Source organism: Flagellimonas onchidii, from assembly GCF_004804315.1.
Lineage (GTDB): Bacteria > Bacteroidota > Bacteroidia > Flavobacteriales > Flavobacteriaceae > Flagellimonas > Flagellimonas onchidii.
The window spans coordinates 1-115,343 of sequence record NZ_SRXX01000012.1 but is presented as its reverse complement, the minus strand read 5'-3'; the positions used below and the strand labels follow the sequence as shown (position 1 = coordinate 115,343).

At 39.2% G+C, this 115,343-nt stretch carries 112 protein-coding genes, 2 tRNA genes and 1 other RNA gene (1 of these 115 running past the window's edge); 63 read left to right on the top strand and 52 right to left on the bottom strand.

Going from position 1 to position 115,343, the window contains the following annotated elements; translation table 11 throughout:
• The 4 genes from E4661_RS13600 to E4661_RS13585 form a co-directional block, all read left to right on the top strand.
• Positions 1-96, top strand: the end of a protein-coding gene (locus tag E4661_RS13600) for a JAB domain-containing protein (RefSeq protein ID WP_136467996.1). It extends 345 nt beyond the left edge of the window; 96 of the gene's 441 nt are visible here — the last part of the coding sequence; its start codon lies beyond the left edge, outside the window; it ends in the stop codon at positions 94-96.
• 400 nt (positions 97-496) lie between these two features.
• Positions 497-1,057 (top strand): BfmA/BtgA family mobilization protein, encoded by a 561-nt coding sequence (locus E4661_RS13595; protein WP_313779659.1) that lies wholly within the window; start codon positions 497-499, stop codon positions 1,055-1,057.
• Positions 1,058-1,060: 3 nt separating this feature from the next.
• Positions 1,061-2,140, top strand: a complete 1,080-nt coding sequence (gene mobB / locus E4661_RS13590) for a MobB family relaxase (RefSeq protein ID WP_136467994.1) — start codon at positions 1,061-1,063, stop codon at positions 2,138-2,140.
• Positions 2,141-2,156: 16 nt separating this feature from the next.
• A complete protein-coding gene (locus E4661_RS13585) occupies positions 2,157-3,734 on the top strand; it encodes a type IV secretory system conjugative DNA transfer family protein (RefSeq protein ID WP_168796372.1) in 1,578 nt (525 codons plus the stop codon).
• Between the two features lie 628 nt (positions 3,735-4,362).
• On the opposite strand, the gene E4661_RS13580 is transcribed toward E4661_RS13585, so the two are convergent.
• From E4661_RS13580 to E4661_RS13565, 4 genes are all read right to left on the bottom strand, one after another.
• Positions 4,363-5,595 carry a site-specific integrase gene (locus E4661_RS13580; RefSeq protein ID WP_136467993.1) on the bottom strand — a complete coding sequence of 411 codons (1,233 nt, stop codon included), beginning with the start codon at positions 5,593-5,595 and terminating at the stop codon, positions 4,363-4,365.
• A gap of 228 nt (positions 5,596-5,823) precedes the next feature.
• Positions 5,824-5,898 (bottom strand) — tRNA-Pro (locus tag E4661_RS13575).
• 23 nt (positions 5,899-5,921) lie between these two features.
• Positions 5,922-6,005, bottom strand: a tRNA-Ser gene (locus E4661_RS13570).
• A 113-nt stretch (positions 6,006-6,118) separates the two neighbouring features.
• Positions 6,119-8,155 (bottom strand): HD family phosphohydrolase, encoded by a 2,037-nt coding sequence (locus E4661_RS13565; RefSeq protein WP_136467992.1) that lies wholly within the window; start codon positions 8,153-8,155, stop codon positions 6,119-6,121.
• A gap of 112 nt (positions 8,156-8,267) precedes the next feature.
• Between E4661_RS13565 and E4661_RS13560 the strand changes: the two genes are divergently transcribed.
• The gene (locus tag E4661_RS13560; RefSeq protein WP_136467991.1) at positions 8,268-9,443 is read left to right on the top strand and encodes an acetyl-CoA C-acyltransferase; all 1,176 of its coding nucleotides are present in this window, start codon (positions 8,268-8,270) and stop codon (positions 9,441-9,443) included.
• A 14-nt stretch (positions 9,444-9,457) separates the two neighbouring features.
• On the top strand, positions 9,458-10,210 hold the full coding sequence (locus tag E4661_RS13555; protein WP_136467990.1) for a C40 family peptidase: 753 nt from the start codon (positions 9,458-9,460) through the stop codon (positions 10,208-10,210).
• 56 nt (positions 10,211-10,266) lie between these two features.
• Here the strand turns inward: E4661_RS13555 and E4661_RS13550 are convergent, their stop codons facing one another.
• Together E4661_RS13550 and gyrA are read right to left on the bottom strand one after the other, a co-directional pair.
• Positions 10,267-11,529: a tetratricopeptide repeat protein gene (locus E4661_RS13550; RefSeq protein ID WP_136467989.1), complete on the bottom strand. Its 1,263-nt coding sequence runs from the start codon at positions 11,527-11,529 to the stop codon at positions 10,267-10,269.
• A gap of 27 nt (positions 11,530-11,556) precedes the next feature.
• On the bottom strand, positions 11,557-14,091 hold the full coding sequence (gene gyrA, locus E4661_RS13545; RefSeq protein WP_136467988.1) for a DNA gyrase subunit A: 2,535 nt from the start codon (positions 14,089-14,091) through the stop codon (positions 11,557-11,559).
• Between the two features lie 259 nt (positions 14,092-14,350).
• Here gyrA and E4661_RS13540 point away from each other — a divergent pair, with 259 nt between their 5' ends.
• Both E4661_RS13540 and E4661_RS13535 read left to right on the top strand, forming a co-directional pair.
• Positions 14,351-16,909 carry an ATP-dependent Clp protease ATP-binding subunit gene (locus tag E4661_RS13540; protein ID WP_136467987.1) on the top strand — a complete coding sequence of 853 codons (2,559 nt, stop codon included), beginning with the start codon at positions 14,351-14,353 and terminating at the stop codon, positions 16,907-16,909.
• 156 nt (positions 16,910-17,065) lie between these two features.
• Positions 17,066-17,485, top strand: a complete 420-nt coding sequence (locus E4661_RS13535) for an STAS/SEC14 domain-containing protein (protein WP_136467986.1) — start codon at positions 17,066-17,068, stop codon at positions 17,483-17,485.
• Here E4661_RS13535 and E4661_RS13530 read toward each other — a convergent pair.
• Positions 17,482-19,026, bottom strand: coding sequence for an NAD(P)H-hydrate dehydratase (locus tag E4661_RS13530; RefSeq protein WP_136467985.1), 1,545 nt, complete (start codon positions 19,024-19,026; stop codon positions 17,482-17,484). The two genes, E4661_RS13535 and E4661_RS13530, sit on opposite strands and share 4 nt — an antisense overlap.
• Before the next feature lie 253 nt (positions 19,027-19,279).
• On the opposite strand from E4661_RS13530, the gene thrA reads away from it, so the two are divergent.
• The 13 genes from thrA to E4661_RS13465 all read left to right on the top strand — a co-directional run bounded on the left by thrA (position 19,280) and on the right by E4661_RS13465 (position 30,884).
• Entirely contained in the window at positions 19,280-21,724 is a 2,445-nt protein-coding gene (gene thrA, locus E4661_RS13525; RefSeq protein WP_136467984.1) for a bifunctional aspartate kinase/homoserine dehydrogenase I, read from the top strand.
• A 2-nt stretch (positions 21,725-21,726) separates the two neighbouring features.
• Positions 21,727-22,650, top strand: coding sequence for a homoserine kinase (locus tag E4661_RS13520; RefSeq protein WP_136467983.1), 924 nt, complete (start codon positions 21,727-21,729; stop codon positions 22,648-22,650).
• 3 nt (positions 22,651-22,653) lie between these two features.
• Positions 22,654-23,949: a threonine synthase gene (gene thrC / locus E4661_RS13515; protein WP_136467982.1), complete on the top strand. Its 1,296-nt coding sequence runs from the start codon at positions 22,654-22,656 to the stop codon at positions 23,947-23,949.
• Between the two features lie 101 nt (positions 23,950-24,050).
• Positions 24,051-25,136: a glycine cleavage system aminomethyltransferase GcvT gene (gcvT, locus tag E4661_RS13510; RefSeq protein WP_136468036.1), complete on the top strand. Its 1,086-nt coding sequence runs from the start codon at positions 24,051-24,053 to the stop codon at positions 25,134-25,136.
• The gene (locus E4661_RS13505) at positions 25,136-26,050 is read left to right on the top strand and encodes a glutaminase (RefSeq protein ID WP_136467981.1); all 915 of its coding nucleotides are present in this window, start codon (positions 25,136-25,138) and stop codon (positions 26,048-26,050) included. Before gcvT ends, E4661_RS13505 begins: the two co-directional genes overlap by 1 nt.
• 3 nt (positions 26,051-26,053) lie before the next feature.
• Positions 26,054-26,878, top strand: a complete 825-nt coding sequence (locus E4661_RS13500; protein WP_136467980.1) for a sugar nucleotide-binding protein — start codon at positions 26,054-26,056, stop codon at positions 26,876-26,878.
• A gap of 311 nt (positions 26,879-27,189) precedes the next feature.
• The gene (locus tag E4661_RS13495; protein ID WP_136467979.1) at positions 27,190-28,056 is read left to right on the top strand and encodes a HEPN domain-containing protein; all 867 of its coding nucleotides are present in this window, start codon (positions 27,190-27,192) and stop codon (positions 28,054-28,056) included.
• 26 nt (positions 28,057-28,082) lie between these two features.
• Positions 28,083-28,739, top strand: coding sequence for a hypothetical protein (locus tag E4661_RS13490; RefSeq protein ID WP_136467978.1), 657 nt, complete (start codon positions 28,083-28,085; stop codon positions 28,737-28,739).
• Between the two features lie 65 nt (positions 28,740-28,804).
• A complete protein-coding gene (locus tag E4661_RS13485; protein WP_136467977.1) occupies positions 28,805-29,203 on the top strand; it encodes a hypothetical protein in 399 nt (132 codons plus the stop codon).
• Between the two features lie 16 nt (positions 29,204-29,219).
• Positions 29,220-29,576 carry a hypothetical protein gene (locus E4661_RS13480; protein WP_136467976.1) on the top strand — a complete coding sequence of 119 codons (357 nt, stop codon included), beginning with the start codon at positions 29,220-29,222 and terminating at the stop codon, positions 29,574-29,576.
• 12 nt (positions 29,577-29,588) lie between these two features.
• The gene (locus E4661_RS13475) at positions 29,589-29,813 is read left to right on the top strand and encodes an ACT domain-containing protein (protein WP_136467975.1); all 225 of its coding nucleotides are present in this window, start codon (positions 29,589-29,591) and stop codon (positions 29,811-29,813) included.
• A 37-nt stretch (positions 29,814-29,850) separates the two neighbouring features.
• Positions 29,851-30,438: a DUF1684 domain-containing protein gene (locus E4661_RS13470; protein ID WP_136467974.1), complete on the top strand. Its 588-nt coding sequence runs from the start codon at positions 29,851-29,853 to the stop codon at positions 30,436-30,438.
• A gap of 20 nt (positions 30,439-30,458) precedes the next feature.
• On the top strand, positions 30,459-30,884 hold the full coding sequence (locus E4661_RS13465) for a c-type cytochrome (protein ID WP_136467973.1): 426 nt from the start codon (positions 30,459-30,461) through the stop codon (positions 30,882-30,884).
• A 67-nt stretch (positions 30,885-30,951) separates the two neighbouring features.
• Here the strand turns inward: E4661_RS13465 and E4661_RS13460 are convergent, their stop codons facing one another.
• Positions 30,952-31,407, bottom strand: a complete 456-nt coding sequence (locus tag E4661_RS13460; RefSeq protein WP_136467972.1) for an Lrp/AsnC family transcriptional regulator — start codon at positions 31,405-31,407, stop codon at positions 30,952-30,954.
• A gap of 250 nt (positions 31,408-31,657) precedes the next feature.
• On the opposite strand from E4661_RS13460, the gene E4661_RS13455 reads away from it, so the two are divergent.
• Both E4661_RS13455 and E4661_RS13450 read left to right on the top strand, forming a co-directional pair.
• Positions 31,658-32,176: a GNAT family N-acetyltransferase gene (locus E4661_RS13455; RefSeq protein WP_136467971.1), complete on the top strand. Its 519-nt coding sequence runs from the start codon at positions 31,658-31,660 to the stop codon at positions 32,174-32,176.
• Position 32,177: 1 nt separating this feature from the next.
• Positions 32,178-32,639, top strand: a complete 462-nt coding sequence (locus E4661_RS13450; RefSeq protein WP_136467970.1) for an EamA family transporter — start codon at positions 32,178-32,180, stop codon at positions 32,637-32,639.
• 49 nt (positions 32,640-32,688) lie between these two features.
• Here E4661_RS13450 and E4661_RS13445 read toward each other — a convergent pair whose 3' ends face one another.
• The 3 genes from E4661_RS13445 to E4661_RS13435 all read right to left on the bottom strand — a co-directional run bounded on the left by E4661_RS13445 (position 32,689) and on the right by E4661_RS13435 (position 36,048).
• Positions 32,689-33,177 (bottom strand): Cif family virulence factor, encoded by a 489-nt coding sequence (locus tag E4661_RS13445; RefSeq protein ID WP_136467969.1) that lies wholly within the window; start codon positions 33,175-33,177, stop codon positions 32,689-32,691.
• A 41-nt stretch (positions 33,178-33,218) separates the two neighbouring features.
• On the bottom strand, positions 33,219-34,838 hold the full coding sequence (locus tag E4661_RS13440) for an alanine/glycine:cation symporter family protein (RefSeq protein WP_136467968.1): 1,620 nt from the start codon (positions 34,836-34,838) through the stop codon (positions 33,219-33,221).
• A gap of 103 nt (positions 34,839-34,941) precedes the next feature.
• Positions 34,942-36,048 carry a hypothetical protein gene (locus E4661_RS13435; protein ID WP_136467967.1) on the bottom strand — a complete coding sequence of 369 codons (1,107 nt, stop codon included), beginning with the start codon at positions 36,046-36,048 and terminating at the stop codon, positions 34,942-34,944.
• 91 nt (positions 36,049-36,139) lie between these two features.
• Between E4661_RS13435 and E4661_RS13430 the strand changes: the two genes are divergently transcribed.
• From E4661_RS13430 to E4661_RS13420, 3 genes are all read left to right on the top strand, one after another.
• Positions 36,140-36,427 (top strand): 4a-hydroxytetrahydrobiopterin dehydratase, encoded by a 288-nt coding sequence (locus tag E4661_RS13430; RefSeq protein WP_136467966.1) that lies wholly within the window; start codon positions 36,140-36,142, stop codon positions 36,425-36,427.
• Between the two features lie 64 nt (positions 36,428-36,491).
• Positions 36,492-37,202 carry a YebC/PmpR family DNA-binding transcriptional regulator gene (locus E4661_RS13425; protein ID WP_136467965.1) on the top strand — a complete coding sequence of 237 codons (711 nt, stop codon included), beginning with the start codon at positions 36,492-36,494 and terminating at the stop codon, positions 37,200-37,202.
• A 69-nt stretch (positions 37,203-37,271) separates the two neighbouring features.
• Positions 37,272-37,766, top strand: a complete 495-nt coding sequence (locus tag E4661_RS13420) for a hypothetical protein (RefSeq protein ID WP_136467964.1) — start codon at positions 37,272-37,274, stop codon at positions 37,764-37,766.
• On the opposite strand, the gene E4661_RS13415 is transcribed toward E4661_RS13420, so the two are convergent.
• From E4661_RS13415 to E4661_RS13390, 6 genes are read right to left on the bottom strand one after another with little or no spacing between them, the layout of a single operon-like run.
• Positions 37,763-38,302, bottom strand: coding sequence for a 1-acyl-sn-glycerol-3-phosphate acyltransferase (locus E4661_RS13415; RefSeq protein ID WP_136467963.1), 540 nt, complete (start codon positions 38,300-38,302; stop codon positions 37,763-37,765). The genes E4661_RS13420 and E4661_RS13415 overlap by 4 nt on opposite strands.
• 34 nt (positions 38,303-38,336) lie before the next feature.
• Entirely contained in the window at positions 38,337-39,464 is a 1,128-nt protein-coding gene (locus E4661_RS13410) for an iron-containing alcohol dehydrogenase family protein (protein WP_240751483.1), read from the bottom strand.
• Between the two features lie 5 nt (positions 39,465-39,469).
• A complete protein-coding gene (locus E4661_RS13405; RefSeq protein WP_136467962.1) occupies positions 39,470-40,174 on the bottom strand; it encodes an HAD family hydrolase in 705 nt (234 codons plus the stop codon).
• Positions 40,165-40,878, bottom strand: coding sequence for a 3-deoxy-manno-octulosonate cytidylyltransferase (gene kdsB / locus E4661_RS13400; protein WP_205728964.1), 714 nt, complete (start codon positions 40,876-40,878; stop codon positions 40,165-40,167). The genes E4661_RS13405 and kdsB overlap by 10 nt, the downstream gene beginning before the upstream one ends.
• Positions 40,879-40,916: 38 nt before the next feature.
• On the bottom strand, positions 40,917-41,480 hold the full coding sequence (locus E4661_RS13395) for a DUF4126 domain-containing protein (protein WP_136468034.1): 564 nt from the start codon (positions 41,478-41,480) through the stop codon (positions 40,917-40,919).
• Between the two features lie 30 nt (positions 41,481-41,510).
• The gene (locus E4661_RS13390) at positions 41,511-42,944 is read right to left on the bottom strand and encodes an ATP-dependent DNA helicase (RefSeq protein WP_136467960.1); all 1,434 of its coding nucleotides are present in this window, start codon (positions 42,942-42,944) and stop codon (positions 41,511-41,513) included.
• Positions 42,945-43,138: 194 nt separating this feature from the next.
• Here E4661_RS13390 and E4661_RS13385 point away from each other — a divergent pair, with 194 nt between their 5' ends.
• The 4 genes from E4661_RS13385 (at position 43,139) to E4661_RS13370 (ending at position 45,799) form a co-directional block, all read left to right on the top strand.
• Positions 43,139-43,786, top strand: coding sequence for a hypothetical protein (locus tag E4661_RS13385; protein WP_136468033.1), 648 nt, complete (start codon positions 43,139-43,141; stop codon positions 43,784-43,786).
• Positions 43,767-44,600 (top strand): DUF3822 family protein, encoded by an 834-nt coding sequence (locus tag E4661_RS13380; RefSeq protein ID WP_136467959.1) that lies wholly within the window; start codon positions 43,767-43,769, stop codon positions 44,598-44,600. The genes E4661_RS13385 and E4661_RS13380 overlap by 20 nt, the downstream gene beginning before the upstream one ends.
• Positions 44,600-45,139 carry an RsmD family RNA methyltransferase gene (locus E4661_RS13375; RefSeq protein ID WP_136467958.1) on the top strand — a complete coding sequence of 180 codons (540 nt, stop codon included), beginning with the start codon at positions 44,600-44,602 and terminating at the stop codon, positions 45,137-45,139. Before E4661_RS13380 ends, E4661_RS13375 begins: the two co-directional genes overlap by 1 nt.
• A gap of 93 nt (positions 45,140-45,232) precedes the next feature.
• Positions 45,233-45,799, top strand: a complete 567-nt coding sequence (locus tag E4661_RS13370; RefSeq protein WP_136467957.1) for a hypothetical protein — start codon at positions 45,233-45,235, stop codon at positions 45,797-45,799.
• 48 nt (positions 45,800-45,847) lie between these two features.
• On the opposite strand, the gene rnpB is transcribed toward E4661_RS13370, so the two are convergent.
• Positions 45,848-46,152, bottom strand: an RNA gene (gene rnpB, locus E4661_RS13365) — RNase P RNA component class A.
• A 107-nt stretch (positions 46,153-46,259) separates the two neighbouring features.
• Here rnpB and E4661_RS13360 point away from each other — a divergent pair.
• Positions 46,260-48,032 carry a DNA polymerase III subunit gamma/tau gene (locus tag E4661_RS13360; RefSeq protein WP_136467956.1) on the top strand — a complete coding sequence of 591 codons (1,773 nt, stop codon included), beginning with the start codon at positions 46,260-46,262 and terminating at the stop codon, positions 48,030-48,032.
• Positions 48,033-48,229: 197 nt separating this feature from the next.
• Here the strand turns inward: E4661_RS13360 and E4661_RS13355 are convergent, their stop codons facing one another.
• Positions 48,230-49,831: a BspA family leucine-rich repeat surface protein gene (locus tag E4661_RS13355; protein WP_136467955.1), complete on the bottom strand. Its 1,602-nt coding sequence runs from the start codon at positions 49,829-49,831 to the stop codon at positions 48,230-48,232.
• A 343-nt stretch (positions 49,832-50,174) separates the two neighbouring features.
• Between E4661_RS13355 and E4661_RS13350 the strand changes: the two genes are divergently transcribed.
• On the top strand, positions 50,175-50,756 hold the full coding sequence (locus E4661_RS13350; protein ID WP_136467954.1) for a MiaE family protein: 582 nt from the start codon (positions 50,175-50,177) through the stop codon (positions 50,754-50,756).
• On the opposite strand, the gene E4661_RS13345 is transcribed toward E4661_RS13350, so the two are convergent.
• From E4661_RS13345 to rpsA, 9 genes are all read right to left on the bottom strand, one after another.
• Positions 50,753-51,640: a Ppx/GppA phosphatase family protein gene (locus E4661_RS13345; RefSeq protein WP_136467953.1), complete on the bottom strand. Its 888-nt coding sequence runs from the start codon at positions 51,638-51,640 to the stop codon at positions 50,753-50,755. The genes E4661_RS13350 and E4661_RS13345 overlap by 4 nt on opposite strands.
• Before the next feature lie 10 nt (positions 51,641-51,650).
• Entirely contained in the window at positions 51,651-53,732 is a 2,082-nt protein-coding gene (ppk1, locus tag E4661_RS13340) for a polyphosphate kinase 1 (protein WP_136467952.1), read from the bottom strand.
• Positions 53,733-54,221, bottom strand: coding sequence for a SixA phosphatase family protein (locus E4661_RS13335; RefSeq protein WP_136467951.1), 489 nt, complete (start codon positions 54,219-54,221; stop codon positions 53,733-53,735). It abuts the gene before it with no gap.
• Between the two features lie 9 nt (positions 54,222-54,230).
• Positions 54,231-54,878: a pyridoxamine 5'-phosphate oxidase gene (pdxH, locus tag E4661_RS13330; protein WP_136467950.1), complete on the bottom strand. Its 648-nt coding sequence runs from the start codon at positions 54,876-54,878 to the stop codon at positions 54,231-54,233.
• A 299-nt stretch (positions 54,879-55,177) separates the two neighbouring features.
• Positions 55,178-56,083 carry a ribonuclease Z gene (locus tag E4661_RS13320; protein ID WP_136467949.1) on the bottom strand — a complete coding sequence of 302 codons (906 nt, stop codon included), beginning with the start codon at positions 56,081-56,083 and terminating at the stop codon, positions 55,178-55,180.
• Positions 56,080-56,412, bottom strand: coding sequence for a ribonuclease Z (locus tag E4661_RS13315; protein ID WP_136467948.1), 333 nt, complete (start codon positions 56,410-56,412; stop codon positions 56,080-56,082). Before E4661_RS13315 ends, E4661_RS13320 begins: the two co-directional genes overlap by 4 nt.
• 4 nt (positions 56,413-56,416) lie before the next feature.
• The gene (locus tag E4661_RS13310) at positions 56,417-57,340 is read right to left on the bottom strand and encodes an aspartate carbamoyltransferase catalytic subunit (protein WP_136467947.1); all 924 of its coding nucleotides are present in this window, start codon (positions 57,338-57,340) and stop codon (positions 56,417-56,419) included.
• Positions 57,341-57,346: 6 nt separating this feature from the next.
• The gene (gene pyrR / locus E4661_RS13305) at positions 57,347-57,886 is read right to left on the bottom strand and encodes a bifunctional pyr operon transcriptional regulator/uracil phosphoribosyltransferase PyrR (RefSeq protein WP_136467946.1); all 540 of its coding nucleotides are present in this window, start codon (positions 57,884-57,886) and stop codon (positions 57,347-57,349) included.
• Between the two features lie 115 nt (positions 57,887-58,001).
• Positions 58,002-59,834, bottom strand: a complete 1,833-nt coding sequence (gene rpsA, locus E4661_RS13300) for a 30S ribosomal protein S1 (RefSeq protein WP_136467945.1) — start codon at positions 59,832-59,834, stop codon at positions 58,002-58,004.
• Positions 59,835-60,094: 260 nt separating this feature from the next.
• Here rpsA and E4661_RS13295 point away from each other — a divergent pair, with 260 nt between their 5' ends.
• The 3 genes from E4661_RS13295 to E4661_RS13285 all read left to right on the top strand — a co-directional run bounded on the left by E4661_RS13295 (position 60,095) and on the right by E4661_RS13285 (position 63,995).
• Positions 60,095-60,475: a LysM peptidoglycan-binding domain-containing protein gene (locus tag E4661_RS13295; RefSeq protein ID WP_136467944.1), complete on the top strand. Its 381-nt coding sequence runs from the start codon at positions 60,095-60,097 to the stop codon at positions 60,473-60,475.
• Between the two features lie 149 nt (positions 60,476-60,624).
• A complete protein-coding gene (locus E4661_RS13290; RefSeq protein ID WP_136467943.1) occupies positions 60,625-61,905 on the top strand; it encodes an erythromycin esterase family protein in 1,281 nt (426 codons plus the stop codon).
• A 302-nt stretch (positions 61,906-62,207) separates the two neighbouring features.
• Entirely contained in the window at positions 62,208-63,995 is a 1,788-nt protein-coding gene (locus tag E4661_RS13285) for an arylsulfatase (RefSeq protein WP_136467942.1), read from the top strand.
• A 58-nt stretch (positions 63,996-64,053) separates the two neighbouring features.
• On the opposite strand, the gene cmk is transcribed toward E4661_RS13285, so the two are convergent.
• Entirely contained in the window at positions 64,054-64,743 is a 690-nt protein-coding gene (gene cmk, locus E4661_RS13280) for a (d)CMP kinase (protein WP_136467941.1), read from the bottom strand.
• A gap of 71 nt (positions 64,744-64,814) precedes the next feature.
• The gene (gene lon / locus E4661_RS13275) at positions 64,815-67,265 is read right to left on the bottom strand and encodes an endopeptidase La (RefSeq protein WP_136467940.1); all 2,451 of its coding nucleotides are present in this window, start codon (positions 67,263-67,265) and stop codon (positions 64,815-64,817) included.
• Between the two features lie 344 nt (positions 67,266-67,609).
• Between lon and E4661_RS13270 the strand changes: the two genes are divergently transcribed.
• The 4 genes from E4661_RS13270 to E4661_RS13255 are packed head-to-tail and all read left to right on the top strand — an operon-like array spanning position 67,610 to position 70,565.
• On the top strand, positions 67,610-68,173 hold the full coding sequence (locus E4661_RS13270) for an RNA polymerase sigma factor (RefSeq protein WP_136467939.1): 564 nt from the start codon (positions 67,610-67,612) through the stop codon (positions 68,171-68,173).
• On the top strand, positions 68,170-68,730 hold the full coding sequence (locus E4661_RS13265) for a hypothetical protein (protein ID WP_136467938.1): 561 nt from the start codon (positions 68,170-68,172) through the stop codon (positions 68,728-68,730). Before E4661_RS13270 ends, E4661_RS13265 begins: the two co-directional genes overlap by 4 nt.
• Positions 68,711-69,802: a DUF4097 family beta strand repeat-containing protein gene (locus E4661_RS13260; RefSeq protein WP_136468032.1), complete on the top strand. Its 1,092-nt coding sequence runs from the start codon at positions 68,711-68,713 to the stop codon at positions 69,800-69,802. Before E4661_RS13265 ends, E4661_RS13260 begins: the two co-directional genes overlap by 20 nt.
• Positions 69,803-69,839: 37 nt before the next feature.
• Entirely contained in the window at positions 69,840-70,565 is a 726-nt protein-coding gene (locus tag E4661_RS13255; protein ID WP_136467937.1) for a head GIN domain-containing protein, read from the top strand.
• 106 nt (positions 70,566-70,671) lie between these two features.
• Here the strand turns inward: E4661_RS13255 and E4661_RS13250 are convergent, their stop codons facing one another.
• A complete protein-coding gene (locus E4661_RS13250; protein WP_136467936.1) occupies positions 70,672-71,130 on the bottom strand; it encodes a hypothetical protein in 459 nt (152 codons plus the stop codon).
• A complete protein-coding gene (locus E4661_RS13245; protein WP_136467935.1) occupies positions 71,127-71,987 on the bottom strand; it encodes a hypothetical protein in 861 nt (286 codons plus the stop codon). The genes E4661_RS13250 and E4661_RS13245 overlap by 4 nt, the downstream gene beginning before the upstream one ends.
• A gap of 163 nt (positions 71,988-72,150) precedes the next feature.
• Here E4661_RS13245 and E4661_RS13240 point away from each other — a divergent pair, with 163 nt between their 5' ends.
• A complete protein-coding gene (locus E4661_RS13240) occupies positions 72,151-72,996 on the top strand; it encodes a DUF4349 domain-containing protein (protein ID WP_136467934.1) in 846 nt (281 codons plus the stop codon).
• 47 nt (positions 72,997-73,043) lie between these two features.
• Here E4661_RS13240 and E4661_RS13235 read toward each other — a convergent pair whose 3' ends face one another.
• The 6 genes from E4661_RS13235 to glgB form a co-directional block, all read right to left on the bottom strand.
• Positions 73,044-73,313 (bottom strand): hypothetical protein, encoded by a 270-nt coding sequence (locus E4661_RS13235; protein ID WP_136467933.1) that lies wholly within the window; start codon positions 73,311-73,313, stop codon positions 73,044-73,046.
• A gap of 41 nt (positions 73,314-73,354) precedes the next feature.
• Positions 73,355-73,534 carry a hypothetical protein gene (locus E4661_RS13230; protein ID WP_136467932.1) on the bottom strand — a complete coding sequence of 60 codons (180 nt, stop codon included), beginning with the start codon at positions 73,532-73,534 and terminating at the stop codon, positions 73,355-73,357.
• A 26-nt stretch (positions 73,535-73,560) separates the two neighbouring features.
• Complete coding sequence (locus E4661_RS13225; protein ID WP_136467931.1) at positions 73,561-74,889, bottom strand: MFS transporter; 1,329 nt, start codon at positions 74,887-74,889, stop codon at positions 73,561-73,563.
• Positions 74,890-74,970: 81 nt separating this feature from the next.
• Positions 74,971-75,780, bottom strand: coding sequence for a M48 family metallopeptidase (locus tag E4661_RS13220; protein WP_136467930.1), 810 nt, complete (start codon positions 75,778-75,780; stop codon positions 74,971-74,973).
• Positions 75,781-75,819: 39 nt separating this feature from the next.
• The gene (locus E4661_RS13215) at positions 75,820-78,219 is read right to left on the bottom strand and encodes a glycoside hydrolase family 31 protein (protein WP_136467929.1); all 2,400 of its coding nucleotides are present in this window, start codon (positions 78,217-78,219) and stop codon (positions 75,820-75,822) included.
• Positions 78,220-78,313: 94 nt separating this feature from the next.
• Positions 78,314-80,209: a 1,4-alpha-glucan branching protein GlgB gene (gene glgB, locus E4661_RS13210; protein ID WP_136467928.1), complete on the bottom strand. Its 1,896-nt coding sequence runs from the start codon at positions 80,207-80,209 to the stop codon at positions 78,314-78,316.
• A gap of 151 nt (positions 80,210-80,360) precedes the next feature.
• Between glgB and E4661_RS19575 the strand changes: the two genes are divergently transcribed.
• The 7 genes from E4661_RS19575 (at position 80,361) to E4661_RS13180 (ending at position 84,283) form a co-directional block, all read left to right on the top strand.
• Positions 80,361-80,483 (top strand): hypothetical protein, encoded by a 123-nt coding sequence (locus tag E4661_RS19575; RefSeq protein WP_262709924.1) that lies wholly within the window; start codon positions 80,361-80,363, stop codon positions 80,481-80,483.
• Between the two features lie 120 nt (positions 80,484-80,603).
• Positions 80,604-80,930, top strand: coding sequence for a hypothetical protein (locus E4661_RS19455; RefSeq protein WP_240751481.1), 327 nt, complete (start codon positions 80,604-80,606; stop codon positions 80,928-80,930).
• Between the two features lie 113 nt (positions 80,931-81,043).
• Complete coding sequence (gene msrB / locus E4661_RS13200; protein ID WP_136467927.1) at positions 81,044-81,550, top strand: peptide-methionine (R)-S-oxide reductase MsrB; 507 nt, start codon at positions 81,044-81,046, stop codon at positions 81,548-81,550.
• A 12-nt stretch (positions 81,551-81,562) separates the two neighbouring features.
• Positions 81,563-81,970, top strand: coding sequence for a peptide-methionine (R)-S-oxide reductase MsrB (gene msrB / locus E4661_RS13195; protein ID WP_136467926.1), 408 nt, complete (start codon positions 81,563-81,565; stop codon positions 81,968-81,970).
• A complete protein-coding gene (locus tag E4661_RS13190) occupies positions 81,967-82,503 on the top strand; it encodes a DUF1572 family protein (RefSeq protein WP_136467925.1) in 537 nt (178 codons plus the stop codon). Before msrB (E4661_RS13195) ends, E4661_RS13190 begins: the two co-directional genes overlap by 4 nt.
• A gap of 99 nt (positions 82,504-82,602) precedes the next feature.
• Entirely contained in the window at positions 82,603-83,994 is a 1,392-nt protein-coding gene (gene lpdA, locus E4661_RS13185) for a dihydrolipoyl dehydrogenase (RefSeq protein ID WP_136467924.1), read from the top strand.
• Positions 83,995-83,998: 4 nt separating this feature from the next.
• Positions 83,999-84,283 (top strand): DUF3817 domain-containing protein, encoded by a 285-nt coding sequence (locus tag E4661_RS13180; protein WP_136467923.1) that lies wholly within the window; start codon positions 83,999-84,001, stop codon positions 84,281-84,283.
• On the opposite strand, the gene E4661_RS13175 is transcribed toward E4661_RS13180, so the two are convergent.
• The 3 genes from E4661_RS13175 to E4661_RS13165 form a co-directional block, all read right to left on the bottom strand.
• Positions 84,280-85,437 carry a PQQ-dependent sugar dehydrogenase gene (locus E4661_RS13175; protein ID WP_136467922.1) on the bottom strand — a complete coding sequence of 386 codons (1,158 nt, stop codon included), beginning with the start codon at positions 85,435-85,437 and terminating at the stop codon, positions 84,280-84,282. The genes E4661_RS13180 and E4661_RS13175 overlap by 4 nt on opposite strands.
• A gap of 65 nt (positions 85,438-85,502) precedes the next feature.
• Complete coding sequence (aroQ, locus tag E4661_RS13170) at positions 85,503-85,913, bottom strand: type II 3-dehydroquinate dehydratase (RefSeq protein ID WP_136467921.1); 411 nt, start codon at positions 85,911-85,913, stop codon at positions 85,503-85,505.
• Between the two features lie 87 nt (positions 85,914-86,000).
• Positions 86,001-86,516: a hypothetical protein gene (locus E4661_RS13165; RefSeq protein ID WP_136467920.1), complete on the bottom strand. Its 516-nt coding sequence runs from the start codon at positions 86,514-86,516 to the stop codon at positions 86,001-86,003.
• Between the two features lie 154 nt (positions 86,517-86,670).
• Between E4661_RS13165 and xerD the strand changes: the two genes are divergently transcribed.
• Positions 86,671-87,567, top strand: a complete 897-nt coding sequence (gene xerD, locus E4661_RS13160) for a site-specific tyrosine recombinase XerD (protein WP_136467919.1) — start codon at positions 86,671-86,673, stop codon at positions 87,565-87,567.
• 20 nt (positions 87,568-87,587) lie between these two features.
• On the opposite strand, the gene E4661_RS13155 is transcribed toward xerD, so the two are convergent.
• Positions 87,588-88,895, bottom strand: coding sequence for an NAD(P)/FAD-dependent oxidoreductase (locus E4661_RS13155; RefSeq protein ID WP_136468031.1), 1,308 nt, complete (start codon positions 88,893-88,895; stop codon positions 87,588-87,590).
• A gap of 100 nt (positions 88,896-88,995) precedes the next feature.
• On the opposite strand from E4661_RS13155, the gene E4661_RS13150 reads away from it, so the two are divergent.
• From E4661_RS13150 to E4661_RS13140, 3 genes are all read left to right on the top strand, one after another.
• Positions 88,996-90,423, top strand: coding sequence for an amidohydrolase (locus E4661_RS13150; protein ID WP_136467918.1), 1,428 nt, complete (start codon positions 88,996-88,998; stop codon positions 90,421-90,423).
• Between the two features lie 69 nt (positions 90,424-90,492).
• On the top strand, positions 90,493-90,987 hold the full coding sequence (locus tag E4661_RS13145; protein ID WP_136467917.1) for an RNA polymerase sigma factor: 495 nt from the start codon (positions 90,493-90,495) through the stop codon (positions 90,985-90,987).
• A gap of 3 nt (positions 90,988-90,990) precedes the next feature.
• Entirely contained in the window at positions 90,991-91,638 is a 648-nt protein-coding gene (locus E4661_RS13140) for a hypothetical protein (protein WP_136467916.1), read from the top strand.
• Here the strand turns inward: E4661_RS13140 and E4661_RS13135 are convergent.
• Positions 91,635-92,447 carry a lysophospholipid acyltransferase family protein gene (locus E4661_RS13135; protein ID WP_136467915.1) on the bottom strand — a complete coding sequence of 271 codons (813 nt, stop codon included), beginning with the start codon at positions 92,445-92,447 and terminating at the stop codon, positions 91,635-91,637. The genes E4661_RS13140 and E4661_RS13135 overlap by 4 nt on opposite strands.
• Before the next feature lie 36 nt (positions 92,448-92,483).
• Positions 92,484-93,125 (bottom strand): NUDIX hydrolase, encoded by a 642-nt coding sequence (locus E4661_RS13130; RefSeq protein ID WP_136467914.1) that lies wholly within the window; start codon positions 93,123-93,125, stop codon positions 92,484-92,486.
• Between E4661_RS13130 and E4661_RS13125 the strand changes: the two genes are divergently transcribed.
• On the top strand, positions 93,124-93,837 hold the full coding sequence (locus E4661_RS13125; RefSeq protein WP_136467913.1) for a peptidylprolyl isomerase: 714 nt from the start codon (positions 93,124-93,126) through the stop codon (positions 93,835-93,837). The genes E4661_RS13130 and E4661_RS13125 overlap by 2 nt on opposite strands.
• On the opposite strand, the gene E4661_RS13120 is transcribed toward E4661_RS13125, so the two are convergent.
• Entirely contained in the window at positions 93,838-94,449 is a 612-nt protein-coding gene (locus E4661_RS13120; RefSeq protein ID WP_136467912.1) for a trimeric intracellular cation channel family protein, read from the bottom strand.
• A 2-nt stretch (positions 94,450-94,451) separates the two neighbouring features.
• Positions 94,452-95,168, bottom strand: a complete 717-nt coding sequence (locus E4661_RS13115) for an RDD family protein (protein WP_136467911.1) — start codon at positions 95,166-95,168, stop codon at positions 94,452-94,454.
• Positions 95,169-95,203: 35 nt separating this feature from the next.
• Here E4661_RS13115 and E4661_RS13110 point away from each other — a divergent pair, with 35 nt between their 5' ends.
• Genes E4661_RS13110 through E4661_RS13085 form a run of 6 tightly spaced genes read left to right on the top strand, consistent with a single transcriptional unit; the run spans position 95,204 to position 101,292 of the window.
• On the top strand, positions 95,204-96,181 hold the full coding sequence (locus E4661_RS13110; RefSeq protein WP_136467910.1) for a stage II sporulation protein M: 978 nt from the start codon (positions 95,204-95,206) through the stop codon (positions 96,179-96,181).
• Positions 96,159-97,043 (top strand): hypothetical protein, encoded by an 885-nt coding sequence (locus E4661_RS13105; RefSeq protein ID WP_136467909.1) that lies wholly within the window; start codon positions 96,159-96,161, stop codon positions 97,041-97,043. Before E4661_RS13110 ends, E4661_RS13105 begins: the two co-directional genes overlap by 23 nt.
• Positions 97,044-97,778 (top strand): DUF4129 domain-containing protein, encoded by a 735-nt coding sequence (locus E4661_RS13100; protein WP_136467908.1) that lies wholly within the window; start codon positions 97,044-97,046, stop codon positions 97,776-97,778. It begins immediately after the preceding gene.
• Entirely contained in the window at positions 97,771-98,985 is a 1,215-nt protein-coding gene (locus tag E4661_RS13095) for a DUF4350 domain-containing protein (protein ID WP_136467907.1), read from the top strand. The genes E4661_RS13100 and E4661_RS13095 overlap by 8 nt, the downstream gene beginning before the upstream one ends.
• Complete coding sequence (locus E4661_RS13090; RefSeq protein ID WP_205728963.1) at positions 98,975-99,958, top strand: AAA family ATPase; 984 nt, start codon at positions 98,975-98,977, stop codon at positions 99,956-99,958. The genes E4661_RS13095 and E4661_RS13090 overlap by 11 nt, the downstream gene beginning before the upstream one ends.
• Before the next feature lie 2 nt (positions 99,959-99,960).
• Positions 99,961-101,292, top strand: coding sequence for a DUF58 domain-containing protein (locus E4661_RS13085; RefSeq protein ID WP_136467905.1), 1,332 nt, complete (start codon positions 99,961-99,963; stop codon positions 101,290-101,292).
• Between the two features lie 6 nt (positions 101,293-101,298).
• Here E4661_RS13085 and E4661_RS13080 read toward each other — a convergent pair whose 3' ends face one another.
• From E4661_RS13080 to mnmA, 3 genes are read right to left on the bottom strand one after another with little or no spacing between them, the layout of a single operon-like run.
• Entirely contained in the window at positions 101,299-101,772 is a 474-nt protein-coding gene (locus E4661_RS13080) for a YfiM family lipoprotein (protein WP_205728962.1), read from the bottom strand.
• A gap of 40 nt (positions 101,773-101,812) precedes the next feature.
• Positions 101,813-102,757: an NAD(P)H-dependent flavin oxidoreductase gene (locus tag E4661_RS13075; protein WP_136467904.1), complete on the bottom strand. Its 945-nt coding sequence runs from the start codon at positions 102,755-102,757 to the stop codon at positions 101,813-101,815.
• A 2-nt stretch (positions 102,758-102,759) separates the two neighbouring features.
• Entirely contained in the window at positions 102,760-103,950 is a 1,191-nt protein-coding gene (gene mnmA, locus E4661_RS13070; RefSeq protein WP_136467903.1) for a tRNA 2-thiouridine(34) synthase MnmA, read from the bottom strand.
• A 432-nt stretch (positions 103,951-104,382) separates the two neighbouring features.
• Between mnmA and E4661_RS13065 the strand changes: the two genes are divergently transcribed.
• Positions 104,383-106,263: a fasciclin domain-containing protein gene (locus E4661_RS13065; protein ID WP_136467902.1), complete on the top strand. Its 1,881-nt coding sequence runs from the start codon at positions 104,383-104,385 to the stop codon at positions 106,261-106,263.
• Between the two features lie 78 nt (positions 106,264-106,341).
• Positions 106,342-108,834 carry a fasciclin domain-containing protein gene (locus E4661_RS13060; protein ID WP_240751480.1) on the top strand — a complete coding sequence of 831 codons (2,493 nt, stop codon included), beginning with the start codon at positions 106,342-106,344 and terminating at the stop codon, positions 108,832-108,834.
• Positions 108,835-109,114: 280 nt separating this feature from the next.
• Here the strand turns inward: E4661_RS13060 and yidC are convergent, their stop codons facing one another.
• From yidC to E4661_RS13045, 3 genes are all read right to left on the bottom strand, one after another.
• Positions 109,115-110,998 carry a membrane protein insertase YidC gene (yidC, locus tag E4661_RS13055; protein WP_136467901.1) on the bottom strand — a complete coding sequence of 628 codons (1,884 nt, stop codon included), beginning with the start codon at positions 110,996-110,998 and terminating at the stop codon, positions 109,115-109,117.
• Positions 110,999-111,080: 82 nt separating this feature from the next.
• Positions 111,081-112,715 (bottom strand): CTP synthase, encoded by a 1,635-nt coding sequence (locus E4661_RS13050; RefSeq protein WP_136467900.1) that lies wholly within the window; start codon positions 112,713-112,715, stop codon positions 111,081-111,083.
• Positions 112,716-112,771: 56 nt separating this feature from the next.
• Positions 112,772-113,008 (bottom strand): DUF3820 family protein, encoded by a 237-nt coding sequence (locus E4661_RS13045; protein WP_136467899.1) that lies wholly within the window; start codon positions 113,006-113,008, stop codon positions 112,772-112,774.
• A 55-nt stretch (positions 113,009-113,063) separates the two neighbouring features.
• Here E4661_RS13045 and E4661_RS19450 point away from each other — a divergent pair, with 55 nt between their 5' ends.
• The 3 genes from E4661_RS19450 to E4661_RS13035 all read left to right on the top strand — a co-directional run bounded on the left by E4661_RS19450 (position 113,064) and on the right by E4661_RS13035 (position 115,143).
• Positions 113,064-114,071, top strand: a complete 1,008-nt coding sequence (locus tag E4661_RS19450) for a M81 family metallopeptidase (protein WP_240751479.1) — start codon at positions 113,064-113,066, stop codon at positions 114,069-114,071.
• Positions 114,032-114,619, top strand: a complete 588-nt coding sequence (locus tag E4661_RS19445; protein WP_240751478.1) for an MlrC C-terminal domain-containing protein — start codon at positions 114,032-114,034, stop codon at positions 114,617-114,619. Before E4661_RS19450 ends, E4661_RS19445 begins: the two co-directional genes overlap by 40 nt.
• 77 nt (positions 114,620-114,696) lie before the next feature.
• Complete coding sequence (locus tag E4661_RS13035) at positions 114,697-115,143, top strand: nuclear transport factor 2 family protein (RefSeq protein ID WP_136467898.1); 447 nt, start codon at positions 114,697-114,699, stop codon at positions 115,141-115,143.
• Positions 115,144-115,343: the final 200 nt, after the last annotated feature.

The window sequence follows — 115,343 nt, the reverse complement described above, 5'->3', positions numbered from 1 at the left end:
GAAGCGGCTAAGCTGTTAGATATAGCGGTACTTGACCATATCATCATTACCCCTTTTGGAGAGTATTACAGTTTTGCAGATAACTGTATTTTATAATAAGTTTTGGTAATTGGTCGAAGTCAGGTAAAAGGGCAACTTAATAAGTTGTCCTTTTCTTTTTAATGATGTGCAACAAAAAAAGCAATGCATTGTAAATATCTCAAAATCCATCTTTCCAATTTCTTAAAATACCGTCTTTTTCATTTAACCCAATCACGTACATATAACTTGTTGTAAGTATTGTTTTTCGGGCTGCTTGCAGCTCGAAAAGGAATAGCAAGAGGGTAGCGCGCTAAAGCGACGCTACGTATTTGATTTGCTACGCAAAAGCCCATAAACACAGGTGTTTATGGAAAAAGTGAAAAATGTAAAACAAGGTTGAAATTGTGACAATTCCATTGGTAATGCCCGTAAACAGGGCTCAAAATTGTGACAAAAACCAGTTAACAAGTAAATAATGGACGGGTTCAAATCCATACGGTTTAAAAAAAGTACAGTGCTTAGATTTCGTGTCTTTTCAAAGAAAATGGCAAAATCTTATACGGACACTTTAGAATCGATTATGGACTTTTTCGAGTGGCACGGTTTCAATCCATCCCAGAAATTTACCAAAAGTATCATCCAAGAAATATTAAAAAATAGGCAGCGAACCGAAACTTCAATTAAAAGAAATGAAGCGACCATTGCCATCATTCGGGATATAGAAGTGAACCAGACAAAGCCGAATAATGCAATGTTGTTATCCCTGTTTGGAGCAAATGAAAAGGAGGAAAAACCCATAAGAAAAGAGAAAAAATTATTGGAAAACAAACCCGAACAAAATCAGGAAATCGAAATCACCGTGCCAAAGATCCGCTATGAAAGACTGGCCGAAAAGATGGAAAACATGACCAATGATTTTGATTACGTCCTCAGTAAAGTAACAGTGGCAAAAAGCAGTTTTGGCAAAGAGTATTTAAAGCTTGAAATCTCAAAAGCCGAGCTTGAAAAATTCACAAGAACACTTAAAAATTTATAAGCTATGCACATTAACATTACAGCACAAAAAATCGGAAGGGGTAATGAAACCTATAACTCAAGCGCAACCGATTTTGTCAATTATCTGGAGAAAGAAAACGAGGAAAAGCACCCAGGGCTTCAGGAGCATTTTTTTGACCAGTACAATGACAAGGTAAGCCCCGAAAAAGTCATTTCTGAAATAGATGGAAATACAAGAAAACTTCGTAGAACGGAACCTAAATTCTATTCCCTTACAGTCAGTCCAAGTGCAAAGGAATTGAAACATATAAACAACGACCCTTCACTACTTCGAAAGTATGTCCGGGAATTGATGAAAGACTATGCCGCTTCGTTCCATCGTGATAGGGAAATAACGGCCAGTGATATTAAATACTATGCCAAGATTGAACACGAACGCACCTACATGGGATTTGATAAGAAGATAGAGCAGAACGCCCCTTATAGAAAACAGATTGCAAAACTAAAGAATGACATTGCCAAAGTTGAACGGGGTGAAATTAATGGGAGCGTCAAAAAAATACAGAAACAAATTGACAATTTAATCGAGAGGGCACCACACAAGGTTAACGGAAAGCTACTTACTGAAGGAATGAAAAAGGAAGGGGCACAAACTCATGTGCATATCATCGTGAGCAAAAAAGATGTGACCAATTCACATATTCTTTCCCCTGGTGCAGTGTTCAAAGAGAACACAACGAATCTGAACGGTAAGGATGAAAAGCAGGGTTTTCATAGGAAAAAATTTTTCGATGCTGCCGAAAAAAGGTTCGATACCATTTTTGGATATGATAGAAAATTTGTCGAGAGGTTCAGCAATAGAAATCTGTTCAGACAAGACCCAAAAAAGTTTTTTGCAATGGTGGCAGGGCTGCCAACAAATGAAAAAGAAATCGCTCTTAAAATGCTCTATAAATCTGGAATCCCAACCAATAAAAAAGGGATTGCCCTTAAAGCTTTCAATAAAGCAGGGCTTAATGTTCCCAACATCCCAACCAATAAAGTACAGTTAGCGATAAAGGCTTTCAATAAGCTTAAAAAAGGATTGGGAAAAGCCGTCGAATCAGGTTCAATCGGAGTTTAAATAAACGTTAGAAATTATGATACATATATGGATTTTAAGTTTGGTTTTATTAAATGGTGTTTCCTATTTCTCAATCCGGTTTGTGAGGTATGGATTTTATATTATCCTTATAGCTATTGCAGTTACCGCAGTTGGATATTTTCCAAGAATTCCTCTTCAGGATTTTCTTCAAATTGTACTCTATGCAAAATTGCCCTTAACACTTTCCAGCCTGTTCTTTTTCGTCCATTTTTCAAAGGATGAACAGCCAAACAATGTGGATAAGAAATATAGGGTTGTTCTACCGACCAAAGGAGCAAATGTTGTTCTTGAAAATATAAGACGGGGAGTATCTGTAATCGGTTCTGCCGGAAGTGGCAAGACCGAAAGTGTTGTTTACGGTTTGTTCGAGCATTTAGGAGCAAATGGTTTTTGTGGCGTAATGCATGATTACAAAAACTTCGAGATTACCGAAATGGCGTACCCAATTTTTAAAGGGAAGGACAAGGATTTTTATATCATTTCCTTTGACCCGATATATAACAGGGTAAATCCGATTGCCCCAAAATACATTCCCGATGAGGAAAGTGTACACGAAATTTCACGGGTGCTTTTGGAGAATCTCTTGGAGCTTAAAGAAAGTGGAAGTACCGGAGCATCAAAGTTTTTCCATGATGCCGTAGAAGGGCTTATAGGTGGCATGATTTGGCGTTTGAAAGTGGATTACCCCCATTATTGCACGATTCCCCACATGATAGCTTTATACCAATATTTGACAACGGATGAACTAGTGCATTTTCTTAGTGCCGATATCACGTCTAAAATGATGGCTGATGCATTCATTGACAGTGTAGGTTCAGATAGACAGTTGGCAGGCGTAAAAAGCACATTGGCTAATGCCTTTAAGAAAATAGGCACTAAAAAAATCTTTATGGTACTATCTGCCGACGAAACTCCTTTGGACGTAAACAATCCAAAAAAACCTGCATTGATTTCCATTGTGAACAATCCGAAAAAAGAAACCTCTTTATCTCCCGTAATCGCAACCGTTATTCATTCTATTACCAAACAAATGAGCGAGCGAGGTAGTTTGCCGTCATTTTTATTAATGGAGGAAGCTTCCACTTTACGGCTTTTAAACATGCACCGAATACCCGCTACCCTACGGAGTTATGATATTACCACCATATATGTATTACAGGATAAAATTCAGAATGATTTAATGTATGGGGATAAAGCAAGTAAAGCCATTTTAAGTAACCTTTCCTATCAATTTTTCGGCAAGGCAAATGACCCCGACACCGCTAAATATTACGAAAGTTTTTTCGAGATTGTTAAGAAGCCCACTAAAAGCGTGAACAAAGGTCATAACTTGAATTTTGATACCCGAATAACACAAGGGGAAAGAGAAGTTGCCAAGACCCGTGCAAGTGCTTTTTACGGGCTTAAACAAGGTGAGTTTATAGTTTTCTATGATGGAAAGGACAAACTGGCGCAATTTAAACTACCTATCATCAAAAGGGAATTGCCCGAACCCTTAAAGATTACGGATTCAGAGTTAAAAGCCAATTTCGATAAAATACATAGAGAAGCGCAATCAATTTTTAATTCCTGAAGTATTGATGCGCTATGCAATTGTGTATTGATTTAATCAATATTTGCAGCAAGTTCCACTCGTTCAATTTTCCATTCAATTTTTTACTTGAAAACTTCAATGAAAATGAAAAACTACCTAAGAAACCAACTTTTATGGAAGCAATTAGCTTTCTTATTTCCATGAGAAACGGCTCCTAGTAACCTTACTTCAGTATTTACCATTTTGTTCCATAAGAAAATTTATAGATATTGCAAACATGCAATTGTCTGAAATGTATATAGATGAACATAAAACCCTTCGCTTTGGCGATGGCTCTTTGTTTTCTTTAAACAATGAACTCGATGAAGAATTGCACTATGGCATTGCTTCCCGATAAACTTTCCCATGACAACTTATATGATACCATAGCTTTTTTAAGAAAGGAGGATATTGTATACCGCAAGGGTCGGAAATCCCTATGAATGGAAACAGATAGGAATTAAACTAAAAAACTGCTACAATACTTTTACCATATCCATAGCAGTTTTTCCTGTGATTTAACTTTCATAATCAAATTACATATTGGCTATTGCTTCAATTTTGCATAAACCCACATTAACATGTCTTTCTTGTTCATTTTGAATTATCCGCATTACTTTGGGATTTTCTATGCACTATATTGATTTTGATTTAAGGTGTTCTGTAATTTGTTCATATCATCTCTTAGTTTTTTCTCAACAACATTCGTATAAATTTGTGTCGTAGATAGTTTTGCATGCCCAAGTAATTTGGAAACGGTGGCAATAGGTACACCATTGGAAAGTGTTACAGTAGTTGCGAACGTATGCCTTGCTATATGGCAAGTTACCTTAAAATCTATTTTACAAATAGTTGCTATCTCCTTTAGGTATTGATTCATTTTTTGATTGGAGCAAACAGGAAGAAGTCTTTCTGAATCATCAAAATTTTCATACTTCTTTAAAATGGCATTTGCTTTATCCAAAAGAGGAATCTTAACTGGTTCATCACTTTTTTCCCTATAGAGGGATAGCCATAAATTACCATCAATGCCCATTACTACATTATTTTTATTCAACAACTTGACATCGATATAGGATAGACCAGTATAACAACAGAATACGAATACGTCCCTAACTCGATTTAATTTTGGACTCTTTAGCTCTACTGTTTCAAAGTCATTCAATTGTACTTCATTTAAGAATCCATTTTTGAATTTGGTATAACTCAGTTCGTATTTTTCAAATGGGTGCTTTGAAATCCATCCAAGTTTTTCAGCATAGCTCATTAACTTATTTAGTCGTTCTATATGCTTCATTATACCGTTATTCTTCAATGGCTGCCTTGGGTTTAAATGATTCTTTGGGTCGCGAAGGAACAACTCAAAATCATCTATGAAATTATATTGAATATACTCCAATGGTAAATCTGGAGTTTTAAACCTCTTCTCAATGAAGTTCCGCAGATAGGTTTCTGTAGTGGTGTAATTCTTTAAAGTTCCCTTTGCAAGTTTGATTCTATTTTTATCATAATGATATTTGGATAATCCAAGCAAAGTTTCGTTACCATGGTCGGTTCCTTGATAACGGGCTTTGAGGGATTGGGAAGTTATATATTTACCCTCTCGTTGAAGTTCTTTATAGGATTCTTTTAAATCGACTTTGATGACATCTAGTTCGTCATTTAAAGTCCTTGCCTTTAAAGTTCTGCCAACAGCTCTATTCATTTTATTGTCCCATTCCTCAACGGGACACCATAGCTCCGTATTAAATTCTGTGCGCTGTCCGTTTACAGTAATTCTGACATAAATAGGTGCACCGTCATTTTTCACTCTGGCTTTTACCAGACGAAATAAAATTTTGAAAGTTTTTAAAGATTTCATTTGTCTTTCGTTTCAGGTTAAACATCCTAACACGAAAGTTAAATCACTAAGAAAGACTTGCTTTCTTTAAAAAGGTAAGGAATAAAATCTAAATCGAGTGTTTCCGTTCTGTTCCCGAATTGTTCCCGATTTATTTGATTTGAAAACTAACTAAATGATGACAAAAAAAATTAAATTCCTGAAAATCATTTAGTTATAAATCAATTAAAATCATTTAAAATGATTTTGTCGGGGTGGCAGGATTCGAACCTGCGACCTCCTGCTCCCAAAGCAGGCGCGATAACCGGGCTACGCTACACCCCGAGATGTGTGTTAAAAAGAAAAAGCGGAGAGACTGGGACTCGAACCCAGGCGACAGTTACCCGCCGACAGATTAGCAATCTGCTCCGTTACCACTCCGGCACCTCTCCTAACATTTTATTATGAACGTGCATTTTGAAAATGCGGATGCAAATGTACCTTTTCATCTGTAAGAACGCAACTATTTTTTCTATTTTTTTGAAACGAATTTATTCCATACCTGTTATTCAGGGTACTCCACTCGAAGATGGTAAATATTGGTCAACTTTTGCTTCAATACTTTTTTCACCTTTTCTATTTCTTTTAGGGTAATGTTGGCATTTAAAAACTGGTGTGCCTGCATTTGTCCTTTTACAATTTTTTCGACAAACTCGTCAATTATAACATATGTCGGATTCTTAAGACTTTTAGAGGCGGCCTCAACGGCATCCGACATCATCAATATTGCTGTTTCTTTTGAGAATGGAATCGGCCCGGGGTATCTAAAATTGTCCTCATTAGCTTCTCCCTCCAGTTCTTGTTGTCTTTTATAGAAATAGAAAACCAATGTGGTTCCATGGTGGGTTCGCAAAAAATCGATTATTCTGTCCGGCAAATTGTTCTTTCTGGCTATTTCAATCCCCTGTATTACATGATCAATAATAATCTTAGCACTTTCTCTGGGGGGTAAATCATCATGTGGATTTACACTGGTAATTTGATTTTCAGTAAAAAAAGTTGGATTGTTCATCTTGCCAATATCATGGTATAATGCCCCTACCCTTACCAGCATTGCGTTTGCCCCTATCTCGTTGGCGGCCGCTTCCGCCAAGTTCGCCACTTGAAGTGAATGATGAAAAGTTCCAGGTGCTTTATCTGATAATTCCTTTAGGAGTTTGGAGTTGGTATCGGATAACTCAAGTAGCGATACATCGGAGACCAATCCAAAGATTTTCTCATAAATATAAATCAAGGGTTGAGCAAAAAGAGTTAAAAGGCCATTAAGAACGAATATCCCAAAAAGCATCCATTCTATGTTATCCAAATTACCTTCGTGAATGGCATGAAACGCAAAATATCCAATGATATAAATCAATGTAATCTGCCCAACCGAAATAAAGAGGTTTGCTCTTTTGTAAAGTTCCGATGCTGTTAAAATAGTTACAATCCCTGCGATGGTCTGTAAAAAAATGTACTCAAAGCTATTGGGAACCACAAACCCTAAAATTAAAACTGTAAGAACATGTGCAAACAAGCCCAATCTGGCATCAAAAAAGTTTTTAAGCACCAAAGGAAGAATACATAACGGTACCACATATACATAATTCTCATTGTTCTTGACCATAAGCGTGGTCGCCAAGACCATTAGAACTATATTTACAAAAATGAAAGTGACCTTATTATTGTTCTCAAATATATTTTTCCTGTAGCGCTTTAAAAATAAAAACAACATTATTAATACCAACGCCACCAAAATGGTATATCCTAAAAGGATGAAGTAATAATTGTTGCCACGCCATAGTTCAGATTCAAATTCTTCTTTGAGTGAATCCAGTATTTTTAAATTTTCGGCTTCTACCACCTCTCCTTTAGCTACAATCAAGGTTCCTTCTGAAACCTCTCCCCTAGTAAAAGAAATTCTGCTCAGTTCATCCTCAAGGGCCTTTTCGGTCAGTGCATTGTCAAAAAACAAATTTGCCTGTAAAATCCCCTGAATGGTATTACCTAAAATTGCCCTTACCTGGTCATTTTCCCCAGAAATTAATTCTGATATCAATATCGTTGTCTTAGCTAGGTCATAATAGCTGGTGGACATTAACGGTTTTGCTTCATTATTTCGCACAACTAAAACAGAGCTGGGGGTTGGCAAGTCTTGAAAGATGCCCAAGTTATAAATGCTGTCCAATACCCTTATTCCAGTGTTCAGTAGCTTTTCTTTTTCAGAACTTGAAAAACTGTTGGCCGTAGAGAAACCTATGAGTTCCTTTTCAAGATCGTCTTTTATTTTTGCGGGTATCGAAGGGTCAAAAGTGTAATAATCAACTTTGTTATCGCGCAATGATTGTTGTTCACTTGCTATCTCCTCTTGAGTTTTCTTAATAGAGAAATCTATCGGTGCATATAAATTTTCATACTGCCAAGGTCTACCTTTTTGGAATTCATACTTAAACTTGCCTCCTTTTGGAAAGAAAAAGACAATCAATGCGACTGTTACAACATAGAGAAAATACTTGTAGACAAGTGATTGATGTTTGTAAACATTATCTAAAGTTTTTCCCATTCTATATGCTATTGCCTCAAAAATAGAAAATATAAATAAGAAGTGTAGTGGACATTAAACCATTAAGCGTTGCATATAATTTTAGTATTTTCGCGTCAGTAAAAATTCGCAGATGAACAAAGTTGTTATTGTTTCCGTTGCAAGAACCCCAATAGGCAGTTTTATGGGGGCCTTATCCAGTATTCCGGCGCCTAAATTAGGTGCAGTGGCCATAAAAGGAGCTTTGGACAAAGTGGGCTTAAAACCTGAGCAGGTAGAAGAAGTACTTATGGGAAATGTTGTTCAGGCAGGTACGGGTCAAGCGCCAGCGAGACAAGCGGCCATATACGCCGGAATACCCGATTCAGTGCCCTGCACTACGGTAAACAAAGTATGTGCTTCTGGAATGAAGTCTATAATGCAAGCAGCGCAGTCCATCTCATTGGGTGAAAACTCAATTGTTGTTGCTGGTGGAATGGAAAACATGAGCCTTATTCCTCATTATGCTTACATGAGAAACGGGTTGAAATTTGGACCGGCAACTTTGGTTGATGGAATGCAGAAAGACGGTTTAGTGGATGTGTATGATCAAAACGCCATGGGTGTTTGTGCAGATGCGTGTGCGGCTGAACACAATTTTACTCGTGAAGAGCAAGATGCTTTTGCAATTCAATCCTATGAAAGGTCGGCCAAGGCTTGGAAAGATGGAAAATTTGCCAGTGAAGTGGTTCCTGTGGAAGTTCCACAACGTAGAGGTGAACCTCTGATTGTAAGTGAAGATGAGGAATATAAGAATGTAAAAATGGAAAAAATTCCTGCTCTTCGTCCTGCTTTTACCAAGGATGGGACGGTAACCGCCGCAAATGCCTCAACAATTAACGATGGAGCGGCAGCAGTGGTGCTTATGAGCGAGGAAAAAGCTTCAGAACTCAATATTAAACCTTTGGCCACCGTTAAAGGGTACGCCGATGCTGCGCATGAACCCAAATGGTTTACTACTGCCCCTGCCAAGGCATTACCAAAAGCATTGGACAGAGCAGGTGTTACTATTGGTGATATAGATTTTTTTGAGTTCAACGAAGCATTTTCTGTAGTAGGACTTGCCAATATGAAACTTTTAGGATTAAAGGACTCCAACGTAAATATAAATGGTGGGGCAGTATCCCTAGGACATCCTTTGGGCTGTTCTGGAGCCCGTATCACCATTACATTACTGAGCGTGCTTGAGCAAAATAATGGAAAATTGGGTGCTGCGGCCATTTGCAATGGTGGTGGAGGTGCATCTGCAATTGTTCTTGAAAGAAACTAACACAGGCTCTGCACATGCAATATGGAGTTTGCCTTTTAAGTGTTGTTTCTATAAGAATATCTCCTGATGACACTACAGAGTTGGTATCGCAGCTCTTATATGGGGATTACTTCAAAATTCTGGAAAGCAGAAAAAAATGGAGCCGGATAAGGGTTGCTTTTGATAGCTGTGAAGGGTGGGTTCCAAATAACCAAATTGCATTAATTTCAGAAAACGATTTTGAAAGTTTAAATACATCTTCTACCAAAAAACTATCATCCGATATTGTTTCCCATATATGTACCGAAGACGGCATGTTACTTCCTATACTTCTTGGGTCATTCATCTCAATGACTAATTTAGTGGGACATACTTTTGAAGGCAATTCGACACATGGCCAAAACCCTAAATCGGATTTAGTTGATACGGCTTTATTATATTTAAAAGCGCCATATCAAAAAGGTGGGAAGACACCATTTGGAATTGATTGTTCCGGATTTACCCAGATGGTTTACAAAATCAACGGATATACTTTAAAAAGAAGTGCCGAAGCTCAATCAACTCAAGGAGAAGCGCTAAGTTTTATTGAAGAAAGCGAACCGGGAGACCTTGCCTTTTTTGATAATCATGAAGGAGTCATTGATCATGTGGGCATTATCCTAAAGGATAATTATATAATACACGTCAACGGACATGTTCGAATTGACCGTATAGATCATACCGGAATCTTTAATACGGATGAAAAGCTCTATTCCCATAAACTAAGAGTAATTAAAAAAATCGTGTAACAAAAAAGGCCCATTTTAAAATGGGCCTTTTTTGTTTTTTAAGGGAAGTCAATGTATTATTCCCCTAGAAGTTTTTTAATACGCATGAAGTTTTCAGTATCTCCCAAAGCTCCATATATATTTTTAAGCTGGGAAAGTACTCCCTGATTGTCAGGATTTGTTTTCAGTGCATCTTCCAGTACTTTGGCACCTTCACCAAACAAATTATCCTTTTGCTCTTTCAATTCGTCATATCTAGCAATATCCGCTTTTGAGCTTCCTAAGGTATTCATTTCGTCTATAAGTCCGTTACCTTCGTTAACATAGGTCGTGGAAAGGTTCAAAAGAGCATTGATATATCCAGGGTCTATGTTCAAGGTCTTTCTATAAGCATCTCTCGCTTCTTCAAGATTACCTTGTTCCATATTGATTACGCCAATGTTATAAAGTAAATCAGCGTTGTCAGGGGCCATTTCAGAAGCCGCACCCATTAATTGCTTAAACTTATCCTTATCGCCCATTGCGTAATGAAGGTTAGCCTCTCCTAAAACCAAGTTTACGTCTTGAGGGTCAACTTGTCTAGCATCAACATAAGCGGCCAAGGCTTTATCATTATCTCCAAGTTGTTGATAAATCAAAGCGATATTCTTTACAATCTCCGCTTTCTTAGATGGTGTTCTTTCTTCTTTTGGTTCTTTGTGCGTTCCAGCTTTTACGTATAAATCCCTAGTACTTTGATCCATGGTCTCAACTTCTCCAGTCTCCACATTTACTGCCGTATAGGTAACACCACTTCCATCATATCCAAGGTCTTTAAGTTCGTTGTAATACGTTAAGGCCTTTTCATAATTACTGCCATTAACGGCACTACTTGCTGCATAGTACAAATAAACAGTATCCGTTGGACTTAATTTATATCCCATATACAGTTTATCTGCAGCCTTGTCAAATTTTTTGTTATTGTTGTCTTCAACAGCAGCATTAATCAAATCTGAGGTCATTTGCGAAAGGCTTTGGGTGGCAATAGTTGTGTATTTCTCCTTTCCACTCTCTTCCTCAATAGAAACAACTTTTTTGAAGGCATCAATAGCGGGTTCAAAAGCTGTTTGATCACCTTTCTTGGCCAAATCTGAATATACGTTTCCTTTAACCGCATAATATTGAGCTTGTAATCTAGGGTCTGCCGCATCAATTAAAGAAGCTGCACTATCTATTGAAGCCTTTGCACTAGCTGCATCTCCTCCCTTAAGCGCCTTTTCAGCCGCCTTGATTTCGTTCTTTTGAGAGAATCCCATTGTAGAAATTCCAACGGCTAGTAGCATTAAAACTTTAGTTTTCATTTTAAATGTAATTATTAGTGTTTATGATTATTCCTTATTACTATCGTCCGTATTGTTATCAATTGCCGTGCCATCTTCCCCATTTACCTCAATATCAAGTATATCGGCCTCTTCAACAGCATCCTCATCCTTCATCACCTTGGCAACGGCCGCAATAGAGTCCTTATCCTTAAGATTGATAAGTCTTACACCTTGTGTTGCACGTCCCATTACACGTAAATCCTCGACACCCATTCTGATGGCGATACCTGATTTATTAATAATCATAAGATCATCGGTGTCAGAAACATTTTTGATAGCCACAAGACCTCCTGTCTTATCTGTAATGGAAATGGTTTTAACTCCCTTACCTCCTCGATTGGTCACACGATAGTCATCAATGGTTGAGCGCTTACCATAACCGTTTTCAGAAACCACCAAGATATCATCTTCAAAGTTATGGACTGAAACCATTCCGATAACCTCGTCTTTATCATCAGCTAAGGTAATTCCTCTAACACCAGAAGCATTTCTACCCATAGGTCTGGTCTTTCCTTCTTCAAATCGGATGGCCTTACCAGATTTCAACCCTAGGAAAATTTGACTTGTCCCAGTAGTGAGTTTGGCCTCGAGCAGTTCATCTTCATCCCTAATGGTAATCGCATTGATTCCGTTTTGACGCGGTCTTGAGTACTGTTCCAAGGATGTCTTCTTCACTGTACCCTTTTTTGTGGCCATAATCACGTAATGTGAATTCACATAGTCCTCATCTTTCAAGTCCTGGGTACATATGAATGCCTTCACCTTGTCCTCTTGTTCAATATTGATAAGGTTTTGGATGGCCCTTCCTTTGGAAGTACGGCTTCCTTCTGGAATTTCGTAAACACGCATCCAAAAACATTTACCTTTTTGTGTAAAGAACAACATGTATTGGTGGTTGGTTCCCACAAAAAGATGTTCTAAGAAGTCCTCATTTCGGGTCGAGGAAGCCTTTTGACCTACTCCTCCCCTGTTTTGGGTCTTGTATTCGGTCAAAGGTGTACGTTTAATGTAACCCGCATGTGAAATTGTAATAACCACCTGCTCATCCGGAATCATATCCTCAATGCTCAAATCGCCACCGGCAAAGTTGATTTCAGACCTTCTTTCATCACCATACTTATCCTTAACTTCAAGAAGCTCATCTTTGATGATTTCCATTCTACGTTCCTTCTTGGCAAGAATGTCCTTCAAATCCTCAATGGTCTTCAAAAGTTCATCATATTCTTCACGTAGTTTGTCCTGCTCCAGTCCAGTAAGCTGGCGTAAGCGCATTTCTACGATGGCCTTGGCCTGAATTTCGGTCAACTTGAAACGTTCCATCAGGTTGTTTCTAGCCTCTTCCACGTTGGATGATCCTCGAATAATTGCTATAACCTCGTCAATATTATCTGATGCTATAATAAGACCTTCCAAAATGTGCGCGCGATCTTCAGCTTTTTTAAGCTCAAACTTTGTTCTGCGCACCACTACTTCATGTCTATGCTCTACAAAATGATGAATGATTTCCTTTAGGTTAAGCAACTGCGGCCTTCCATTGACCAACGCAATGTTATTTACACTGAAAGAAGATTGAAGTGCTGTATACTTATAAAGCATATTCAACACAATGTTGGGAATGGCATCACGCTTAAGAATGTACACAATACGCATTCCTTTTCTGTCAGACTCATCCCTAATGGAAGAAATCCCTTCTATCTTTTTATCATTGATCAGATCGGCCGTCTTTTTGATCATATCGGCCTTGTTCACCTGATAAGGAATCTCCGTCACAATGATGCATTCTCGTCCTTGAACCTCTTCAAAGGTGGCCTTACCACGCATTACAACACGGCCACGACCCGTATGAAAAGCTTCCTTGACACCATCATAGCCATAAATGATTCCGCCTGTTGGGAAATCTGGAGCTTTAATATGCGTTATCAGCTCATCAATCTCAATATCATTGTTATCAATATATGCAACGGTACCATCTACTACTTCAGAAAGATTATGTGGTGGCATATTGGTAGCCATACCAACTGCAATACCAGAAGCTCCGTTCACCAACAAAGCAGGTATTCGGGTTGGGAGAACCGTAGGCTCTTTTAACGAATCGTCAAAATTTAATTGATGGTCAACTGTGTCCTTATCGATATCAGCCAACATGTCGTCGGCAATCTTGCGCATTCTTGCCTCAGTGTAACGCATTGCCGCTGGGCTATCACCATCCACAGAACCAAAGTTTCCTTGCCCATCTACCAGCATATACCGTAAGCTCCATTCTTGGGCCATACGCACCATAGCATCATATACCGATGTATCGCCGTGTGGGTGGTACTTACCCAGCACCTCCCCAACAATACGAGCCGATTTCTTATGGGCACTTGTAGACCTGACACCAAGCTCATGCATACCAAAAAGTACTCTTCGGTGAACCGGTTTTAGTCCGTCCCTGACATCTGGCAGGGCACGTGACACAATGACCGACATTGAATAATCAATGTAGGCAGATTTCATCTCATCTTCAATGTTGATAGGAATTAACTTTTCTCCTTCAGCCATGCTAAAATCCTCTTGTTTTTTGCGGTTAAAATATCACGGCAATATACGCAAAATCGCACCTTTGAAAACAATTGCCCCGCACTTTATTAAAAAAATTATCAACATCGTATTTTAACTGTAAATAGCTGATAAAACTTTGTTAAACTCTACCGAAAATGGGTTTTATTTCGACTTTTACTACAAGTTTATCGATTAAGGGTACGGTATTTGACTACGGTAATAATACTTTTATTAATTTTAATTGCTGAAAAGGTAGTATATGGACGATAATTTTTCCCCAAGAGTAAAAGACGTAATAGCCTATAGCAAGGAGGAAGCCCTCAGACTAGGGCACGACTTTATAGGAACAGAGCATTTAATGCTAGGTCTTTTACGCGATGGCAACGGTAAAGCCATCAATATCCTGGATGCCTTGGACGTAGACTTGGATCATTTGAGAAGAAAAGTCGAAATCTTAAGCCCAGCAAATCCAAATACGGGAACCATCCAAAAGGATAAAAAGAATCTACATCTGACAAGGCAGGCGGAGCGCGCGCTTAAAACCACCTTTTTGGAAGCAAAACTCTTTCAGAGCTCTTCCATTAATACCGCACATTTGCTGCTTTGCATCTTAAGAAATGAAAATGACCCCACCACCAAGCTATTGCACAAGTTAAAGGTGGATTATGATAATGTAAAAGACCAGTTCAAATCCATGATTACCAGTGATGATGATTATTTGGATTCTCCACAGGCAGAATCATCCTTTCCAAGCGATCCAGATGATACCGGTGATTCTAAGGAAAGTTCATTTGGTTCAAGTTCCTCTCAAAAAGGGAATAAAAAATCCAAAACTCCTGTCTTGGACAATTTTGGACGTGATTTGACCAGACTTGCCGAAGAGAATAAATTAGACCCGGTTGTAGGTCGTGAGAAAGAAATTGAAAGGGTTTCTCAAATCCTTAGCCGAAGAAAAAAGAACAATCCATTATTAATAGGAGAACCTGGAGTCGGTAAAAGTGCCATTGCCGAAGGTTTGGCACTTAGGATTATCAACAAAAAGGTCTCAAGGATTCTATATAACAAACGAGTAGTCACTTTGGACCTAGCTTCTTTGGTTGCAGGAACCAAATACCGTGGTCAATTCGAAGAGCGAATGAAAGCGGTAATGAACGAACTGGAGAAGAATGATGACATTATTCTCTTTATTGATGAAATTCACACCATTGTAGGTGCCGGTGGTGCCACAGGAAGTTTGGATGCCTCCAATATGTTCAAACCTGCATTAGCCAGGGGGGAAATTCAATGTATCGGAGCTACTACACTAGACGAATACCGTCAATATATTGAGAAAGATGGAGCTTTAGAACGTCGTTTCCAAAAGGTTATGGTAGAACCGACCACGGTCGAGGAAACCATTGAAATCCTTATGAATATCAAGGGCAAATATGAGGATCATCATAATGTGAATTATACTGACGATGCCATATTAGCATGTGTAAAATTGACCAACCGCTATATGACGGATAGGTTTTTGCCTGATAAGGCAATTGATGCACTTGATGAAGCAGGTTCCCGTGTACATATCGTGAACATGGATGTACCCAAACAGATTCTTGAGCTTGAAACACAGCTGGAAGAAGTTAGGGAGCTCAAGAACAGTGTAGTCAAAAAACAAAAATATGAAGAAGCCGCTAAGCTTCGTGATGATGAAAAACGTTTAGAGAAAGAGCTTGCCTCAGCGCAAGAACGTTGGGAAGAGGAAAGCAAACTACATCGAGAAACTGTCTCAGAGGATAATGTAGCAGATGTGGTTTCCATGATGAGCGGTATCCCAGTAAATAGAATCGCGCAAACCGAAAGTAACAAGCTGGCCGAACTTCCAGATTTAATAAAAGGATTTGTAATTGGACAGGACGAGGCTGTGGCCAAAGTGGCCAAAGCCATTCAACGAAACCGTGCTGGACTTAAGGATCCCAACAAACCTATTGGTTCGTTCATATTCTTGGGTCAAACAGGGGTTGGAAAAACCCAGTTGGCCAAGATTCTCGCCAAAGAACTTTTCGATTCCGAAGATGCCTTGATTCGTATCGATATGAGCGAATACATGGAAAAGTTTGCAATTTCAAGATTGGTAGGAGCACCTCCTGGATATGTCGGTTATGAAGAAGGTGGGCAGCTTACAGAAAAAGTGCGCCGTAAACCTTATTCGGTAATTCTATTGGATGAAGTTGAAAAAGCGCATCCAGATGTATTCAATATGTTGCTCCAGGTTTTGGACGATGGCTTTTTGACCGATAGTTTAGGCAGAAAAATAGACTTCAGAAATACCATCATCATTATGACCTCCAATATAGGGGCAAGACAGCTGAAGGATTTTGGACAAGGTGTTGGTTTTGGCACAGCAGCCAAAAAAGCACAAGCGGACAGTCATCAAAAAAGCGTCATCGAAAATGCATTGAAAAAAGCGTTCGCACCAGAATTCTTGAACAGGATTGATGATGTAATCGTGTTCAATCCATTGGAGCGAGAGGATATTCATAAGATTATCGATATTGAATTGAACAAGCTTTATAAGCGTATTAAGGAAATCGGATATGACCTTAAACTCTCTAACAAGGCCAAAGATTACATCGCCGATAAAGGTTTTGATAAGCAATACGGTGCAAGACCGTTAAAAAGAGCAATTCAGAAATATATCGAGGATGCCTTGGCTGAAGAAATCGTAAATTCTAAATTGAATGAAGGCGATAGCATTTTCATTGACTTAGATGCGAAAAAAGAAGAGCTAAAGATTAAAATTGAAAAACCTGAAAAGTCACCTAAAGCAGATGGTTAATGGTTCTTCACTAAACATATAAGGCCAGCGAGATGCCGGCCTTTTTTATACCCGCTGTTACCGTACACACGATATTTACGCTTTTTATCTATTATTTTTCTGCCCTTTGGCCTTTCAATCTACTTTCGTCTTGAGACACTATAATTATTTTGGGGAATGAAAATTGCTTCTACTAGAAACGCTCGTGTTGTACGAGAATATCAGTTGGATATAGGAAGCGTTCAGGTTTTTGACAACTATATGGTTGCCACCTTCGATGAAGGCGCCACAGTAACATTGGAACGCACTTATCAAATTATCGGAATTTCAGAAATTCATTTTAGGGATAAGGATTTTGGCTATATAAGCCTGCGCAAAAATTCATATGCTGTTGATCCCACTGTTTATAACTATTTACGAGGCATGCAAAACCTTAAAGCCTTTGCCATCGTTTCCAAAAAGGAAATAGATATGCACAACTTTAAGATAGAGAAGCTTTTTTACAAAAAGAACATGGAATTCTTTATTGAATTCGATAATGCTTTAGCATGGGTCAAAAAAAGGTTGAAAAACAGCAAAAAGAAGAATAAGATTTAAGCTTCTTCCTGCTTCCCTCCATTTTCATTTTCTGATGGCCGAAGTAACTCCAAATAAGCCGATCCTATTTCATTAATAATATTCGAGGCCTTTAAAGCTTCATATCCAACTTTTGAGGCACCAATATCACCTGCCAATCCATGAAGATAAACGCCAAAGATAGCTGCCTGTAGAGGTTCATAACCTTGGGCAAGTAGTCCGGTAATCATTCCAGTTAATACATCTCCACTTCCCGCAGTCGCCATGCCAGGGTTTCCCGAAGTGTTCACGTAAACTCTATCACCACTTATAATTAGAGTATGTGCTCCTTTAATAAGGAGAATAACATGATTTTGGCTTGAGAAGATTTTAGCTTTTTCCAATTTATCAAAATCATCGCTCCACTTTCCAATCAATCGTTCCAATTCTTTTGGATGGGGAGTAAGTATGGATAGTTTTGGTACCTCCTTAAGGAGTTCCGGTTGTTTTGCCAGGATATTCAATCCATCGGCATCTATTACCATCGGTTTATCCACCGTTTTCAAGAACGCTCCAAAAGCCTTAATGGTTTTCTCGCTGGTTCCCAATCCCATACCAATCCCAATAGAGGAAGGTTCAAAAGAAGTTTTAATTCCAGTTACTTCATCATCGTCATCATCAGTCAAAACCATAATCTCAGGAATCGCGGTTTGAAGGGATTGATATCCACATTCGGGAACAAATGCTGTAACCAGCCCACTACCTACCGATAAACATGCGTTACTTGCTAGTTGAACTGCACCAATCTTCCCATAACTCCCACCAACAATCAATGCATGTCCATAGGTTCCCTTATGTGAAAATTTGAATCTAGGCCGATACATGGGAAGTACTTCAGGTCGACCTATAAGTTCATAGGAAGCCTCAGTTGTGTTTAAAAACTCAACATCTAAACCAATATCCAAAACCTCCCATTGATTCACATAAATACCAGTTTCCGGAAGAAAAAATACCAACTTCGGTACCTGAAAGCTCAATACATAACTAGCCTCAACAACGTGCTTAGGGTCCCATGGACTTCTGTTCATGGGCAAACCTGAAGGAATGTCTACCGATAACACAAATGCTGACGACGCATTAATATGCGAAATTAGCTTACCTACCCACTCATCAGGTTTTCGGTTTAAACCAATACCAAAAATAGCATCAACGATAATATCATTGGGCGAGATTTCAGGTAAGCATGTTTCCTCATTGATAAATTCAGGCCATATCTTTCTATCCTTTAGCCGCTCAAGATTCAATAAAAAATCTTTGGAGCGTTTTTCGCTATAATTGACCACATATACTTTAATGGTATAGCCATGTTCCTGAAGATGGCGCGCCAGCGCGATACCATCACCCCCATTATTGCCAATTCCGCAAAATAGATGAATGTTCACTTGTGCACTTTGCAATCGGGAATGCATCCATTCAAACAGATTTGTCGCAGCCCTTTCCATGAGTTCGTCGCTGGTTATCTGTTGTTTGGCTATTGTGAATTTATCAGCTTGATAGATTTGTTCGGCAGTAAATATTTTCATTCAACAAGAAAAAATAACAATTGTAACGGATTTCGTAAAAATTTAAGATTCGTTTGAAGAAGCCCTTAAATGTACTACTTTTGACCCTGATTATTGTACTATGCAATTTAAACAAACGGATATCAACCCTTTAGTGATGGAAACTTCTTCATCTATCTTCACGTTGACTACCATCACCCCTTTGGGGTAGTCTATATATTTATTTCCGTCCGTTTATTAAATCCATTTCAACATTTCACAACATAATTTAATCATGAAAGTCCTAAAATTTGGAGGTACTTCAGTAGCCAACCCAGAAAATATAAATCGAGTAAAATCCATTGTCGAAAACACAAAAGCAGATAAGGTAGCCGTTGTGGTATCCGCTTTTGGAGGCATCACGGACATGTTGCTTACCACTTCCGCTTTGGCCTCAAATCAGGACCACGAGTACAAAAATGGCCTATTGGAGGTTGAAGAAAGACACATTTCTGCCATTAAAGAACTCATTCCCGTTCAAAACCAAAGTAGTATTCTGAGCAAGGTAAAAAGTGAGCTCAATGTACTGGAAACTTTGTTGGAAGGTGCTTTTTTGATTGGGGAGTTGACTTCCAAGCTATCCGACAAAATTGTTAGCTATGGCGAATTGCTTTCCTCTTTCATCATAAGCGAGTTTTTTAAATCAGAAGGCCTTGATGCTCAACTTAAAGACAGCAGGGAACTTATTATCACCGATGAAAATTACGGTAAGGCGTCCGTTGACTTTACATTGACAAACAAGAATTGTAATACCTATTTCAAAGAAGGAAAACATAAAATCACCGTGCTACCGGGTTTTGTAGCTTCCAGTTCCAATGGAAATCTTACCACATTGGGTAGGGGTGGCTCCGACTATACAGCGGCCATCATTGCAGCTGCCCAAAATGCGGATGTTTTGGAGATATGGACCGATGTGAGCGGTATGTTCACTGCGAACCCGAAATTGGTGAAACAAGCTAGATGTGTTGAGCGTATCAGCTACGAAGAAGCCATGGAACTTTCACATTTTGGTGCTAAGGTGTTGTACCCTCCAACCGTACAACCGGTGCTCGACAAAGAAATTCCGATAATCATCAAAAATACATTTGCTCCGGAAGACCTAGGGACAACTATTGCCAAAAGCAGCAATGGAAATGGGAAAACAGTCAGGGGAATTAGCCATGTGGGCGGTATTAGCTTGCTCTCTTTGGAAGGACCAGGTATGATAGGAATTCCAGGAATTTCAAAACGTTTTTTTGAAACACTTTCATTGGAGAATATCAGTGTGGTGTTGATTACGCAAGCTTCCTCGGAGCATTCAATTTGTGTTGGAATTTCAGAAGGTGATATGGAAAAAGCCATGGTTGCCGTAAACCAAGCTTTTGAATATGAAATCAGCACCCATAAAATTCAGCCCGTAGTTGTCGAAAAAGACCTCGCCATAATTGCTTTGGTGGGTGACAATATGAAAAGTCATCAAGGTTTAAGCGGTAAAATGTTCAGTACCCTCGGAAAGAACAATGTGAACATAAGGGCCATTGCCCAAGGAGCTTCTGAACGTAATATTTCTGCAGTAATCGCCAAAACAGATGTCAAAAAAGCACTGAACTCCCTGCATGAAAAGTTTTTTGAGGAGAACATAAAACAACTCAACCTTTTTGTAATGGGTGTTGGAAATGTGGGTTCCAAATTTTTGGGACAAATCCAGCAGCAAAACTCCTATCTAAAGGAAGAATTACAGCTTAACGTCAGAGTTATAGGCATCAGTAACTCAAGAACCATGGTTTTTGATGAAAACGGTATTGATCTTAAAAATTGGGAAACCGCTTTAGTAAATGGTGAAAAAGCCAACAAAACAGCATTTTTTGAAAAAGTCAAAAGCCTAAACTTCAGAAACAGTGTTTTTGTGGACAATACAGCGAGCGACGAAGTAGCGCAAAGTTACCCTGATTATCTAAAGAACAGTATTTCCGTTGTGACCTGTAACAAGATTGCTTGTTCTTCAGATTATGTTTTTTACAAGGAGTTGAAAAAATTAGCGAAGAAGTACAATGCCCCCTTCTTATTTGAAACCAATGTCGGTGCAGGACTTCCCATCCTAGATACACTTAAAAATTTGATAGCTTCTGGGGATAAAATCAACAAGATTCAGGCTGTATTATCTGGAAGTTTGAACTTTGTCTTCAACAACTTTAATGATTCGGTAACCTTCCACGATGTGGTAAAGCAAGCCCAGGAAGAAGGCTACACCGAACCGGACCCAACCATCGATTTAAGTGGTATCGATGTCATGCGAAAGATTTTAATCTTGGCGAGGGAAAGTGGCAATGAATTGGACATCGAACAAATTGAAAACGAAGCCTTTTTACCGAAAGAAAGCTTGGAAACCAATTCCAACGAAGCATTTTTTGAATCTTTAGTTAAATACGAATCCGATTTCCAGAACATGTACAAAGAAGCTGCTGATAAGGGCAGTAAACTTAAATATGTGGCCCAATTTGAAAATGGAAAGGCCAAGGTTGGACTTCAACAGATTCCAAAAGGGCATGACTTTTATAATTTGGAAGGAAGCGATAACATCGTACTTTTCTTCACGGAACGTTATCCCAACCAACCCATGATCATAAAAGGTGCTGGAGCTGGTGCAGATGTTACTGCTTCGGGTATCTTTGCGGATATCATCAGAATCGGAAACTTTTAATCATGGAAAAGATAAACGTATTTTGTCCTGCAACGATTGCCAACGTGTCTTGTGGGTTTGATGTGTTAGGATTGGCTTTGGACAGTGTTGGAGACATCATGACTGTCGAAAAGACCAAAAGAAAAGGAATTCATCCAATTACTGTATTAGGTCAGGTTCTGCCTAGTATTCCAAGTAAAAATGTTGCAGGGGTTGCCGGTCAGGCACTTCTTGATTCCTCTGATTATGAGGGAGGTTTTGATATCACAATTCACAAAAAAATAAAGCCAGGAAGTGGAATTGGCAGTAGTGCTGCAAGCTCGGCCGGAGCCGTTTGGGCCATGAATGAGTTATTGGGTAGGCCATTTTCTACCTTGGAATTGGTGCAATTTGCTATGCAAGGCGAAAAGTTAGCTAGTGAAGTAGCTCATGCCGATAATGTAGCTCCCGCTCTTTTTGGTGGTTTTACTTTAGTAAGAAGCTATGAACCGTTGGATATCATTGCTATTCCCACACCTACTGAGCTTTTTGCAACGGTGATACACCCGCAAATTGAGGTAAAGACATCCGATTCTAGGAAAATATTGAAAACCAAGATTACCTTGGAAAAAGGCATACAACAATGGGGCAATGTAGGTGGATTGGTTGCCGGTCTTTTTCAATCGGATTACGATTTGATTGGCCGTTCGCTGCAAGACCACATCGTAGAGCCCATTCGGTCCATATTGATTCCCGGTTTTGATGCCATTAAATCCAACGCCATTAAAGCTGGCGCTTTAGGCGGTGGAATCTCTGGTTCAGGACCTTCTATTTTTGCGTTGAGTAAAGGAGAGGAAACTGCAAAAAAAGTAGCGGAATCCATGCATGAGACCTATCAAAATATTGGAATCCCATTCGACATTCATATATCAAAAGTCAACACCCAAGGTGTAAAAAGATTAAACTAATCTATGAACTTTTACAGTTTAAACGACCATACCATTCAAGCCTCTTTTAGGGAAGCCGTCATTGCTGGAATTGCTCCAGACAAAGGATTATATTTTCCTGAAAGAATCGAACCACTTCCTAAGGAGTTTTTCGATACTATCGAATCGCTTTCAAATCATGAGATTGCCTTTACCGCCATTCAACAATTTGTGGAAGGTGAAATTTCCGATAATGTGCTTAAAAATATTATTGCAGATGTATTGGATTTCGATTTTCCTGTGGTGGAAATTGAGGACAATGTAGCCACGTTGGAACTTTTTCATGGCCCAACCATGGCCTTCAAAGATGTTGGTGCCCGGTTTATGGCCAACTGCCTCGGTTATTTTTCCAAAGGAAACGATACCAACGTTACGGTGCTTGTAGCCACCTCTGGTGATACCGGTGGTGCCGTTGCCAATGGGTTTTTAGGCGTTGATGGTGTAAACGTGGTCATCCTCTACCCTAGTGGAAAAGTAAGCGACATCCAAGAGAAGCAACTGACCACTTTAGGACAAAACATTGTGGCTATGGAAATCAACGGTACCTTTGACGATTGTCAACGTATGGTAAAAACGGCATTTTTAGATCCCGAGATAACCGATTATAGAAAACTGACCTCCGCCAATAGCATCAATATTGCGCGCTGGTTACCGCAGTTGTTCTACTTTTTGTTTGCATACAAGCAAGCAAAATCCAAAGGAAAGGAGATTGTATTTTCTGTTCCTTCTGGCAACTTTGGAAACATTTGTGCTGGAATGGTTGCCCAAAAATTGGGGATGCCCGTAAAGCAATTTGTGGCTTCGACCAATGTGAACGATGTGGTCCCAAAATTCATGGAAAATGGGGTTTATGAGCCCGTACCGTCCAAAGCCACCATTTCCAATGCTATGGATGTGGGTGACCCCAGTAATTTTATCCGAATAAGACATTTATACCAAGATAATTTTGATGAACTGAAGGAGCATCTTTCCTCCTACTCATTCTCTGACGAAACCACAAAAGAGACCATGAAAAAGGTGTATTCCGAATCGGGATATGTTGCCGACCCTCATGGCGCCGTGGGCTATTTGGGGTTGAAGGAATATCAAAAATCCAACCCGGACACCTATGGTATTTTCTTGGAAACTGCACATCCCGTCAAATTTTTGGATGTGGTGGAAGAAACCTTGAATCTAACACCAGAAATTCCACCACAAATTCAAAAAGTGATGGGCAAAGAGAAAAAATCCATCAAAATAGACACCTACGAAGGGTTGAAATCTTATTTATTGGAGAAATAGTTCCTGTCACAACCAGTTAACAAACATTGTTTAAAAGATTAGGAATTTTTAGGTTGTTGCTTTGTGGAATTCAAATAAATTTGCCCCTTAAAATGTAAATGATGAAAAATACTGCTTTGACCGACACTCATATTGCCTTGGGTGCCAAAATGGTTCCCTTTGCCGGGTATAATATGCCGGTTTCTTATGAAGGTGTAAATGTTGAGCACGAAACGGTGCGAAATGCCGTGGGTGTTTTTGACGTTTCCCATATGGGTGAATTTTTGATTGAAGGACCAAATGCTTTGGAACTCATTCAAAAAGTAACTTCCAATGATGCCACAAAGCTAACCGTGGGCAAAGCACAGTATGGATATCTACCCAACGAAACAGGTGGAATTGTTGACGATCTCATCGTTTATCGGATTAAGGAAGAAACCTATTTGTTGGTAGTGAACGCCTCCAACATAGAAAAAGATTGGAACCATATTTCAAAATATAATGAAGCCATTGGGGCAGAAATGAGAAATCTTTCCGAAGGTTACTCGCTTCTCGCCATTCAGGGACCTAAAGCCATGGAGGCCATGCAGTCCTTATCCTCAGTTGACCTTTCGGAAATCAAATTCTACAACTTTGTTGTAGGTGACTTTGCAGGCATTGAGCATGTCATCATCTCCGCGACAGGGTATACCGGTTCAGGAGGGTTTGAAATCTACTGCAAAAACAACGAGGTGCAGCAAGTTTGGGATAAAGTGTTGGAAGCTGGGGCCGATTTTGGAATAAAGCCAATTGGTTTGGCGGCCCGTGACACCCTTCGTTTGGAAATGGGCTATTGCCTTTACGGAAACGATATTGACGATACCACCTCCCCTTTTGCGGCGGGATTGGGTTGGGTGACCAAATTCACCAAGGATTTTGTGAACAGCGAAGCTTTGGCCCAAGAAAAGGAAGAAGGCCCAAAACAAAAATTGGTGGCTTTTCAGTTGGATGAAAAAGGAATTCCAAGGCAGGGTTACGCCATTTTGGATGAAAACGGTAAGGAAATCGGAAAAGTAACCTCAGGAACCATGTCTCCTTCGCTGTCCCAAGGAATTGGATTGGGGTATGTGACCACCGAAAATGCCAAGGTGGATAGCAAAATCTACATCCAAATCAGAAAGAACCAAGTTCCTGCGACTGTTGTAAAATTGCCGTTTTATAAGAAGTAATGCCAAATTTTGAGTCCATTCTTAGCACCATTGCCCAAGAGGTCTCCAATGAGACCGACAAGGGTAGAGTGGCCAGCTATATCCCAGAATTATCTTGTGTAGACCCCAATAAATTTGGGATATCTATTTTGGATAAGGATGGGACAACCTATGCTATGGGGGATTCAAAAGAAAAGTTTTCGATTCAGAGTATTTCTAAAGTATTGGCGCTTTCCATGGCGTATTCCCTTTTGGATGAACGCATATGGGAACGGGTCGGTGTTGAACCTTCGGGTGACCCCTTCAACCATTTGTCCCTGTTGGAAATGGAAAATGGGGTGCCAAGAAACCCCTTGATCAATGCCGGTGCCATAGTGGTATCCGATATTTTGATATCACACCTAAAGCATCCCAAAACTGATTTTCTGGAATATGTTCGAGGAATAGCAGGCGATAATTCCATAGATTATGATGAAAGCGTGGCGGTTTCGGAAAGAAAAACAGGATTCCGAAATTATGCGGCAGCCAACCTTATAAAATCTTTCGACAATCTGAAAAATGATGTGGAGACCGTATTGGATTTTTACTTCCATTGTTGTTCCTTGAGCATGTCATGCGAACAACTGGTAAAGGTTTTTTACATTTTTATGAATCGAGGCAACTGCCTTCAAAACAACAATTATCTTGACCTATCCAAGGTGAAACGTATCAACGCTATTATGCTCACCTGCGGTTTTTATGACGAAGCGGGTGAGTTTGCGTTCGAAGTAGGACTACCGGGAAAAAGTGGGGTTGGTGGTGGAATTGTGGCATTATTGCCCAATGAATTTTGTGTAGTCACCTGGTCCCCTGGACTTAATGAAAAAGGAAATTCCAAGTTAGGTATGATGGCTCTGGAAAAATTAACGACCATGACCGGGTTATCAATATTTTAGTATTTGGAGAAGAAAAAGAAGATACTGATTTTAGGAGCGAGTGGATTTATTGGCAACGCCATTTATAAAGAACTCTGCAACTATTTCAACACCTACGGCACCTATTGCCACACTACCGTTTATAGCGATAATGGACAATTTCTCCAATACGATATGCGGGAAGATGATATTGTTCAGCTGTTGGAACAAGTACGCCCCGATTTTATTATTTCTACTCTTCGCGGGGATTTTGGTGCTCAGGTCCAAGCGCACCAACACATGATGGAATACCTCATTAAAAATGAGACGAAGTTGTATTTTATCTCTTCGGCCAATGTGTTCGATGCTTATAGCAAGTTTCCTTCATATGAATACGATAAAACCCTTTCGGAAAGCATCTTTGGTAGGCTCAAAATAAAGATTGAAAACATGATGATGCGGCTGCCCAAGGAAAAAACCGCGATTCTTCGTGTGCCCATGGTTTTTGGCAACACCTCGCCTAGAGTAAAGGAAATCAAAATGCATTTGGAAGCCAATGAACCTATTGAGGTATTTCCCAACCTCATCATCAACGTGACCAACGATGACCGATTGACCCAACAAATCCATTACCTCATCAATAGGAACAAAACGGGTATTTTCCATTTGGGAAGTAAGGATTTGATTCAGCACGAAGAGTTCATAAAAGAGGTCATTAAACAATTAGGGAACTACCACCCCGTTCTAAAGCGAGTTTTTACCACCAACGAAGACCGCTATTTGGCTGCCCTCCCCAAGCACAACAAACTGCCCAAAAATCTACGGGTAAAATATCAGGAGATTATAGACCACCACCTTCCGGTTGAATAAAAATTGACAATGAACAATGTTCAGTGGACAATAAACAGTTAACAGTTATCAATTTTAAAATCCAATCCAGAAATCCCAAATTCCAAAAATCTGACATCTGCCTTCTCTCTGATTCTAAAAAAAGTCCAAGCTCAAGTTCAATTTTAATTTTCAACTCACCCCCTTCACCTTTTACCCTAGTCCGAAGCTTTTCAGCCGTCGTAGCCTTTCTACTTTGGTAAAGAAGGCTAGCGAAGGACTACCTTAACCCAAACCCCAAAAATCCAACCCTCGAATTCTCCTACAATCGAAATAATCCTTAATTTGGATGTGTGAACAAAGACCTACACCACCTACCCAAATCCAAACAAGAGGAACTGCAGCTTTTGGCCCAATTACTCGGCAGTTACAAAGAAGTTGAAATGGTCATCCTTTTTGGCAGCTACGCCCGGGGCAATTTTACCGAAGACCAATATGTAGAAAAAGGTATTACCTACGAATACCGCAGTGATTTTGATATTTTGGTGGTACTCACCCATGAGGACATGCGCCGAAAATTCAAGATTGAGGACAAAGTAAAAAACGAACTTACCGAGACCGGAAAAGTAAAAACACCCGTTAGCCTAATTTTTCATAGCATAAAGCACCTGAACAAATCCTTGATGGTGGGCAACTACTTTTTTAAGGACATAAAACAAGAGGGCATTGAACTCTACAATTCTGAAAAATTTACCCTGGCCGCACCCAAAAAAATGACCCCGGCACAATACCAACAAAAAGCACAGGAGTATTACGACCAATGGTTTAAAACTGCCAACGGTTTTTATAAACATTACAACTATGCTTTTCGCGACAACGATTTGCACCTAGCCGCATTCAACCTGCACCAAACGGTTGAAAGATATTATACCACCATTCTTTTGGTGTTCACGGACTACCGCCCCAAAGACCATAATTTGGAAACCTTGGGCATAAAAGTGGAGATGTGCGACAGGCGTTTTACCGTTTTCCCAAAAACTACTGATGAAGAAAAGCATCTTTTTGAGCTTTTAAAAAAAGCCTATATCGATGCCCGTTATAAAATGGACGAATACACCATTACCCAGTCCCAACTGGAATATCTGGCCGAAAAAGTGCAGTTGCTAAAACAATTGACCGAGGAGATTTGTTTGGAGAAGGTTAGGGAGATTGGGAAGTAAGTTTGAATTTATAAAAGTATTTTGGCGTGAACAAAAGAGTTTTATTGATTATTCCTTTTTTTATGATATTTAGTTTCTGTAAGAACAAAACCAAGGAGCAAAAGTTCTGGGACTGGTTTTCAAAAAACAATTTGACATATTATAATGAGGTTGAAGGTATTGATACAACAAAACCTCTATTTCAAAGATTAAATGCAGAATTAAAAAAAGTGAATAGCGAACTCACATGGGAATTTAGTCCCATTAAGGACAACGGAATTCGTGAATTCACCGTTTCTGCAGATGGAATAAGAGAGCTTTTTCCTGCGGTCGAGAAATTGGTTCTAGCTGCACCTGAAATTCCTAATTGGAAAATAAATGCTTTTCGACAAAGAATCCCAGGAGAAGATTTAAGAATAGATTTCGGTGAATTTTCAATTTCTTATTCAGACATTTTTTTCAAATATGAGGATGAAGGTGAAAAAATAGGAATTGAGTTATACATTAAGGATTTTGATGGTGAAGGACAGAAACAAAATGCTATTTATATATTGTTAGATGGGTTAATTGGCGAATATGATACGGAAACGGTTATCTCATGGATTGATTGGAAAAAATTAAACGAATTGGAAACAGGGAAGCTTTTTAAGTTTCATGAATTAAGGAATCTGGTAGATCAAAAGAAAGTAGAAAACCATAATTAGCGACAAGTAAGGACAATAATATCTGCTAACTAAAAATTATTGTTGTAAAGGATACCCTATAATAAATGGAAGAAGTCAAAATCGAAGTCTATCATAAAAAAGAGAAGGTAACCACAACCCTTTATGTTGAGCAGCTTTCCGAAAATAAATTCCGTATGATGGACAACGACTTTTGCAATCCACGGTTAACTTTAGGAACTGAATTCGAAACTAAAATAAACTTGGAGCACAAACACGAGGTCATAAAAATTTTGAAGGAATCGGAATTTATAACACGTAGGTTTCGATTAACACCAAACTACAAAGAGTCCGACTATCTCATGCTTGCCAATGAATTGGTGAAAAGAGGCGGCTTTTGGCAAGTTGATCTTGGAAGTTTCGCTACAGTTAATATCCCCAAAGACTTTGAGTTTAATGTAGATCAAATCATTAATGATTTGGATTTGAAGTTAATTGAGATATGAGATAAAAGAGTAGCTAATGATTATTCTTGAAATACTTGGCCGAATTTTTATTGAAATCCTCTGGGAAGGAATTATCTATGGTTTCTTTAATTTGATTGGTAAGGGGTTCTCCAAACTAAAAGAATTAATTACTGGGGTTAAAAAACCAGACAACCCTATTGAGGTTCTGGAGAAAAAATATCTCTACAAAATAATTGAACTTACCGATAATGTGAATTCAAAATTAAAAGTCGGTCAAAGAGGTGCTGTCATGGAAATAATTGATGAAAGTAAAGTGTTTGCCGAGTTTTATGACCAAAAAGGAAACCTTATTGAATGGGATGATGAATTAGCATTTGAAATTGGGATGGAGCAATTCAGGCTTAAAAAATAAAACTCCAATAGTATGGAAAGAATACAAATTCGGTCTACAAATTTTACAGTAAAGGAAATCGAATCTTTAATTGAATCAATGAAAGAAACTAATTATGATTGGATAGCTACTGTAGATTACATCGCTAGCAGTGATCAGGAGAACGCTGATGTTACATTCACCCTTGATGAAAAAGATCTAGGAGAATTTCTTAGTGTAATTCATTTTGGAGGCTATTATTATTGTTTAAACCACTAAATTTTAACATAAAATAAAAACTAAAACAGCCCATAAAATGAAACCACTACTACTTTTCACCCTATTGCTATGTGTCAATTTCAGCATTGGGCAAACCTATCAAGATTCGATTATTGCACATCAAAAGGAGTTGAACGACTTCTATAGCAACGAAGAAAAATCACCCCTTACCCAAAAAGACCTTAAAAAGTTTAAAGGACACGACTTTTTCGGTATTGATGAAAACTTTAAAGTAGTGGCCAAATTTGAACGCGCCGTGGATGCCGTTCCCTTTTTAATGAAAACCTCCACCGACAGATTGCCCACTTATGAGGTTTACGGCGTAGCCACCTTTCAACTCAATGGAAAAACGCTTCAATTGAACATTTACCAGAACCATAGAACCAGAACGATGCCGCAATATAGAAATCATTTGTTTCTGCCCTTTACCGACCTCACCAATGGCGACGAAACCTACGGAGGTGGTAGGTTTATCGATTTGGAAATACCCGAAGGCGACACCATCGTCATTGATTTTAACAAGGCCTATAATCCCTATTGTGCCTATAATAAAAAGTACTCCTGCCCAATTCCACCCAAAGAAAATGATCTGCCGGTGCATATTAATGCAGGGGTTAAGATTTGAATGGATAGCTCAAACAACCCATGAAGCGATTAAGAATCATTGTTTCGGTAAGTATTGGAATTATCCTAGTGATTTCAGTCCTTATTTTATGGTTGCTAAAAACCAATGGCATTACGGAATTTGATGAAGAAAAAAATCAGTATCAACCTCTCGTATCTAAAGAAGATGAAAGAACACCGGAATTCGAAAAAGGTTTAGCTATTTTTTTGAATGATTGCGCAAAATGTCATGTAACAAAGAACAAACTTCATAATTACCTTGATGGAGTCGTCAAGGAATATGGTGAACAATTTGTAGCCATGTTCATAACAAAACAGGACTCTTTAATTGAAAATAAGAATGATCTAGCTATTGCTATAAAGAGAGAATGGGGAAATAATGGCAATAGCCATAATTTTAATTATTCAGATAAAGAACTTAGCAACCTCATCGAATATTTAAAATGAAATCCTCTATGCAAGTTGAAGTTTCAAGATACAAGAGTTTTAGTCTTATACGAAGCGTATCAAAAAGTTAACCCGGAAACGGCATATCTTTCTCCAACACTTTATTGGTTATAACGGTTGAGAGTACAAGTGAAGTTGTCATCTCGCCATAGGCGGCCAATCTGCTATTCAGATTCTGTAAATGATCTGGGTTTTTAACGTAGCCCTTCATTTGCATGCAATCATTGCCCGTTAGCTGATGACACTCAAATATTTCAGGAACGGTTTTAACAAATTCTATAAAATTCTGTGTTTGGCCGTAACGTAATTTAATGGATATGTTCACTCCCAACGGATATCCCAAAGCTCCAATATTGATTTTGGCAGTGTATCCTTTTATAATGCCCCAATCTTCCAATTTTTGAATCCGCTCCGATACGGCAGGCGAGGACAATCCGACATTCTTTGCAATTTCCTTCACTGGCATTCTCCCGTTTTTTTGAAGTTCGGCCAAAATTGCCCAATTCATTTCATCTAATCGCATAGTTACATTATTTTAAATATCACGATAAATTTATTAAATAATTTTGGATTTTAATTAAAAGTCAAAATATTATAATGTTATAATAGCTATTATTACAATAATATAACTTTAAAATAAAAATATTTGATTAAAATCACAAATACTTTATTTAATTAATAATAAATTATAAAACAAGTATATTAATTAATATAATAACGTCTTTCATATTATAATTTTGAAGTATCAATTATCAATTTCAAAAAATGATATAATGAAACTAGAAATTAGAAAGGCGACCGTAAACGATTCAACAACCTTGGCCCTCTTGGCCCAGATAACTTTTAAAGAAGCCTTTGGCCATTTTTGGTCTGACAGGGAAACACTCAAAAAATATTTCAAGAAAACATTCGCAGTCGAAAAAATGAGAAGTAGCCTTGAAAAGGAAAACAATGTTTTTTGGATTGCTTTTGCAGACGAACTTCCCGTGGGCTATGCAAAGCTGAAAAAATATAGTCCTTTTGAAAAACTGAAAGATAAACGCCCTGCCCAATTACAGAAGATCTACATTCTGAACCAGTATATAGGCCATAAAATTGGAACCCAGCTGCAAGATGTCCTTTTTGATGAAGTGAGAAAACTTAATATTAAGTCCCTATGGTTAGTTGTATGGGATGAGAATGATAAAGGCATTCGGTTCTACGAAAGGCACGGTTTTATAAAAATCGCCAAACACCAATATAGTTTTGAACATATGGAAATAGATTATGAAATAATGACCAAAACCTTCTAACATGAAGATTACAGAAATTATTGTCCCCTTCCTACTGGCTTTGGTCGCCGCTTTTGGCAATGCCATTGTGACCATTGGTCATAAAAATGCAACAAATTACCCCAACCCGTTTTTCTTTGGTGCCATTTCATTACTTATTGCGTCGGCAGGATTGTTCACTATAGCCTTTCTGTACAAAACAGATAATCTTGGTCAATATATTTCAACCAATTTTAAATGGTTCTCATTGGCAGGTCTTGGAATGCTGATTTTAAACGTATTCCTTTATTTTCTTTACCGAGGTTATGGTGCTAACTCATACACTTTGTACGCTGTACTTGCCATAATTACCACTTCTATCGGAGTTTCGGTCTTCTACTATCAAGAAAAATTGAACTTCTACTATTTGGTTTCATTGTTTTTTGCCATAGCCACCGTCTTCTTCTTTTTGAAAGGGAAATCCTTGCTCTTAAATTTAGGTTAGAGCAAGTTACGCCCTTTGCCCGTTTAAAAGTTTAACTAAATCAGTGTCATCAATTGTTCTGAACCGTTTCAAACACAATTTTCCATGAATTGTCTTTTTGTCTTCTCCATGCCGTAATATAAGTTCCTACATTCGTTGCAGTATCCCGGGTCTGTTTGTTGATAAAGATTTCGTTGAAAGGATTGTGGGAAATGACCATATCTTTTGAAGTGATAAAAGTTGGCTTTCCATGAGAAATCAATTGAACCTCATAATTTTCATAAATACCTTTCCATAACGCTTTTGTAGAATCTGTTGAGATTTTACGAATTGGGGTATCTGGGAAAACATTGGTGAATTCTTCTTCGAAAAAATCAATCCAGTCATAATCAAATCGTTTATAGACCGTGTAAAAACTGTCTAGTTCCTTTGCAATAATGGTTTCAAGCTCGGTACTTGAAACGTCCTCATGATTCTTCTGTTCAGTCTTTTCATGTTTTTGACATCCAGTCATCATAAGACTAAATAAAATCAAGGCAAATGGTATTCTATTTTTCATATTTGTACATATTGATTTTTTGATGAATTATTGCTGATTATTTAATCCGTTTTCTTTTTTGAAATCAGCGTCATGTATTTAGAAAACTCGGCCTTTACGTTTGGAAACAGGATCAACAATCCTATCATATTGGGAAAAACCAAAGCCAATATCATAGCATCCGAAAACTTGATAACAGCATCTAGGGTAATTGCAGCACCCAAAACCGTAAAAATTAGGAACAGCACCTTGTAGGTTAAATCGGTTAGTTTTCCGCGGCCAAAAAGATATTTCCAAGCCTGAAGACCATAATAAGACCACGATAAAATAGTGGAAAAGGCAAACAAACAAACTGCGACCATTAAAACGTAGGATGATCCTGTGATGGAATCTTCAAAAGCCAAGGAAGTGATATTGACACCCCCTAAGCGGCTTCCGTCTGCAAAAAGTGCTTGTCCGTTGACCACATCTCCGTACATAAATGCACCATCCATATTAAAGAGAATAATGACTATCGCCGTCATAGTGCAGACCAATACCGTATCAATAAAAGGTTCCAATAAACCGACTAATCCTTCCGAGGCTGGATAAGCTGTATTCACCGCAGAGTGGGCAATGGCCGCGGAGCCTGCCCCCGCCTCATTGGAAAATGCCGCACGCCTAAAGCCCTGGATCATTACACCTACAAATCCACCCGTAATCGTGGCTTTGGGTGAAAAGGCTTCGGAGAAAATCCGGGAAAAGGCCTCATCTACCAAATCAATTTTAGAAAAAATGATGAACAGTGCGGCTCCCACATATAAAATGGCCATGAACGGCACCACTTTTTCGGTGACTTTGGCAATTCTTTTGATACCACCAATGATTACGATTCCTACCAAAACCGCAAATACAAATCCAATGATACTTCCCGTAGCGGAACCAGTCAACCCAAACAGCCCGATAATTTGGGCCGCTGCTTGATTGCTTTGAAAAGCATTTCCTCCTCCAAAGGAAGCTCCTACACAAAGGACGGCGAAAACGATGGCCAAAAAGCGGCCCAAATGTCCGAGCCCCTTTTCTTTCAATCCTCTGGACAAATAATACATAGGGCCACCAAAGACCGTCCCACTTTTGTCTATATCACGGTATCTTACACCGAGTGTGCATTCGACAAACTTTGTTGACATACCAAGTAGACCCGCCAAAACCATCCAAAATGTAGCTCCTGGCCCGCCAATAGATATCGCCACCGCAACAAGGGCTATATTACCAAGTCCAACGGTGCCTGATACAGCGGTCGCTAGCGCTTGAAAGTGGTTGACCTCACCTAAGTGACCTTCGTCTTTAATAGTTCCTTTTAAGTCTCCATCAATTTCTAGTACTGCTGGTTTTAGCTTTGGTTTCTCACGTTCCAGTTCATCATATTTTCCTCGAACCACTTGTATTGCGGTTGGAAAATGACGAATGTTGACAAAACCAAAATAGATAGTAAAAAATAGCGCTCCCAAAATCAGCACTATCAATACTACAGGGATTCCATAGCCAAGTATCCCAATTTCGGCCAAAATCAATTTTTCCCACCATACCGCAAAGGGCATAAAGCTATCATTGATTTTCTCGTCCAGTCCTTTTTCCGCAGAAGAAGTGACTATTTGTAAAGTTGAAAGCAATTCTAAATTCAGAAACAGCGATGTGCACATAATCCAAAAGTTTCTGAAATTTCATGAGTAGCATTGGATTAATCGGATAATGTCGGAATAAATATGAAAATGTCAGTAAGTCGGAAACTGACAAATCTTGGGTTTACCCATTATTTTCGATGGTTATGTTTTCTTTGGGGAGCAATAGCCTAATCTTTCTCTCTCTTTGTTCCGACATTTCAAATAACGTGGTCTTCAAGGGGATAAAGTGCTTTTCTTTTGTCCAGCTCTGTTTCCCAAAAAGTCCATCCAACAAAGCGGCGAGAAGCCTTTTCAGCTCGTTATGGTCATTAATATCGTACGTTTTGGAGACGTCGAAGTTTTTGGGTTTGATTTCGAGCCATCCATCCGTTTCTGAAAGCCTTCGCTCCGCAAAACATTTAAATAACTTATAGAGCGCTGGGGTAAGTTGAACGATTCTGTCTTCGTTGCCTGAAAATCCTTGGAGTGAAACTTGAAACTTATCTTTGTTTTCCAACACACTCTTTTTAGAAAACCTCAGCTTTAATTGGTGTGGCCCGGGAATTACAGTTTCCGTGAGTTCCTTTACCCAGCTTAGGGCCAGGGCAAAGAAGAGCATTATCAAAGATGTCTTGAAAATGGCCGAGAACAATAATAGGTTGATGGTATTGTCCAAAAGCTTATGCATCTGGGCCAAAAGCGTGATAGCAACTGTGATTATCGATAACCATCCCAACAAGGGCAGCCTTCTTTTTACAAACGATTCCCACAATACAAAACCCAAAAAGAACAGGGTCAATAAGGCATAATAAACATCTAGCTCACTAATTATAGAAGCTGTTCTGGTCAAAAACATCTTATGTAGTGTGGGTAAAAGCGCAAAAACAAAAGGAATGCCAATTATATAGGGCCAAAAGTTGGACTTTATCAAAGGTGCAAAGGGTTTAGGCAAATATCTGAACCAAGGTAGTGCTAGGAGTATGAAAAGACTGTTTAATAAAGAGAATACACTTCTAAACCCTTCTTTAAAATGTAGACCCAATCCAAGGCTCTCCCAATTAATTATTTCAACTAGGCCTGAAAGTGACCAGCATAGAATTGATAGCGCCAACCAAACTTGGCCAAAATCGTCTTGTTTTTTGCCGATATGATACCAAATGGACAATAAGGCAAAAAATGCAAAAAGACATACTGTGAATTGCCACCAACCATAGAAAATGGAAACTTGCGTTGAAGAAACAATATCCAAAATTTATTATGTTAGATTAAAATCGAACAAATTTGTTTGATTTCCAAGTAATAAAGATATTTATTAAAAATAATGAAAGTTCAGATAAGCCATGGAAAAACTAACTCCTACCCAAATAGAAAACCAACTAAAAAATCTAGAAGGATGGCGCTATGAAAATGGAAGCATCTGCAAATCTTTCAAGTTTACAGATTTTAAGGAAGCCTTTTCGATAATGACACGAATTGCCTTTGAGGCCGAGCAACAAAACCATCATCCTAACTGGGAGAATGTATACAATCAGTTAACCATAAAACTAAACACCCATGACATTGGGGGCATTACCCAAAACGATTTTGACCTAGCAACTTCCATTGAAGAGATTATAAAGACAAGGTAGAGAGTTCCAAGCTTGACAAAGGGCCATTTTTTGCTAAATTTGTCGCTGTCCAAAATCAAAATACATGGGAAGAGCATTTGAATTCAGGAAAGCACGTAAAATGAAACGTTGGGCAGCTATGTCCAAAGCCTTTACCAGAATTGGCAAAGACATTGTAATTGCTGTTAAGGAGGGTGGTCCCGATCCCGATTCCAATGCTCGGTTACGCGCCGTAATTCAAAATGCCAAGGCAGCCAACATGCCTAAGGACAATATTGAAAGGGCAATCAAACGGGCTTCGGACAAAAATCAAGGTGATTTTAAAGAAGTTTTATTTGAAGGTTACGCTCCACATGGTATTGCTGTTTTGATTGAAACAGCCACAGACAACAATACTCGTACCGTAGCCAATATTCGCAGTTATTTTAACAAATGTAACGGTAGCTTGGGTACTTCAGGTTCCGTTGAATTTATGTTCGACCACACCTGTAACTTTACCGTGAATGGTGAAGGTATTGACCCCGAAGAGCTCGAATTGGAGATGATTGATTTTGGTGCGGAAGAAGTATTCTCCGATGAGGATGGTATTCATATTTATGCTTCGTTCGAGAGTTTTGGGGCCATTCAAAAGGAATTGGAAACCCGTGCAATAGAAATCATATCTTCAGGATTTGAACGTATTCCACAAGTCACCAAGGAACTTAATGAGGAACAAGTGGCCGATGTTGAAAAGCTATTGGAAAAAATTGAAGAGGATGATGACGTTCAGAACGTGTATCACACCATGAAGGAATAGCTTATCTTGTATAGCAGTTTGTTGTAAAGAGTTGAAGCGTCGCACGACCAAAAAACTAAACTTTCCGTTATGCGTATTTTATTTGCCTGTATATCCATATTGTTTCTTGTCTCGGTCCATGCCCAAGAGATGACCGCCGCCAAATTATATGAAATTATTGAAAAAGAAGCTGATACCATCCAAACCAATGGTAATCAATATAGGTTCCTGTTCAACGATGCCATGCTTATCTGTGTTTTTGACGAAAATGCCAATCGAATGCGTATTATTTCACCGATTGTGGAACGTGAGAAAATTGGAGAAGAAGAACTTTTAAACGCTTTGGTAGCCAACTTCCACTCCGCCTTGGATGTTAAATATGCCTTGAGTGATGAGATTCTGTGGTCTGTCTATACCCATCCGCTCAAAGAGCTTACAGAGGGTCAGGTTGTGGATGCTATACAACAAGTATACGCAGCTGCCTTAACTTTTGGCAGCTCTTATTCCAGTACCAACTTGGTGTTTCCTGGCAACACTAAAAAGAAGGAAAAACCGAAAACTGATAAGAAATTAAATAAGACCTAATAGCTGTACTCCGGCACTTTGCCCTTTACTCCTTTAAAGAAAACACGGATTTCCTTAAAATCATTTTGAAGATTGTCTGTGGGGTATTTAGGTTCTGATATTTTAACTTGTTTATTCCCGAAATCGAAAGCGACCATTACAATTGGGACATTCGCTTTTTTTGCGATATGATAAAATCCCGTTTTTAGGGCTTTAACTTTCTTGCGAGTACCTTCAGGGGCCAAAGCAAACCGAAATACATCTCGTTCTTCAAAAATCTTCGCAATGCTGTCAACAGTGTTAGAGTTTTTTGTTCGATCTATGGGAGCACCTCCAGTCCATCTAAAAAACCACCCAAAAGGTGGTTTGAAAAGACTTTTCTTTGCGATATAATTGATTTCCCTATTGACCAATTTTCTGACCAGTAATCCCAAGAAAAAATCCATCCAATGTGTATGGGGAACAACTATCACTACACATTTGTTCAAATCTGGAAAATTGCCCACAAGCTTCCATCGTAGTACCTTAAAATATAGAAACTTGGCAAATGTGTGCATCTATCACCAATTTGGTTAATAAAAAATCGGAGGGCTATATTTTCATATAGATTTCCCGTAAGCAATCGGGGGTTATTTTGTTTTTCCAATCCTTACCCAGGGCATTTTCCCATAAAGGCTCCATACGCATGGCTACCTTAATCATAAGGTCAAAATCATTCTCAGTAAGATTGGAACAAATTCCTTTGGGTAATGTAATTTGATGTTTATGAATCATTTTATTGAACAACTCCACACCATCAGGATAGAATTTTTCCAAATGTTGAAAAACCAAGCAATTGCCCAATCCATGCTTGACCCCAAGCAAGTAAGAAAGCCCATAGCTCATGGCATGTGCTATACCTACTTGGGAATATGCAATGCTCATTCCCCCATGCCAAGATGCCATCATGAGCTTATCCCTTGATTCCTCCTCCGGAATATCTTCAAGAAAAACCTCATTGCACAACTCCAAAGCTTTCTCTCCATAACTTTTACTAAAGGCGTTCAAATAGGTTCCATTTAGGGATTCGATACAATGGATAAAACAGTCCATTCCTGTATAAAACCATTGTTCCGTGGGTACAGTTTTGGTTAGATCGGGATCCAATATCACCTGATCATAAGTGGTATAGTCTGAATTTATTCCCAACTTCTTATCAGGGCCCATTAACACGGTAGTTCTAGAAACTTCTGCTCCCGTTCCACTTATTGTTGGAATTCCCACATGATAAAGGGCTGGTTTTTTTACCAGATCCCACCCCTGGTAATTATGGGATGGTCCAGAATTGGTTGACATTATTGCAACTGCTTTTGCTAAATCCAACAAAGTTCCTCCACCGATACCGATTATTCCAGAAGGGAGTTCAGCGAAATTCTCCTTTATACGAGCTACCAGGGCATCCACCTGTTCTGTCTTTGGTTCTTCGTTTGCAGAAATAAAAATAATTTCATCATCGAACATCAAAGGTATCTGGCTAGGAAGGTCAGTGTTCTCAAAAAAGTCATCTGCCAAAAAAATAAATGGAGCATCAGAGTTTCTCCGCTTTGGCATTAGGACTTCTCCCAATTGGGAAAAACTTCTCCGTCCAAATACCACTCTAGGCACCATTGGAAAGTTGCGGTAATTCGTATGCTTATTCGATATGATTTCTTTTTTATTCAATTTTTCTGTTACTGCCATTTAGTTTAGTTGTCGAGATATTTCAAAACTTCTTTTAGATTGCCAAGTTTAAGATGCCCATTGACTTCTTGTCCATCCTCGATCAGTTCGTGCGCCCAAGTTGTATGAAAGGGTATGTGGATTGCATTTGCTCCAATATTAAGAATTGGCAATACATCTGATTTCAACGAATTTCCTATCATCAAAAACTCTTCCACTTTTATTTCCAGATGATCTAAGAGGTTTTGGTAATTTTCTTCTTTTTTATCGCTAAGTACTTCTACATGGTGGAAATATTTGGAAATCCCAGATTTTTCTAACTTACGCTCTTGATCCAATAAATCCCCTTTAGTCAGCACTATCAGGCGATATTTATCTTTTAAATTTTCCAATACCTCCTCTACCCCATTCAAAAGTTCCACTGGATGGGAAATCATTTTCTTTCCTAAGTCCAAGATTTCAGAAATCGTCTGTTGGGAAACTTTATTATTGGATAGATCCAAAGCAGATTCTATCATAGAAAGTACAAAACCTTTTATACCATAACCATAGGTTTCCAAGTTTTGCATTTCTACTTTAAAAAGCTCTTGGTCTATCTTGTTCTTAGTCTCATATCCTTCCAAGAGTTCGGCAAAGCGTTCTTCCGTTTCTCTAAAGTAAGTTTCATTTACCCATAAGGTATCATCGGCATCAAAACCAATAACTTTTATGTTGCCAAAATCTATTTCCATACTTTTCGGGCTCGTTCTAAGTCTTCGGGGGTATCAATTTCTATTCCAGAGACGTGCGTCTCCACCATTTTTATTTTTTTTCCGTATTCCAAAAACCGAATCGCTTCTATTTTTTCCTTAGCCTCTAAGGGCAACATGGGTAACCGCTGAAAATCGAGCAAAGCTCTTTTTCTAAAGGCATAAATGCCTTTGTGCTTATAGTACTTGGCCTCGACCTTTTTGTCTCTAGGATACGGAATGGGCGATCTTGAAAAGTAAAGGGCAAAATCCTGATTGTCCACTATTACTTTGACTGTATTTGGATTGGAAATTTCATCCCAATCTGTAATAGGGGTCATCAGGGAAGCCAAATCTATTTCTTTTTCCGCATCTTTCTCAAATTCATGGATTACCTTTTTTAAACTTTCACCATCAATAAATGGTTCATCTCCTTGAACATTAATTACAATATCCACATCTAAATCCTCAACAGCCTCGGCAATACGGTCGCTTCCACTTTCGTGCTCGTTCTTGCTCATAAGAACTTTACCACCAATCTTGGAAATGGCATTAAATATGGTATCACTATCTGTCACTACATAAACTTCATCAAAAAGTTTTGTTTGGAGCGCAGCCTCATATGTTCTTACGATAACAGGCTTTCCTCCAAGATCTTGCATAAGCTTTGCAGGAAATCTAGAGGCTTGATACCTCGCTGGAATCATAGAAATTATTTTCACCTATGGATACGTATTTACTTAAACTATGTTTTGGGCCGCAATTTGCGATAAATTCTGAAAATAACCACCAAAATAATGATGACCAAAATCGCAGCTATGGGAGGAACTAATATGGAAGCTGTTGAAACAGCAACTGCTGTCCCAGTTTCTATGGTCGATACCACCGGGTTAGCCACTCCACCAGTAGTTGCTGTAGAAGTTAATCGGCCCGCAGCATTGGCACCTTTAATCGCCGTGGCTGTGCCTCCGCCAGCAATGATAGCCAAGGACCAAGTAACCACGGGATCCAAATTTGCCACAGTTGAAACCATAACTGCCGTTCCGGCAATTGCTGCCAATGGTACCGCCAAACTGTCCAAGGCATTATCTACCCAAGGAATGAAATAAGCGAATATTTCCACAAAGGTTGCGACTCCAAGCGTAACCAAGGCTGCCAAACTACCAATCCATTGCCAACTTTCGTTAAGTTCCCAAACACCCAGATAAGCAGCCAAACTCAATGCAAACAAGGGAAGAAACACCCTAAAACCGACCGAAGCGGCCAAGCCGATGCCTAAAAAAATACTAATTATGGTGTCAGGATTCATGCCCATGGTTCCGACTAAAATAGGGCATTCCTAGTCAACAAAAAAATCATCTTTAAAACCAATTAGAAATAGTTTTTGTTTTGCTCGGGTCACCGCAGTGTATAGCCACCTTAAATAATCCTTGTCCGGACCGTTGGGCAAATAGGGTTGCTCCACAAAAACAGTGTTCCATTGACCACCCTGCGATTTATGACAGGTTATGGCATATGAAAACTTCACTTGAAGAGCGTTAAAGTACTTATTGTTCTTCACCCCTAAAAACCTCTTGTATTTAGATTTTTCGTGTGCATAGTCCTTAGCTACTTCTTGATAGAGTCTATTGCTTTCCTCATATGGAAGTGATGGGGTCTCTGCGTTTATGGTATCCAATAACAAAACGGTTTCAAAGGGCTTTTGGTTAGGGTAATCCACCATTTTTACTTTAACCTCAGCAAAAGAAAACCCATAAAGTTCCTTAATGGCAAAGAGTTCTAAAACTTCAATGATATCGCCGTTGGCTATAAAACCCGCCTCTGAATTGGGTCGAAGCCAAAAATAATTGTTTTTGACTACCATCATATAGTCGCCTACCGCAATTTCATGCTCTAAAAACAAGATTCGCTCCCTGATATTCTTGTTATACAGATTTGCCCTTTTATTGGATCGAACTATTATGGAAGTCTCCTCTTTTCCATGCTCTAAATAAGAACTGTCAATGGCTTCTTGTATTTCAGAACCATCAATCAAGCGAACAATATCCTTAAACCCATTAAGATCAAATTTAAAGCCCTCAAAATACTCAGATTGCAGTTGTTCTCTTAGATTGGTCGCGTTTATTAATATTCCCGAGTCATTTACTTGCCTCATAACCTCATCTAATTCCATGGTATCCACATCTTTTCCATAGTTGAGAGATAATCGGTTTTCTTCCAATGCCGGGCTAACATCCAATTTTACTGGAGGCAATTGAGCCGTATCACCAATTAGCAAGAGCTTACAATTATGACCTGAATACACATAGTATATAAGGTCATCCAAAAGGGATCCGTTTTCAAAAAGCTTGGAATCGGCCGGTGCATCGGGAATCATTGAAGCCTCATCTACAATAAACAACATATTTCTATGCTTATTTGGAGCCAAAACAAACTGTATTCCTCCTCCTGTTTGTTTTTTAGGAAAGTATATTTTCTTGTGTATCGTAAACGCCTGGCTACCTGAATAAGTAGACATAACTTTTGCCGCCCTACCGGTTGGTGCCATAAGCGCGGCACTCATTTTAATCTTCCAAAGGCTGTTGACCAAAGTACCCACAATAGTTGTTTTTCCGGTACCTGCAAAACCTTTCAAAAGAAATAGTTCATCCCTTTGACCATCAATAACAAACCGCGAAAGCTTTGTAAGAGCTGTATGTTGTTTTAATGTAGGTTCATGCGGAAATTTATCCTTAAGAACAGTCAAAAAATCATTAGAAGAAAGGTCTTTCATAAGTATCTAAAGATAGGGTGGTTTTTTAAAGCAAAAAGTTTCGTGATTAAAAAAAAATTGTAGATTTGCTTGTAACCGCTAAATTAACTCACAAAGAAAAAATTAGTATGTTAAACTTAATTCTTATAGTTGTTGTTATATGCCTTCTGACCATAGGCCTTGTATTTCTTATAGATAGGTTTTTACCTCAAAAAATTAAGCCTGTCCTTATCATCGCATTTGGGCTATTAAGTATCTTTTTAGGTTATAAAATATATCAGTCTATTAACGCACCTATTGAATTCAATAAGGTAAGAAAAGAAAGATTTTCCCAAGTAATTACCAAGTTGAAAGATATTCGCGACTCTCAAGAAGCCTATAAGACAGTAAATGGAAGATTTGCCAATAACTTCAAAAGTCTTATTCAATTTGTTGATACTGGAAGCTATACCATTACCCAGCAAAAGGATTCTTCTTTTATGCGCTATAACAAAGTTTACCAGATTGACCTACAAGTAGACACCGTTGTGGTAGATACTTTAGGGTTTGTCAAAGTGAAAGATTCTTTGTTTAAAAATGACGATCGCTACAAAAGCATGATGGATGTTCCATATGCTCAAGGGGGCGAAAAATTTGAGATGAAGGCTGACATTATTGATAAGAGTGGATATCGAGCTCCTGTTTTTGAAGCCAAGGTTAAGAAGGATGTTGTACTTTACGATCAACCCAACGACCTTAGGATTCGCGAGAATGCACACCAAAGTGTAGAGGAAGTAAATGGTAACGAAATCAAGGTTGGTTCCCTTACAGATGTGAGCACAAATGGAAATTGGCCCCCAATCTATGACAGAAAAGACCAATAATATACAAAGGGCCGAAACCGAAAATACATTTAAGAAACTGTCCATTCAAATTGGTTTGAATGGACTTTCTTTTTGTGTTCTGGACACCATTACGAATAAGATTGAGGCATTTGAGAAGGTCACCTTCAAAACTCAGTCCACCTCATACTTGATGTTGAAAGAGCTCAAAACGCTTCTTGACCCCATTGATAATGTTCAAAAAAGATTTTCAGAAGTTGTTGTAATCCATAAAAGTGGGTTGTTCAGCCTGGTTCCCAAAACTCTTTTCAATGCGGACGAGCTCCCCAATTTTTTAAAGTTCAATGCCAAAATTATGGCTACCGATCACATTGTGTATGATGAAATTGCACATTCGGACATTATCAATGTTTATGTGCCCTTCACCAATATCAACAACTATATTTTTGACTTATTCGGAGAATTTGAATATAAGCATAGTGGAACAGTGATGGTTACCACGCTTCTGAACCAAGCCAGAGCATCTGAAGAACCCGTTTGCTACATACAAGTTGCTGAAAAAGAAATGGAGATGGTGGTGGTAGCCCATAAAAAACTGCTTTTTTATAACTACTTCGATTATAAAACTCCCGAAGACTTTTTGTATTACCTTCTTTTTGGGTTGGAGCAAATACAGATAGACTTGGAAAAAGTGCAGCTTAAACTGTTTGGTGCGGTAAATGAAGATGATGACATCTTTAATCTTTGCCATAAATACATTCGTAATGTTTCCGTTTTTGTTCCTACAAACACCGCTTATCCATTCGAACAACTGGAGAGTCAGACAATCGATTTCACCACTTTAAGCTCCAAATAATGCGGATTATTTCTGGCAGGTACAAGGGCAAAAGACTGATTGCACCCAAGAAACTTCCGGTAAGACCCACTACCGATATGGCCAAAGAGGGGTTATTCAATATTTTGAATAATCGTTTTTATATTGATGAGCTCAAGGTAATCGACCTTTTTTCTGGTACTGGAAATATAAGTTATGAACTTGCCTCAAGAGGAGCTTCTGATATTATCGCTGTGGACAGTTTTGGCGGATGTGTGCAGTATATCAACAAAACCGTTAAAGAGCTTAATTTTTCTATAAAAACCTTTAAGTCTGACGTTTTTAAATATTTAGAAAGAACTTCGGAGAAGGCAAATTTAATTTTTGCCGACCCGCCTTATAATTTTGATAAAGGTCAATTTTTAAAAATCGTAAACTTGGTTTTTGAAAAAAAATTACTTCTGGAAGAAGGACTTTTAGTGATAGAACATTCCGATCAAACGGACTTATCAGATGCGTCAAACTTTGTTGATCATCGAAAATACGGAGGAAGCATCTTCAGTTTTTTTGAGCATCCGTAGATGTAGGAAAATATTTCCCAATCTTTTTGTCCTAGCTGCAATACCATTGTCAATATAGCGTTTGATAAATTCATAAACCCTAAATCAAAAAACATGAATTCAGCAAAAATTTTTCTTTCGTTAGCTGTAACCCTATTATTTATTTCCTGTAACAAAGATGAGGACACGACTCCAGTAGATAGTGAATCACTTATTGGTACTTGGTCATTGATATCTTTGGACGCGGATATTGACTTGGACACAGATTTTTCAGGCCTCTCCATAAAAAGTTCAACCAAAAGTGTTGGGGAAAATTTCGATTACACTCTGACTTTCACAGAAACTACTTATGCTGTAGAAGGCGGGTACGATTTGGTAACCACGGGGACCGTAAATGGCGAGCCACTTGATCCACAAACAAATACTATTGATGACCTTGACACTACAGGTACATACGAATTTTCAGAAGATTCCAATTCGATTACAATAGATGGTCAATTGTATAATTTTGATCTTGATGACATAGATACAAGTGAAGTTTCACTTGATCAAGATATAAGTCTTGTTTTCGATAAAGATGGTAACTTGGTCATGACAGAAAACCAGCAAGCCACAATAAGTGAAGATGGTATTACCTTGTCCTACACAGCGGACATTGTTGCCGTTTTTGAACGAATGTAAAAAGACGTTAAAAAATAGAAAAGACCGAGCTAAAGCTCGGTCTTTTTATATGCTAACAGGCCATAAGCCGGATTCTGTCGTGCCTTATCATTTATCTAGACTTCTAGTTGCCCAAAAGCTCTAACCGCCTACCCTCCAATTTGGGCGTGCTACCCTTAAACACTGGTTTACATGGCGTTGCACCGCATAGAGTTTACCTGATTTCACTACAGCCTAACTGTACTTGCTTTCTGTTGCACTGGTCCTCGTTTTTCAACGGACGGATGTTATCCGCTATGCTGCACTATGGTGTCCGGACTTTCCTCCCTGTCCTGAACAGTTGTCCATTACACGGCGATAAGGTGGCCTGCTAGTGGCAAAGGTAAACCAATTGTTAATAAAAAATAGCTTCATGAGTATAGGTTAGATCACTTTGCAAGTTCCTATTTTTATATTTGTACTAACGCAAATTTTTCCTGATTTGGAACCCTTTGTAGTATCGGCCCGTAAATATCGCCCCCAGACCTTTAAGGATGTTGTAGGCCAGGAAGCCATCACCAACACCCTGCTCAATGCCATAGATAATGATCACTTGGCACAGGCACTTCTTTTTTGTGGTCCTAGAGGGGTCGGAAAAACGACTTGTGCACGTATCCTTGCGAAAAAAATCAATCAGGATGGTACAGAAAGGGAAGATGAGGATTTTGCCTTCAATATTTTTGAGCTTGATGCCGCTTCCAATAATTCCGTTGATGATATTCGAAGTTTGATAGATCAGGTTCGTATACCTCCTCAAGTCGGAAAATATAAAGTGTACATCATAGATGAGGTACATATGCTTTCCCAATCGGCTTTCAATGCTTTTCTTAAAACCTTGGAAGAACCACCCAAACATGCCATTTTCATATTGGCCACTACGGAAAAGCATAAAATAATCCCGACCATACTCTCGCGTTGCCAAATATTTGATTTTAAGCGCATCACTGTTAAGGATGCATCCCAATATTTAAAATATATTGCCGAGCAACAAGGTGTTGAAGCCGAAGAAAGTGCCTTACATATTATAGCGCAAAAAGCGGATGGTGCCATGAGGGATGCATTGTCGATTTTTGACAGGGTGGTAAGTTTTTCAGGAAAACAGTTGACACGCAAGGCTGTTACCGAAAACCTGAACGTACTTGACTACGATACTTATTTTACCGTAACAGATTTGATACTGGAAAACAACATTCCGGATGCATTAGTTCTTTTCAACAAAACTCTGTCGCTTGGGTTTGACGGCCACCATTTTATTTCTGGTTTGGCTTCGCATTTTAGGGATTTAATGGTATGTCAGCATCCTGAAACCATTTCGCTATTGGAGGTTGGTGAAGACGTGAAAAAACAATACGAAATCCAGGCCAAAAAAACCTCAAGAGCTTTTTTGCTCCAAGCACTTGACATGGCCAACGAATGTGATTTAAAGTATAAGACTAGTAAAAATCAGCGGTTGCTGGTTGAACTTACTTTAATGAAATTGGCCTCCATCACCTTTGATGGTGAAAAAAAAAACTCTGATTCCATAATCCCGGTATCGTTTTTCAATGCGAAGCCAACCGAAAAACCAGTTTCCACAGGAACATTAAAAGTTGAAGAACCAAAGGTTGAATACACTCCTGAGCAAGCTTCAGTGCCGATTTCAGAACAAAAAATAGAGGAGCAAGTCCAACCTATTCAGGCGCCAGAAACGGAACAACCAACAGAACCGAAGGTTGAAACCTCTACTCCCAAAAAAATTCAACTTAAACCACAGGGGAATAGGGTCTCAGGGCTATCACTTTCCAGTATCAGGGCCAAAAAGGAACACGAAAATGAAAAAGCCCCTCCTATTGATGAGAATGAACTTCCAAAAGAGGCCTTTGAAGAAGCCGAAATGCAAAAGCATTGGACCGACTTCGTACAACACTTAGAAAAAAAGGGACGCAAGATATTAGCGAGTAATTTTCAGACCGATGTACCCAAACTCAAAAACGAGCATACCATTTGGATTGAGCTTCCCAATGATTCCATGAAAAAAGAAGTTGAGCGCGAGCAAAGCCTGATGATGAATTACCTCAAGGAAAAGCTCAACAACTATTCCATTACCTTGCACATTACTGTGAACGAGGAGGTAGCCAAAAAGTTTGCTTTTACTCCTGAAGAAAAGTATCAAAAGCTAAAAGAAAAGAATCCAGCTATCGACCTCCTTAGAAAAGAGTTTGATTTGGATTTTTAGTTCAATTCAGATGTCGGTTATCAGACTTCGGACATCAGATTTCAGACTACTGACTACTGACCATTAAAAAAGAAACACCGCAAGCCCGAGCCAACGGTGTCCCTTATAATGGATATGTGTTTAATCACAATCAACACCAGTATCTCCAAAAAAGGCCCAGCCATATTGATTAAAAAGTTCGTCCCTTTTAATATGACCTAAGCTAAGCAAACAATACTCAAGTCCATCGGCCCCAAAGAAATATTTATAGGTATCTGTGTCTCACCCGCATCCTCGTCCAAGGTGGCCCAGCCTATCAAGGTGTTGCCATAGTTCTCATTGGACATTGCCGTATTGTTCAGCATATTCTCCATATTGGTCACACTTGAAATATCCCAATTGCCCAGGTTTTGGTCAAATGCAGTTGCACCAGTGAACATATTTTGCATGGTTGTCACATTTTGGGTCTTCCAATCCCCTATATCGCCATTAAATGCAATGGCTCCATTGAACATAGACTCCATACTACTGACCTTTCCGGTATTCCAACCACTTATATCAGCATTGAACTTGGCCGCATTTCGAAACATTTTTTCCATAGAGGTTGCGTTTTGGGTATTCCAGGTCTCCAACCCTATGCCCTCAAAAGAAGATGCTTCAGAGAACATACCTATCATAAATATGATGTTTTGGTTTAGGTTCCAGCCACTCAGGTCACCATTAAAGTTAGAGCAACCACGAAACATTTCACTAAATATATCGACCTGTGAAAGATTGGGTATATCTTTTGCATTATAAACCATGTTGGTGCATCCACGGAATGCTCTACTCATACTCTGCCATTCAATGGAGCCCCACTGCTCTATACTTTTTAGCTTGTCTTCGTCTCCTATGTATGCCAATAACCCTGGAAAATCCCCTGAAATGGCTACAGTATATGTGCCCGGAGCTTCATAGCTGTGGAAGAAGGAGTTCTGATCTGTGAAATTAAGCTCTTGCACGGTGCCATCACCCCAATCCACTGTAAAATTGTATTCATAAATATCGTGGTGTATCCCGATATCGATGCTTTCATTCGCTCCGGTGGTCTCCCAAGTGGTCACAAAGGAATTTGGATCTTCTGCCAGGGTTTCAACAATGTTCTTAACGGTAATGGCCACATTTACCTCAGCGGTAAGCTCCCCGTCGCTGATCTGTACAACTATGTTGTGTACGGGTTCCGAGCCTTCAAAGGCCTCAAAGTCGAGCTGTTTGCCTGCTGCCAGGGTAATTTCCCCAGTGTTCCCATCAATGGCAAAGAGTTCGTTTTCATCTGCTGTGATCTTATAGGTGACAGGGGCGCCCTCTGGGTCGGAGCCCGCAACGGTGCCCATGACCACATCTTGGGCAATGTCCTCAAAGGCCTCAAAGTTGTAGCCCTCCTCTTCGAACACGGGCGCAATGTCGTTGGTATCGGTCAGGTTTATGGTCATCTGTGCGGAGGCCTTGTCCTCTTTGTCCTCTACCTGTACGGTGATGGTGTGGGATGGGGTGGTATCAAAATCAAGCGCCTTGCCCTCTGCCAAGGTTATCTTTCCGGTATTGTCTATGGCGAACAGAGCGTTGTCGTTCACGGTGATCGAGAAGGTCAGTTGGTCGCCATCTTCGTCGGAGGCATCAACGGTGGCGTCCTCCATAACGGTGAAGGTCTGTGCCTTGATCACGGGGGCCGTGTTCTCCTCCTCTACGGGAGTCGGTTTGTCGGGGTCGTCCTTGCTACAGGCCAAGAACAAAAGGGTTCCAGAAAGTAGATACAGCGCCAGGTTTGCAATTTTTTTCATTTTGGTAAGATTTAATCGGTTAACGGCCACCAAAGTAGGATAGTGATCAATGGCTTTGGCCTGCCAATTGACGGATGGCCCGTTTGGGTTGACGGATGGGCCTTCTTCGCCAAAGTGGCTTGGCTACGACCGCCGAAAAACTTCGGATAAATGGTAAAGGATTAGACTGACACGAATTTCACGAATACCACAAATTGATTGAGTGTTTTGAGGTTTGTCGTCACTTCGAGTGCGAAGCGTATCGAGAAGTGTTAAAGCTGATTTCAGAATTCTGATATCTGACCATTGGCAACTCATAACTCTTTACATAATACCCCTATCTTTGCATTTTAAATTTTAAACTATGCTTGGTCTTAAACTACCTACAGATTCCAGATGGGTAAATATCGTTGAAAAGAACATTGAAGAAATTTTAACCGACCATGCGTATTGCGAGCAAAAAGCAGCAAGTACTGCAATTTCACTTATTATTGGGTTTCCTGAAAAATCGGAGCTCGTAAAGGAAATGACGGCCTTGGCTCGTGAAGAAATGGGGCATTTTAACATGGTCCACAACAAAATAGTAAAACGTGGATGGGTATTGGGGCGTGAACGAAAGGATGAGTACGTATTGGAGTTGATGAAGTTCTTTCCTAAAGGGGGAAGCCGAGAAACCCATTTAATCCACCGATTGTTGTATGCCGCTTTGATAGAAGCACGAAGTTGCGAGCGATTTAGGTTACTTTCTGAAGAGTTGGACGATGCAGAACTTTCGGAGTTTTACCGAAGCCTAATGGTAAGCGAGGCCAACCACTATACTATGTTCCTCAAATTCGCAAGAAAATATGGGAACCGGGAAGAAGTTGACCAAAAGTGGGAGCAATTACTAGAGTATGAGGCCAAACTCATGGAAAATCTAGGTAAAAGGGAGACCATGCATGGTTAACCCTTTTCGTAGTATAGCGTTTTGATCATTCCATCGGCCAAACCAATCTTGGGGACATGTATTTTTTTGGCACCACTCCATTTAGCGGCGGATAAAAATATTCTGGAAGCTGGAATGATTACATCGGCCCTATCTTGATTCAATCCCAATTCGGAAATTCGGTCGTCATAATCCATACTATTTAGAAAATGATATTGGGCATTCAACCAAATATAGGACAGCGGTTGGTCCATTTTTCTTCCTGACATTTTGTGCAGTTTATTGATGTTTCCACCTGATCCGATAATTTCGACTTTACCATTTTCAGGTAAGTACTCGGTAATCCAATCTTGTAATTGTTTCCAAACTGCTTCACTCATCAAGTCGTTCAAAAGTCTCACCGTTCCTATTTTAAAGGATTTGGAAACCAGAACATTCCCATCTTTAAAGATGGTAAACTCCGTACTCCCCCCACCAACATCCACATAAAGGTAAAATCGGTCTTTTTTGATAAGTTCCTTTAGGTCCGTAGAAGCAATGATGGAGGCTTCCCGCTTACCATCTATGATTTCAATTTGTATTCCTGTGTCTTTAAGGACTTTTTCAACAACTCGCTCTCCATTTTTTGCTTCGCGCAAGGCCGAAGTAGCGCACGCCATATATTTTTCCACGCCGTAAACCTGCATCAGCAAATCAAAGGATTTCATAGCCTTGACCAATCTGTTCAGGTTATGTTCAGATATTACACCATTGGTAAAAGCATCTTCCCCTAAACGTACGGGCACCCTTATAATCTCGCTTTTTTTAAAGGTGACCGGTTTGTCCTTGTGCTCGATGACATTATTCACCAGCAATCGAATAGCATTGGAACCAATATCAATTGCGGCAAATTTTCTGATTTTCAACACTAAGTTCTTAGGATTCTAACTTATCTCGATAATAGTCGTAAAGTGCAAATTGAGACCTTAATTCGGATTCTGAATCATCTTTCTCTTTGTATGCATTGTCCTGCATTTTGGAGAAAACCCGGGCTTTGAAGTTGTCCCTCCATGAAATATCGAATGTATCCAATAGTTCCTGCTTAATACCTCCATCATAAATTGGGCAACCCACTTCCACTCTAAAGTCCAAATTTCTCGTCATCCAATCTGCAGATGAAATATACACCATTGGGTCACCCCCATTACCAAAGATGAACAGTCTAGGGTGCTCCAAAAATTTATCCACCACGCTTATGGCCTCAATATTCTCACTCATTCCTTCAACTCCGGGAATCAAACAGCAAACACCACGAATTATTAATTGTATTTTCACTCCCGCATTACTTGCTTCATACAACTTATCAACCATTTTATAGGAAGTAAAGCTGTTCATTTTGATTTTGATATAGGCTTCCTTACCCATTCGCGCATTCTCAATCTCGTTATCAATGAGCTTGATAAAGGTTGATTTTGTATAGTGCGGAGAAACAATAAGGTGTTTGTACTTGTTGATCTTATAATTGGTCTCGAAAAATTCGAAAACCCTGCTCATGTCTTTTAATATTCCCTCATGAGCGGTAAACAGCGTATAATCGGTATAAATTTTAGCTGTTGACTCATTAAAGTTACCAGTACTGATGAAACCGTACCTTTTTAGGCCCACCGCTTCTTCTCTTTCGACCAGACAAATTTTGCTGTGCACCTTTAGTCCTGGAACGCCGAAAATCAATTTTATACCTTCTGCCTGTAATTGATTGGCATACTTGATATTGGCCTGCTCATCAAAACGAGCTTGGAGCTCAATTTGTACCGTTACCTGTTTACCATTTTTCGCTGCATTAATCAAGGCGGAGGCAACTTGACTATCGCTGGCCAAACGATAAACCGTTAGCTTAATGCTACGGACCTTGGGATCTAGGGCAGCTTCCCTTAAAAACTTGGTCACATAACTAAAGGTGTGATAGGGTGTATAGATCATGTAGTCCTTTTGGGCGATCATTTCCAAAAGACTTCCTGTCATACTTAGTCCTTTCACCGGAAGAGGCTCTATCTTCTTGTACATTAAATCCTGTCTACCCAAGCTTGGAAACCCCATATAGTCACGTCGATTATGATATCGTCCTCCTGGAATCACACTATCCGTATCGATAATGTTCATTTTTTCCTTTAGGAATTGAAGGGTATCCTTATCTATCTGCTTATCGTAAACAAAACGTACTGGATCGCTTATTTTCCGGTGCTCGACGCTGGAGGATATTTTTTCGATAAAACTTTTGGTAAGATCATTGTCGATATCAAGTTCGGCATCGCGGGTAATTTTAATCATATGGGCCGAAATGGATTCGAATTCAAACATTGTAAAGATGCTGTCTAAACAATACCTAATCAAATCATCCAAAATGATGATGTAATTCTTGTCACCTTCTTTTGGAAGCACAATAAAGCGATCAATTCCTTTTGGAATTTCTATTAGTGCATAACGATTTTTTTCATTTGAGTCGGAAGTTTCATCATGTTTCATCACGATTTTCACTGCCAAATAGGCTGCTGTATCCTTCAATAAGGGAAACTCGGTCAAATCGTTCAAAATGATGGTCATCAATTCCTGATTCACCTTCTTGAAGAAGTATTCCCTGATAAACTCTGCCTGATTTTCGTTGACCTCATTTTCATTTATAATGAAAATGTTTTCTTTTTTCAGCTCTTCGTCTATACTATTCAAAATTTCGAGACTCCTCGCCTGCTGGCCAATCACAATTTTGGTAATCTCTTCCAAAAGATCCTTGGCCTTCTCGCCTCCGAGAACACTCTTCCCCTTTTTTCCTGCATCAACAATACGTTTGACCGTAGCATATCTTACTTTGAAAAATTCATCAAGGTTGTTACTGAAAATCCCAAGAAATCTGAGCCTATCAATCAGAGGAACCCGTTTATCCGCACTTTCTTGAAGTACTCTTGCATTAAAATGCAGCCAACTGATTTCCCTGTTTACGTATTCGTTTTTGGTTTTTACCATTTATCCTCTCAAGTGTTTTGGAAAAATAATTTCTTCTGTGGTTCCTTTTGAAATTTTGGACCAATCATTGGTATCAAATATAATTTGTACCAAGCCCGCTGTAGGAACGTTGTCAATATACTGATCTCCCCAAGTATTTGCAAGGGATGTAAAGGCATAATTATGTCCAAAAATCACAATGTTGACAAATTTATTATCTAAACCTTGGACGAACCTTTCAACTCCCTGCCCCGAAAAATCATATAAGTCCTCAGCCACCATAAACTGATTTAAAGAATAGTCTATGTTTCTCAAAAAAATCATACTGGTATGCAAGGCCCTATTGGCCGGACTGGAAAAAGCAAAATCAATCTCAACCTTTTTCTTTTTGAACTTCTCAGCCACCAGATGGGCATCGTTAATCCCTCTTTCTTTCAAAGGTCGATCCTTGTCTGAAACTTGATAGTCCCAAGAGGATTTTCCGTGTCGTATCAGTATGATTCTTTTCATGTCTGTAAATTATGGGGCCAAACGCTCTATTTTCCAATCAAAGTCATTCTGAAGGGTATATCGGATTCGATCATGTAATCTATTAGGACGGCCCTGCCAAAATTCGAAAGACACTGGTCTCACCAAATATCCTCCCCAATGTTCAGGTCTAGGAATCTCCTTTCCCTCATATTTTTCTTCTAGATTTTTCAATTTCTCCTCAAGTACCTCCCTTGATGAAATAACCTCACTCTGATCAGAGACCACAGCTCCGAGTTGGCTTCCAACGGGTCGGGATTCAAAATATCCATCAGACAGATTTTCCGCAATCTTTTCTGCCTTTCCTTTGATGATAACCTGGCGTTCTAGATTGGGCCAAAAAAATGAAAGGCAGATCACAGGGTTTTCATTTAAGGCTTTTCCTTTTTCACTTTTATAGTTAGAATAAAAAATAAAGCCCTCATGGGTGTACTTTTTCATGAGCACTACCCTATTCTTTGGAAATCCGTCAAGGCCGATAGTAGATATCGTCATGGCATTGGGTTCGTCCAATCCATCTGTTGCTTCAACCTCGTAGAACCATTTTTGAAACTGTTCCATAGGGTTTTCCTTAATGGAACCTTCCGTCAGTTCACTTTTCTCGTAAGACTTTCTGTAATTGCTTAAATCCTTTTGCATTTGGCCTGCTGTTGCTACCTTCAAATTTCAGCAAAAGAAAGGAGATTAAAAAGGTAAGATGGCTTTTGTTTACGGTTTGACACGAATCCCACAAATTAGCACCAATTGTTATTGTAAATAAGGAAAAAAGGGTTGAGGGTTGAGGGTTGAGGGTTGAGGGTTGAGGGTTGAGGGTTGAGGGTTGAGGGTTGAGGGTTGAGGGTTGAGTAAAATATCAGTTTGATGAAGTTTGTGCAATTTGTGTCAAACTAAATAAGCTCCGCAAGAATTTAATCTATTTGGACGGAATATATACCCTGTTAAATCTCGAAGGATTTGCCATCATCAGCCAATTCCACCTCGGAAAAAACTTGGGAAGCCTCTTCTTTAAAAAGCTCTATCGATTTATATCGTGTGGAATAATGCCCTAGAACCAACTTTCCTACATTGGCCTTCTTTGCAATCTGCGCAGCCTGTTTGGCCGTAGTGTGCTTGGTTTTGGTGCCTAAATGCGCTTCAGTCTCTAAAAAAGTGGACTCATGGTACAGTAAATCCACATTTTCGATTATGGGTAAAATGGTTTCATTATAAACCGTATCACTGCAAAAAGCATAGCTTTTGGGCTTTGGCGGGTCATGGGTCAAATCGACATTGGAAACTTCCTGACCATTCTCCTGAACACCATTTGCCCCATTTTTAATATTGTTGTATTGACTTCGGTCAATCTCATATTTGGCGACTGCATCAATATCCAATTTACGAGGTTGGGGCTTTTCTTTAAATAAGAATCCATTGGTGTATACCCTATGATTCAAAGGAATGGTTTCAACACTGACTGCATCATCTTCGAAAATCAACATGGATTCCTTACTTTCCAGTTCATGAAAAATCAAAGGATAGTTGGTCCAAGAATCCCCTAATTTTAAAAACAAGGTAATGGCTTCCTTAATTCCTTTTGGCCCATAGATGTGCAGTTCCGATTCCCTTCCCAAGAGTCTAAAAGTGGAGATTAAGCCTGGTAATCCAAAAAAATGATCCCCATGCAGATGTGAAATGAAAATATGCTTTATCCTGGAAAACTTAACCTTATTTTTCCTTAACTGTACCTGGGTACCTTCCCCACAATCAATTAAAAAAAGGTGGTTTCTAATTTCGAGGACCTGGGCGGTTGGATTTGTAAAAGTTCGGGGAGTGGCGGAATAACATCCGAGAATCGTCAACTTCATATTCCCAAATCCCGTTCTATTTCTTCCATTTCAATCAAGTCCTTAGCCTCCTGAATCGTTGGGACCACAGTAATCTCATCCGGAATTTCCTCATAACTGACCTTGTTCGTGACCAAAATAAAGGACTTGTTGGCTTTTTTATGGGTATTGGAAATTTGCAAAAACTCCAATATATCGCCAGCTGTGAGCTTACTGAAAGAAAATAGGTTCACAACAATATTATCATGCTTTAACTTTGGATAGGCCTTCTGTAAATTTTCCATAAAGGTGGAAAGCGAGGTTTTCTCCTGGAAAACAATGGTTGTTGTTCCGTCCTTGTCGAAAATCATCTTGTTATTTTTTTGCTACCAATAAATAAATCACTGCCATTCTAATGGCTACTCCATTCTCTACTTGCTCTAAGATAATGGATTGATCTGAATCTGCAACATCACTGGTGATTTCTACCCCTCGATTAATTGGACCGGGGTGCATGATAACAATTTGCTTGTCCAAACTGTTCAGCAATTGCTTATTGATCCCGAATTGTTGGGTATATTCCCTTGTGGAGGGAAAGTAGCTGATATCCATACGTTCGTTCTGAACGCGAAGCATATTGGCCACATCGCACCATTCCAAAGCTTTTCTCAGGTTGGTTTCGACCTTCACCCCTAAGGATTCTATGTGTTTTGGAATCAATGTTTTTGGGCCACAAACTTTTACATTGGCTCCCTGTAATTTTAAGGCAAAAATATTGGATAAGGCCACCCGAGAGTGCAAAATATCTCCTACAATCACGACATTCTTTCCACCAATGTCCCCGAGCTTTTCTCGAATGGAGTAAGAATCCAACAAGGCTTGTGTAGGGTGCTCATGAGCCCCATCTCCCGCGTTTATGATGGAAGCTTTTACATGTTTTGATAAAAATATACCTGCTCCTGGGTTAGGATGGCGCATCACCACCATATCCACTTTCATGGATAGGATATTGTTTACTGTATCGATTAGGGTCTCCCCTTTTTTCACGGATGACTGAGAGGCTGAAAAGTTGATGACATCGGCCGAAAGGCGCTTTTCCGCCAACTCAAAAGAGAGTTTCGTTCGGGTACTATTTTCAAAAAAGATATTGGCGATCGTGGTATCCCGAAGCGTAGGCACCTTTTTTATGGATCGATTGATAACTTCCTTAAAGTGATCGGCTGTTTCAAAAATGAGTGCGATATCTTTTTTATCAAGATATTTTATCCCCAGCAGGTGATCTACACTTAATTCACTCATCTTTTATTATTTGCTTACTAAATACACAATGTCCTTCCCGTCATTTTCTTCCCACATCACCTTCACCTTTTCCTCATTTATGGCATCTACCTGTCTTCCTCTATAATTCGGTTGAATGGGCAAGTGTCTGCTGAATCTTCTATCAATCAAAGTCAATAATTCGATATCAGATGGCCTCCCGAAGGATTGAATAGCTGTCAGTGCTGCCCTAATACTCCTTCCCGTATACAAAACATCGTCTATAAAGACCACATTTTTGTCCTCTACCAAAAAGTCGATTTTAGTGGTGTTGGCCTTGAGGGTTTTATCCCCTCTTCCAAAATCATCCCTATAAAAAGTGATATCCAAAAAGCCAAGCTCTATATTCTTGACCTTGTACTCGTCCCGTAAAATCTTGGCTAATCGCTCTGCCAAAAAAACCCCTCTAGGTTGAATACCTATTAAAGCGGTATTAGAGAAATCTAAGTGGTTTTCTAAAAGTTGACAGGCTAAACGGTGCAGTATGATGTTAATTTCTTTGGAGGTAAGAAGTACTTTTTGACTCATATGCTATGCGACCGACTCAGTTGTATGCAAAAGTAAACAATTCTTTAGAATGAAATGGGCATAAAAAAGCCCCGATGTTACCAACGGGGCTTTCCAATTATATTAAGAAGCTTGATTACTTTTTAGCGTCAGCTTCCATTTTATCTTTCAATGCTTGCAATTGAGCATTTGCATCACCAAGTGTTGGTGCAGCTTCATCCGAAGATGAAGAACGCTTTTTAGCAGATCTAACATTACGTTCTTCTTGCTCTCTAAAGATAGCTGTGTGACTAGCTACCACTCGTTTGAAGTCTTTGTTGAATTCAATAATTTTGAAATCAACTTCTTCTCCTTTAACAAGTTTCTTACCGTCTTCTTTCTCCATGTGACGTGAAGGAACAAATCCTACGATGTCATCGTTAAAGTTAACGGTAGCTCCTTTGTCAACAACCTCTGCAATTGCAGCTTTGTGCACAGTTCCTTCTGCGAACTCCTCAGCGTATTTATCCCAAGGATTCTCAGTAGTTTGCTTGTGCCCAAGGCTCAACTTACGTCCTTCAACATCTAATTCCAATACTTCTACTTCCAGAGTATCGCCTACAGTAACAAACTCACTTGGATGCTTGATTTTCTTGGTCCAAGAAAGATCAGAGATATAAATCAATCCGTCGATTCCTTCTTCCATTTCAACAAACACACCAAAGTTGGTAAAGTTTCTTACGATTCCTTTATGTCTAGAACCTACAGGATATTTAGAAGTAATATCGGTCCATGGGTCTGGAGTCAATTGCTTGATACCCAAAGACATTTTTCTATCTTCTCTATCCAAAGTCAACACAACTGCCTCAACTTCGTCACCAACATTTACGAAATCCTGAGCTGAACGCAAGTGCGTAGACCAAGACATTTCAGAAACGTGGATCAATCCTTCTACACCTTCAGCAACTTCGATAAAGGCACCGTAATCAGCAATAACTACCACTTTACCTTTTACTTTATCTCCAATCTTGATCTCATCACCTAGAGCATCCCATGGATGTTTCTCCAATTGCTTAAGACCTAATTGGATTCTTGATTTGTTATCATCGAAGTCAAGGATAACAACGTTCAATTTCTGATCCAATTCAACAACCTCGTTCGGGTGGTTGATTCGGCTCCAAGAAAGGTCGGTAATGTGAATCAATCCGTCTACACCACCAAGGTCGATGAACACACCATAAGAAGTAACATTCTTCACGATACCTTCAAGTACTTGACCTTTTTCAAGTTGACCGATGATTTCTTTCTTCTGCTCTTCGATATCAGCCTCGATAAGTGCTTTGTGTGAAACAACAACGTTCTTGAACTCGTGGTTGATCTTCACCACTTTGAACTCCATGGTCTTACCAACATACTGATCGTAATCACGGATAGGCTTCACATCGATTTGAGAACCTGGCAAGAACGCCTCGATTCCAAATACGTCAACGATCATACCTCCTTTGGTTCTGCATTTTACAAAACCTGTAACAATCTCCTCTTTGTCGTGGGCCGCATTAACGCGATCCCAAGCCATGATGGTTCTTGCTTTTCTGTGAGACAATACCAATTGACCGGTCTTGTCTTCACGAATATCAATAAGTACCTCAACTTTATCTCCTACCTTAAGGTCTGGATTGTAACGGAACTCGTTCAAAGAAATAACTCCTTCGGACTTGGCGTTGATGTCGATAATGGCCTCACGGTCTGTCATGTGAACCACTTTACCCTCAACTACCTCTTCATCGGCAGTATCAACAAAGTTTGCTTCAACAAGCTTTTCAAACTCATCTAACTTGCTGTCATCAACTTTTTCAATACCCTCTTCGTACTTCTCCCAATCGAAACTTTCCAAAAACTCCTTAGAATCTTGTTGGGTCTGAACTTCTTCTTTAACTTCTACAGCTGGAGCAGTTTCTTCTACTTCAACTTTTGCTTTTTCTTCAGTCATATGCTGATTTAATTTGTATTCCACGAGTCTACAAGAGTTGGACAATCGCTGTGGAAGCTGTTATGTTTAAATTTTTAATTCCCTTTTACCCTTGTCTCTTTGCCAAAAAGGAGTGCAAAAATACAATTAATTCCTTGTTTTACAAACCCTTATTGGCAGTTGTTTATCTTCATCGATAATTAATGAAAATTTGGGACGAAATGTGACTTTTATCCATATCTTGTTTCATACTATTAACCATTAAATTTAATACAGCAATTATGAGTGTAAAAGCAAAATACCAAGCAGTTTTAGATCTTGGGCAGAAATTGGCCATTAAAAATGGTGATGTTTCTGAAGACGCCGGCATTTTAAAGATTAAAGGTGAGGCGAACACGCCTTATGAAAAAAACGTCCTTTGGGACAAGATCAAGGAAATTGGCGGTCAAAGCCCAAGTGATATTAAAGCAAATATTACCGTTTCTGACGATTCAGTTTATCACAGACATACCGTTCAAAGTGGGGAGTCTTTAAGTAAAATTGCCAAGCATTATTATGGTGATGCCATGAAATACAACAAGATTTTTGAAGCGAATACCAACATCCTTAAAAATCCAGATGTAATTCATCCAGATCAGGTTTTGGTGATTCCGAATATCTAGAAAATGGCGTAGCTATCTACTAGAGTTAGATTTTAACAAAAATAAAAGGGGGGTGCTTTATAAAAAGTCACCCCTCCTTTTTTTCTTATGGTTTTAAAGATTAATTTAAACTTCTAATTGATATTTTATACATCCAGTAAATCATTAATATGTGGCAGCTTAATTTCAGTAAACCATCTGTAACCATACTTACTACTAATATTCTTCCTGTTATTGTCTGTATACTGTTATTTTTCTCGCACTTAAATAAAGTAAATGCGCAGCCCAAACCTTCTATGGTTGAAGACGTCGCCGTTGAAATAAACTCCATTTCTCCCAATGACACGGATTTTTCTGATTTAATAGCGTTAAAAAATATTATCGGTGATTCTAGAATTGTACTCTTGGGAGAGCAATCACATGGAGGAGGTTCTACATATTCAGCCAAGGTTAGATTAATCAAGTTCCTTCATCAAGAAATGGGTTTTGAGGTCATGGCTTTTGAAAGTGGAATGTATGATTGTGCCAAAATATGGCAACATATGTTAACCGGTAAAAAAATGAGAGATGAAGTATTGAACAGCATGTTTTATATGTATGCAACTAGTACTGAGGTAAAACCACTGTTTAATTATATGGATCAGCAAATGGGAGGCGCAAAGCCACTTTCTTTTTGTGGAATGGATAGTCAGCATACCGGAGAAAAGTCAAAACAATATCTTATTTCAGATCTAAAAACGTTTTTGAAAAAAAACAACTCGGTTATTCAAAATCAAAAATCCTGGGAAGTTTTTGAAAGAAAAATTGCTGATATCATAAACATGGATAGAAGCACAACAGATGAAGACAAAACTGAATTTTATAAAGTCATAGGTAATCTCAAATTGGAGTTAGCCAACTTTAAACCCAAGGAGTCTGGTTTTTTGAATAATTCAGGCTTTTGGATAGAAATCATAAACAGCTTGGAATCTCAAGGAAAAAGATATTGGGGAGATATTGAGGATATGGACAGAGACAGGCAAATGGCAAGTAATATGAGTTGGCTGTTAAAGAATACCCACAAAGATAAAAAGGTAATTATCTGGGCCCACAACTTTCATATAGCCCGAGGACTAAACCCTGTATTACCTATGGGACATTTTCTAAAAAAAGAATTTGGCGAAGAAATGTATGCTATTGGATTTACAGGTTACAATGGTGAATTTATCAATTTTGTGAATGATAAAAGGGTGTCAATAGCAAAACCATCCAAGTCAAGTGTTGAGCAGTCAATCAAAAATTTAGGTTGGCCCTATGCCATGATTGATCTTAGACACCTAGCCGAAAATTCCACGTTAAAGCAACAACAAAAAGGAAGGTTATTTAATTTTAATGAGCATTCTTTTGTTTTGCCCAAGGTGTTCGATGGTCTTTTTTACATTGAAACTACCACCCCCACTATACGGGAATAAAAAACAGTTATTCTTGAATTGTCCATAGCAAATAATCATAAGTACCCTCAAACAGAGTTCTTCGAGACTTAATTTATAAATTCCAGATTTTCGTAATTCCGAATCTGTAAAATTAATTTTAGTTCAGTACACACGGCTAGGCGTGGTTTTATGCTTGGCCGTTTTTTATTTCCCAAGGCTTGATGCGAATTATTCTAATTTTCTAAAATTTAAGGTGCTCCCTTCTGTTTTCTAGCCTTTGTTGGACTTTTAATCAGAAATTCCCGAACTTCACTTAGTCATCGCTACCATACATCTGAAAAATGACAAGAAAACAGAAAAAAATAATTTGTTTAACAACTTGTATTCTAGGTAGCGTCTTACTGGTTTTACAATCATGCCGAATAAATTCCAAAAACAAAACCAAACCGAACATTGTACTGATTCTAACAGATGATCAGGGCTGGGGTGATTTGGGTATCAATGGAAATTTGAATTTACAAACTCCGAATATTGACAACTTAGGAAAAAAAGGTGTTCAATTTACCAGATTTTATGTGAGCCCGGTTTGTTCACCGACAAGAGCGGAAATTCTTACCGGAAGATATCACCCACGCGGAGGTATCTATTCCACCTCACAAGGAGGTGAACGATTGGATCTAGATGAGAAGACAATAGCTGACATTTTAAAATCCAATGGTTATGATACAGCTGCTTTTGGTAAATGGCATAATGGATCTCAACCTCCCTATCATCCCAATAATAGAGGTTTTGATGAATTCTATGGCTTTTGTTCCGGTCATTGGGGCAACTATTTCAATCCCATGCTCGAAAAGAATGGACAAATCACAAATAGTGATGGGTTCATTATTGACGATTTGACCAATAAAGCACTTGAATACATCCAAAATAAAAAGAGTCAACCCTTTTTCATCTATATGGCATACAATACTCCTCACAGCCCAATGCAAGTGCCTGATAAATGGTGGAATAAATATAAAGGTGCAACCATTGATTCGACGCATAGGTACGGTAGCAAGGAAAATGTTATTAAAACTCGTGCTGCCTTGGCGCTATGTGAAAACATTGATTGGAATGTAGGTAGAATTGTAACTAAATTGGATAGCTTAAGCCTGCTTGAAAACACTATCGTCATATATATGTCAGACAATGGACCCAATGGTTGGCGATGGAATGATGGGCTCAAAGGCATAAAAGGCCATACGGATGAAGGTGGAGTACGATCTCCTTTTATCATGTATTGGAAAGACATGTTGAAACCACAAAAAATTGATAAAATAGCAAGCGCAATTGATATTTTACCCTCTTTGGTTGATTTGGTCAATATCTCTAACCCATTAAGCAAACCATTGGATGGCACAAGTTTAAAACCTCTACTTTGGGAATCACAAGATTCTTGGAAAGATCGGTATGTATTCAGTCATTGGAACGGAAAAGTCAGTGTACGAAACCAACGGTATATGCTTGATCATTCCAATCAATTGTATGACCTAACTTCAGATCCTGGACAAACAGATATTATCAAACAACCATCAGATTCTTTGCTCTCTGAACTGATCTCAGTAAAGAAAAATTGGATGAACAATGTGCTAGGAGAACTTGATCGTAGTAGAAAAGAAGTATTTCCCGTTGGGTTTCTGGGAAGTAAATATACACACCTACCAGCTCGCGATGCGGTTCCCCATGGCAATATTACAAGATCAAGCCGATGGCCCAATTCCTCCCATTTTACCAATTGGAAAACTGTAAGCGATAGTATTACCTGGGATTGCGACATACTTGCCAGAGGCAAATACAAAGCAACAATCTACTACACATGTGAAGCATCCGCAATCGGATCTACGCTGTTATTGAAACAAGGTGAAAATGAAGTTCAAACCATGATAACGCAAGCGCATGATTCACCATTTATAGGAGCAGAATTTGATCGTACCGAGAGAGAAGAATCGTTCGAAAAAGACTTTAAGGCCTTAGAAATGGGAGTACTGAACATGGACAAAGGACTTCAATCTATTTGTTTGAAAGCTTCAGAAATGAAAGGTTCAAAATTCATAGATTTTCGATTACTCGTTTTAGAACACATTAAATAAAAAAGTTTTGAGCACTTCTTTGAGAGGCAAGCAAACTATTAAAGCAAAAAAAGAAATCTTACTTCTTTAAAATTACCCGTTGGGCAAAATTAAGAATCCGCTCAAACTGCTCTTCGAGTCCCATATCACTATTATCAAACTCAATGGAGTCATCGGCCTTGCGCAGGGGTGATGTTTCACGGGTGGAATCGATATAATCTCGTTTTTGAACGTTTTCCAACACTGCTTCGTATGTGACTTCTTCTCCCCTATCCAACAGTTCTTTATAGCGACGAGTGGCACGTGCTTCTGGGGAGGCCGTCATGAATATTTTTAGTTCAGCATTGGGAAAAACCACGGTTCCAATATCCCTTCCGTCCATCACAATGCCTTTTTCAACACCCATTCGTTGCTGCATTTCCACCAATTTGTGTCGTACCTCTGGAATGGTTGCCACCTTGCTTACTTGACCTGAAACCCGCATGGTTCGGATTTCTTTTTCCACATTTTGCCCATTCAAGTACATTTCTGAAATGCCTAAATCGGCATTGGGAACAAACTTTAGGTGGATATTGGGTAAATCTTGAACCAATCCCTCAAGATTTTCATTTTCCCCAACATAGCTTTTCTCCAAAGCATATAAGGTCACTGCCCGATACATGGCTCCAGTATCCACATAAATATAGTTGAGAGCTTTGGCCAGTTGCTTGGCAATGGTACTCTTTCCTGTAGACGAGTATCCATCTATGGCTATGGTGATTTTTCGCATGGAGTAAAAATAAGGAGAAGTGGATAAAAGATTTCAAAAAACACCTCTAAAGTCCCCAGGAGGACAATAGTTTAGAGATTCTTGGCGTTCTTCACCTTTCTACTGGTCACTGCAATATCAATCACTTCGCTCATATCAGTCACGTAATGAAATGTGAGCCCTTTTAGATAATCTTCCTTTATTTCCTCGATATCTTTTCGGTTATCCTCACAAAGAATAATTTCCTTGATTCGTGCCCTTTTGGCAGCTAAAATTTTCTCTTTGATTCCGCCAACAGGCAAGACCTTACCTCTAAGGGTTATCTCACCGGTCATCGCTAAACTTTTCTTCACCTTTCGTTGGGTAAATAAAGAAACCAAGGAAGTCAACATAGTGATACCTGCACTTGGGCCATCCTTTGGTGTTGCCCCTTCGGGAACGTGGATATGTACATTGTACTTATCAAAAACATCAGGATTTATACCGAAAGTTTCCGCATTAGATTTGATGTATTCCATGGCAATGGTAGCGGATTCCTTCATTACTTTTCCAAGGTTTCCAGTAATGTTGAGTGCTCCCTTTCCTTTGGAAAGAATAGATTCAATAAAAAGAATATCTCCTCCAACACTGGTCCATGCCAAGCCCGTAACCACTCCGGCTACATCATTGTTTTCATATTTATCTCGTTCCAATCGGGCCGGACCTAGAATTTTTTCAACGTCATCATTGGTCACTTTGATATTGTAATCCTCTTCAATTGCAATGGATTTTGCCGCATAACGCACCATTTTTGCCAATTGCTTTTCTAGACTTCGTACCCCCGATTCACGAGTATAACCCTCAACGATTTTTTCCAATTGGGGTTTTCCTATTTTTAAATCTTTGGTAGAGAGTCCGTGTTCCTTTAATTGCTTGGGCAATAAATGCTTTTTGGCAATTTCCACCTTTTCCTCTATGGTATAGCCTGTCACATTGATGATTTCCATTCGGTCTCTCAAAGCAGGTTGAATACTTCCTAAATTATTGGCGGTTGCTATGAACATCACTTTGGAAAGGTCATATCCCATTTCCAAGAAATTGTCATAGAATTCACTGTTCTGCTCAGGATCCAAAACTTCCAACATCGCAGAAGAAGGATCTCCTTGATGACTACTGGAAAGTTTGTCAATCTCGTCCAAAATAAATACAGGATTCGATGTACCCGCCTTTTTAATACTTTGCACAATTCGACCTGGCATTGCGCCAATATAGGTTTTACGGTGTCCGCGAATTTCCGCTTCATCTCGAAGTCCACCTAAAGACATACGTACATATTCCCTGCCCAAAGCTTCGGCTACCGATTTTCCTAAAGAGGTCTTCCCTACTCCAGGAGGACCATAGAGGCAAAGAATGGGCGATTTCATATCGTTTCGCAGCTTCAAAACCGCCAAATATTCTATAATCCTCCTTTTAACGTCCTCAAGACCATAGTGGTCACGATCCAAAATTTGTTGCGCCTTTTTCAGGTCGAATTTGTCCTTCGAGAACTCTTCCCATGGCAAATCCAAGAAAAGATCTAAATAGTTTCGTTGAATGGAATACTCGGCCACTTGTGGATTCATCCGTTGCATTTTGGACAATTCTTTCTCAAAATGCTCTTTTACCTTTTTACTCCATTTTTTCTTTTTGGCCTTGACCCGCATCTCATCAACTTCCTCCTCATAGGAAACTCCACCCAATTCCTCTTGGATGGTCTTCATCTGCTGATGCAAGAAATATTCGCGTTGCTGTTGGTCCATATCACTGCGAACCTTAGACTGAATGTCATTTTTCAACTCAAGCTTCTGAAGCTCTTGGTTCATGTACTTCAAAGTGGTCAAAGCACGTTTCTGAAGATCTGGGATCTCCAAAAGTTTTTGCTTTTCGGCAACACTTAAATTAAGGTTGGAGGATACAAAGTTGATCAAGAACGAATTGCTCTGAATATTTTTAATGGCGAAAGTAGCTTCACTCGGAATATTAGGATTGTCTTTGATAATTTTAAAGGCCAGTTCCTTTATGGAATCAATAATTGCCACAAACTCTTTGCTATCTTCATCGGGTCGTGCTTCCTGAGCCTCCTTTACGGTTGCCGTAAAATATGGTTTTTCGGTTATGACCTCATCAATCTCGAATCGTTTTTTCCCCTGAATGATTACGGTTGTGTTACCATCAGGCATTTGAAGTACCCGAAGAATTCTCGCCACTGTACCCAAGGTATTAATATCTTTCACACCAGGGTTTTCTACTTCTTCATCCTTTTGAGAGACAACACCTATGGTCTTTGTGCCATTATTGGCATCTTTAATAAGGTTGATGGATTTATCCCTTCCCGCAGTAATTGGAATTACTACTCCTGGAAAAAGCACAGTATTGCGTAAAGGCAGTACAGGAAGTGTTTCCGGAAGGTTCTCCCTGTTCATTTCCTCCTCATCTTCAGGCGTAAGCAAGGGTATCAATTCGGCATCCTCATCCAAACCCTGCAGGGACATATTGTCAAAAGTTGAAATTTTTATTTCTCCCATATCATCAGTTTCGGTCATTTTGTCACCAATGACCTTAATTTTTCATTTCTTCATCCGCCCAATTTTCTTGTAACTCGCTAAAAGTAAGTAATACAAGATTGATCAGGCCTTTTTTCATAGGTATAAAGGCAATTCTTGTGCCAAGGTGGTGGTTGGTTATTGGTTAATGGTTTTTAGTGAAAAATTATTTTTTATCCTGTTTGTTAAGCACCTTACTCCCTAACCTTTTCACCTTTGCCTTTTGAATATCCTCCAATCAAAATGCAACATTTATTACAAACAATTTCGTCCAAAAGTGTAACAATTGATAAATTCATCAATCTATAAGACAAACCATTCATTTTTTGAGCCACCAAAATGAACATACTGATGCACTGCTTCAATCGTGCCTAAAAGGAAAACAAAGTGCACAATTGGAAATTTACAATCGCTATTACAAAGCAATGTACAACACGGCTTTTAGGATTGTAAAAGACACGGCGGAAGCTGAAGATGTGATGCAGGAATCATTTTTGAACGCGTTCACTAAACTGCACACATTTAAAGGGGATGTCACCTTTGGGGCATGGTTAAAGCGAATTGTGATCAACAACAGTATTTATCATTACAGAAAGCAGCAAAAAACAAAGGCTGTGGATTTGGATGAAGTAATGTACAAGGTCGAAGATAATGATGAAGTTGCTTTAAATCACAATGGTTATACGGAACTGAAGGCTCAAAAAGTGATGGAAACCATGAAAAGTTTAAAAGACAATTACAGAGTTTCTTTGACCTTACATTTAATCGAAGGTTATGATTACGAAGAAATCAGTGATATTATGAACATTAGTTACGCCAATTGCAGAACCACAATCTCAAGGGCTAAGGAAAGTTTAAGAAAAAAGTTGAACCAAAAGGCAGTATTATGAGCAAGGATAATTTGGATGAGTTGTTCGAAAGGCTTCAGGGAGGTTTTGACCTTGAAGAACCTACCAGTGGACATCAAGACCGGTTTTTGGAAAAATTGAACCAATCTAAAGGGGTTGTGACGCTTCAAAAGAGGAGAACAAATTGGTGGAAGCCATTTTCTGTAGCAGCCTCGGTCGTTCTTATCTGCGCATTGGGGCTCAAAGTGTTCAGTAGTCAACCAAGCCTTAAAGAACAAGTGGTGGAGATTGCACCCGAAGTTTCACAGACCGAGTTTTATTTTGCCAACCTCATTGAAGAACAGGTTCAGGAGTTGAAGCAGATGAAATCGCCAGAAACTGCTCGATTAGTAGATGACACTTTGCTTCAATTGAAGAAATTGGAAGACAATTACCAGCATCTGGAGCAAGAACTTGTAAATGGGGGTAATAGCAAGATCATACTCAATGCTATGATTACAAATTTCCAAACCAGAATAGATTTACTCAAGGAAGTATTGACCAATATTGAAAACATTAAGAATTTAAAATCATACAATGATGAAAACATTACTATATAAATATGCCCTTCTTGCATTCCTGCTTGTACCACTGGTGATTGTTGCTAATACAGGAAAATTAAAGGGAAGGTACACCAAAGAAAAGACCATAAAAAAAGAGTTTAATGTAAATTCTGATGCCCTTTTCAAAGTAAAAAACAGCTACGGAAACCTAAACCTGACTTCTTGGAACGAGGATAGAGTTGTTGTGGAAGTACATATTAAAACCAACGGAAACAATGAAGAAAGGGTTCAAAAAAGATTGAACGAGATTGATGTCGATTTTGAAAATAGTAGCAGCTTGGTTTCAGCAAGGACTTTATTTGGCAATAAAGGCAATAGTTGGGGATGGAATTGGGGAAAACGAAACAACGTTAATGTCCAGGTCAACTATACCATAAAATTACCAGTGAAAAATAGCGTCCATTTAAGTAATGACTATGGAAATATTTATTTGGACAGAATCGACGGGCATGCCAAAATAAACTGCGATTATGGTAAAATAGATGTTGGAGAACTCCATGGAAGAAACAATGAGCTCAGATTCGACTACACCTCGCGTTCTACATTTGAATATATCAACAGTGCAGAAATCATTGCCGATTATTCAGGGTTTACCATTGAAAAGGCAGGAAACTTGAACATTAAGGCGGATTATACCAATGCTGTTATCCATCAAATGGAAAACTTGGAATACGCTAGTGATTATGGTTCCATAGAGGCCAAAGAAGTCCAAAACGTCAATGGAAATGGGGACTACATCGGAGTAAAATTAGGAACGGTTCATGGAGACGTAAGCATAAATTCAGATTATGGGTCTTTAAAAATTGGCGAAATGGCCCCCGATGCAGGTGATGTAAACATCAAAACCGATTATACGGGTATTAAAATTGGGTATAATCCTGGATATCATTTTGATTTTGACATTACCACAGAGTATGCCGGTGTTAGTGGAATGGGCGATTTCGAAATTCAAGTCAGTAAGGAAAAATCCAGTGAAAAATATTATAACGGCTATTACGGTAGCGATAATTCTGGCAATGTAATTTACATCACCAGTGATTACGGAGGGATAACTTTTTATCAAAACTAAAAATCAATTCAAAAAACAATTACTAAAAAACACAATCATGAAAAAATTAATCACACTAGGTATCGCACTGTCCATGGCCGCTGTAACCAATGCACAATGGGGTAAAAGAGTCAAAGGAAACGGAGATGTCGTTACAATCGAACGTTCTGTTGGTGACTACGACGAGGTTGCACTGTCCGGCTGGTTTGATGTAGAACTAGTTGATGGAAAGGAAGGGGAATTGTCTCTTAAAGGAGAATCCAACCTATTGGAATATATCAAAACAGAGGTTAAAAATGGAAAATTGGTCATTAAGGTGGAAAAGGGCGTGAACCTTAAGCCTTCCAACTGGAATGGTGGTATTCATGTTACTGTTCCTGTGGAGAGCATAAATGCTGTTGCACTTTCAGGATCTGGTGATATCGTAGGCAAAACTCCTTTAAAAGCTAATGATTTCAGTGCAAAAATGTCCGGTTCAGGTGACATTACCTTGGAGGTACAGGCACAAAGTGTAAGTGCAGCTCTTTCCGGTTCGGGCGATATCAGGCTTGATGGAAGGACCACAGATTTTGATGTCCAAGTTTCCGGTTCCGGGGACATAAGCGCTTATGAACTGGAGGCCGAAAATGTAAACGCTCAAGTTTCTGGTTCAGCCGACATAAAAGTTACGGTACATCAGTCTCTAAATGCAAAGGTTTCTGGTTCAGGAGACATCCATTATAGAGGAAACCCTGATAAAGTAAAGAGTGTAGCTTCAGGTTCGGGTGATATTAGCAAAGGGTAAGAGTTTTAGGGGAAATTTCATCAGTTTCTCCCTAGGCTAAATATATTGCGGAGTTTATACCCAATCAAAAAACGAAAAGCCCTCGACCAAGGTCGAGGGCTTTTATTTAATCTCTTTTGAAGATAAAGTCCCTTGACACTATGGGCTTTCCATCTATAAAAATTTCAGAAGTTTTAATGTAAACCACGACCGAATCCTTTAAAACGCCATCACCTGACCCTACATTTACAAGAAACTTGACTCGTTCCAAAGAATCCGAGACCTTCTCTTTCTCTCCTATCTGCTCAACAATTACCTCACTCAAATCCAAAATAGTTTTGGAATTAAAAAAACCCTCATGGGCTAATGAGTCAGCGGATAGAGATAAACTATCCCCAAATTCTGGATAATCATCTTTAATTTTAAATAATTCAATATGGTCTTTGAGTTTTTGCAATGCCAATTCTTCAATAGAAATTTGTCGGACCACCTCCTCGTAATCCACCATGTCATTCATCGGCGCTCTAACTTCACCCGCACATGAGAGCAGCAAAACCATTGCAAAATACATTATCGCCTTCCTCATTTCACCATAAATTTTAGTTTCACGATCTTCTCATCAACTATACGCTTATCCAAAATTTGGATTTTCTTTAAAGAAGTTGTTGGAATCGTAAGCATTTGGATAAAATCCTCCTTGGTATATACCTCAACCCCAATACTAGCATTATATAGCTGATAAATTACCGCTTGTTCGGATATTAAATCATCAAGCTGTCTTCTATGCTTCTTCCAATCCTTTACATTGCCTGAGGTATAAAAATTAAGCATCAGGGCGTAATCATCACTGGCTACTTTTATAGCTTCATTGGATTTGGTATTGATATACCTCGTTATAGTATCTGTTTTATAAAATGGAGATTTTATGATAAAAGTTATGTGGTCCGCAGTGGTTTTATACCGAAAACACCCTAAATTATCTGTTTTAAGGACTAATGGCGACTCCTTTTCCTGAAGAATTTTAATATCTAAAGGTGTTTGAACAATTGCTCGATCTGTTAGCTGATCCACAAAACAGAAGGTAAATTCATTTTCCTTTTCCCAGAACAACCAAAATACACCCAGTACCAAAACACCCGCTAACAGAATATATATGTTTTTTACGCGCTTATTTGTGGATGTGCCCGAGCTGTTATGACTTTTTTTGAAAACATGCCAGTTTTTGTGTCCAAGGTACATGCTCAATAGATTGAGCATATCAATCCGTGGTAGTTTGCCGGCTTCATTTTTAAAGTAAGTGTAAAACCATTTTTCACTCACACTTGCCTTAACCTTGGCAAATAAATCTTCCTGAAACAAGGCTATTTCGTTTCCCTTCCAATGCTGAATGTTGGATGAAACCCGGTGTTCCTCTGCAAAAGAAGCTACTACCTCTTTTTTCAAAAGGTTGAAATAAAACCTGTCGTCCGATGTCAATTATATATAATTGATTGATTTAGAGTCAATTATATCATTTACAGATATAATACAATTGTTTTACAAGCTCGCTACAAACCCCAAGAACCTGAGGTCAATAGATTTGATTCAATATCTAAAAATAAACACAATGAAAACAAAAGTCACTAAACGATTGCTTAAATTTTCAATACTACTTATTGGATTTGGATACATCTCCTCCTGCGGGAATCAAAGCTATCAGGAAAATGCCGTGGCCGAATCGGTTGATATCAGCAAGGATTTTGAAGTTGTATCCAATACCAATACTTCCGATACAACATCATCACAACCCGCGCATTTAAAAATTATTAAATCCGCACAGGTAAGGTACAAGGTGAAGCATGTTAAAAAGGCAACAGGACTCATAAAACAAATTGCCCATAAATATGAAGGCTACATTTCCGATATGCGGTTTGAAAACAATCTCCATAGTCTGGAAAACAGATTCACGCTTAAAATCCCCCAAGCCTATTTTGATAATGTAATGGACTCGATTGTAAAAGTCGCAGATTTCGTTGACTATGAAAATATCACCACCAAAGATGTAACCGAGGAGTTCATCGATGTAAAAACACGCTTGAAAACTAAACTCGAGGTAAAAAACAGGTATGAAACTGTTCTCCGGGAGAAGGCCAAAACGGTTGAGGATATACTGGCAGCAGAGGGAAAGCTACAAGTAATACAGGAAGAGATAGAAGTCTCTCAAGGAAGGTTGAAATACTTAACCAATAAAATCTCCTACAGCACCATTCAAATTGACCTTTACGAGACAGTAAATTATAAAGAAGAACCGAATGCCTATGAAAAAAGTTTCTGGTCACGCGGTAAAGAGGGTATCATATTTGGGTGGCACTTTGTGGAAAATACAATTTTAGCCATTGTATATATCTGGCCTATTCTACTTGTGGGCATTGTAATATTCGTTCTATATAAGCAAAGAAGAGCTAAGAAATAGTACTGAACCGCTCAAAACCGAAGAACCCCCAACCATAGGTCGGGGGTTTATTGTTTAATCCATTCATTGGAGTTTCGCCTTTTTTCATAATCGATAAGGTTTGATGGATAGTTTATCCAATCTATCTGCTTGATTATTTTACCAGAATTATTGAAAGTTAAAATCGTAATAAAATGCATAGCTTCAAACCTGGCTCCATCCCATAGGAACTCCGTGAAGTATCCTCTAGTTACAACTTTGTTTTTATCGATAATCTGATCGTATATGACCAACGCATCTTTTTCAATTTTCTGAAAATTAGGATTGTTCCAATCCAAAAACTCGATTAGTGCTTTTTTGCCGGTAATCTTATCAGCATTTAAATATCCTCCAAGATTATGTCGTCATCATAAAACGATATCAATTTCTTGAAATCCTTCCGCCCACTATACGTTTCAAAATATTCCTTAACTATTGGAGCAATATCCAACTCCTCTTTGTTTGCGCATGACAAGAAGAGCAATAAAATTAAAACGGATACGACTAAAGTGTGCTTCATTCGCTTAAATCCAATGTTTTCTATACCTATTTATTTGATTTCTTGTTAACCCTTAACAACAGCAAGACTCCTATCAAAAAGAACAGTCCCAAAAAGATAGTACTGTTCCGCATACTCCCAGTTAACTGGGCCACAGCTCCATACAAAAAAGTCCCTATTACAATCCCTATTTTTTCCGCCACATCGTAAAAACTAAAGAAAGAAGTAGTATCGGTCGTCTCGGGTAAAAACTTAGAGTAAGTGGAGCGGGATAAAGCTTGGATGCCACCCATTACAATACCTACAATTCCAGCTGCGATGTAAAAATCCATCGGAGTTTGCAAAAAATAGGCGTAAACACAAACGAGCACCCAAATAATATTGATGACAACCAAGGTTCTGATGTTACCAAATGCTTTTGAAGCCATTGCCGTTACCGTAGCTCCCAAAATTGCAACAACCTGGATGACCAATATACTAATAATCAACCCTGTAGTTCTTTCGCTATCTGAACCCCAACCTATTTCTTCTTCACCAAAATATGTGGCTATCAGCATAATTGTTTGAACTGCCATGCTATATACAAAAAACGCACCCAAATAGCGCTTTAGTCGGGTTTCGGTCCCCAACTGCCTCCAAACACTTTTTAGTTCCTTAAACCCGTTGAGAACAATATTGGTACGCTCACCTTCTCTTTTATATCCTTTGGGAAGATGTATGAAAGTATATTGACTGAACAAAATCCACCAAATCCCAACAGAGATAAACGAATACTTCATAGCCTTGATTTCTGCCACTTCGCCTCCCCCATCGGTGATTCCGAACATAGCAGGCTGCATTACCATAGCCAGATTAAAAACCAAAAGTATCACACTGCCCACATAACCCAGCGAAAATCCCTTGGCGCTAATCCCATCCTGTTGTTCAGGAAACGCAATGTCTGGCAAATAGGAATTGTTGATGGCAAAGCTTACCCAAAAGCCAACCAGACCAAAGAAGTAACATATTAGCCCTAAATAGATATTCTCCAAGGAAAACCAATACAGTCCAATACATGAGAATGCACCTAAATAGCAGAAAAACTTCAGGAAAACTCTCTTATTTCCGATGTAATCTGCAATCCCCGAAACCAGCGGTGTAACAATGGCGATAAAAACAAATGCCAGAGAAGTCACATAACTGATTAGAGGAGCACGAGCAATCTCACCTCCAAAAATGGTTACTTTTTCAATCTCAGCAACCCGAAATAAAGCACCATAAAATATGGGAAAAATAGCCGAGGAAATGACTAAGCTGTATACAGAGTTCGCCCAATCGTAAAATGCCCAGGCATTTAACAGTTTTTTACTTCCTTTTAGCGCAAGTGTTCGTGCCATAGTTTATTGCATAAAAAACCACTGCCCACATTCCCGATTTGAGAGTGTAGGCAGTGGTTTATGTTCAATTTCGTCAATTTGTTACTTAAAAGAGGTTACTCCATATTTTGCAGCTTCTTGTTTGGCTGCTGGTGCCCATGCGGTCAGATTGTTTATTCTTGTGTCATTTGAAGGATGCGTACTCAAAAACTCCGGAGGAGCTTGTCCTCCCGCCTTGGCTTTCATTCTTCGCCATAAATCGGCAGCTTCGTCCGGATTGTACCCCGCAATGGCCATTATCTGCAATCCGATTCTATCAGCTTCTGTCTCGTGACCGCGGCTAAAAGGTAGCATCACCCCTACCGTTGATCCCAATCCGTAGGCTTGATTGAAAGTATTTCGTTTTTGAGGGTCCTTTATGGCAACATTTCCTGCAACAGCTCCTATTTGTTGCAGCGTTCCGGCACTCATACGTTGAGCTCCATGATCTGCCAAGGCGTGTGCCACTTCGTGCCCCATAACAACTGCCACGCCTGTTTCGGTCTGCGTAATTGGTAAAATGCCCGTGTAAAAAACAATCTTACCGCCAGGCATACACCATGCGTTTACAGTCTCATCATTGACCAGATTGTATTCCCATTTATAATCTTTTAAATACCCTGGGTAACCGTTGGCGTCCAACCAACGCTCAGCCGCTGTAGCAATTCGCTGTCCTACTTTGGCAATCATTTTGGCGTCTGCTGTTCCCTCAATCACCTTGTTCTCATTCAAAAACTGGTCATACTGAGCAAAGGCCATAGGGAAAATCTGGCTATTGGGGTAAAAATTGAGCGTACTTTTACCGGTGAACGGATTTGTCTTACATGCCGTTACGGCCATAAAGACCACAGCTGTGATAATAAACTTCTTCATAATTGTTAATAGTGTTTAGTACACGGAAATTACGAAAAATTATTTTCCGATAATGTGAAGTTCTGTAAAATCCTTACTGACGGTAATACTATTGTTTCCGTTTAGTTTGATGTCCTTAAGGTTCACTTTTTCATTATCCACCTCAACGGTTCCGATAGTAAATGGCAACCCATGGAAAGTAAGTTTAAAGGTTTCATACGAGGTAATAAAATTCCCGTCCTTGAACTGTTGTATGATCAATTCATTTTCTTTTCCACGAAGTCTGAACTTTCTTAAACTGTAGCGTCCTTTTTTATAGTCATAGCCGTCCTGTTGGTCCTCATATACAATGGAATTCTCAATTCCTTCGGTATAATAAACATCTATTTGCAGTTCCGTGATTTCTTTTTCGCCGACATATTGCTGAACCGGGTATTTTGGAATCATGGCTCCTTCCTTTATAAATAAAGGAATCAGGTGTATTCCTGCAGAAACCCATTTCTCCGTTCCTCCATCTACAACTTCCTCAGTCCAGTAATTGTACCATTTTCCCTTAGGGAAATACATGCGTCGGCCTTGGGCATTGGGTTCTTGTACGGGACAAACCAATATTTGCTCACCAAATAAAAACTCATCGGTTCTAAAGTGTGTTTGGGTATCTTCTTGATCATAAAATACCAAAGATTGAAGCATAGGTAACCCTTCCTTGATATATTTATAGAACATTGTATAGAGATAGGGCAACAATTGGTACCTCAGCTCTATATATTTTCTAAAAATATCGGTGATCTCGTCGCCAAAAGACCAAGGTTCTTGGTCTCCGTGATCACCACTGGAGTGCACCCTACAAAACGGGTGAAAAATTGCCAATTGAATCCAACGGGCAAATAGCTCACCATTGGGTTGTTCGGCAAAACCTCCAATATCCGACCCTACAAAGGAATACCCACTCATGCACATACGTTGCATCTGTACGTTAGCAATCCAAAGGTGTTCCCAGGTGGCAACATTGTCACCTGTCCAAGTGGCGCAATATCTCTGAGTTCCAGAGTATGCAGCTCTAGTCAACACAAAAGGCCTTTTAGGGAACATAAAGCTCTTGACTCCTTCGTAGGTGGCCCTAACCATTTGCATTCCATAAACATTGTGTGCCTTCCTATGACTACAGGGATTGCCGTCATAATCGTGTCTGACATCCAAGTTTGCTGTTTTAGTGGGAACTTCCATTACAGCAGGTTCGTTCATATCGTTCCAAACGCCATGGACTCCTAGGTCAGCTATCATTTCTTTGTATAGTTGTCCCCACCATTCTCGAACCTTAGGGTCTGTAAAATCAGGAAACTTGCATTCCCCGGGCCAAACCTTCCCTTTGAAATGCGGACCATCTGCTCTTCGACAGAAATATCCATTTTCCATAGCTTCTTGGTACACCCAATAGTCCCTATCAATCTTGATTCCAGGGTCTATCATGGTAATGGTCTTAAAACCGTCTTCCTCAAGCTCTTGAATCATTCTTTTTGGGTCAGGAAAGTGCTTTTTATCCCAGGTAAAGCATCTAAACCCATCCATATAATCAATATCCAAATAGATGGCATCACAGGGTATTTTTAACTTTCTGAAGCTCGACGCAATATCTTTTACCTTTTTCTCTGGATAGTAGCTCCATTTAGATTGGTGGAAGCCCAGGGCCCATAAGGGTGGTAATTCTGGAACTCCAGTCAAATCTGTATATGCTTCGACCACTTTTGCCATTTTTGGACCGTAGAAGAAATAATAGTTCATTTCCCCACCGTCGGCCCAAAAACTGGTCACATTTCGTTTTTCATTGGCAAAATCAAAATAAGTGCCGAACGAATTGTCAAAGAAAATACCGTAAGCCAAGGATTCCTTGAGCCCTACATAAAATGGAATGGCCTTGTACAATGGTTCTTGATCCTTTCCATAGGCATAGGAATCCGTTACCCAATTGTTTACACGTTTGCCCTTTAAGTTGGTATGTGAAGCTTTATCACCCATACCGTAATAACTCTCGCCGGTATGGCACACTTTGCTCATTTTCACTACATTGCCTCCGTATGCAAAATTCTCTTCCCAATGAAAGCCCAATTCATCATCCAACAAAACCACTTCTTCAAGGTTTTCAATTCTGATTTTTAAGTTGGATTTATTCACATGAATCTTGACCTTGGTGGTATAAATAATGTACTCGGAACTCTCCTCCTTTACCTCAAGCTCGTTATAGCCCAGGTTTACATCTTCACTGATGGCATATGAAAAGTCAGGTTCAAAAGCATAATCTGTGGCATACCGAAACCGGATGGTGCTGTTCCTTAAGATGGTTATTTGTAAAACCACACCGTTCTGGGTGGTAAAATAGAGTTTATCCTTTTCCTGTTTAAAGTCTGTTATATGGTTGGGGTACTGATTGCCTCTTTTTTCAATTTCAGTATTGGTAATCATATTTGGCTAATTAAGGTTGACAAAAGAAAGACTTTAGTACGACAAATTAAAGAGATGTTCATAACAACCTTACTACAACGTTGTAATTAACCACTTAACGGTAAACCACAACGCCCAATGGTGGCAAGGTCATTAAAACCGATTGCTCAAAGCCGTTCCAGACAGTTTTGGAAGGCTTCATACTCTTTTTACCCGTACCGCTGCCGGAATATTTTGAATCATCACTGTTAAAAACCAATTTCAATTGTGTATTCTTGGGTACTCCCACTCGATAATTTTCTCTTGGCACTGGAGTAAAATTACAGGCCACGATCAAATCGTCTTTGGGGTCGTTTCCTTTTCTGATATAAGTTATTACTGAATTTTCTTGATCATTGTATTCAATCCATTGAAAGCCCTCTTGACTAAATTGTTTCTCATAGAGTGCTGGATTACTTTTATAGACCTTATTTAAGTCCTTGATTACTTCCTGAATCCCGGAATGGAAATCATATTGTGTCAGGTGCCAATCCAAGCTCTGTTGGAAATTCCATTCTGAAGATTGTCCAAACTCTCCCCCCATAAACAGCAAATTGGCTCCTGGATGGGTGAACATATAGCCGAACAATAACCTTAAGTTGGCAAAACGTTGCCATTCATCGCCTGGCATCCTATATAATAACGATTGTTTTCCGTAGACCACCTCATCATGGGAAAAGGGCAACATAAAGTTCTCCGTGAACGCATAGGTAAGACTGAAGCTGATCATATTAAGGTCGTACGATCTATGGATCGGTTCCTTTTTGAAAAATTCCAAGGTATCGTGCATCCATCCCATCATCCATTTCATTCCAAAACCCAGTCCCCCTAAATGTACCGGTTTGGAAACTCCTGAGAAAGCAGTCGATTCCTCAGCAATGGTCTGTACTCCCTTGAAACTTCCGTAAACTTCTTGGTTCATTTCACGCAGAAACGACATGGCTTCCAAATTTTCATTGTTACCATAGATGTTAGGCTCCCATTCCCCATCTTCCCTAGAATAATCCAAATACAACATAGAAGCTACCGCATCTACACGAAGCCCGTCAACATGGAATTGATCTAACCAAAACACAGCATTGCTGATTAAAAAAGCCCGAACCTCGTTTCTTCCGTAATTAAAAATAAGACTCTTCCAGTCCGGATGGTACCCTCTTCTTCTATCGGGGTGCTCATATAAGTACGACCCATCAAAAAAGCCAAGTCCATGGGCATCCTCTGGAAAATGGGACGGAACCCAGTCCAAAATCACCCCAATCCCCTTTTGATGTAATTTATCCACCAATAATTTAAAATCCTCTGGTTTCCCAAAACGTGAAGTTGGTGCAAAGTATCCGGTAAGCTGATATCCCCAAGAAGGATCATACGGGTACTCCATCACGGGCATAAACTCTACATGGGTAAAACCCATTTCGGAGACGTATTCCACAAGCTCATCGGCGAGGTCCACGTAGGACAGGTAGTTATTATCATTCTTTCTACGCCAAGAACCCAAATGCACCTCGTAAACGGAATATGGCCTGTTCAGCGCATTTTTATCTTCCCTGGTGTCCATCCATTTTTTATCCTTCCATTGATACGAAGTGTCCCATACTAAAGAGGCTGTATTTGGCGGCTGCTCACAATATCGGGCAAAGGGATCCGCTTTCTCTGTCCAAACATCATTATGGTGCGAATGGATTCTGTATTTATACTTAGTTCCTTTATCCACGCCAGGAATAAATCCTTCCCATATGCCACTGCCATCCCACCTTACCATCAACTGATGCTTGTCTGCGTTCCAATGGTTAAAATCACCAATGACCGAAACCGATTGGGCCGAAGGGGCCCAAACCGCAAAATAAGTCCCTTTCTCACCTTCCACTTCGGTAAGATGTGAACCTAATTTCTCGTAAAGTCTAAAATGTTTTCCCGATTTAAATAAATCTATATCAAAGTCGGTAAAAAAGCTGTGCGAAACTACTTTGGACATAATCAGGCTTTTAATGCTACAATATTAGCACCTTTTATCCAAGAATCGGGTTTTTACACCTCTGGATTATCAAATCGGTAAAAATTATGGAACGCTTTTTGATTTTAATGGAAAAACAAGTGAAATGAATGCAAATCAAAAATCAAAAATCATGAATAAATTCAGTACTATAATTGGAGTTTTCCTTGCCATATTCGTTATATCCTGTGAAGGTCCAGAAGGTCCTCCCGGTTTTGATGGTGACCCTGGAGCACCTGGAGCAGATGGGATTTAGGGACAAGTTGTAGAGGTTGATGGTGTTAATTTTGACTATGATGTCGACGGAAATGTTTTTAACACTCTAATTACCTTTAGTGACATAACCGATTTTGAGGTATTTGAATCAGATGCAGTTTTGGTATATCGATATGATGGCAGCATTGAATTGTCTGATGGTAGCACTGCCGATACCTGGAGCCAAATTCCCCAAAGTTTCTTCTTACCAGAAGGAACCATCCAATATGTATTTGCCCATACCTTTGTGGATGCGGAACTCTTTATTGATGGAAATTTTGACCTATCTGCCCTAAGCACAGACTTCACTGATAACCAATCCTTTAGGATTGTGTTTGTTCCCAGTGAGTTCGCCAATGGTTCAAGAATGGACAAATCCAATATCTCTAATGTAATGGCCGCCCTGGGCATTAAAGAAGAACAAGTCAAAAAAGTAAGCTTAGATTAAATCCTTCAAAAAATTGCTAACTTAAAATCCTGTCGAACTCCGGCAGGATTTTTTTAGCGCTATATTTGAAAGGCTCTCCCGAAAAAAGCGTCTATTTAAAAAAAATCAATAAAATGGGAAAAAAATTGTTTTGGATTGTTGTTTTGATTTTTTCTGGATGTAAAGGCATTTCGCAGAAGAACCAAAACCAAATGGAGGAAACAAAAAACAAGGAAGAGGTTGTTTATGAAGTCACTAAAACAGATGCAGAGTGGAGAGCAGAATTGACCGAAGACGAATATTATGTCCTTAGGAAAGCTGCCACCGAAAGGCCATTTACCAGTGAATTACTTGAGAACAAAGATAAAGGAACCTACGTCTGTGCAGGTTGTGCCACACCTTTGTTCCGTAGCGAGAATAAGTACAGGTCAGGAACAGGTTGGCCCAGTTTTGACCTTGAAATAGAGGGTAATGTTGCCTACGATGTGGACTATGACATAGGTTATAAAAGAACCGAGGAACATTGTGCCACTTGTGGAGGGCACTTGGGCCATGTTTTTGATGATGGTCCTCGAAGAACTACAGGTAAAAGACACTGCATTAATGGTATCGCCTTAGATTTTATTCCTGACTCCAAATAATCCAATCATTTGATGGACAAGAAATACGATATAGAAAAAACTGAAGCCGAATGGAAAGCTGAACTTTCCCCGGAAGAATATTACGTGCTACGTCGAAAAGGAACCGAAAGACCGCATACGGGTGAGTTTAACCTTCATTTTAAAAATGGGGATTATCACTGTAAGGCTTGTAATGCAAAACTGTTCAAAAGTGACCACAAATTCGAAAGTGGCTGCGGTTGGCCTTCCTTTGATCAAGCTGTTGAAGGAGCTATTGAATACATTCGTGACACTTCGCATGGCATGATTCGTACAGAAACGGTCTGTGCCAACTGTGGTAGTCATTTAGGTCATGTGTTTAACGACGGCCCAATGGAAACTACAGGACAACGGTATTGTATAAATTCAATCAGTATTGGTTTTAATCCGGAGGAAGAATGAGCTTCCCAGAAAACTACCTTAAAAGTGCCATTTTTGAATTCCAACGGTATAAAAACATGGGAGATAAAACCTTTGCACAGCTTTCCGATGAGGACATTCTTTGGAAATACAAAGAAACGGACAATTCCATCTCAATCATTGTGAAGCATATGGTTGGAAATATGCTAAGCAGATGGACCAATTTCTTAACAGAGGATGGTGAAAAATCGTGGCGTAATCGAGAAATGGAGTTTGAAGGTGATTACTCATCCAAAACCGAAATGCTCCAGGCTTGGGAAAAGGGCTGGAAATGCCTTTTTGATGCTTTAAAAAGTATCGATTCCTCAAATTTCGATACCAAAATCAGGATAAGATCTGAGCATCATACCATTGCTGAAGCGGTTAACCGACAATTGGCCCATTATGCAAGCCATGTTGGCCAAATTGCCTTCGTGGGACGTATGATTAAAGGTGCCGATTGGGTTTCTCTATCCATACCGAAAGGAGGCTCAGAGGCTTTTAACAAAAGGATGTTCGGCAATTCCAATTCCTGATTTCTTCCCGTTCACAATTCCGTAAAGTCAAGTCTTGGTAAATGGTTTTCGAATTGCGTATTTTTGCACTTCATTTTTAACAACTAAAATCAAAAACTAATGAGCAACTTCGATGTAATTGTTTTGGGTAGTGGTCCTGGAGGATATGTAACAGCAATCAGAGCTGCGCAACTCGGATTCAAAACAGCCGTTGTGGAAAAGGAAAGTTTGGGAGGTGTATGTCTTAATTGGGGCTGTATTCCAACAAAAGCATTGTTAAAGTCCGCTCAGGTTTTTGAATATCTGAAACATGCCGAAGATTATGGTTTGAACGCCAAAAAAGTGGAGCATGATTTTGATGCCGTGGTCAAAAGAAGTCGAGGTGTTGCCGATGGCATGAGCAAGGGTATTCAATTTTTGATGAAGAAAAACAAAATCGAAGTCCTCAACGGTTTTGGAAAAATACAACCTGGTAAAAAAATATTGGTCAAAGGTGAGCATGGCGATACCGCAGAATATTCAGCCAATCACATCATAATCGCAACCGGAGCGAGAAGTCGTGAATTGCCAAGTCTTCAACAAGACGGCAAAAAAGTTATCGGTTACCGTGAAGCCATGTCCCTGGACAAGCAGCCCAAGAAAATGATTGTTGTTGGTAGTGGTGCCATTGGAGTGGAATTTGCATATTTCTATAACTCAATGGGAACAGAGGTCACAGTTGTGGAATATCTCCCAAATATTGTACCAGTTGAGGACCAAGATGTATCCAAACAATTGGAAAGAAGCTTTAAAAAAGCTGGAATAAAAATTAAAACTTCTGCTGAGGTAACCCATGTAGACACATCAGGCGACGGCGTAAAAGCTACTATAAAAACCTCAAAGGGAGAGGAAATTCTCGAAGCTGATGTTGTTCTTTCTGCTGTAGGCATTAAAACCAATATTGAAAACATCGGATTGGAAGACGTTGGCATCGCAGTTGACAGAGACAAAATTTTGGTCAATGATTATTATCAAACCAATATTCCGGGATATTATGCCATCGGTGATGTTACACCTGGACAGGCATTGGCGCACGTTGCTTCTGCGGAAGGAATTCTTTGTGTTGAAAAAATAGCAGGAATGCATGTAGAAGCACTTGATTATGGAAATATTCCTGGATGTACCTACTGTATCCCTGAAGTTGCTTCTGTAGGATTGACCGAAAAGCAGGCTAAAGAACAAGGCTATGACATCAAGGTTGGTAAATTTCCGTTTTCAGCTAGTGGAAAAGCAAAGGCAGCTGGAACTCCCGACGGTTTTGTTAAGGTAATTTTCGATTCTAAGTACGGAGAGTGGCTAGGTTGCCATATGATTGGTGTCGGGGTTACCGATATGATCGCCGAAGCGGTTGTAGCACGAAAGCTGGAGACTACTGGGCATGAAATCTTGAAGGCAGTGCACCCCCACCCAACTATGAGTGAGGCGGTAATGGAAGCTGTAGCCGATGCCTACGATGAAGTAATCCATCTATAGCCGTATGCTAAAATTATTTAGATTAACAGCCATTTTGGAGGGGATATCTTATCTCCTCCTATTTGGTTTCACAATGCCTCTAAAATATTGGGCAGGTATCTTTGAGCCCAATAAAATTATTGGTTACATCCATGGGGTACTATTCATCGCTTATGTAGTTATTGCCCTCGTATTTTGTTGGGAAAACAAATGGAGCATTAAACGGTTTATTATCCTGTTCATAGCGTCACTGTTGCCGTTCGGAACATTTTATGCAGATAAGAAATACTTAAAAAACGCTACGATTTAGTCTTCAACGAGTTTATATATTGAACCGTCAAAGGCGCAGATGTAGAGTTCATTATCATTATCTACTCCAAAAGAGGAAATGTTTAGGTTTGAATTCAGTAGAAGTTGATTATCTGGACTACCAGTATCAGACTCTAATGCCCAAATACGCCCATCTACAAAATCAGCATAAATGTATTTATCTCTTAAAGATGGTGTTTGATTACCGCGATAGACATAACCACCAGTAATAGATTGATCATTTCCATTGTGGGCATATTCAAAAATAGGTTCAACTAACCCCGAGTCATCACAGTCACCCGAAAAGCAAAAGGTACCTTCGAACCGTTTCCATCCATAATTACCGCCAGCACTGACGATGTTTACTTCCTCTCTCTCATCTTGTCCTACATCCCCAGACCAAAGATTGTTGGTTTGTGGATCAAAACTCATTCGCCAAGGGTTTCGCAATCCATAGGCATAAATTTCCCCACGCATATTATCCAGTCCCAAAAATGGGTTACTTCGTGGAATTGCATAATTCAATCCATTAGAGGTCGTATTTACGTCTATACGCAACACCGCACCCAACAAATTGGAAAGGTCTTGGGCATTATTGTCAGGGTCACCTCCCGAACCACCATCACCCGAAGCAATGTAAAGATATCCATCTGGTCCAAAAGCCAATTGCCCTCCATTGTGGTTGGTGAAAGGTTGTGGAATTTCCAGTAAAACAAGCTCAGAGTTTGGGTCGGCCATATTCGGATTGCCAGAAGAAACTTGAAAACGTGAGGTCACTGATAAACCCGCATTTGGCGTATAATTAACGTAAAAATATCCGTTTGAATCAAAATCAGGATGGAACACCAAACCCAATAATCCCTGCTCATTCGCATTGGTATTGATTTTGGTGCTGATATCTAGGAATGTTTCTGAACTGGTTGTGTTTTCATCATTTTGAAAAACCTTGATGGTTCCGCCTTGCTCAGCTATAAAAATTCGGTCACTCCCATCCAATGGGCTTTGAAAATCCAAAGGTCTAGAAAATGCCAGGTTTGGAAACGCATTAGAGAGAGAATACGTAATTCCGGAGGTGTCGTCCGATGAGTTATCATCACTTCCGCAAGCCAAAAAAAGTAATAGAATGGTAATGAGAGATGGGGTTAACTTTTTCATATCCAATGACATTGGGGTTATAAAAGATACGAAAAATAATCCCTTATTGGTTGTTAAAGGATTCTCTAAAAGCTCCGAATGGCCAAATCATAGCTTTGAAGACCAAATCCAAGGATGACACCCTTTGCTCCCGAAGAAATATAAGAAACATGCCTGAAATCTTCACGCTTATGGGTATTGGAAATGTGTACTTCCACTACAGGAGTGTTAATGGCCTTTACAGCATCTCCCAATCCCACTGAGGTGTGCGTATAGGAGGCCGCATTTAAAACAATACCATCATAATCAAAACCCACTTCTTGAAGCTTATCTATCAATTCCCCTTCAATATTGGATTGAAAATATTCCAAATGCAGGTCGGGAAATTTTTTTTGAAGTTGATTAAAGTAGTCTTCAAAAGTAGCATTCCCGTAAATTTCTGGTTCTCGTTTACCCAATAAGTTCAAATTGGGACCGTTGATGATCATTATTTTCATGACAGCAAAAATACAACAAAAAGGAAAGGACGGAGAAATCCGCCCTTTTTACTGTCCTGTAACTTTTTATTTGTCGTTTTTGATAAATTAGAACAAAAACAAAATGCCGATTGTCGCAATAGAAAAGGAGATATTATCTTCTACCACCATATACGAAACATTGAGTTCTGTGTTACCCGTTATATTGTAGCCCACCGAAGGTCGGTAATATAATCCACCGTCCATACCCTCGCTAATACCAACAGCATAGCCGGCATCGCCTCCAAACTTAAAATGATAGGTGGGATAAATGCGTACGGAAGCTGCCAATGGCACAAACTGAAAGTCTTCAAACTCACTTTGAACAGTAATGTTACCTACAGATGCTTCCTGGGTATCACCAAAAGCGTTGATAAACCCAGTGGCCAGACCTACATCCAATAACTCAGAAACTCCCCAGTGGTAATTTGCATCAAACCCAATACTAAAACTGGAGACATCGGCGGCATCTCCGACAGGGATACCTGCATTTAAACCTGCTTTAAAATTGCTTCTGTCCACTTGCGCTTGGGTAACAAAAGTCATTAGAATCAAAAAAATACCTGTGGCAATTAGTTTTTTCATGGTTGGATAAGGTTTTTAGACTGTTAAAACGTAACCTAATCAAAAAAAGTATCAGAAGTTGTCTAAACACTATGAGGCGAAAACTTGTGTCGTTTTGTTAACCAATCTATATTCTGTCATTTCCAATACTCATTTTTGTTTCTATTTTTAGCAAATGAATTGGAATCAATCCTTACAAGATTACCAGCATTATTTGAAGATTGAACGAGGCCTCTCAGATAATTCCGTATTGGGCTATTCGCAAGATCTTCAGAAACTGATAAATTATCTTGAATCTTATGAAATTTCGGATTCTCCAATTCAAATTACACAGGAGACCGTTCAAAAATTCATTTACGATATTGCAAAGCTTGTCAATCCTAGATCCCAAGCTAGAATTATTTCGTCATTGAAAGGTTTTTTTAATTATTTGGTATTTGAAGATTACCGCGTGGACAATCCTATGGATCTTATTGAAAGTCCAAAAATTGGAAGAAAACTACCCGATACACTTTCTACCGATGAAATCAACAAACTCATTGGTGCCATAGACCTCTCAAAACCAGAAGGGGAAAGAAACAGGGCTATTTTGGAAACCCTCTACGGTTGTGGTCTGAGGGTGTCGGAACTTATTAATCTAAAACTTTCTGACCTGTTCTTTGATGAAGGGTTCATCAATGTCACCGGTAAAGGCAATAAACAAAGATTTGTGCCCATAAGCTCAATAAATAAAAAATACATCAATATTTATAGAAGCGAAATTAGAGTGCACTTAAAGGTTGAAAAAGAACACCAAGATTTTCTTTTTTTGAACAGAAGAGGCAAGCAACTCACTAGGGCCATGATATTTACCATTATTAAACGCCTTGCTGAAGAAATCGACTTGAAAAAGAATATTAGTCCTCACACATTTAGACATTCATTTGCTACGCATCTTTTGGAGAATGGAGCGGACTTGAGGGCCATTCAACAAATGTTGGGTCATTCTAGCATTACTACCACCGAAATCTATATGCATGTGAACCGCCAACATTTAGCAGATATTTTAAGTGCATTCCATCCAAGAAAATAAGGGAATTTTCAGAATTTAAGCTAAGTAACCGTCTCAGCCTCTTTTGAAACTTTATCTTGCTTTTTAAAAGGCCTGATGATAAGCCTCGCCTCACGATCAAAACGGATATAATTATAGACCCAATTGATGAAGACCACTACCCTATTTCTAAAACCAATCAAAAAGTAGAGATGTACAAACATCCATACAAACCATGCAAAAACGCCTTGAAACTTGAATCTCGGAAGGTCACATACCGCCTTGTTACGACCCACAGTGGCCATGTTTCCTTTATCCCTGTAAACAAAAGCTTTCAAAGGCTTGTTCTCAATAAGTCTTATAAGGTTTTCTCCTAATTTTTCTCCTTGTTGAATTGCGGGTTGGGCCATCATAGGATGTCCATTGGGAAAAGCTTCTGTTTCCATGTGCGCTATATCACCAATGGCAAAAATTTCTTCAAACCCCTCTACCTGATTATAGCGGTTTACTTTTAATCTATTCCCCCTACAAAGTAACTCTTTTGCATCGAGTCCTTTTATTCCCGCTGCCTGTACTCCAGCGGCCCACACCAGGGTTGCAGACTCAAAAACTAAATCTTGATCCGTGGCTACATGTTTGCCATCATAATCCGTGACCCTTACATTTTTCCAAACATTTACCCCCAGCTTCTCCAAAAACCGTTCGGCCTTGCTAGAAGCTATCTCGCTCATCGCTGGAAGAATCCTGTCACCACCTTGAACCAAATTGATTTGAGCTCTTCGTGTATCCAAATCAGGATAGTCCTTTGGTAAAATTCCTTTCTTTATTTCCGCTAAAGCGCCGGCCAATTCCACACCCGTGGGACCACCCCCAACAATCACAAAATTCATCAAGGCGTCACGTTCATGCAGGTCATCTGTAAGCAATGCCTGCTCAAAATTTTCCAAAATTAGACTTCTTAGGTTCAAAGATTGTGGAACGGTCTTCATGGCCATTCCATTTTCTTCGATATTTTTATTTCCGAAGAAATTGGTTTTAGAACCCGTTGCAACCACCAAATAATCGTAAGCGATACTGCCTATATTGGTTTCCACCTTTCGGTTATCCGTAATAACCTGAAATACTTCCGCCAAGCGAAAATAAAAATGTGGATATCCTTGTAATACCTTTCGAATGGGATAAGCGATGGAATCGGGCTCCAATCCTCCCGTAGAAACTTGATATAAAAGTGGCTGAAATGTATGGTAATTGTGCTTGTCCAATAACACTACCTGAACCTCTTTTTTGGATAATTTTTTAGCTAGGGCAATGCCCCCGAACCCCCCTCCGATAATAACGATTCTGGGCAGGCTCGACTGTGGAATATTCATACTTGACATCTATACAAATTTACGCATTCCATGCTTGGAAATACTGGTTTGGAATGGCTTTTTAGTATATTTAAATCTTGACTAACGAAAACAAAACAATATGAAATCATCACACTTTTTAAGTGGGCTAATTGCTTTATTACCCTTATTGGGTTTTGCTCAAAAGGACAACAGCGTTGTGCTGAAGGACTTGACATCCAAAACACAGAAATATGGCGATATCGCCCATCAAATTTGGAATCTTGCCGAAATGGGCTATTTGGAAGAAAAGAGCTCTCAATTACTGCAAAAAACACTCTCAGATGCTGGTTTCGCAATTGAGAAAGGGGTTGCAGGCATACCCACTGCATTTATTGCAGAATATGGCTCTGGATTCCCGGTAATCGCTGTATTGGGTGAATACGATGCCTTGCCCGGATTGTCACAACAAGCCGTTGCGGAAAAAAAATCGGCGAATAAGGCTGCGGGACATGCCTGCGGTCACCATCTTTTTGGCACTGCTTCAACTGCCGCCGCCATTGCTGTCAAAGATTGGATGAAAAAAAATAAGGTAAAAGGCACCATTCGTTTCTATGGTTGTCCAGCTGAAGAAGGGGGGTCTGGAAAAGTTTATATGGTACGTGAAGGCTTATTTAACGATGTGGACGTGGCCTTGCATTGGCACCCAGGGGCACAGAATTCGGCAAATGCAGGTGCTGCTCTAGCCAACAAATCAGCCAAGTTTCGATTTTATGGAACTTCGGCCCATGCCGCAGGAGCACCAGAAATGGGACGTTCGGCACTCGATGGTGTTGAAGCCATGAATGTCATGGTAAATATGATGCGGGAACATATTCCGCAAGAAGCAAGAATTCATTATGTGATAACCGATGGTGGAAAAGCCCCCAATGTGGTTCCCAACTTTGCAGAAGTCTACTATTATGCCCGCCATGGTAAAAGAGACGTTGTAATTGATATTTTTGACCGCATTGTGAAAGCCGCTGAGGGAGCGGCCCTTGGAACGGGTACTACAATGGATTTTGAAATGATTGGAGGAACCCATGAACTTTTGCCCAATCTTACACTTCAAAAGCTCGTGCATGATAATTTATCAAAAGTGGGTGGAATGACATATAGCAACGAAGAGAAAGCTTTTGCTGAAAAAATAGCCAAGAGCTTTGGCTATGGGAAATTGGATATTGAAAAAGCTACGGATATCCAACCCTACAAGGAAAAAGCTCGCGCTTATGGCTCCACAGACGTTGGTGATGTCAGTTTTGCAGTGCCAACCGTTGGCATGCGAGCCGCTACTTGGGTACCGGGAACCCCTGCCCATAGTTGGCAAGCTATTGCAGCAGGAGGAACTTCCATTGGAACAAAGGGTATGATGATTGCTGCAAAAACACTGACCCTAACAGCCATGGATCTATTTAAAAACCCAAAAATAGTCGAAGAAGCCCAGCTGGAGTTCAATAATCGCAGAGGGAAGGATTTTGAATACATTCCTTTACTTGGGGATAGACCGCCTGCCCTGGATTACAGAAAATAGAAGTTTACCTAAAAATGCTGTAACAAAAATCCATTTCTAAATACATATACTGCAAACTTACCAGCCATAGTGAACAAAGAATTGGAACATCGTTTTGTGACGGAACTTGAGAACAATCAGAATATTGTTCATAAGGTTTGTAGTCTTTACACCAATGATAGGGACTCACATAATGATTTATTCCAAGAAATCACTATACAGTTATGGAAGGCATATCCAAAGTTTAGAGGGGATGCCAAATTTAGCACATGGATGTACAGAGTAGCCTTAAATACTGCGATTACCTTATACAGAAAATCAAAGAAGAGGGTACAGACACAAGATTACGATTCGGTAATTTTTAAAATAAAGGCCGACGAATATGATGACACCGAAGAAAAGCAATTAAAGTTGATGTACAAAGCCGTAAGACAATTGGGCGATATTGATAAAGCTTTGGTCTTTTTGTATTTGGAAGACAAGGATTATTCCGAAATATCAGAAACCCTGGGTATTACCGAAGTAAATGCCCGGGTGAAGATGAATAGAGTAAAAAACAAATTAAGAACCATACTAAACCCCTGAGTCATGGTGGATGAATTGGAGCTTTTAAAAAAGGATTGGCAGAAAAAGGCGGAGCATTTGCCCAAACTGTCATATGATGAGATTTATCAGATGATTTGGAAGAAATCATCTTCCATTGTTAAATGGATATTTTATATCAGTATTATAGAATTTGTGGTTCCCCACTTATTATACCTCATTCCGTCGATGCGGAATAATATGAATCTAGATGCTGATTTGGGAATTACCAAAATTGTTATTGGAGTTACCGTTGTGCAATACACGGTAATCTTATACTTCATTTACCTCTTTTACAAAAGATATAAGGAAATCTCAGTGCTGGATAATGCAAAACAGCTTACCCAAAACATTTTAAATACTAGAAAAACGGTAAAACATTATGTGATTTTCTCTTTATCAATGATTTTGTTCACGTTTTTGATGATAGCCGTAGGAGTCTATTTCAATGACGGTCTACTTGACTCACTGGAACTAGGTGAAAGACTATCCAATGTCCCACGTGAAAAAGTTAGATGGATACTGATGGCAATATTTGCCGTTTTTGGAGTAGTGGTAACTTTCGTTTTTGGAGGAATTTATTTCCTGCTCTACGGATTACTCACTCGAAAACTGCGAAAAAATTATAGGGAACTTCAAAAACTAGAAGTCTAATCCCCCTTATAACTATATCTTCTTTTCTGATGCTCAGCTTCGTAAGCAGCTAGTTCCTCTTTTGGAATAACCTTTAAAAAAGATGGGTGCTGTTCTATAGCATATTCCAATTTTTCCAGTATGGAGTCAATGGATTCATTGTCATAATCTATCTCCAAAGGTGGTTTTATGTGCATTGATTGGAGTATCCCCTTTTTCTTAACACGAAGTCCTTTTTTATCGAACGACCGTCTGAAACCATCAATTACTACAGGAACAACCACAGGTTTATATCGTTTTATAATATGTGCCGTACCCTTTCGAAGGGGTTTCCAAGGTGTGGTTGTCCCCTGTGGAAAGGTGATTACCCAGCCATCATTTAAAGCCTTCGCAATATTGCTAATGTCACTGAATTTGACCTGTCTGTTCACATCTTGGCCATCAGCTCTCCATGTTCTTTCAATACTAATGGATCCTGCATAGGCCAAAATCTTGGTCAATAGGCTCTTTTTCATGGTTTCCTTAGCCGCAACATAGTAGATATTAAGTTTCGGATTCCATAAATAACCAAGATTCTTGATATTATCGTCCCTGCCTTTTAAACTGGCATTAAATACATGGAACATAGCAACAACATCGGCAAAATAGGTTTGATGATTACTAACAAAAAGAACGTTAGAATCTGGTAAATCCCGAATCACCTGAGATCCTTCAATTTCCAACTTATTAAACCCTTTATAACGCTGATGGGTAATCGACCCCGCTATACGAATCAACCATTTTTTTAAAAACAGAATATGACCAAAAGGATTTTCTTTAAACAGCCCCATACCTAATACATTCGCGGCTAATTTACAAAATCAACATCAAAGCACCTGTTCCAAAAGTTCTTTGATCTCACTCATCATCATAGCTGTGGCTCCCCAGACCGTATAACCATTTAATCTATAAGCGGGTACATCAATGCTTTTGGCGTATGACGTGGTAAGATTTTCTTGGATATGATTCGAATTGTCCATAAAATCCTTCAAATATACCTCAACCAAAGACTCTACTTCTGCTTCTTGAATCTCAAAAGGCAAAGGGTTTTGGTAGATTCCAATAAATGGACTTACCATAAAATTGCTTGGAGGAATGTATACCTCGCTCAACTCTTTTAAAACCTCAACTGCATCGGGGGGTACACCTACTTCTTCATGCGTTTCGCGAAGCGCTGTTGCCAAAATATCAGTATCCTCCCGTTCTACTTTCCCCCCTGGAAAACCAATCTGATTGGAATGTACGCCATTATATGTCTTCCGAAGAATCAATAATAACCGTGTTTCAAAATCCATATCAGGATAGAACAACGCCATTACTCCTGCCCTTTTGGGGTTCATTTTACGAATTTCATTGGATTTTAGCCATTGGACACGCATTGCAGGTGACATTTTATGATGCGATTCCTCCCCGGGAAGTGGGAGTTTTTTTATTTTTAAAACCTGTTGATAAAATTCTTTAAAATCCATGTTTTTAAAACAAGCAGCTTTAACTACAAGTATACTATTATTTTTTCTGGCATCCTGTGCCGATTCTCCCAAAAAGAAAGCACCAAACACTGAAGAAGCGGTTGCTAAAATTGATTCAATTCCTAAAAAAGAAGAAATTGTCGAAGAGGAGAAAGAAGAAGCATTTGTTCTCAACGAGGAAAACGCAATCGACTTCTTTTTCACATACGCCAAAGAGGTCAAAGAAAATAAAGTAAAACTTACTACAAACATGGGTAGTTTCACGGTACAACTCTATGACAATGTTCCTTATCACAAAGCCAATTTCATCTATTTGACCCGTAAGGGGTACTTTGACAATACCCAATTTCATCGCGTTGTAAAGGATTTTATCATACAAGGTGGCAATTCTGATGATAAAGAGACGGCCAAAAAGAGAAGGCTCATAGGTCGTTATCTTCTACCGCCTGATGCCAAAAAAGGGCATAAGCACCACCGGGGAACCATTTCAATGCCCAGTAGCGAAAGAAATAATCCGCATAAATTGGCATCTCCATATGAGTTTTTTATCGTTGTTACCAAACCCGGTTCTTACCATTTAGATGGTTCCTATACTCCTTTTGGAAAAGTGATAGAGGGTATGGATGTAGTGGACGCCATCAACAATGTTCCCGTAGGTGATGGTGATTGGCCATGGCAAAATGTCTATATCTTGAAAGCAGAAGTGCTTTGATCAAGCTTCTTTTTTGTAAATGTTCGGTAGACGAATATTGAATCGCACGGCTAAAATCCGAAGCGTGATCACCAACAGTATAGCTGCTATATAAGCGTAGCCTTCGGATATAGGAAATTTTATGAAAAGAAAATAGCTAAACCCACCTGCGATACAGGCCGTAGCATAGATTTCTTTTCTAAAAATCACTGGAATCTCATTGCAAAGAATATCCCTGATCACACCACCAAAACTTGCGGTCATCGTTCCCAAAGCTACGCACATCACAGGCGAAAGACCTGCTTGAATGCCTTTTTCGACACCGACCATGGTATATAATCCAATACCAATGGTATCGAACAAAAACAAAGATTTTCTAAAGTATTTTAGTTGATTGACAAACAGAATCCCAAAAACCACAGTAATAAAAATAGTGCTTACATAGGTCAAGTCACGCATCCAAACTACAGGAGTATTTCCAATTAACAAATCTCGAAGTGTTCCTCCACCAATTGCCGTAACAAAAGCAATAATCAAGACCCCAAACAAATCCAATCGTTTTTCCATTGCCACCAATACTCCAGATAGTGCAAAGGCCACGGTTCCCAAAATGTCTATAGCTTGGTAAAACATTTTTACATTTTTTGGGTGTAATAGTTGTAATCTTTGATTACAACATCAACAAAATCAACAGGTTTTAAAGTGGTATTGATTCCGGTCACTTCCTTGATACGTTTGTCCAACGATAAAATCACATTATGGTTGCCATTATATCTCGATTTATCGAACAACTCTTTAACGGTCTGCATTTCTGAATCTTTAAATACGGTAACCTGAGGAAATTGAGGCTTATAATCTTCTGGCAATTCACGTAGTAAGGTATCTCTAAGTGAAACTCTTTTTTTCTCACTGATAACCGTAGTGCCAGCCGCAATATCTCCAATACGCTGTCCTTTTCCTCTAATTAAAATGGTGAGTACCGCGGCACCACCAGATGTTAGCGAAACATCAATGATTCGGAGCACCCATCGTACAAAATAATTGGCAAAGCTTGGTTTTGACCCATCCAATTTTACCACTCGTAAAGACATGATGCCCTTCCCAATAGTTTTACCATCTGAGAAAGTCTCGAAAAGCAAATAGTACAAGAATGCAGGTAATGACAATACCAAGTAATAGCTCCATTGGTCAAATAAATCAATATCCAACGAAGCCAACAAAATAAAAATCAAAACAATGTAAACGGTAATCACAAAGCTATCAATAATATATGCTAGCATTCGTTCTCCCAAGTTGGAAGTGTTTTGGTTGATGGTTATATTTTGGGCCGTTTCTATTTGAAATTGATCCATATTTTAGTTTCTTTACTTTTAAACCAAAATTTTTAATGCGAGAGGCTGCTTTTGTAAAGCAAAATAAAGATAAATGGGCCGCTTTTGAAAATGTCTTGAACAATCAGGGACAACTCAGACCTGACGAACTTTCCGACCTCTATGTTGAGATTACAGATCACCTTAGTTATGCCAAGACCTTTTATCCCAAAAGCAACACCGAATTTTATCTAAACGCCCTTGCCTCTCAAGCGCATCAAAAAATCTATAAAACCAAACGGGAATCCAAGAACCGTATTGTAAGTTTTTGGAAAACGGAATTCCCTTCGATGTTCCATGCACACCATCGCGAGTTGTTGATTGCTTTTTTAGTGTTCGCATTTTTTTCCATTGTCGGTGCATTTTCTGCGGCCAATGAAGGGGATTTTGTTCGATCTATACTTGGTGATGGCTATGTAAACATGACCCTAGAAAATATTGAAAAAGGTGATCCAATGGCCGTATATAAACAGCAGGGGGAGTTCAATATGTTTTTAGGTATTACCATCAATAACATAAAGGTGGCTGTTTACGCTTTTGCTTTCGGAATATTTTTAGGGATTGGAACCTTGATGGTCATGTTGCAAAATGGTATCATGCTTGGTAGCTTTCAGTACTTTTTTTATGAAAAAGGCCTACTTTGGGAATCAGTTCGAACCATATGGATACATGGTACTATTGAAATTTCCGTAATTATAATTGCAGGGTGTGCAGGTCTGGTCATGGCAAATGGTATACTTTTTCCTGGCACCTACACTCGGCTGGAATCTTTCAAAAGAGGTGTGAAAAATGGTCTAAAAATTATGGTAAGTACGGTGCCTTTTTTTTTAGTCGCAGGTTTTTTGGAAGGATTTGTAACCCGTCACACCGAAATGCCCGATTGGCTCGCAATTTTAATTATTGGCGGCTCTTTGTTGCTAATCATATACTACTACATTATTTACCCTAACCAATTCAAAAGAAAAGCAAAACATGCAGAAACAACAATACATTGAGTTTAAGAAACAAAGGGAATTGGGAGAAATCCTAACGGACTCCCTGTCCTTTATACGCAATGAGTTTAAACCATTTTTTCAAACTATTTTCAAGATTGTAGGCCCCTTTATTCTTGTGATGCTTGTTTCAATGGCATTTTACATGTATACGGTCGGGGATATTTTTAATATCAGTGTCACCGAGAACTCGTTTAACGCATTTTCACCGGTGATTATGATAATTGCCGTTTTTGCAATGTTCTTGAGTATGGTTGCAGCTTATGTATTGGCACATGCCACTGTGCTTTATTATATAAAATCCTATATGGAGAATCAAGGAAATACCGTTTATGAGGATATCCGTTCCGCAGTATACAGCTCCTTCTGGCCTTTTATTGGTCTCGGCTTTTTGGTTGGACTATCAGTAGGTATTGGTTTTTTGTTTTGTTTTATTCCTGGAATCTATCTTGCCATTCCGCTTTCAGTCAGTTTTGCGATAATGGTTTTTTTGAAAAAGGACGTGATGGATTCATATCAATACAGTTTTACGCTGATCAAGGATAATTGGTGGATCACCTTTGCTACTTTATTAATTGTATACATTATAGTTCTTGTTGCGACTTATGCGCTTAGTTTACCGGCAGTTCTATATATGTGGGTAAAGATGGGAGTGTTTTCTGGGGAAATGGATGCTGAAAACTTAAATATTTTCAACGACCCTATTTATTTATTGATGAACATATTAAGTACGCTAGTTCAATTTTTAATGAACATAATTCTTGTGGTAACCACCACTTTTATTTTCTTCAACCTTAATGAGAAAAAGAACTTTACAGGCACATTTGAACGTATCGGAAATCTTGGAAAATCGGTAGAAGAATAAATGCATAAAATTTTTCTTTTTGGGTGCTTTTTATTGACTTGGTTTGGGGTTATGCCCCAAAATGACTCTATTATAAAGTATGACAAGTCGACAATTGATGCTTTGGAAATCACCCAAGAAAATCTGCAGCAATATTTAGATGACGAAAAATTCAATTATGAGGTGGTCAAAACCGAAAATACCTGGTGGGATGGCGTAAAAAATTGGTTCTACAACCTGTTTAGACGCCTTTTTGAATGGTTGTTTGGAGTGGAAGAAGCGGTAGGATATTTAGCAAGTTTTTTAAGAATAGTGCCCTATATCTTATTGGCTTTGTTGCTTTTTCTTGTCATCCGTTTTTTTATCAAAGCCAATACACGGGCTATGATTTATAGTAAAGAAAACCCAAATTTGGTTACCCTATCAGAAGAAGAACGGATCATTAAAACAGAGGACATCCAGCAGCTAATCCAAGAAGCATTGGCCCATAAAAACTACCGCTTGGCCGTGCGGTATTATTATCTGTCTATCTTAAAGCTCTTGTCTGAAAGAGAGCTTATTGATTGGCAACTACAAAAAACCAATGACGACTACATCTCCGAACTGTCCGAAAGCAGCTTAAAAGCTGCATTCAGCAAAGCTACCTTGCTGTATGATTATGTGTGGTATGGTGAGTTTCATATAGGCCAAGAGCGGTATAACAACGCTGAACTCATTTTTGAGTCGCTAAAAAGTAAAATTGCGACCAATGCTTAAAAAGGGAAAAATCTATATCATTATAAGCATCCTCACCGTAGGATTGTTGCTATTGGTAGAGTATAACAAACCCAAAAGAGTCAATTGGTTTCCTTCATACGTGTCGCATCATAAAATCCCTTATGGCACTTATGTGCTCAACGATTTATTGACCCATTTTTTCCAAGACAAGGTTCATCAAATTCAAAAACCGCCTTTTGAACTATTGAATCGTACTGATACGTTAAGCGGCACTTATTTTTTTGCCAACCAATCCGTAAGTTTTGGAGAATCGGAGCTTCACGCTTTGTTGGAATGGGTCGATCAGGGCAACACTGCATTTATCGCATCCGAAAGTTTCGATCAGCAATTATTAGATACATTACATCTAGATTTAGAAAGTATTTATAACGACAGCCAACTTACTCCAACGTTTTACCATCAATTGGTAAATCCGAATTTAGACACCCGCTCTTATGCTTTCCAAAAAGATTATTATCATACCACTTTTAATCCAATAGATACTTTGAACACTACTGTTTTAGCAGAAGTTTTCATCAAAGAAGATAGCACAGAAACCGCAATCAAGAACATCGATTTGGTCAAACAACGTTTTGGGAACGGGACATTCATACTGTCAAGTTTTCCGAAAGCCTTTACCAATTATTTTATACTCAAAGATGACAACCGCAATTATACCGCTGGGGTTTTATCGTATTTGGATGATAGTAACAACATCTTTGTGGATAATTACCATAAGTCTGGCAAATCATTTTACACCTCTCCCATGTACCTCTTTTTAAATACAAAAGAGTTCAAATGGGCTTATTATCTGGTGCTCATTGCCGTCTTGCTTTATGTGGTTTTTGAAGGGAAAAGGAAGCAACGAGCCATTCCTGTAATCACTCCCTTAAAAAACCAGACCTTGGCATTTACCCGCACCATAGCGGATATGTATTTTGAAAAAGGGCAACAAAAACAAATCACGGAACATAAAATCTCATATTTTTTAGAATACATCCGATCTAGGTTACACATGTCAACACAGCAATTGGATGAAATTTTTATGAAAAACCTCTCTGTTCGAAGCAATAATATATTGGAAGACACAAAAGATTTATTTGGATTGATAAAAAGCCTTCAATCCAAAAGCAACACAACAAATTCCGAATTGGAGCAATTAAACAAAAAAATAGAAGCATTTAAAGCAAAGGTTGATGGAAAATAACGATTTGAACTTTGATAACCGGGTTCCTTTGGAGGAACTTAAAAATACGGTTGAAGCCATAAAAAAAGAGCTGGCAACGGTTATAGTTGGGCAACAAAACTTTATTGATTTACTGATAGTTTCCGTTTTGGTCGACGGGCATGCCCTTATTGAAGGTGTACCTGGGGTTGCCAAGACCATTACAGCCAAATTGTTTGCCAAAACCTTGAAAACAGGGTTCAGTCGTATTCAATTTACACCCGACCTTATGCCCAGTGATATTTTGGGAACTTCCATTTTCAACGTCCAAAACTCGTCGTTTGAATTTAAAAAAGGGCCAATATTTTCAAATGTTATCCTTATTGACGAAATCAACCGTGCTCCAGCCAAAACCCAAGCTGCCCTTTTTGAGACCATGGAAGAAAGACAGGTGACCATGGATGGCACTACCTATAAGATGGCCGAACCATTTATGGTCTTGGCCACGCAAAACCCCATAGAGCAAGAAGGCACTTATGCTCTTCCTGAAGCGCAATTGGATCGTTTCCTTTTTAAGATCAAGGTAGATTACCCATCCACGGAAGAAGAGGTGAAAATTATCCTGACCCATCACGAAAGAAAGGGAGAGAAACCTCAAGATAAAATTACCCCAGTGCTTACGCCTAAAAAATTGGCTGAGTTCAAGAAGAACATCCACGACATTATTGTGGAAGAAAAAATAATTATATACATCGCAAACATCATCACAAATACCCGTAATCATCCACATCTATATTTAGGAGCATCCCCAAGGGCATCCATTGCCACCTTGGCCGCCTCAAAAGCCTTTGCCGCTATCGCAGGAAGGGATTTTGTAATCCCCGAAGATGTAAAAAAAGCATTGGCTCCAGTACTCAACCACAGGGTCATTCTCACCCCTGAAAGAGAAATGGAGGGCATGACCACAGAGAATGTGGTAAATATGATTATGGAATCCGTGGAAGTTCCCCGATAAGCATGAAATTTTTCAAGGCATTCTACATACACAATACTTTTTTCAGATATATCGCCTTTTTGGCGGCATGCTTTGTTATATCTTATTGGATTCCTCAACTCTATCCCATCGGCTGGTTGCTACTTTTTGTGTTAATCGGTCTTTTTCTATTTGACTTATACATATTGTTCTCTTCATTAGATGGTATCACGGCAAGTAGAACTTTACCACAGAAACTGTCCAATAGTGATTACAATACGCTTTATGTGAGGTTAAAATCCAATTATGCCTTCAAGGCTGGGGTTTCCGTTATTGATGAATTGCCGGTTCAATTTCAAAAAAGGGACTTTATTCACCAAGTACATTTGATAAGGGGGGAAACACATGAATTTGATTATGCGGTAAGACCTGTGGAACGGGGTGAATATGTTTTTGGGAATTTGAACATCTATGTTTCGTCACCGCTGCGAATCATTAAAAGACGATATGTATTCCAAAAGAATCAAATGGTTCCGGTCTACCCTTCGATCATCCAAATGCAACAATATGATTTTTTAGCCATCAATAATCATCTAAACGAGTTAGGACTTAAAAAAATCAGAAGAATTGGACATACCCAAGAATTTGAACAAATAAAGGAATATATCAAAGGTGATGATATACGAACCATAAACTGGAAAGCTACGGCTAAAAAGAATCAGTTGATGGTCAACCAATATCAAGATGAGAAATCGCAACCCATTTATTCCATTATCGATACTGGAAGAGTAATGAAAATGCCATTTAATGGCCTAAAGCTATTGGACTACGCTATCAATGCCACTCTTGCATTTTCAAATGTTGCCCTGAAACGAAACGATAAAACAGGGATGATTACATTTTCCAAAAAGATAGAAACCTTTGTACCTGCAATTCAAAAGATTTCTCACCTAAACACAATTCTTGAAAAGCTATACAACATTACCACAGAATTTACTGATTCTGATTTTGGATTGCTTTATGCCCATATCAAACGTAAGGTCAACCAACGAAGCTTATTATTACTTTACACCAATTTTGAACATATCTCGGCGTTACGGAGGCAACTCCCATTTTTGTTGGCCATTGCCAAAAAGCATGTTCTTGTGGTTATTTTCTTTGAAAACACGGAGTTGGAATCATTGATTGCTACAGATGCCGAGGATTTGCAAACTATTTACCACAAGACCATTGCTGAAAAGTTTTCTTTGGAAAAAAGGCTCATGCAAAAAGAACTCCAACAATACGGCATCCAAACTATCTTGACCAAACCAGAAAGTTTAACTATCAATACCATAAACAAATATTTGGAAATAAAAGCTCGAGGACTAATCTAGCAAGAGCTATCTCCCTGTTTGGATAAAAGAAGACCTGCTACCGTTAAGTAACGGAAGTTCAGTGCTAAGCACCCATGCTTTGTTAGTCTCAGAATTTATTTTAAAATCGTTCCAATTTAAACGTTGGGTGGTAAGACTACCCATCGGCCTCTTTTTATTCCTTTTTTTAGAGAAAACTTCTATGGTCACCCCCACCGTGACCCCTCCAAGTATTGTAGCTAGCAAATCATCGTTATCCCATTGATTACCCTCTTGACCCGAATCAACAGCTTCTTTTCCCGCACCTACCAAGGCACTTCCTAAAACAGCTCCAACGAATGTCCAAGCCCGATTGCCATCTGAAATCTGTTTTGCAACACCAGCTCCGGCCAAACCAAAAAGGCTACCGCCCAAAAAGTGAAGTGCTTTATCTCGCTCAATTTGGCTATAAGTGTTCATGCTGACCATAAGAATCAGCAGGGTTGATACTAGTGTTCTCATACTTTGGGGTAAATGTATAAAAATCAATTCATGACCTGTATTACAGTCGATTAACTGCACTTTTTGCCCGACCAAATTCTTCCACCAAATCCTTCACAATTTGACCTGCAGGTTTTATCTCGTTGATCAATCCGGAAACCTGACCTATTTCAAGTTCTCCTTCTTCCAAATTTCCTTCAAACATGCCTTTTTTTGCCCTACCCCTCCCTAGTAGGCTTTTCAAAACCTCAATAGTAGCTCCATTGGCATATGCTTGTTGCACATTTTGATAAAATTTATTTTTCAACAACCGTACCGGTGCCAATTCTTTTAAAGTCAAATGGGTATCTCCTTCTTTCGCCAAAATAATCTGTTCCTTGAATGTGCTATGTGCCGAGCCTTCATGGCTTGCGGCAAACCTGCTTCCTACCTGAACCCCATCCGCTCCCAGTACCATTGCCGCCAACATAGCCTGTCCTGTGGCAATTCCACCCGCGGCAATCAATGGAATATCAATTTTTTCTTTCACAGAAGGAATCAGGACCATAGTGGTAGTTTCGTCCCTGCCATTGTGCCCTCCTGCTTCAAATCCTTCGGCCACAACAGCATCAACGCCAGCTTCTTGTGCCTTTAAGGCGAACTTGACACTACTGACCACGTGCACCACGGTGATGTCAATCTCTTTTAAAAAAGTTGTCCACGTTTTGGGGTTTCCGGCTGATGTAAAAACAATCTTCACTCCACTTTTGACAACAATATCCATTACCTCATCGATATTGGGATATAACATCGGAATATTGACACCAAAAGGTTTATCAGTGGCCTTTCTGCACTTGTCAATATGTTCTTTAAGAACATTAGGATACATACTACCCGCGCCCAACAATCCCAACCCACCGGCATTAGATACTGCAGATGCCAATCGCCAACCACTTGTCCAAATCATTCCTCCTTGAACAATAGGATATTGTATACCGAAAAGTTGGGTGATTCTATTGTCCGCCATGTTTATGATATAACTCCAGAGCCTATTAATTCGTCTTTAATATACCACGCTACAAACTGTCCTTCGGTAATGGCAGATTGTTTTTCTTTAAAATCCACATAGAGCCCACCGTTGGTTTTGTAAAGAATCGCGGATTGCAAAGGTTGCCTGTATCGGATTCGAGCCATTACTTCCATAGTTTCATCTATTTTTAACGCCAAATCTCTTCGGACCCAGTGTAGTTCATCATTCTTTACAAAAAGTGTATGTCTATGCAAACCTGGGTGCGATTTTCCCTGACCTGTATAGATGATATTTTGTTCTACATCAGTCTCAATCACAAATAGTGGTTCTTTTGTGCCGCCCACATTTAATCCTTTTCTTTGACCAATGGTAAAATAGTGGGCCCCTTGATGTTCTCCCACGACCTTTCCATCCTCTGCGGAGTATTCAGGCTTTTCAGCCTGAAAGGCTAGTTCGGAAACTTTATCTTCAAATTTTGGTGTATCCATAGAAAACTGCGCAGCATCGCTCGGCACTTCAACAATTATACCTTTCTTAGGCTTTAATTTTTGCTGTAAAAATTCGGGTAAATGAACCTTTCCAATAAAACAAAGCCCTTGTGAATCTTTTTTATCAGCTGTGATCAAATCATTTTCCGCAGCAATCTTCCTTACTTCGGGTTTGAGCAATTCCCCTATTGGAAACAAGGTTTTAGCCAATTGTTCTTGTGAAAGTTGACATAGAAAATAGGACTGATCCTTATTGGGGTCCTTGCCCGAAAGAAGTTGATAGGTTTCAGAGCCATCTTCATGAACTAACGTTCCCTTTCTGCAATAGTGTCCTGTAGCTACATAATCAGCACCTAGTTGCAATGCTATCTTGAGGAATACATCAAATTTGATTTCTCTATTACAGAGTACATCGGGATTGGGGGTTCTTCCTCTCTCATATTCATTGAACATATAGTCAACGATACGCTCCTTATATTCAGCACTTAGGTCAACCGTCTGAAATGGGATTCCCAATTTATCAGCCACTATCAATGCATCATTGCTATCTTCCAACCAAGGACATTCTTCGGAAATAGTCACCGTGTCATCATGCCAATTCTTCATGAACAGCCCAATAATATCATAACCTTGCTCCTTTAGCAAGTATGCTGCAACGCTAGAATCAACACCTCCCGAAAGTCCAACAACAACTTTTTTCATGCCCGTAAATAAATATGCAAAAATACAAAACCCTTCGGTTATAATACTATTGGTGGAGGATATCCATAATTCAATAACAAAGCTAAAACGATATGTGTGACATACATTGTTTCTCATAATTGGTTTCAACCAAACAAGTCAATTTCAACATTATTTCTATTTAAAATTTGTTTCATTTTTAAAATTAAATATTAAACATTAATATATTTTAAAATTGTTTTTGTTCAATATGATATATTAAAGAAGAAACACAATTACTTAACAATATTTTCTACAATAGATAACATTTAAAGCATTTTTATTACTATTTTGTCGTTAATCTATCTATATTTTGTTAAATTTTTCACAAAAATTATTAAACAAACGCAATTAAATTTGTTTACTTATATCTTTAAACTATTAAACAAAAATTTAAATCCTAAAAACAATCTCATGAAAGCACTAATTAAATTGACCCAAATTTCTTTGTTAAGCCTGCTGTTGATTTTTACATCATGCTCAAATGATGATGATGGAACCGTTATTCCTCCTGACGAAGGAGATAACCTTGTAGAAACCGCTATAGCCACTGCAGATTTAAGCAGCTTGGTAAGTGCATTACAAAAAGCCGACGAAAGTGCCGATAACGATTTAATTAGTGCTTTAAGCGGAGATGGGCCTTTCACGGTCTTTGCACCTACCAATGCTGCCTTTGCAGATTTACTAGCTCAACTGGATGGTTTTGACTCCTTAGATGATTTTAATTCTCAGGAACTACAAAATCTACTGGCTACAATTTTAACGTATCATGTTATTTCAGGGGTTGGCGCAATGTCAACAGATTTGACCGATGGCCAAACCTTAACTACTCTTCAAGGTAGTACACTTGAAGTTTCTATTGATGGCGGAGTATCTATTCTGGATGCCACTGGTGTTGGTGCGGAGGTTACAACTGCAAATGTCGAAACTTCCAATGGAGTAGTTCACATCATTAACAAGGTGTTGCTTCCACAAGCTATTATCGATGAGTTGTCCGACATTATTCTGGTTCCTATTACAGATTTGGCCATAGGCAATGAAAATCTTCAAAGCCTAGTCGCTGCACTTACCGCTGCCAATGGGGATTTACCTGCTGTTTTAAGAGGTGACGGCCCATTTACCGTTTTGGCTCCCACGGACGAAGCTTTCACAGCTTTCCTTGATGGTGCAGAGCTTGGGGATATTCCTGTAGAAGTTTTGACCAATGTTTTACTAAATCATGTTATCGATGGAGCAGTATACAAGGCTGATTTGGATGGACTAGGTTCAGGATACACCAATACATTGGCAATAGGTGCTGGTGATCAAAATATGAGTATTTTCTTTGATACTTCCGATGGTGTTGAGTTCAACGGAGTATCATCAGTTGCAATGGCAGATGTGAAGGCATTAAACGGAGTTGTGCACGTTGTTGATGCGGTTATAGGATTGCCCAATATTGTAGATCATGCCATTGCCAATCCTAACCTAACTTCTTTAGTTGGAGCACTTACTGAAGGTGGAAATACAACTTTCACCGACCTTCTATCCAACCAAGAAGAAAGCTTTACCGTTTTTGCTCCGGTGAATGATGCTTTTACCGCCTTTATGAATCCTAATTCCAATGATATAAATGACATATTATCCAATCATGTTGTTGTAGGCGCTGCTGCCTTTTCCTCAGGACTTTCAAATTCTTATGTAAACACTGCGGCAGAATTCGATACTGATGAAAATTTAAGCTTATACATAAACATCGATGACGGGGTTAAATTAAACGGAGTAAGTACTGTTGCCATTGCAGATATTGTCGCAACAAATGGGGTAATCCATGCGGTAGACGCAGTTATAGATCTTCCAACGGTTGTCACTTTTGCAGTTGCTGATCCAAATTTCTCAACTTTGGTTCAAGCCTTGACCGAATTAACCCCTAGTACTGATTTTGTATCTGTTTTATCAGCCCAAGATGGAAATGGTGATGATCCATTCACCGTATTCGCACCAACAAATGCCGCTTTCGATGCACTTAGTGCGATTCCAGAAGAGGCGGATTTGATTCCAATATTGCAGCACCACGTAATCGCAGGTGCCAATATTCGCTCAGGGGACCTCACTCCAAACGGTGATACAGTTACTCCTGCCACCTTAGAAGGCGACACTTTCACCATTACCCTACCGGGAACAGATGGAAACATTGCCAACGTTACCGATGGTGCTGGGAATATGGGAATTGGAATAGATGCTGTGGACGTTCAGGCCATAAATGGAGTCATCCATGTTCTTGATGCCGTAATTATTCCAGATACCACAAATTAAATTCCTTAAAGAGGGACGCGTAACGCGTCCCTCTTATACCTATCAACAATTATTTACAACCTTTTAACACTTTTGAAAATGAAAACAACCCTACACTTAAGGAGCTATCTCCTTATGATTCTATTTTCGATGTTTTTGTTCGTATCCTGCGACAAGGATGATGATCAAGAAACTAACCGAACCCAAGAGACCGAAAGCAACATTGTCGAAACCGCTCAAGGCGTTGATGACTTAAGTTCTTTGGTCGCAGCTTTACTCAAAGCAGATGAAAATGATGACTCCGATTTAGTCGGAACACTAAGTGGAAACGGAGCTTTTACCGTTTTTGCACCCACCAACGAAGCTTTTACAGCTTTACTTGAAAGTTTAGATGATTTCAATTCTTTGGATGATTTTGACACCGAGGAAGAAAAAGCCCTGTTGGCAACAATTTTAAAATATCATGTGATAGCCGGCACCGCCGCAGCTTCAACGGACCTTTCTGATGGACAAACCATTGCAACGGTACAAGGAGAGGATGTTGCTATTAATCTTGATGGCGGTGTTTTTATAGGCGATGCTACGGGCATCGATGCAGAGGTAATCCTTCCAGATGTAAATACCTCTAATGGAATTGTGCATGTAATCAATAAAGTACTATTACCGCAAGCCATAATCGATGCCCTTAATGCCCCTGGCACTCTGGTGGATATTGTGGTGCAAACCGAAGCATTATCGTTACTAGAGGCAGCAGTCATTAAAGCAGATCTTGTCGAAACACTAAATGGCGATGGTCCATTCACAGTTTTAGCCCCTACAGATGATGCTTTTGAAGCTTTATTGATGGCGCTTGGCAGTGACTACATGAGTTTGGATGATTTTGATACCGCTGAAGAAATTGAACTTCTTAAAAGCATTTTGCTTTATCATGTGATTCCCGCTCAAGTGCTAGAAGCAGATTTAGCAGCGGGAGAAGTTGGTACTGCCCTTGCCGAAAACGCTATCACAATAATTGATGAAGACGGAACTTTTGTTGTCGGTGATGCCTCCGATACCAACGCTAATATTACGGATACTGACATTATGGCCTCAAATGGGGTGGCACATACCATCGATAAAGTACTATTGCCTCAAGCAGCAATTGACTTTATGTCCTCTTTACAGTTAAAGACCATTGTTGAAATTGCCATTGAGACAGAAGATCTTAGCCTTTTGGTTGGGGCACTGCAGGCAGCCAATGCTGGTCTTGTGGAAACTTTGAGTGGTGAAGGACCGTTTACAGTTTTCGCCCCTACCAACGAAGCTTTTGCAGCTTTATTGGAAGCTTTAGGCGACGATTACAACAATCTTTCTGATTTCGACACTCAAGAAGAAATAGCTCTACTGGTAGACATTCTAACGTATCATGTAGTGTCGGGTACTGCGGCATATTCATCTGATTTATCTGATGAGCAACATATTGAAACCGTTCTTGGCGACAATATAGGTATCAGCTTAAAAGATGGATACGTTCATATTGTTGATGCTTCCGAAGAAAATGCCAAAGTCATCATGCCGAATGTTAAGGCCAGTAATGGAGTCGTCCATGTAATCAACAAAGTGTTGCTTCCGCAATCCGCTATTGACTTTGTAGCTTCTTTACAATTGAAGAACATTGTTGAGATTGCTGTTGAGACAGATGACCTTAGCCTTTTAGTAGGAGCCTTACAAGCTGCTAATGCCGGTCTTGTAGAAACTTTGAGTGGTGAAGGACCGTTTACAGTATTTGCTCCCACCAATGAAGCTTTCATAGCGTTATTGGATGTTTTAGGTGACGATTACAACAGTCTTTCTGATTTTGACACTCAAGAAGAAATAGACCTACTGATAGATATTTTGACCTATCATGTGGTATCAGGTACTGCAGCTTTTTCAACCGATTTATCAGACGGACAACATATTGCCACAGTTCTTGGTGACAACATTGGTATCAGTTTAAAAAATGGATACGTTCATGTGGTTGATGCTTCTGATGAAAATGCCAAGGTTATCATGCCAGATGTTGAGGCCAGTAATGGGGTCGTGCATGTAATCAACAAAGTCTTATTGCCTCAAGAAGTATTGGATATCCTCTACCCTCCTACTCCCAACATTGTTGAATTGGCACAGTCAGTTGACGATTTAAGTCTGCTGGTAGATGCGTTGATTCAAGCTGATGCAGGCTTGGTAGGAGTACTTAGTGGTGATGGACCCTTTACGGTATTTGCACCAACCAATGAAGCCTTTGAAGATTTACTGCATGCTTTGGGTGACGATTATCACAGCTTGGCGGATTTTGATACAGATGAAGAAAAAGCATTGTTGGCCAAAATCTTAACGTATCATGTTGTTTCCGGTGCAGCGGTCGCTTCTGGAGATTTGTATAATCATCAAGAATTGCACACTGTACAAGGTGAATCTCTTTTCGCCATCATAGACCATGGAGTATCCATTAGGGATAAAACCCATGTGGATGCTAAAGTAAAAAATGCAGACAATGATGCAAGTAACGGTATTGTTCACATCATCAACAAAGTGTTGTTACCGCAAGAAGTTTTGGATGAACTACACTAATTTTAACACTTACAACCTTTAAATTTGTAAGTCAAATATTACAAGGGGGCTGCTTTAATTTAAATTAATAGAGCCCCTTTATCTATAGGGGTTTACCGTTTGTCGATGACACATCAAAAGTGGTCTCTTTACCATACAAAAACACCCGCTTTGACAACTATTAATTTTTTCGGCAGCTATAATGTAGCATCTTTGAAGTCCCAAATCTTTCCAAACTATTCCTATCAATGGTGAAAGCTCCCCCAAAATCATGGGGGAGTTTTTATTTGGTAAAAACCGTTTACCGTTTTCCGGCTTTCTTTTGCGCTTCTGCCTGCTCCATCATTTCACGCATCTTCTTTTGGAATTTGTTCTCCTTTTTAGGTTTCTTTTTGTTCTCCTGAATTTGAGCATGGATTTTATCTTCATCCAAAATGTAGTTCTTGATGGCCAACATAATGAAGATGGTAATCAAATTGGATATGAAATAATAAAGACTTAATCCACTTGCATAGTTGTTAAAGAAAATAAGCATAATTAGTGGAGACAAATACATGATGAATTTCATGTTTGGCATACCCGGTTGTTGTTGCATTTGCATGGTCTGCCCAGTGGTTAAGGTCATATAAAAGAAAATTGCAATCGATGCCAAAATAGGAAACAGACTTACATGGTTTCCGTAGAAACTTGAAATTACCGGAATATTTGTGCTCCATTCAAAAATTGAATCGTAAGAAGCCAAGTCACTTGCCCATAAAAATGGTTTTTGCCGTAATTCAAAAGAAGTAGGGAAGAACATGAACAGCGCGTAAAAAATTGGCAACTGCATCAATGCCGGAATACAACCGCTCATGGGACTAACACCTGCCTTATTGTAAAGCTTCATGGTTTCTTGCTGCTTTTTCATGGCATTGTCCTTGAACTTCTCATTAATCTCAGTAATCTCTGGCTTCAAAACTTTCATCTTCGCCTGAGAAAGATATGATTTATAAGTAACCGGTGACAATGCCAATCGTACTAAGATGGTCATTACAATAATTGCAATTCCGTACGGCAAAAATGAGCTCAAAAAGCCATAGAAAGGTGTGAAGATATATCGGTTGATCCATCCAAAAATCCCCCATCCATAAGGTATCGAATCAGCCAAACCAAGTTCCTTGTGTTTATCGAGTACTTTGACATCCGTTGGGCCATAATACCAATACATATTTTGGGATAGCTCCCCTCCTTTTAGTTCTAATGGCACTTTGGACGAATACGCCTTTGTGAACAAGGTTTCCTTACTTTCTTCTTCGACCAAGTTTTTGGACTTGAGTTCGGCACTTGTAAAATTTTGGTCCGTAGCCAAAATCGAACTGAAGAAGTGCTGCCTATACGACAGCCATTTCACATCTTCTTCGGTTTCTTCATCAGATTCACTTGTTTCCGAAAGCTTGCTTATTTTTCCTTCATCATGATTATAAGTTAAACGGGTATACCTGTTTTCATACTTGACACTCTTACCATGACGTATACCTTTAAGGTTCCACTCCAAATCAATCGGGCGACTAGAATTGATAACTCCATTTAATCCTTGGGACCGAACGGTAAAATCTACCAAATAATCATTAGGTTTCATTTCGTATCGAAACTCTAAAAACTGGTTATTGGCCACTTTGGCTTTCATGGAAAGTATCTGGTTATCACCACTTTTGGTCAGGTTTGGTTCAAAGAACAAATCTTTCGTGTTGAGAACCCGGTTATCTGATGTTGAAAAATTAATGCCAAAATCGGCATTATTATCTTTAATCATATATACCGGAATGGAATCGTAGGTCACAAAATCTTTCATTTTGGCCTCAACAATCTGCCCTCCCTTATTATCCACTTTTAAATAAAGTACTTCATTTTCCAATATTGTTGTTCCTTCGATAGCAGTGGTAAAGCCAAAGGCTCCAACCGAGCTTTTATAAGATGCTACAGCGACTGAATCTTGAAGATTTATTGGGGTCGAGTTATTCTGTTCGACCACTTTAGAGGTCTCCGCTTCCTTTGCTTGGGCCTCCGCTTCAATCTTGGCCTGCTCAGCCTTTTGGGCCTCCAATTCTTCTGGTGTGGGCTGATTTTGGTAAAACATAAAAATGAGTATTCCAAAAATCAAAACAAATCCAATAATGGAATTGATATCCAGCTTCTTTTCTTCCATGAAAATTATTTAGTGAAAATCTTTATCTGCGAAAATCTTTATCTGCCTTTTTCGGTGGCAAATATATGTCCAAAACCCCAGTTTATGCCAAACTGGCATTCTTTTGTTGTTGTTTCTGCGCTAAAACTGCTTTGACAAAACCAACAAACAAAGGATGCGGATTGGCGACCGTACTCTTATATTCTGGATGGTACTGTACTCCAACAAACCATGGGTGGGCCGGAATTTCAATTACCTCTACCAATCCTGTTTTAGGGTTGAGACCTGTTGCCAACAATCCAGCTTCTTCCATCTGGGTCTTGTATTCGTTATTGAACTCAAAACGGTGGCGGTGTCGCTCTGCTATTTCCGTGTCCCCATATACTTTATGAACCAAACTACCCTCTTTTAATTGACAATCCCATGCTCCTAAACGCATGGTACCTCCCATATCGGTCACCAACTTTTGTTCCTCCATAAGGTTAATGACAGGGTGTGTGGTTTGTTCATTCATTTCGGTACTGTTAGCGCCTTCCAAGCCCAAAACGTTTCTTGCGAACTCAATGACCGCCATTTGCATCCCCAAACAGATTCCCAAAAAGGGAACATTATTTTCACGTGCATATCGAACAGCCATCACTTTTCCTTCTATTCCACGTTCACCAAAGCCTGGAGCCACTAAAATACCATCCAGCCCCATCAACTTTTCATCAACATTATTTGCTGATAAATGCTCGGAATGAATGGACTTCACTTCAACCTTGACCTCATTGGCGGCACCAGCATGGATAAAAGACTCCAGAATCGATTTGTACGAATCTTGTAGCTCCACATATTTACCAATAAGTCCAATGGTTACATTATGTTTTGGGTTTTTATGTTTGGCAAGGAATTGTTTCCACAAATCCAGGCTTGGCTCAGCTTCATTGGTCAAATCCAGTTTTTCCAATGCAACTTTATCCAATCCTTCTTTTTGCATTAAAATTGGCACATCGTATATCGTGGATGCGTCTATAGATTGAATAACGGCCTCTCGTTTCACATTGCAGAAAAGAGCAAGTTTTTGCTTAATATCATCGGAGATTTCATGTTCTGTTCTGCACACCAAAATATCAGCCTTTATTCCACTTTCCATCAAAGTTTTGACGGAGTGTTGAGTGGGTTTTGTCTTTAACTCTCCAGCTGCGGAAAGAAATGGCACCAAGGTTAAATGAACAACAATGCCGTTATTATCGCCCAATTCCCACAAAAGTTGTCGAACGGCCTCAATGTAGGGTAGCGATTCTATGTCACCCACAGTACCTCCGATTTCGGTTATTACAATATCATAGTCGCCACTCTTACCCAAAATTTGAATCCGTTCTTTGATTTCATTGGTAATATGTGGAACAACTTGTACCGTTTTTCCTAAAAACTCCCCTTTGCGTTCTTTTTCAATAACGCTTTGGTAAATTCTTCCCGTGGTGACATTATTGGCTTGAGAGGTGTTTACATTTAGGAATCGTTCGTAATGACCTAAATCCAAGTCCGTTTCAGCACCATCGTCAGTAACGTAGCATTCCCCATGCTCATAAGGATTCAAAGTCCCCGGATCTACATTTATATAAGGGTCTAATTTCTGTATGGTGGTTCGGTATCCCCTGGCCTGTAGTAGCTTGGCCAAGGATGCGGCAATAATTCCCTTTCCCAAGGATGAAGTAACGCCTCCCGTAACGAAAATGTACTTGGTCTGTGACATATTTGAATTCTCTATTACGGGGTGTAAAGGTACAAATTGCCAAACGAAAATTGGGATTATTCCTTTGGAAATTCTCTTTGGATTTTTCGAATCAAGGGTTCTAGTCCATTTTCCTTGATATCCAACATCGTAGTGAGGTACTCACCCAATTTTCCTTTAGGAAATCCTTTTTGTCTAAACCAAACAAGATACGGCAGAGGAAGATCAACTAAAAATCTATCCTTATATTTTCCAAAGGGCATTCTGTAATGTGCCATTTCCACTAACTTTTCCTTACTAGGTTTCATTTCCATAGATAAAATCTAAAATACTATCTTTCTACGTTTAAAATCAATCCATAAAACAAACATGAAAAAAATAGGGATACTTCTTTCAATAGTTCTATTACTTTTAGCATGTAACTCCAGTACTATAAAAAGCAAAAAACTTCCAAAAATTGCTATAGCCGGTATTGCTATCGAATCAAGCACATTCTCACCTGCCAAGAGCCATATAGAAGCTTTTCACCCTGTAACAGGAGAAAAAATATTGGACGCTTATCCATTTTTCCATCAAGATTCTTTGAACAGAAACAGAGCTGAATGGGTTCCAACATTAAGAGGAAGGTCTCTTCCCGGAGGCATTGTTACCCGGGAAGCCTATGAATCTATGGTGACTAAAACTTTGGATATGCTCAAAAGCAATATGCCCTATGACGGATTGTTTTTTGACATTCATGGAGCTATGAGTGTAGAAGGATTGGATGATCCAGAAGGGGATTTCATTAAACGAATCAGAGAGGTAATTGGCACGGAGACAATTATTTCCACTTCAATGGACCTCCATGGGAATGTATCAAAACGATTGGCAAAACATACAGATTTGATTACCTGCTACCGTATGGCCCCACACGAGGATGCCATAGAATCCAAAAAGAGAGCGGTCACCAATCTGTTGGAAAGAATTGAGAATGGTGCGGGAAAGCCAAAGTACAAAGCGTGGATTCCAGTTCCTATTTTATTACCTGGTGAAAAGACAAGTACGCGCATAGAGCCCGCGAAAAGTCTGTACGCACAAGTTGCCCCTACAACTGAACAGGAAGGAATTGTTGATGCGGCCATTTGGGTCGGTTACCCTTGGGCAGATGAACCCCGAAATCATGCAGTGATCATGGTCACGGGTGATGATGAAAATAATGTAAGTATGGCCGCCGAAAAGTTAGCTGCCCATTTATGGGATGTTCGTAACGACTTTAAATTTGTTGCGCCAAAGCATCTTTGGAAGAAAGCTTGGAAATGGCCTTTTCAAGTAATAAAAAGCCCTTTATCATTAGTGATATGGGGGACAATCCAACGGCAGGAGGAGCTGGAGATGTAACATGGACCCTACAAAAGATTTTAGAAAGACCGGAGTTCAAAACCGAAAATGGACCTTCACTAATTTACGCTTCTATCCCTGGGCCGGATTTCGTTGAAAAAGCGGTTGAAATTGGAGTTGGTGGAAAAATAAGTGCGTTGGCAGGCGCAAAGGTTGATGACAGATATGCGCCTCCCGTGGAACTTTCGGGAACAATTACCGCTATTGTGCATGGGGATAAGCATGCCGAAACGGAAGTGGTAGTCAAAATCGGAAGCATTCATGTCATTGTCACCAAAAAAAGAAAACCTTATCACCGAGAAATAGATTTTACAAGGTTGGGTTTGAATCCTAGAACTTCGGATATCCTAGTAGTTAAAATTGGGTATTTGGTGCCAGAATTGTATGATATGCGTGGAGATTGGATTATGGCACTTACTCCTGGAGGAGTGGATCAAGATTTAGAGCGTTTGGAATATAAAAGAATTCAAAGGCCAATGTTTCCTTTTGACAAGAATATGGAAAATCCTGACCTTTCGGTTCGTCTTATCCCTGCTTCAAACAAATAACTGTGATTCTTATTATTTTTTTGAAAGACATCAACTACCCTAACATACATTTGTAATTGTTTTTATTTTCATCCTTCATGAAATCGTTTATTTTTTCAATTGGTCTTTGTCTAACTACAGTATCCTCGTTAGCCCAAACCAAACAAGATTCTTTAGCAGTAAAACAAGTTGCTTTGGATTACATTGAGTCACAACATAATGTAAAACCGGAGCAATTTGAACGTGCAGCGCATCCAAGAATGGTTAAACGCACTTTTTGGACCGACAAGGAAACACAAAAAGAGTATTTGAGGGAAACCTTCAAAGATGCTATGGTCCTGCTTGCTGAAACCTACAATAGTAAAGGGGATAAATTTCCTTCAAAACCTAAAAAGGAAGTTGTAATACTTGATATGTATGATAAGACAGCCTCTGTCAAACTAATAGCCGATGATTGGATTGATTATATGCACATTATCAAGCTTAATGGAAAATGGAAAATAGTCAATGTCTTATGGCAGTTCAACGATTCATCCCAACAGTAAACTTCTAACTTATTCATCAATTTTAAACAAACACATAAATGACAAACCAAAAATTGACAATTGTTGCCCAAATCCCTTAGATTAGATTCCATATAATAAACCATGTTGGTGATGTTGAAAAGAGGGGGTCCGGGGGAGACTAACAACTTCCTTTTTTGTGGATAACTTTGGTTTTTGATAAAAGGGAACGGGGTGAACTC

Coding starts and splice junctions, on each gene's coding strand:
- E4661_RS13540 (WP_136467987.1), top strand. CDS start 14,351: ATGGACGATAATTTTTCCCCAAGAGTAAAAGACGTAATAGCCTATAGC.
- E4661_RS13520 (WP_136467983.1), top strand. CDS start 21,727: ATGGAAAAGATAAACGTATTTTGTCCTGCAACGATTGCCAACGTGTCT.
- E4661_RS13470 (WP_136467974.1), top strand. CDS start 29,851: ATGAAACCACTACTACTTTTCACCCTATTGCTATGTGTCAATTTCAGC.
- E4661_RS13410 (WP_240751483.1), bottom strand. CDS start 39,464: ATGGCAGTAACAGAAAAATTGAATAAAAAAGAAATCATATCGAATAAG.
- E4661_RS13080 (WP_205728962.1), bottom strand. CDS start 101,772: ATGAGAACACTAGTATCAACCCTGCTGATTCTTATGGTCAGCATGAAC.
- E4661_RS13420 (WP_136467964.1), top strand. CDS start 37,272: ATGCGTATTTTATTTGCCTGTATATCCATATTGTTTCTTGTCTCGGTC.
- E4661_RS13225 (WP_136467931.1), bottom strand. CDS start 74,889: ATGGCACGAACACTTGCGCTAAAAGGAAGTAAAAAACTGTTAAATGCC.
- gyrA (WP_136467988.1), bottom strand. CDS start 14,091: ATGGCTGAAGGAGAAAAGTTAATTCCTATCAACATTGAAGATGAGATG.
- E4661_RS13095 (WP_136467907.1), top strand. CDS start 97,771: ATGCTTAAAAAGGGAAAAATCTATATCATTATAAGCATCCTCACCGTA.
- E4661_RS13430 (WP_136467966.1), top strand. CDS start 36,140: ATGGAAAAACTAACTCCTACCCAAATAGAAAACCAACTAAAAAATCTA.
- E4661_RS13260 (WP_136468032.1), top strand. CDS start 68,711: ATGAAAACATTACTATATAAATATGCCCTTCTTGCATTCCTGCTTGTA.
- E4661_RS13220 (WP_136467930.1), bottom strand. CDS start 75,780: ATGAAGAAGTTTATTATCACAGCTGTGGTCTTTATGGCCGTAACGGCA.
- E4661_RS13535 (WP_136467986.1), top strand. CDS start 17,066: ATGAAAATTGCTTCTACTAGAAACGCTCGTGTTGTACGAGAATATCAG.
- ppk1 (WP_136467952.1), bottom strand. CDS start 53,732: ATGGTAAAAACCAAAAACGAATACGTAAACAGGGAAATCAGTTGGCTG.
- rpsA (WP_136467945.1), bottom strand. CDS start 59,834: ATGACTGAAGAAAAAGCAAAAGTTGAAGTAGAAGAAACTGCTCCAGCT.
- glgB (WP_136467928.1), bottom strand. CDS start 80,209: ATGTCCAAAGTAGTTTCGCACAGCTTTTTTACCGACTTTGATATAGAT.
- msrB (WP_136467926.1), top strand. CDS start 81,563: ATGGACAAGAAATACGATATAGAAAAAACTGAAGCCGAATGGAAAGCT.
- pdxH (WP_136467950.1), bottom strand. CDS start 54,878: ATGCAAAAGGATTTAAGCAATTACAGAAAGTCTTACGAGAAAAGTGAA.
- E4661_RS13110 (WP_136467910.1), top strand. CDS start 95,204: ATGCGAGAGGCTGCTTTTGTAAAGCAAAATAAAGATAAATGGGCCGCT.
- E4661_RS19450 (WP_240751479.1), top strand. CDS start 113,064: ATGAAAAAAATAGGGATACTTCTTTCAATAGTTCTATTACTTTTAGCA.
- E4661_RS13130 (WP_136467914.1), bottom strand. CDS start 93,125: ATGGATTTTAAAGAATTTTATCAACAGGTTTTAAAAATAAAAAAACTC.
- E4661_RS13100 (WP_136467908.1), top strand. CDS start 97,044: ATGCATAAAATTTTTCTTTTTGGGTGCTTTTTATTGACTTGGTTTGGG.
- pyrR (WP_136467946.1), bottom strand. CDS start 57,886: ATGAGTCAAAAAGTACTTCTTACCTCCAAAGAAATTAACATCATACTG.
- E4661_RS13065 (WP_136467902.1), top strand. CDS start 104,383: ATGAAAGCACTAATTAAATTGACCCAAATTTCTTTGTTAAGCCTGCTG.
- E4661_RS13370 (WP_136467957.1), top strand. CDS start 45,233: ATGAATTCAGCAAAAATTTTTCTTTCGTTAGCTGTAACCCTATTATTT.
- E4661_RS13460 (WP_136467972.1), bottom strand. CDS start 31,407: ATGCGATTAGATGAAATGAATTGGGCAATTTTGGCCGAACTTCAAAAA.
- E4661_RS13585 (WP_168796372.1), top strand. CDS start 2,157: ATGATACATATATGGATTTTAAGTTTGGTTTTATTAAATGGTGTTTCC.
- E4661_RS13315 (WP_136467948.1), bottom strand. CDS start 56,412: ATGATTTTCGACAAGGACGGAACAACAACCATTGTTTTCCAGGAGAAA.
- E4661_RS13310 (WP_136467947.1), bottom strand. CDS start 57,340: ATGAGTGAATTAAGTGTAGATCACCTGCTGGGGATAAAATATCTTGAT.
- E4661_RS13335 (WP_136467951.1), bottom strand. CDS start 54,221: ATGAAAAGAATCATACTGATACGACACGGAAAATCCTCTTGGGACTAT.
- E4661_RS13050 (WP_136467900.1), bottom strand. CDS start 112,715: ATGTCACAGACCAAGTACATTTTCGTTACGGGAGGCGTTACTTCATCC.
- gcvT (WP_136468036.1), top strand. CDS start 24,051: ATGAAAAATACTGCTTTGACCGACACTCATATTGCCTTGGGTGCCAAA.
- E4661_RS13285 (WP_136467942.1), top strand. CDS start 62,208: ATGACAAGAAAACAGAAAAAAATAATTTGTTTAACAACTTGTATTCTA.
- cmk (WP_136467941.1), bottom strand. CDS start 64,743: ATGCGAAAAATCACCATAGCCATAGATGGATACTCGTCTACAGGAAAG.
- E4661_RS13320 (WP_136467949.1), bottom strand. CDS start 56,083: ATGAAGTTGACGATTCTCGGATGTTATTCCGCCACTCCCCGAACTTTT.
- thrA (WP_136467984.1), top strand. CDS start 19,280: ATGAAAGTCCTAAAATTTGGAGGTACTTCAGTAGCCAACCCAGAAAAT.
- E4661_RS13480 (WP_136467976.1), top strand. CDS start 29,220: ATGATTATTCTTGAAATACTTGGCCGAATTTTTATTGAAATCCTCTGG.
- E4661_RS13580 (WP_136467993.1), bottom strand. CDS start 5,595: ATGAAATCTTTAAAAACTTTCAAAATTTTATTTCGTCTGGTAAAAGCC.
- E4661_RS13560 (WP_136467991.1), top strand. CDS start 8,268: ATGAACAAAGTTGTTATTGTTTCCGTTGCAAGAACCCCAATAGGCAGT.
- E4661_RS13450 (WP_136467970.1), top strand. CDS start 32,178: ATGAAGATTACAGAAATTATTGTCCCCTTCCTACTGGCTTTGGTCGCC.
- E4661_RS13255 (WP_136467937.1), top strand. CDS start 69,840: ATGAAAAAATTAATCACACTAGGTATCGCACTGTCCATGGCCGCTGTA.
- E4661_RS13150 (WP_136467918.1), top strand. CDS start 88,996: ATGAAATCATCACACTTTTTAAGTGGGCTAATTGCTTTATTACCCTTA.
- thrC (WP_136467982.1), top strand. CDS start 22,654: ATGAACTTTTACAGTTTAAACGACCATACCATTCAAGCCTCTTTTAGG.
- E4661_RS13550 (WP_136467989.1), bottom strand. CDS start 11,529: ATGAAAACTAAAGTTTTAATGCTACTAGCCGTTGGAATTTCTACAATG.
- E4661_RS13530 (WP_136467985.1), bottom strand. CDS start 19,026: ATGAAAATATTTACTGCCGAACAAATCTATCAAGCTGATAAATTCACA.
- E4661_RS13215 (WP_136467929.1), bottom strand. CDS start 78,219: ATGATTACCAATACTGAAATTGAAAAAAGAGGCAATCAGTACCCCAAC.
- xerD (WP_136467919.1), top strand. CDS start 86,671: ATGAATTGGAATCAATCCTTACAAGATTACCAGCATTATTTGAAGATT.
- E4661_RS13485 (WP_136467977.1), top strand. CDS start 28,805: ATGGAAGAAGTCAAAATCGAAGTCTATCATAAAAAAGAGAAGGTAACC.
- E4661_RS13350 (WP_136467954.1), top strand. CDS start 50,175: ATGCTTGGTCTTAAACTACCTACAGATTCCAGATGGGTAAATATCGTT.
- E4661_RS13085 (WP_136467905.1), top strand. CDS start 99,961: ATGAAATTTTTCAAGGCATTCTACATACACAATACTTTTTTCAGATAT.
- E4661_RS13180 (WP_136467923.1), top strand. CDS start 83,999: ATGCTAAAATTATTTAGATTAACAGCCATTTTGGAGGGGATATCTTAT.
- E4661_RS13105 (WP_136467909.1), top strand. CDS start 96,159: ATGCAGAAACAACAATACATTGAGTTTAAGAAACAAAGGGAATTGGGA.
- mnmA (WP_136467903.1), bottom strand. CDS start 103,950: ATGAAAAAAGTTGTTGTTGGACTTTCGGGAGGTGTTGATTCTAGCGTT.
- kdsB (WP_205728964.1), bottom strand. CDS start 40,878: ATGATTCCAGCGAGGTATCAAGCCTCTAGATTTCCTGCAAAGCTTATG.
- E4661_RS13395 (WP_136468034.1), bottom strand. CDS start 41,480: ATGAATCCTGACACCATAATTAGTATTTTTTTAGGCATCGGCTTGGCC.
- E4661_RS19575 (WP_262709924.1), top strand. CDS start 80,361: ATGAATAAATTCAGTACTATAATTGGAGTTTTCCTTGCCATATTCGTT.
- E4661_RS13465 (WP_136467973.1), top strand. CDS start 30,459: ATGAAGCGATTAAGAATCATTGTTTCGGTAAGTATTGGAATTATCCTA.
- mobB (WP_136467994.1), top strand. CDS start 1,061: ATGCACATTAACATTACAGCACAAAAAATCGGAAGGGGTAATGAAACC.
- E4661_RS13240 (WP_136467934.1), top strand. CDS start 72,151: ATGAAAACAAAAGTCACTAAACGATTGCTTAAATTTTCAATACTACTT.
- E4661_RS13565 (WP_136467992.1), bottom strand. CDS start 8,155: ATGGGAAAAACTTTAGATAATGTTTACAAACATCAATCACTTGTCTAC.
- E4661_RS13415 (WP_136467963.1), bottom strand. CDS start 38,302: ATGCACACATTTGCCAAGTTTCTATATTTTAAGGTACTACGATGGAAG.
- E4661_RS13075 (WP_136467904.1), bottom strand. CDS start 102,757: ATGGCGGACAATAGAATCACCCAACTTTTCGGTATACAATATCCTATT.
- lpdA (WP_136467924.1), top strand. CDS start 82,603: ATGAGCAACTTCGATGTAATTGTTTTGGGTAGTGGTCCTGGAGGATAT.
- E4661_RS13035 (WP_136467898.1), top strand. CDS start 114,697: ATGAAATCGTTTATTTTTTCAATTGGTCTTTGTCTAACTACAGTATCC.
- E4661_RS13440 (WP_136467968.1), bottom strand. CDS start 34,838: ATGTGCACATCGCTGTTTCTGAATTTAGAATTGCTTTCAACTTTACAA.
- E4661_RS13190 (WP_136467925.1), top strand. CDS start 81,967: ATGAGCTTCCCAGAAAACTACCTTAAAAGTGCCATTTTTGAATTCCAA.
- E4661_RS13405 (WP_136467962.1), bottom strand. CDS start 40,174: ATGGAAATAGATTTTGGCAACATAAAAGTTATTGGTTTTGATGCCGAT.
- E4661_RS19445 (WP_240751478.1), top strand. CDS start 114,032: ATGGGGGACAATCCAACGGCAGGAGGAGCTGGAGATGTAACATGGACC.
- E4661_RS13355 (WP_136467955.1), bottom strand. CDS start 49,831: ATGAAAAAAATTGCAAACCTGGCGCTGTATCTACTTTCTGGAACCCTT.
- E4661_RS13455 (WP_136467971.1), top strand. CDS start 31,658: ATGAAACTAGAAATTAGAAAGGCGACCGTAAACGATTCAACAACCTTG.
- E4661_RS13175 (WP_136467922.1), bottom strand. CDS start 85,437: ATGAAAAAGTTAACCCCATCTCTCATTACCATTCTATTACTTTTTTTG.
- E4661_RS13390 (WP_136467960.1), bottom strand. CDS start 42,944: ATGAAAGACCTTTCTTCTAATGATTTTTTGACTGTTCTTAAGGATAAA.
- yidC (WP_136467901.1), bottom strand. CDS start 110,998: ATGGAAGAAAAGAAGCTGGATATCAATTCCATTATTGGATTTGTTTTG.
- E4661_RS13475 (WP_136467975.1), top strand. CDS start 29,589: ATGGAAAGAATACAAATTCGGTCTACAAATTTTACAGTAAAGGAAATC.
- E4661_RS13505 (WP_136467981.1), top strand. CDS start 25,136: ATGCCAAATTTTGAGTCCATTCTTAGCACCATTGCCCAAGAGGTCTCC.
- E4661_RS13595 (WP_313779659.1), top strand. CDS start 497: ATGGACGGGTTCAAATCCATACGGTTTAAAAAAAGTACAGTGCTTAGA.
- E4661_RS13375 (WP_136467958.1), top strand. CDS start 44,600: ATGCGGATTATTTCTGGCAGGTACAAGGGCAAAAGACTGATTGCACCC.
- lon (WP_136467940.1), bottom strand. CDS start 67,265: ATGGGAGAAATAAAAATTTCAACTTTTGACAATATGTCCCTGCAGGGT.
- E4661_RS13425 (WP_136467965.1), top strand. CDS start 36,492: ATGGGAAGAGCATTTGAATTCAGGAAAGCACGTAAAATGAAACGTTGG.
- E4661_RS13555 (WP_136467990.1), top strand. CDS start 9,458: ATGCAATATGGAGTTTGCCTTTTAAGTGTTGTTTCTATAAGAATATCT.
- E4661_RS13165 (WP_136467920.1), bottom strand. CDS start 86,516: ATGAAAAAACTAATTGCCACAGGTATTTTTTTGATTCTAATGACTTTT.
- E4661_RS13115 (WP_136467911.1), bottom strand. CDS start 95,168: ATGGATCAATTTCAAATAGAAACGGCCCAAAATATAACCATCAACCAA.
- E4661_RS13090 (WP_205728963.1), top strand. CDS start 98,975: ATGGAAAATAACGATTTGAACTTTGATAACCGGGTTCCTTTGGAGGAA.
- E4661_RS13060 (WP_240751480.1), top strand. CDS start 106,342: ATGAAAACAACCCTACACTTAAGGAGCTATCTCCTTATGATTCTATTT.
- E4661_RS13265 (WP_136467938.1), top strand. CDS start 68,170: ATGAGCAAGGATAATTTGGATGAGTTGTTCGAAAGGCTTCAGGGAGGT.
- E4661_RS13250 (WP_136467936.1), bottom strand. CDS start 71,130: ATGAGGAAGGCGATAATGTATTTTGCAATGGTTTTGCTGCTCTCATGT.
- E4661_RS13295 (WP_136467944.1), top strand. CDS start 60,095: ATGAGTGTAAAAGCAAAATACCAAGCAGTTTTAGATCTTGGGCAGAAA.
- E4661_RS13380 (WP_136467959.1), top strand. CDS start 43,767: ATGACAGAAAAGACCAATAATATACAAAGGGCCGAAACCGAAAATACA.
- E4661_RS13445 (WP_136467969.1), bottom strand. CDS start 33,177: ATGAAAAATAGAATACCATTTGCCTTGATTTTATTTAGTCTTATGATG.
- E4661_RS13290 (WP_136467943.1), top strand. CDS start 60,625: ATGTGGCAGCTTAATTTCAGTAAACCATCTGTAACCATACTTACTACT.
- E4661_RS13230 (WP_136467932.1), bottom strand. CDS start 73,534: ATGAAGCACACTTTAGTCGTATCCGTTTTAATTTTATTGCTCTTCTTG.
- msrB (WP_136467927.1), top strand. CDS start 81,044: ATGGGAAAAAAATTGTTTTGGATTGTTGTTTTGATTTTTTCTGGATGT.
- E4661_RS13140 (WP_136467916.1), top strand. CDS start 90,991: ATGGTGGATGAATTGGAGCTTTTAAAAAAGGATTGGCAGAAAAAGGCG.
- E4661_RS13155 (WP_136468031.1), bottom strand. CDS start 88,895: ATGAATATTCCACAGTCGAGCCTGCCCAGAATCGTTATTATCGGAGGG.
- aroQ (WP_136467921.1), bottom strand. CDS start 85,913: ATGAAAATAATGATCATCAACGGTCCCAATTTGAACTTATTGGGTAAA.
- E4661_RS13125 (WP_136467913.1), top strand. CDS start 93,124: ATGTTTTTAAAACAAGCAGCTTTAACTACAAGTATACTATTATTTTTT.
- E4661_RS13135 (WP_136467915.1), bottom strand. CDS start 92,447: ATGGGGCTGTTTAAAGAAAATCCTTTTGGTCATATTCTGTTTTTAAAA.
- E4661_RS13120 (WP_136467912.1), bottom strand. CDS start 94,449: ATGTTTTACCAAGCTATAGACATTTTGGGAACCGTGGCCTTTGCACTA.
- E4661_RS13045 (WP_136467899.1), bottom strand. CDS start 113,008: ATGGAAATGAAACCTAGTAAGGAAAAGTTAGTGGAAATGGCACATTAC.